This is a genomic window from Mesorhizobium sp. M5C.F.Ca.ET.164.01.1.1, assembly GCF_004792125.1.
GTDB lineage: Bacteria > Pseudomonadota > Alphaproteobacteria > Rhizobiales > Rhizobiaceae > Mesorhizobium > Mesorhizobium wenxiniae.
Genome location: NZ_SRTG01000004.1, coordinates 1 through 114387, shown reverse-complemented (window position 1 = coordinate 114387; position 114387 = coordinate 1). Strand labels below are relative to the sequence as shown.

Annotated in this window: 106 protein-coding genes, 2 tRNA genes and 2 riboswitches; of the genes, 49 read left to right on the top strand and 59 right to left on the bottom strand. The window is 63.1% G+C overall.

Going from position 1 to position 114387, the window contains the following annotated elements:
• Nucleotides 1-209 precede the first annotated feature (209 nt).
• The 7 genes from EN807_RS23225 to EN807_RS23195 all read left to right on the top strand — a co-directional run bounded on the left by EN807_RS23225 (nt 210) and on the right by EN807_RS23195 (nt 6947).
• The gene (locus tag EN807_RS23225; RefSeq protein WP_127320059.1) at nt 210-512 is read left to right on the top strand and encodes a virulence factor; all 303 of its coding nucleotides are present in this window, start codon (nt 210-212) and stop codon (nt 510-512) included.
• Nucleotides 505-1104 (top strand): methylenetetrahydrofolate reductase C-terminal domain-containing protein, encoded by a 600-nt coding sequence (locus EN807_RS23220; RefSeq protein ID WP_135936833.1) that lies wholly within the window; start codon nt 505-507, stop codon nt 1102-1104. Before EN807_RS23225 ends, EN807_RS23220 begins: the two co-directional genes overlap by 8 nt.
• The gene (locus EN807_RS23215) at nt 1101-2192 is read left to right on the top strand and encodes a methylenetetrahydrofolate reductase (protein ID WP_135936832.1); all 1092 of its coding nucleotides are present in this window, start codon (nt 1101-1103) and stop codon (nt 2190-2192) included. The genes EN807_RS23220 and EN807_RS23215 overlap by 4 nt, the downstream gene beginning before the upstream one ends.
• 79 nt (nt 2193-2271) lie before the next feature.
• Entirely contained in the window at nt 2272-3246 is a 975-nt protein-coding gene (locus tag EN807_RS23210) for a methyltetrahydrofolate cobalamin methyltransferase (RefSeq protein WP_135936831.1), read from the top strand.
• Nucleotides 3197-5326, top strand: coding sequence for an ASKHA domain-containing protein (locus EN807_RS23205; RefSeq protein WP_135936830.1), 2130 nt, complete (start codon nt 3197-3199; stop codon nt 5324-5326). The genes EN807_RS23210 and EN807_RS23205 overlap by 50 nt, the downstream gene beginning before the upstream one ends.
• 190 nt (nt 5327-5516) lie before the next feature.
• A complete protein-coding gene (locus EN807_RS23200; RefSeq protein WP_135936829.1) occupies nt 5517-5702 on the top strand; it encodes a hypothetical protein in 186 nt (61 codons plus the stop codon).
• 261 nt (nt 5703-5963) lie between these two features.
• Nucleotides 5964-6947 (top strand): alpha/beta hydrolase, encoded by a 984-nt coding sequence (locus EN807_RS23195; protein WP_135936828.1) that lies wholly within the window; start codon nt 5964-5966, stop codon nt 6945-6947.
• A gap of 1 nt (nt 6948) precedes the next feature.
• Here the strand turns inward: EN807_RS23195 and EN807_RS23190 are convergent, their stop codons facing one another.
• The gene (locus EN807_RS23190; protein ID WP_029351948.1) at nt 6949-7848 is read right to left on the bottom strand and encodes a LysR substrate-binding domain-containing protein; all 900 of its coding nucleotides are present in this window, start codon (nt 7846-7848) and stop codon (nt 6949-6951) included.
• Nucleotides 7849-8078: 230 nt separating this feature from the next.
• Here EN807_RS23190 and EN807_RS23185 point away from each other — a divergent pair, with 230 nt between their 5' ends.
• From EN807_RS23185 to EN807_RS23175, 3 genes are all read left to right on the top strand, one after another.
• Nucleotides 8079-8267, top strand: a complete 189-nt coding sequence (locus EN807_RS23185) for a hypothetical protein (RefSeq protein WP_029351950.1) — start codon at nt 8079-8081, stop codon at nt 8265-8267.
• A gap of 322 nt (nt 8268-8589) precedes the next feature.
• Nucleotides 8590-8736, top strand: coding sequence for a hypothetical protein (locus tag EN807_RS23180; RefSeq protein ID WP_189522566.1), 147 nt, complete (start codon nt 8590-8592; stop codon nt 8734-8736).
• A 353-nt stretch (nt 8737-9089) separates the two neighbouring features.
• The gene (locus EN807_RS23175; RefSeq protein WP_348640261.1) at nt 9090-10028 is read left to right on the top strand and encodes a GlxA family transcriptional regulator; all 939 of its coding nucleotides are present in this window, start codon (nt 9090-9092) and stop codon (nt 10026-10028) included.
• Between the two features lie 78 nt (nt 10029-10106).
• Here EN807_RS23175 and EN807_RS23170 read toward each other — a convergent pair whose 3' ends face one another.
• The 10 genes from EN807_RS23170 to EN807_RS23125 all read right to left on the bottom strand — a co-directional run bounded on the left by EN807_RS23170 (nt 10107) and on the right by EN807_RS23125 (nt 24215).
• Complete coding sequence (locus EN807_RS23170) at nt 10107-10955, bottom strand: DUF1194 domain-containing protein (RefSeq protein ID WP_135936826.1); 849 nt, start codon at nt 10953-10955, stop codon at nt 10107-10109.
• A gap of 123 nt (nt 10956-11078) precedes the next feature.
• A complete protein-coding gene (locus EN807_RS23165; RefSeq protein WP_135936825.1) occupies nt 11079-13640 on the bottom strand; it encodes an FAD-dependent oxidoreductase in 2562 nt (853 codons plus the stop codon).
• A gap of 279 nt (nt 13641-13919) precedes the next feature.
• Entirely contained in the window at nt 13920-15149 is a 1230-nt protein-coding gene (locus EN807_RS23160) for a DUF2029 domain-containing protein (RefSeq protein WP_135936824.1), read from the bottom strand.
• Nucleotides 15150-15170: 21 nt separating this feature from the next.
• Entirely contained in the window at nt 15171-16643 is a 1473-nt protein-coding gene (locus EN807_RS23155) for an aspartate aminotransferase family protein (RefSeq protein ID WP_135936823.1), read from the bottom strand.
• 23 nt (nt 16644-16666) lie between these two features.
• Entirely contained in the window at nt 16667-17674 is a 1008-nt protein-coding gene (locus EN807_RS23150) for an NAD(P)-dependent oxidoreductase (RefSeq protein ID WP_135936822.1), read from the bottom strand.
• Nucleotides 17671-18120: an EamA family transporter gene (locus EN807_RS23145; RefSeq protein WP_135936821.1), complete on the bottom strand. Its 450-nt coding sequence runs from the start codon at nt 18118-18120 to the stop codon at nt 17671-17673. The genes EN807_RS23150 and EN807_RS23145 overlap by 4 nt, the downstream gene beginning before the upstream one ends.
• A 122-nt stretch (nt 18121-18242) precedes the next feature.
• Complete coding sequence (locus EN807_RS23140) at nt 18243-19595, bottom strand: FAD-binding oxidoreductase (protein WP_135936820.1); 1353 nt, start codon at nt 19593-19595, stop codon at nt 18243-18245.
• Between the two features lie 2 nt (nt 19596-19597).
• A complete protein-coding gene (locus EN807_RS23135; RefSeq protein WP_135936819.1) occupies nt 19598-21031 on the bottom strand; it encodes a UbiA family prenyltransferase in 1434 nt (477 codons plus the stop codon).
• 262 nt (nt 21032-21293) lie between these two features.
• Nucleotides 21294-21557: a hypothetical protein gene (locus EN807_RS23130; RefSeq protein WP_029351968.1), complete on the bottom strand. Its 264-nt coding sequence runs from the start codon at nt 21555-21557 to the stop codon at nt 21294-21296.
• A 168-nt stretch (nt 21558-21725) separates the two neighbouring features.
• Complete coding sequence (locus EN807_RS23125; protein WP_135936818.1) at nt 21726-24215, bottom strand: mechanosensitive ion channel family protein; 2490 nt, start codon at nt 24213-24215, stop codon at nt 21726-21728.
• A gap of 216 nt (nt 24216-24431) precedes the next feature.
• Here EN807_RS23125 and EN807_RS23120 point away from each other — a divergent pair, with 216 nt between their 5' ends.
• The 4 genes from EN807_RS23120 (at nt 24432) to EN807_RS23105 (ending at nt 29656) form a co-directional block, all read left to right on the top strand.
• Entirely contained in the window at nt 24432-25691 is a 1260-nt protein-coding gene (locus EN807_RS23120) for a sarcosine oxidase subunit beta (protein ID WP_127319473.1), read from the top strand.
• A gap of 83 nt (nt 25692-25774) precedes the next feature.
• A complete protein-coding gene (locus EN807_RS23115; protein WP_135936817.1) occupies nt 25775-26071 on the top strand; it encodes a sarcosine oxidase subunit delta in 297 nt (98 codons plus the stop codon).
• Nucleotides 26068-29061 (top strand): sarcosine oxidase subunit alpha, encoded by a 2994-nt coding sequence (locus EN807_RS23110; protein WP_135936816.1) that lies wholly within the window; start codon nt 26068-26070, stop codon nt 29059-29061. Before EN807_RS23115 ends, EN807_RS23110 begins: the two co-directional genes overlap by 4 nt.
• Nucleotides 29054-29656 (top strand): sarcosine oxidase subunit gamma, encoded by a 603-nt coding sequence (locus EN807_RS23105; RefSeq protein WP_135936815.1) that lies wholly within the window; start codon nt 29054-29056, stop codon nt 29654-29656. Before EN807_RS23110 ends, EN807_RS23105 begins: the two co-directional genes overlap by 8 nt.
• 37 nt (nt 29657-29693) lie before the next feature.
• On the opposite strand, the gene EN807_RS23100 is transcribed toward EN807_RS23105, so the two are convergent.
• Nucleotides 29694-30398 (bottom strand): nitroreductase, encoded by a 705-nt coding sequence (locus tag EN807_RS23100; protein ID WP_135936970.1) that lies wholly within the window; start codon nt 30396-30398, stop codon nt 29694-29696.
• A gap of 314 nt (nt 30399-30712) precedes the next feature.
• On the opposite strand from EN807_RS23100, the gene EN807_RS23095 reads away from it, so the two are divergent.
• The 5 genes from EN807_RS23095 to EN807_RS23075 all read left to right on the top strand — a co-directional run bounded on the left by EN807_RS23095 (nt 30713) and on the right by EN807_RS23075 (nt 38369).
• Nucleotides 30713-31300, top strand: coding sequence for an XRE family transcriptional regulator (locus EN807_RS23095; protein ID WP_135936814.1), 588 nt, complete (start codon nt 30713-30715; stop codon nt 31298-31300).
• Nucleotides 31301-31394: 94 nt separating this feature from the next.
• On the top strand, nt 31395-33848 hold the full coding sequence (locus EN807_RS23090; RefSeq protein ID WP_135936813.1) for an FAD-dependent oxidoreductase: 2454 nt from the start codon (nt 31395-31397) through the stop codon (nt 33846-33848).
• Nucleotides 33845-34744, top strand: a complete 900-nt coding sequence (locus tag EN807_RS23085; protein ID WP_135936812.1) for a homocysteine S-methyltransferase family protein — start codon at nt 33845-33847, stop codon at nt 34742-34744. Before EN807_RS23090 ends, EN807_RS23085 begins: the two co-directional genes overlap by 4 nt.
• Entirely contained in the window at nt 34744-35925 is a 1182-nt protein-coding gene (locus EN807_RS23080) for a pyridoxal phosphate-dependent aminotransferase (RefSeq protein ID WP_135936811.1), read from the top strand. The genes EN807_RS23085 and EN807_RS23080 overlap by 1 nt, the downstream gene beginning before the upstream one ends.
• Nucleotides 35922-38369, top strand: coding sequence for an FAD-dependent oxidoreductase (locus EN807_RS23075; RefSeq protein WP_135936810.1), 2448 nt, complete (start codon nt 35922-35924; stop codon nt 38367-38369). Before EN807_RS23080 ends, EN807_RS23075 begins: the two co-directional genes overlap by 4 nt.
• Before the next feature lies 1 nt (nt 38370).
• On the opposite strand, the gene EN807_RS23070 is transcribed toward EN807_RS23075, so the two are convergent.
• From EN807_RS23070 to EN807_RS23040, 7 genes are read right to left on the bottom strand one after another with little or no spacing between them, the layout of a single operon-like run.
• Nucleotides 38371-38958, bottom strand: a complete 588-nt coding sequence (locus tag EN807_RS23070) for an NAD(P)H-dependent oxidoreductase (RefSeq protein ID WP_135936809.1) — start codon at nt 38956-38958, stop codon at nt 38371-38373.
• Nucleotides 38958-39539 carry an NAD(P)H-dependent oxidoreductase gene (locus EN807_RS23065; protein ID WP_164784026.1) on the bottom strand — a complete coding sequence of 194 codons (582 nt, stop codon included), beginning with the start codon at nt 39537-39539 and terminating at the stop codon, nt 38958-38960. Before EN807_RS23065 ends, EN807_RS23070 begins: the two co-directional genes overlap by 1 nt.
• The gene (locus tag EN807_RS23060) at nt 39539-40936 is read right to left on the bottom strand and encodes an FAD-binding oxidoreductase (protein WP_135936969.1); all 1398 of its coding nucleotides are present in this window, start codon (nt 40934-40936) and stop codon (nt 39539-39541) included. The genes EN807_RS23065 and EN807_RS23060 overlap by 1 nt, the downstream gene beginning before the upstream one ends.
• The gene (locus tag EN807_RS23055; RefSeq protein ID WP_135936968.1) at nt 40936-42234 is read right to left on the bottom strand and encodes a cytosine deaminase; all 1299 of its coding nucleotides are present in this window, start codon (nt 42232-42234) and stop codon (nt 40936-40938) included. The genes EN807_RS23060 and EN807_RS23055 overlap by 1 nt, the downstream gene beginning before the upstream one ends.
• A 19-nt stretch (nt 42235-42253) precedes the next feature.
• The gene (locus tag EN807_RS23050) at nt 42254-43105 is read right to left on the bottom strand and encodes an ABC transporter permease (protein ID WP_135936808.1); all 852 of its coding nucleotides are present in this window, start codon (nt 43103-43105) and stop codon (nt 42254-42256) included.
• Entirely contained in the window at nt 43092-43922 is an 831-nt protein-coding gene (locus EN807_RS23045; protein WP_135936807.1) for an ABC transporter ATP-binding protein, read from the bottom strand. The genes EN807_RS23050 and EN807_RS23045 overlap by 14 nt, the downstream gene beginning before the upstream one ends.
• A gap of 9 nt (nt 43923-43931) precedes the next feature.
• Nucleotides 43932-44936, bottom strand: coding sequence for an ABC transporter substrate-binding protein (locus tag EN807_RS23040; RefSeq protein WP_135936806.1), 1005 nt, complete (start codon nt 44934-44936; stop codon nt 43932-43934).
• A gap of 253 nt (nt 44937-45189) precedes the next feature.
• On the opposite strand from EN807_RS23040, the gene EN807_RS23035 reads away from it, so the two are divergent.
• Nucleotides 45190-45573 (top strand): RidA family protein, encoded by a 384-nt coding sequence (locus EN807_RS23035; protein ID WP_135936805.1) that lies wholly within the window; start codon nt 45190-45192, stop codon nt 45571-45573.
• A gap of 226 nt (nt 45574-45799) precedes the next feature.
• Nucleotides 45800-46603 carry a creatininase family protein gene (locus tag EN807_RS23030; RefSeq protein ID WP_135936804.1) on the top strand — a complete coding sequence of 268 codons (804 nt, stop codon included), beginning with the start codon at nt 45800-45802 and terminating at the stop codon, nt 46601-46603.
• Between the two features lie 58 nt (nt 46604-46661).
• Here the strand turns inward: EN807_RS23030 and EN807_RS23025 are convergent, their stop codons facing one another.
• Both EN807_RS23025 and cobD read right to left on the bottom strand, forming a co-directional pair.
• Nucleotides 46662-47171 (bottom strand): tyrosine phosphatase family protein, encoded by a 510-nt coding sequence (locus EN807_RS23025; protein ID WP_135936803.1) that lies wholly within the window; start codon nt 47169-47171, stop codon nt 46662-46664.
• Nucleotides 47172-47201: 30 nt separating this feature from the next.
• Nucleotides 47202-48224 (bottom strand): threonine-phosphate decarboxylase CobD, encoded by a 1023-nt coding sequence (gene cobD / locus EN807_RS23020; protein ID WP_135936802.1) that lies wholly within the window; start codon nt 48222-48224, stop codon nt 47202-47204.
• Between cobD and cbiB the strand changes: the two genes are divergently transcribed.
• A complete protein-coding gene (gene cbiB / locus EN807_RS23015) occupies nt 48223-49191 on the top strand; it encodes an adenosylcobinamide-phosphate synthase CbiB (protein WP_135936801.1) in 969 nt (322 codons plus the stop codon). The genes cobD and cbiB overlap by 2 nt on opposite strands.
• Nucleotides 49192-49341: 150 nt before the next feature.
• On the opposite strand, the gene cobO is transcribed toward cbiB, so the two are convergent.
• From cobO to EN807_RS22990, 5 genes are all read right to left on the bottom strand, one after another.
• A complete protein-coding gene (gene cobO, locus EN807_RS23010) occupies nt 49342-49959 on the bottom strand; it encodes a cob(I)yrinic acid a,c-diamide adenosyltransferase (protein WP_135936800.1) in 618 nt (205 codons plus the stop codon).
• A gap of 1 nt (nt 49960) precedes the next feature.
• A complete protein-coding gene (gene cobU, locus EN807_RS23005) occupies nt 49961-50482 on the bottom strand; it encodes a bifunctional adenosylcobinamide kinase/adenosylcobinamide-phosphate guanylyltransferase (protein WP_135936799.1) in 522 nt (173 codons plus the stop codon).
• Complete coding sequence (locus tag EN807_RS23000; RefSeq protein WP_135936798.1) at nt 50475-51251, bottom strand: CbtA family protein; 777 nt, start codon at nt 51249-51251, stop codon at nt 50475-50477. Before EN807_RS23000 ends, cobU begins: the two co-directional genes overlap by 8 nt.
• Nucleotides 51252-51266: 15 nt before the next feature.
• A complete protein-coding gene (locus EN807_RS22995) occupies nt 51267-51446 on the bottom strand; it encodes a CbtB domain-containing protein (protein ID WP_135936797.1) in 180 nt (59 codons plus the stop codon).
• 36 nt (nt 51447-51482) lie between these two features.
• Nucleotides 51483-51678: riboswitch (cobalamin riboswitch) on the bottom strand.
• Nucleotides 51679-51744: 66 nt separating this feature from the next.
• On the bottom strand, nt 51745-52437 hold the full coding sequence (locus EN807_RS22990; RefSeq protein WP_135936796.1) for a gamma-glutamylcyclotransferase: 693 nt from the start codon (nt 52435-52437) through the stop codon (nt 51745-51747).
• Nucleotides 52438-52489: 52 nt separating this feature from the next.
• Between EN807_RS22990 and EN807_RS22985 the strand changes: the two genes are divergently transcribed.
• From EN807_RS22985 to EN807_RS22975, 3 genes are all read left to right on the top strand, one after another.
• Nucleotides 52490-52855 carry an SRPBCC family protein gene (locus EN807_RS22985; protein WP_246684294.1) on the top strand — a complete coding sequence of 122 codons (366 nt, stop codon included), beginning with the start codon at nt 52490-52492 and terminating at the stop codon, nt 52853-52855.
• Between the two features lie 90 nt (nt 52856-52945).
• Nucleotides 52946-53938 (top strand): DUF1624 domain-containing protein, encoded by a 993-nt coding sequence (locus tag EN807_RS22980; RefSeq protein ID WP_135936795.1) that lies wholly within the window; start codon nt 52946-52948, stop codon nt 53936-53938.
• Nucleotides 53935-54426: an isoprenylcysteine carboxylmethyltransferase family protein gene (locus tag EN807_RS22975; protein WP_135936794.1), complete on the top strand. Its 492-nt coding sequence runs from the start codon at nt 53935-53937 to the stop codon at nt 54424-54426. Before EN807_RS22980 ends, EN807_RS22975 begins: the two co-directional genes overlap by 4 nt.
• A 46-nt stretch (nt 54427-54472) precedes the next feature.
• Here EN807_RS22975 and EN807_RS22970 read toward each other — a convergent pair whose 3' ends face one another.
• Nucleotides 54473-54859: a MerR family DNA-binding transcriptional regulator gene (locus tag EN807_RS22970; RefSeq protein WP_023685221.1), complete on the bottom strand. Its 387-nt coding sequence runs from the start codon at nt 54857-54859 to the stop codon at nt 54473-54475.
• Nucleotides 54860-55008: 149 nt separating this feature from the next.
• Entirely contained in the window at nt 55009-56427 is a 1419-nt protein-coding gene (gene mgtE / locus EN807_RS22965) for a magnesium transporter (protein ID WP_135936793.1), read from the bottom strand.
• Between the two features lie 551 nt (nt 56428-56978).
• Here mgtE and EN807_RS22960 point away from each other — a divergent pair.
• On the top strand, nt 56979-58316 hold the full coding sequence (locus EN807_RS22960) for a glycosyltransferase (protein WP_135936792.1): 1338 nt from the start codon (nt 56979-56981) through the stop codon (nt 58314-58316).
• The gene (locus tag EN807_RS22955; RefSeq protein ID WP_135936791.1) at nt 58313-59086 is read left to right on the top strand and encodes an HAD-IIB family hydrolase; all 774 of its coding nucleotides are present in this window, start codon (nt 58313-58315) and stop codon (nt 59084-59086) included. Before EN807_RS22960 ends, EN807_RS22955 begins: the two co-directional genes overlap by 4 nt.
• Before the next feature lie 22 nt (nt 59087-59108).
• On the opposite strand, the gene EN807_RS22950 is transcribed toward EN807_RS22955, so the two are convergent.
• Both EN807_RS22950 and EN807_RS22945 read right to left on the bottom strand, forming a co-directional pair.
• Nucleotides 59109-60830 carry a GH32 C-terminal domain-containing protein gene (locus EN807_RS22950; RefSeq protein WP_135936790.1) on the bottom strand — a complete coding sequence of 574 codons (1722 nt, stop codon included), beginning with the start codon at nt 60828-60830 and terminating at the stop codon, nt 59109-59111.
• Between the two features lie 236 nt (nt 60831-61066).
• A complete protein-coding gene (locus EN807_RS22945; RefSeq protein WP_246684314.1) occupies nt 61067-61828 on the bottom strand; it encodes a phosphatase PAP2 family protein in 762 nt (253 codons plus the stop codon).
• A 434-nt stretch (nt 61829-62262) separates the two neighbouring features.
• Between EN807_RS22945 and EN807_RS22940 the strand changes: the two genes are divergently transcribed.
• A complete protein-coding gene (locus tag EN807_RS22940; RefSeq protein WP_135936788.1) occupies nt 62263-63192 on the top strand; it encodes a dihydrodipicolinate synthase family protein in 930 nt (309 codons plus the stop codon).
• A gap of 290 nt (nt 63193-63482) precedes the next feature.
• Here the strand turns inward: EN807_RS22940 and EN807_RS22935 are convergent.
• Nucleotides 63483-63567, bottom strand: a tRNA-Leu gene (locus EN807_RS22935).
• A 180-nt stretch (nt 63568-63747) separates the two neighbouring features.
• On the opposite strand from EN807_RS22935, the gene lipB reads away from it, so the two are divergent.
• Nucleotides 63748-64491, top strand: a complete 744-nt coding sequence (gene lipB, locus EN807_RS22930) for a lipoyl(octanoyl) transferase LipB (RefSeq protein ID WP_135936787.1) — start codon at nt 63748-63750, stop codon at nt 64489-64491.
• A 534-nt stretch (nt 64492-65025) separates the two neighbouring features.
• Here the strand turns inward: lipB and EN807_RS22925 are convergent.
• The 23 genes from EN807_RS22925 to EN807_RS22820 all read right to left on the bottom strand — a co-directional run bounded on the left by EN807_RS22925 (nt 65026) and on the right by EN807_RS22820 (nt 88617).
• Nucleotides 65026-65709 carry an ABC transporter ATP-binding protein gene (locus EN807_RS22925; protein ID WP_174654574.1) on the bottom strand — a complete coding sequence of 228 codons (684 nt, stop codon included), beginning with the start codon at nt 65707-65709 and terminating at the stop codon, nt 65026-65028.
• The gene (locus EN807_RS22920) at nt 65706-66992 is read right to left on the bottom strand and encodes a lipoprotein-releasing ABC transporter permease subunit (protein WP_135936786.1); all 1287 of its coding nucleotides are present in this window, start codon (nt 66990-66992) and stop codon (nt 65706-65708) included. The genes EN807_RS22925 and EN807_RS22920 overlap by 4 nt, the downstream gene beginning before the upstream one ends.
• The gene (proS, locus tag EN807_RS22915; protein WP_135936785.1) at nt 66989-68317 is read right to left on the bottom strand and encodes a proline--tRNA ligase; all 1329 of its coding nucleotides are present in this window, start codon (nt 68315-68317) and stop codon (nt 66989-66991) included. Before proS ends, EN807_RS22920 begins: the two co-directional genes overlap by 4 nt.
• 543 nt (nt 68318-68860) lie before the next feature.
• Complete coding sequence (locus EN807_RS22910) at nt 68861-69145, bottom strand: DUF1467 family protein (protein ID WP_135936784.1); 285 nt, start codon at nt 69143-69145, stop codon at nt 68861-68863.
• Nucleotides 69142-69546, bottom strand: coding sequence for a methylmalonyl-CoA epimerase (gene mce, locus EN807_RS22905; RefSeq protein ID WP_095483449.1), 405 nt, complete (start codon nt 69544-69546; stop codon nt 69142-69144). The genes EN807_RS22910 and mce overlap by 4 nt, the downstream gene beginning before the upstream one ends.
• 126 nt (nt 69547-69672) lie before the next feature.
• The gene (locus tag EN807_RS22900; RefSeq protein WP_135936783.1) at nt 69673-71343 is read right to left on the bottom strand and encodes a ribonuclease J; all 1671 of its coding nucleotides are present in this window, start codon (nt 71341-71343) and stop codon (nt 69673-69675) included.
• Nucleotides 71344-71423: 80 nt separating this feature from the next.
• Nucleotides 71424-72245: a biotin--[acetyl-CoA-carboxylase] ligase gene (locus EN807_RS22895; protein WP_135936782.1), complete on the bottom strand. Its 822-nt coding sequence runs from the start codon at nt 72243-72245 to the stop codon at nt 71424-71426.
• 4 nt (nt 72246-72249) lie between these two features.
• Nucleotides 72250-73686, bottom strand: a complete 1437-nt coding sequence (gene nuoN / locus EN807_RS22890) for an NADH-quinone oxidoreductase subunit NuoN (RefSeq protein ID WP_135936781.1) — start codon at nt 73684-73686, stop codon at nt 72250-72252.
• An 18-nt stretch (nt 73687-73704) separates the two neighbouring features.
• Nucleotides 73705-75210 (bottom strand): NADH-quinone oxidoreductase subunit M, encoded by a 1506-nt coding sequence (locus EN807_RS22885; RefSeq protein ID WP_135936780.1) that lies wholly within the window; start codon nt 75208-75210, stop codon nt 73705-73707.
• Entirely contained in the window at nt 75210-77183 is a 1974-nt protein-coding gene (nuoL, locus tag EN807_RS22880) for an NADH-quinone oxidoreductase subunit L (RefSeq protein WP_127316913.1), read from the bottom strand. Before nuoL ends, EN807_RS22885 begins: the two co-directional genes overlap by 1 nt.
• Nucleotides 77184-77194: 11 nt before the next feature.
• On the bottom strand, nt 77195-77503 hold the full coding sequence (gene nuoK, locus EN807_RS22875; protein ID WP_023798863.1) for an NADH-quinone oxidoreductase subunit NuoK: 309 nt from the start codon (nt 77501-77503) through the stop codon (nt 77195-77197).
• A gap of 1 nt (nt 77504) precedes the next feature.
• Nucleotides 77505-78125, bottom strand: coding sequence for an NADH-quinone oxidoreductase subunit J (locus tag EN807_RS22870; RefSeq protein WP_029352049.1), 621 nt, complete (start codon nt 78123-78125; stop codon nt 77505-77507).
• Nucleotides 78126-78360: 235 nt separating this feature from the next.
• Entirely contained in the window at nt 78361-78852 is a 492-nt protein-coding gene (gene nuoI / locus EN807_RS22865; RefSeq protein WP_023798861.1) for an NADH-quinone oxidoreductase subunit NuoI, read from the bottom strand.
• Complete coding sequence (nuoH, locus tag EN807_RS22860) at nt 78852-79895, bottom strand: NADH-quinone oxidoreductase subunit NuoH (RefSeq protein ID WP_023798860.1); 1044 nt, start codon at nt 79893-79895, stop codon at nt 78852-78854. Before nuoH ends, nuoI begins: the two co-directional genes overlap by 1 nt.
• A gap of 1 nt (nt 79896) precedes the next feature.
• Entirely contained in the window at nt 79897-81978 is a 2082-nt protein-coding gene (gene nuoG, locus EN807_RS22855) for an NADH-quinone oxidoreductase subunit NuoG (RefSeq protein ID WP_135936779.1), read from the bottom strand.
• Between the two features lie 74 nt (nt 81979-82052).
• Nucleotides 82053-82742: an NADH-ubiquinone dehydrogenase gene (locus EN807_RS22850; RefSeq protein WP_135936778.1), complete on the bottom strand. Its 690-nt coding sequence runs from the start codon at nt 82740-82742 to the stop codon at nt 82053-82055.
• A 103-nt stretch (nt 82743-82845) separates the two neighbouring features.
• Nucleotides 82846-84150 carry an NADH-quinone oxidoreductase subunit NuoF gene (gene nuoF, locus EN807_RS22845; RefSeq protein WP_123151869.1) on the bottom strand — a complete coding sequence of 435 codons (1305 nt, stop codon included), beginning with the start codon at nt 84148-84150 and terminating at the stop codon, nt 82846-82848.
• A 10-nt stretch (nt 84151-84160) separates the two neighbouring features.
• Entirely contained in the window at nt 84161-85477 is a 1317-nt protein-coding gene (locus EN807_RS22840) for an NADH-quinone oxidoreductase subunit E (protein ID WP_135936777.1), read from the bottom strand.
• 20 nt (nt 85478-85497) lie between these two features.
• Nucleotides 85498-85869 carry a hypothetical protein gene (locus tag EN807_RS36095; protein WP_095494649.1) on the bottom strand — a complete coding sequence of 124 codons (372 nt, stop codon included), beginning with the start codon at nt 85867-85869 and terminating at the stop codon, nt 85498-85500.
• Nucleotides 85870-85871: 2 nt separating this feature from the next.
• Entirely contained in the window at nt 85872-87062 is a 1191-nt protein-coding gene (locus EN807_RS22835) for an NADH-quinone oxidoreductase subunit D (protein WP_135936776.1), read from the bottom strand.
• Nucleotides 87063-87071: 9 nt separating this feature from the next.
• Nucleotides 87072-87671, bottom strand: coding sequence for an NADH-quinone oxidoreductase subunit C (locus EN807_RS22830; RefSeq protein ID WP_189522553.1), 600 nt, complete (start codon nt 87669-87671; stop codon nt 87072-87074).
• Nucleotides 87672-87679: 8 nt separating this feature from the next.
• A complete protein-coding gene (locus EN807_RS22825) occupies nt 87680-88261 on the bottom strand; it encodes an NADH-quinone oxidoreductase subunit B (protein ID WP_023798851.1) in 582 nt (193 codons plus the stop codon).
• Nucleotides 88252-88617 (bottom strand): NADH-quinone oxidoreductase subunit A, encoded by a 366-nt coding sequence (locus EN807_RS22820; protein ID WP_023798850.1) that lies wholly within the window; start codon nt 88615-88617, stop codon nt 88252-88254. The genes EN807_RS22825 and EN807_RS22820 overlap by 10 nt, the downstream gene beginning before the upstream one ends.
• 335 nt (nt 88618-88952) lie before the next feature.
• On the opposite strand from EN807_RS22820, the gene EN807_RS22815 reads away from it, so the two are divergent.
• From EN807_RS22815 to EN807_RS22780, 8 genes are all read left to right on the top strand, one after another.
• Entirely contained in the window at nt 88953-90152 is a 1200-nt protein-coding gene (locus EN807_RS22815) for a winged helix-turn-helix domain-containing protein (protein WP_135936774.1), read from the top strand.
• A gap of 29 nt (nt 90153-90181) precedes the next feature.
• A riboswitch (cobalamin riboswitch) is annotated at nt 90182-90384 on the top strand.
• Nucleotides 90385-90425: 41 nt separating this feature from the next.
• Complete coding sequence (locus EN807_RS22810; RefSeq protein WP_135936773.1) at nt 90426-90860, top strand: DUF1636 family protein; 435 nt, start codon at nt 90426-90428, stop codon at nt 90858-90860.
• On the top strand, nt 90857-91894 hold the full coding sequence (gene cobW, locus EN807_RS22805) for a cobalamin biosynthesis protein CobW (protein WP_135936772.1): 1038 nt from the start codon (nt 90857-90859) through the stop codon (nt 91892-91894). The genes EN807_RS22810 and cobW overlap by 4 nt, the downstream gene beginning before the upstream one ends.
• An 18-nt stretch (nt 91895-91912) precedes the next feature.
• Entirely contained in the window at nt 91913-95467 is a 3555-nt protein-coding gene (gene cobN / locus EN807_RS22800; protein WP_135936771.1) for a cobaltochelatase subunit CobN, read from the top strand.
• Nucleotides 95464-96819, top strand: a complete 1356-nt coding sequence (gene cobG, locus EN807_RS22795; RefSeq protein WP_135936770.1) for a precorrin-3B synthase — start codon at nt 95464-95466, stop codon at nt 96817-96819. Before cobN ends, cobG begins: the two co-directional genes overlap by 4 nt.
• A 2-nt stretch (nt 96820-96821) precedes the next feature.
• Nucleotides 96822-97454: a precorrin-8X methylmutase gene (locus EN807_RS22790; RefSeq protein ID WP_135936769.1), complete on the top strand. Its 633-nt coding sequence runs from the start codon at nt 96822-96824 to the stop codon at nt 97452-97454.
• Entirely contained in the window at nt 97451-98209 is a 759-nt protein-coding gene (locus EN807_RS22785; protein ID WP_135936768.1) for a precorrin-2 C(20)-methyltransferase, read from the top strand. The genes EN807_RS22790 and EN807_RS22785 overlap by 4 nt, the downstream gene beginning before the upstream one ends.
• Nucleotides 98206-98970 carry a precorrin-3B C(17)-methyltransferase gene (locus EN807_RS22780; protein ID WP_135936767.1) on the top strand — a complete coding sequence of 255 codons (765 nt, stop codon included), beginning with the start codon at nt 98206-98208 and terminating at the stop codon, nt 98968-98970. The genes EN807_RS22785 and EN807_RS22780 overlap by 4 nt, the downstream gene beginning before the upstream one ends.
• Here EN807_RS22780 and EN807_RS22775 read toward each other — a convergent pair.
• Complete coding sequence (locus EN807_RS22775; RefSeq protein ID WP_135936766.1) at nt 98934-99716, bottom strand: cobalt-precorrin-6A reductase; 783 nt, start codon at nt 99714-99716, stop codon at nt 98934-98936. The two genes, EN807_RS22780 and EN807_RS22775, sit on opposite strands and share 37 nt — an antisense overlap.
• 1 nt (nt 99717) lies before the next feature.
• Between EN807_RS22775 and cbiE the strand changes: the two genes are divergently transcribed.
• From cbiE to cobT, 7 genes are read left to right on the top strand one after another with little or no spacing between them, the layout of a single operon-like run.
• The gene (cbiE, locus tag EN807_RS22770; protein WP_135936967.1) at nt 99718-100959 is read left to right on the top strand and encodes a precorrin-6y C5,15-methyltransferase (decarboxylating) subunit CbiE; all 1242 of its coding nucleotides are present in this window, start codon (nt 99718-99720) and stop codon (nt 100957-100959) included.
• Nucleotides 100956-101342, top strand: a complete 387-nt coding sequence (locus EN807_RS22765; RefSeq protein WP_127317876.1) for a cobalamin biosynthesis protein — start codon at nt 100956-100958, stop codon at nt 101340-101342. The genes cbiE and EN807_RS22765 overlap by 4 nt, the downstream gene beginning before the upstream one ends.
• Nucleotides 101339-102103 carry a precorrin-4 C(11)-methyltransferase gene (gene cobM, locus EN807_RS22760; protein WP_135936765.1) on the top strand — a complete coding sequence of 255 codons (765 nt, stop codon included), beginning with the start codon at nt 101339-101341 and terminating at the stop codon, nt 102101-102103. Before EN807_RS22765 ends, cobM begins: the two co-directional genes overlap by 4 nt.
• On the top strand, nt 102100-102918 hold the full coding sequence (gene cobA, locus EN807_RS22755; protein WP_135936764.1) for a uroporphyrinogen-III C-methyltransferase: 819 nt from the start codon (nt 102100-102102) through the stop codon (nt 102916-102918). The genes cobM and cobA overlap by 4 nt, the downstream gene beginning before the upstream one ends.
• Nucleotides 102915-104228, top strand: a complete 1314-nt coding sequence (locus EN807_RS22750; protein WP_135936763.1) for a cobyrinate a,c-diamide synthase — start codon at nt 102915-102917, stop codon at nt 104226-104228. Before cobA ends, EN807_RS22750 begins: the two co-directional genes overlap by 4 nt.
• Nucleotides 104225-104986, top strand: coding sequence for an adenosylcobinamide-GDP ribazoletransferase (locus tag EN807_RS22745; RefSeq protein ID WP_135936762.1), 762 nt, complete (start codon nt 104225-104227; stop codon nt 104984-104986). Before EN807_RS22750 ends, EN807_RS22745 begins: the two co-directional genes overlap by 4 nt.
• Before the next feature lie 24 nt (nt 104987-105010).
• A complete protein-coding gene (cobT, locus tag EN807_RS22740; protein WP_135936761.1) occupies nt 105011-106021 on the top strand; it encodes a nicotinate-nucleotide--dimethylbenzimidazole phosphoribosyltransferase in 1011 nt (336 codons plus the stop codon).
• A 117-nt stretch (nt 106022-106138) separates the two neighbouring features.
• Here cobT and EN807_RS22735 read toward each other — a convergent pair.
• Together EN807_RS22735 and EN807_RS22730 are read right to left on the bottom strand one after the other, a co-directional pair.
• A tRNA-Lys gene (locus tag EN807_RS22735) sits at nt 106139-106214 on the bottom strand.
• A 369-nt stretch (nt 106215-106583) separates the two neighbouring features.
• Nucleotides 106584-107495, bottom strand: coding sequence for a PhzF family phenazine biosynthesis protein (locus EN807_RS22730; protein WP_135936760.1), 912 nt, complete (start codon nt 107493-107495; stop codon nt 106584-106586).
• A 378-nt stretch (nt 107496-107873) separates the two neighbouring features.
• Between EN807_RS22730 and EN807_RS22725 the strand changes: the two genes are divergently transcribed.
• The 4 genes from EN807_RS22725 to EN807_RS22710 all read left to right on the top strand — a co-directional run bounded on the left by EN807_RS22725 (nt 107874) and on the right by EN807_RS22710 (nt 111459).
• Nucleotides 107874-109166, top strand: a complete 1293-nt coding sequence (locus EN807_RS22725; protein WP_135936759.1) for an efflux RND transporter periplasmic adaptor subunit — start codon at nt 107874-107876, stop codon at nt 109164-109166.
• Between the two features lie 4 nt (nt 109167-109170).
• Nucleotides 109171-109878 carry an ABC transporter ATP-binding protein gene (locus EN807_RS22720; RefSeq protein ID WP_135936758.1) on the top strand — a complete coding sequence of 236 codons (708 nt, stop codon included), beginning with the start codon at nt 109171-109173 and terminating at the stop codon, nt 109876-109878.
• Nucleotides 109879-109880: 2 nt separating this feature from the next.
• A complete protein-coding gene (locus EN807_RS22715) occupies nt 109881-111098 on the top strand; it encodes an ABC transporter permease (RefSeq protein WP_135936757.1) in 1218 nt (405 codons plus the stop codon).
• A 118-nt stretch (nt 111099-111216) separates the two neighbouring features.
• Nucleotides 111217-111459, top strand: coding sequence for a hypothetical protein (locus EN807_RS22710; protein WP_135936756.1), 243 nt, complete (start codon nt 111217-111219; stop codon nt 111457-111459).
• Nucleotides 111460-111544: 85 nt separating this feature from the next.
• Here EN807_RS22710 and EN807_RS22705 read toward each other — a convergent pair whose 3' ends face one another.
• Both EN807_RS22705 and EN807_RS22700 read right to left on the bottom strand, forming a co-directional pair.
• The gene (locus EN807_RS22705; protein ID WP_135936755.1) at nt 111545-112261 is read right to left on the bottom strand and encodes a hypothetical protein; all 717 of its coding nucleotides are present in this window, start codon (nt 112259-112261) and stop codon (nt 111545-111547) included.
• An 11-nt stretch (nt 112262-112272) separates the two neighbouring features.
• Complete coding sequence (locus tag EN807_RS22700) at nt 112273-113385, bottom strand: endonuclease/exonuclease/phosphatase family protein (protein WP_135936754.1); 1113 nt, start codon at nt 113383-113385, stop codon at nt 112273-112275.
• Nucleotides 113386-113551: 166 nt separating this feature from the next.
• Between EN807_RS22700 and EN807_RS22695 the strand changes: the two genes are divergently transcribed.
• Complete coding sequence (locus tag EN807_RS22695; RefSeq protein ID WP_135936753.1) at nt 113552-114130, top strand: BA14K family protein; 579 nt, start codon at nt 113552-113554, stop codon at nt 114128-114130.
• The last annotated feature ends 257 nt before the right edge of the window (nt 114131-114387 follow it).

The window sequence follows — 114387 nt, the reverse complement described above, 5'->3', positions numbered from 1 at the left end:
TTCCTTTTGCGGCCTCCAATTGCGTCGCTTTTGAATGCGCGCGCGTCGTCCCATAACAAGCAGCCCAACAGCGCTTCCGGCAATGCTCCGAACCACTGCATCGGCCCGAAGATCGGAATCGATCTCCGGAAAAGTACGATGCAGCTGAGCCAAAGTAGTAGAGCGTCCTTTCCGATTGGACGCACGGCGCTCTACGGGAGTAGGAATTCATGGCCGATCTGATCGTCGTCTACTGGCGCGACATCCCCGCCCAGGTCATCGTCAAGAAAGGCCGGCAGAACGCCAAGCGCGAATTGCCGCTGCGTTTCACCGAGGCGATCGACATGTGCGCCATGCGCACCGGCGCCGGCGGTACCGACGACTATCTGGCCGAATGGCGCAAGGGCGACCCCGTGCCGGTCAGCGACGATCTTGAAGGCGAGGCGGAAAAAGCCTTTCAGGAGATCGACGCGAAATACGACCGCGAGCGGCTGATCGCTCTGGTCAAGGCGGGCGGAAAAGAAGATGTCTGAAACGACCCCGGCGATTACCCAGGCCACTCTGGTCAAGAAGGCAGCGCCGAAATCCGACTACAAGCCGGCCGACGTGTCGCCGCAGCGGCGCGTGCAGCGCTCCTTCGCGGTCAGGCTGTGGTCCGTCCGCCACTCGCGACTGCTCGAATGGTTTTACGCCAGGTTCTCCGACATGTTTTTGCTCCTCCATCCGCTGTGGAAGGGCATCGGTTACGGCCGCGTCGAAGGTCCGATCAAATTCGTCGAAAAACGCGTCAAGGGTTTTATGTTCGACTGCCGCATGTGCGGCCAGTGCATCCTTTCTTCTACCGGCATGTCGTGCCCGATGAACTGCCCCAAGCAATTACGCAATGGCCCTTGCGGCGGTGTGCGCGCCAACGGCAATTGCGAGGTCGAGCCTGATATGCCGTGCGTTTGGGTCAAGGCCTGGGAAGGTTCACGCAACATGGTGCATGGGGACAAGATTCTCGACGTGCAGAAGCCGGTCGATCAATCGCTGCGCGAAACCTCGGCATGGCTGCGCGTGACGGCACAGGCTGCCGCCGCCCGCGAAGCCTCGCGCAATACCTCTAACCCTGGGGCACCGGCATGATCGGCCGCCAGCCCGACGAGAACCCGGCCGGCATCCATCTGCCGCTCGACCCCCTGCCCGGCCACACCTCACGCGGCCGGCTGGAGCGCGTCCTGAGGCGCGGCGAGTTCGCGGTGACGACCGAGCTCAACCCGCCCGACAGCGCCGATCCCGAAGATGTCTACAACCGCGCCAAAATCTTCGACGGCTGGGTCGACGCCATCAACGCCGTCGACGCGTCGGGCGCCAACTGCCACATGTCGTCGGTCGGCATCTGCGCGCTGCTGACCCGCATGGGTTATGCCCCGATCATGCAGATCGCCTGCCGCGACAGGAACCGCATCGCCATCCAGGGCGACGTGCTGGGCGGGGCGGCGATGGGCGTCGCCAACATGCTGTGCCTGACCGGCGACGGCGTGCAGGCCGGCGACCAGCCCGGCGCCAAGCCGGTATTCGATCTCGACTGCATGTCGCTTCTGGAAACCTGCCGCATCATGCGTGACAACGGCAAGTTCCTGTCGGGCCGCAAGCTGACGACGCCGCCGCAGCTTTTCCTCGGTGCGGCAATCAATCCTTTCGCGCCGCCGATCGATTTCCGCCCCTACCGGCTGGGCAAGAAGATCACCGCCGGCGCGCAGTTCGTGCAGAGCCAGTACTGTTTCGACGTGCCGATGTTCCGCACCTACATGCAGCAAGTCCGGGATCTCGGTTTCACGGAAAAATGCTTCATCCTGTGTGGCGTCGGACCGCTGGCCTCTGCCAAGACCGCCAAATGGATCCGCTCCAACGTGCCGGGCATTCACATCCCCGATTCGATTGTCAAGCGGCTGGAGGGCGCCCAGGACCAGAAGAAGGAAGGCAAGCAGCTCTGCATCGATATCATCAATGAGGTGAAAGAGATTCCTGGCGTCTCCGGCGTCCATGTGATGGCCTATCGCCAGGAGGAATACGTCGCCGAGATCGTCGATGAATCGGGCGTGCTGAAGGGCCGCCAGCCCTGGAAACGTGAAATCCGCCGCGACGATCAACTCGTCGCCGACCGGCTCGACCACATATTGCACGACGAGATCACCGAAACCCAAGTGGATATGGTCAAGACCGCGCATTGACGACGCGGGCGGTCACCATTCGCTTGATCGAAATCAGAAACGATATAAAGAAGTCTTTATATCACGACGGAGAGACTTCATGACCCGAACGATCGTTGCCTCGGCGACACGAGAAATCATTATCGGCTTCGACCAGCCCTTCTGCGTGATCGGTGAGCGCATCAATCCAACCGGGCGCAAGAAGCTCGCGGCCGAGATGATCGCGGGCAATTTCGAGACCGTCATCAAGGACGCGCTGGAGCAGGCCGCCTGCGGCGCCACCATGCTCGACGTCAACGCCGGCGTCACCGCCGTCGACCCAAACGCGACCGAGCCCGCGCTGCTCGTGCAGACGCTGGAGATCGTGCAGGGCCTGGTCGACCTGCCGCTGTCGATCGACAGCTCGGTAACCGCCGCGATCGAGGCGGCGCTGAAAGTCGCCAAGGGCCGGCCGCTGGTCAACTCCGTCACCGGCGAGGAAGAAAAGCTCGAGGCCATCCTGCCGCTGGTCAAGAAATATAACGTTCCCGTCGTAGCCATTTCCAACGACGAGACCGGTATTTCGATGGACCCGGACGTGCGCTTCGCCGTCGCCAAGAAGATCGTCGAGCGCTGCGCCGATTTCGGCATTCCGGCGCATGACGTGGTCGTCGACCCGCTGGTCATGCCGATCGGCGCGCTGGGCGACGCCGGCCGCCAGGTGTTCGCATTGCTGCGCCGCCTGCGCGAAGAGCTCAAGGTCAACACCACTTGCGGCCTCTCCAACATCTCGTTCGGCCTGCCGCACCGCCACGGCATCAACGCTGCCTTCATTCCGATGGTGATCGGCGCCGGCATGACAAGCGCCATCATGAATCCGGTGCGGCCGCAGGAGATGGAAGCGGTGCGCGGCGCCAATGTGCTGAACGGCACCGACGAGAACTGCACCAACTGGATCAGGACCTACAAGGACTACAAGCCGGCCGAAGGCGGCCAGGCGATCGCGGCGCCCACGCAAGTCAATTCGCCGGGCGAAGGCAATGCCAATGGCGGCCGCCGGCGCGGCGGCCGTGAAGCCCGTATGGCCCGAGGATAAGCGCGCAATCGTGAACTCTCCTGCCAACATCGCCGACCCGCTCGTGCTGTTCATGCCGTCCGGCAAGCGCGGGCGGTTTCCGGTCGGCACGCCGGTGCTCGATGCCGCACGCCAGCTCGGCGTCTATGTCGAGAGCGTGTGCGGCGGACGCGCCACTTGCGGGCGCTGCCAGGTCGAGGTGCAGGAAGGCAATTTCGCCAAGCATAAGATCGTCTCTTCCTACGACCACATCTCGCCCAAGGGTGCCAAGGAGGAGCGCTACGAACGCGTGCGCGGCCTTCCCGAACGCCGCCGCCTTTCCTGCTCGGCGCAGATCCTCGGCGATCTCGTCGTCGACGTGCCGCAGGACACGGTCATCAACGCGCAGACCATCCGCAAGGACGCCGACACCAGGGTCATCGCCCGCGATTCGGCAATCCACATGTGCTATGTCGAGATCGAAGAGCCCGACATGCACAAGCCGCTAGGCGATCTCGATCGCCTGAAGATCGCGCTGATGGAGGACTGGGGACTCAAGAGCCTCGATTTCGACGTCCATCTGCTGCCGCAGGTGCAAGGCATCTTGCGCAAAGGCAACTGGACCGCGACCGCCGCCATCCACAAGGACGCCGAAAGTGAGACCGCGCGGGTCATCTCTTTGTGGCCCGGCCTCAAGAACGAGGCCTACGGGCTTGCCTGCGATATCGGCTCGACCACCATCGCCATGCATCTGGTGTCGCTGCTGTCGGGCCGCGTCGCCGCCTCGTCGGGCACGTCGAACCCGCAGATCCGCTTCGGCGAGGATCTGATGAGCCGCGTTTCCTATGTGATGATGAACCCGGACGGTCGCGAAGGCATGACGGTCGCGGTGCGCGAGGCGATCTCTGGTCTCGTCGATAAGGTTTGCATGGAAGGCAACGTCCAGCGCAACGACATCCTGGATTCCGTCTTCGTCGGCAATCCGATCATGCACCATCTGTTCCTCGGCATCGACCCGACCGAGCTCGGCGGCGCGCCCTTCGCGCTGGCCGTCTCGGGTGCCGTGCACATCAAGGCGTCGGATATCGGCCTGAAGCTCAACCAGGGCGCGCGGCTCTATATGCTGCCTTGCATCGCCGGCCATGTCGGCGCCGACGCGGCTGCGGTGACGCTGTCGGAAGGCCCGCACCGCCAGGACGAGATGATGCTGATCGTCGACGTCGGCACCAATGCCGAGATCGTGCTCGGCAATCGCCAGCGGGTTGTGGCGGCCTCCTCGCCCACCGGTCCGGCCTTTGAGGGCGCGGAGATCTCCGGCGGCCAGCGCGCCGCGCCCGGCGCCATCGAGCGCGTGCGCATCGATTCCGACACACTGGAGCCGAAATACCGCGTCATCGGCTCGGAACTGTGGTCCGACGAGCCCGGCTTCCTCGACAGCGTCCAGGCAACCGGCGTCACTGGTATCTGCGGCTCCGGCATCATCGAGGTGGTCGCCGAAATGTATCTGGCCGGCATCATCTCCGAGGATGGCGTCATCGACGGGTCGCTCGGCGCCCGGTCGCCGCGCGTTGTCACCAATGGCCGTACCTTCTCCTATGTGCTGAAGGAAGGTGAGCCGAAGATCACCATCACCCAGACCGACATACGCGCCATTCAGCTTGCCAAGGCGGCACTCTATGCCGGCACCAAGCTGCTGATGGAAAAGCAGAATACCGAGCATGTCGACCGCATCCACTTCGCCGGCGCCTTCGGCTCCTTCATCGACCCGAAATACGCCATGGTCCTGGGCCTGATCCCCGACTGCGATCTCGACAAGGTCTCGGCCGTCGGCAATGCCGCCGGTGCCGGCGCGCGCATGGCGCTCTTGAACCGCGGCTATCGCCGCGAGATCGAGGAAACGGTGAGCCGGATCGAGAAGATCGAGACCGCGCTGGAGCCTAAGTTCCAGGAGCACTTCGTCTACGCCATGGCGCTGCCGAACAAGGTCGACCCGTTCCCGAAACTTTCGGCGGCGGTGAAACTGCCACCGCGCAAGACGGTCAGCGAAGACGGCATTGCCGGCGATGCCGCCCCACGGCGGCGTTCGCGCGAAGGCCACGCGGCCCGGCGCGGTCGGGGGTAGGATCCCGCTGGCGCAAGCTGCCCTTCGCCCTCATTCTCGTTTGCATGCAAATGTTTCCGGATCAGCCCAAACTGAAACAAACTGCCGTTCCCGTGAAATCCACCAGATACATGTGCGGCGCATTTAACCGGCATCGAACGGCAGGCAGGAAGTAACTTTCAGCCGCCGGAGCACTCCAGGGGAGATGAAGATGTCGATGTTCGAAAACCTCGGCCGCTTTGGTGCGGCCATCAAGCACGCGCACAACAGGAACAAATCCGTCCGGGCCTTGAACAGCCTGCCGCCCGAAATTCAGAGGGACATCGGCTGGCCCGTGTCGCCGCGCGAAGACCCGCAGGTTACCTTCTCGGCCCTGCTTCTGGGTTCGGCGCGCTGATGACCTTCGCCGACAAATGCAAGCTGCTGGCCAAGCGCCGGAGCCGTCATGCGGCTCCGGCAGCAAGCGACCGTCGGCTGCGCGCCGCACTGCTGCCCCGGCGCGAGCGTTACGGCGAGCGCCGCCCAGATGCTGGCCTTGATAGCCAGCCACATCAAACCGCCGTGTTGAGACCGCGCAAATCTTGACATTCTGGGCGAAGGCACGATCTTCGATAGCGAGGGGTTCTCTTAGTCGGCTCAGCCGAAATCCGTGTGTCCGATGCCAAGTATCAAAAGCCACGTCGTTTCCTTCGTGCTCAGGTATAGCCGCAAGAAAGCCTTCTCCAGCCCGGAAAACCTGCAGCGCTGGATCGCCTATGCGCGCAAGACGGAGAACCATCAGCCGCCCGCATCGCTGCGGTCGCGTTTCGAGATCGCGACGCGCAGCGTGGACGGCTTTCCCGTCTACGAGATCGCTCCCAAGGCCGGTGAGCGAAAGCGGATCCTCTACCTGCATGGCGGCGCCTATGTCTTTCAAATCACGTCCTATCACTGGGGATTGATCGCCGACATGGCCGACCGGCTGGGTTTCGGCATCACGGTGCCGATCTATCCCATTGCTCCCGAACACGATTTCCACGCCATGTTCGGCATGGTCGGCAAGGTCTACCGTCAGATGCTCGACGAAACGGAAGCGCAGGACATCGTCTTCATGGGCGATTCCGCCGGCGGCAACATGGCCGTGGTGCTGACTATGATGGCCGCGGAAGCCTCCCTGCCCTTGCCGTCGCGGCATGTGCTGATTTCGCCCGGTCTCGACGTGTCGCTCGCCAACCCCGAAGTGTTCGAGGCAGAACGCTACGACCCCTGGTTGGGAATTCTTGGCGGGCTGGAGGCGGTCCGGCTCTACAGTGCCGGCATAGATCCCAGCGACTGGCGCATCAGTCCGCTTTACGGTGACCTCTCTGTGTTGCCGAAAACGCTGCTTCTGACCGGTTCGCGCGACATGCTGACCCCCGACAATCTGATCTTCGCGCAAAAGGCGCGTGCCGCCGGTGTGGAGATAGAGGTCGTGCACGAGCCAGGCATGTTCCACGTCTGGCCGCTGATCGACATGCCAGAAGCTCGGCGCGCGCGGGACAGCATCGAGGCGTTTTTAACCAGCGACACCGAAATCTATCACGCCAAAGCCGGCGAATTGGCGCTGCAAAGGACAGATCGCGGCGTCACCGCTCACAGCCTGGCTACGCCGTTGCGATCCTAAATCAAAATTTTCCGGTTTCCCTGAACACTTCGAAAGTTGCGCGGATATGGTCGGCGACCGCCTTCACCGGCGCGCTGGCGTCCGGCGCCACGACCATGGCCAGATTGTAGGTGCCGATATCGGGCATGCCGTCCTTCGGGCAAAGCTCGACCATGTCGCTGCCGAGGAACGATTTCGGCAGCGGCGCCACCGCGAGGTCGGACATGATTGCCGCGCGCTGGCCGGCCGTATGCGCGCTCATATAGGCCACGCGATAGTTGCGGCCTTCGCGGCCGAGCGCTTCGAGCGCCCCGGCCCGCCAGGCACAGCCCTCTTCCCACAATGACACCGGCAGCGGTTCGCGCAGATGCGCGCAGCCGCCCTTGGCGCCGGCCCAGACGATCGGTTCGGTGAGCAGCACTTCGGCGCCCAGCGCGCTGGTCTTATACGAATTGGTGAGCAGCGTGATGTCGAGCGCCCGGTCGTCCATGCGCCGGCGCAGATTGCTGCTCTGGTCGATGGTGACATCGACTGCGATAGAGGGATGCGACTGCGCAAAACGCTTCAAGACATGTGGCAGCACGCGCTCGCCATAATCATCCGGCGAGCCGAGCCGCACCACCCCGACAATGTCGGGGATGATGAATTTCGACACCACCTCGCGGTTGATCGACAACAGCCGGCGGGCGTAGCCGAGCAGCATCTCGCCATCCGTGGTCAGCGTCACCGAGCGCGCGTCGCGCGCAAACACGGAGCGGCCGAGAATGTCCTCAAGTTTCTTGATCTGCATGGAGACGGCCGACGGCGTGCGGAAGACGGCATTGGCCGCGGTTGTGAAACTGCCGGTCTCGGCGATTGCCACGAAGGTGCGCAAGACGTCGAGATCAAGCAGCGGCAACGGATGATTGAGTGGGGCGTTCATGGGAAGCAGCCTTCAATTTTTCTGATGCAAACTATCATTCCATTTCGTTTGATTGAACATCACTTTGGTGGGATAGTCAACTCCATCGAAGGCAGATGTATCGAAAGCGGCCTTGAACGCCCACGACATCGATCTGCAATCGACACGAAATGAAGCTGAAATAAACCGGGTGTAGCGCTTCGTATGCCGAGCAATCGGCAAGCTCCGACCCAATGCAAAGGAGAATGAAAATGTCCATCCTGTCATCCATCGGCCGCATCGCGACCGAATTCAGCGCGGCTCGCGCCCGCTACCAGACTGAACGCGCCATCCGCTCTCTGCCGATCGAACTGCAGAAGGATATCGGCTGGCCTGAAGCCGCCGACACCAAGACCGGCACTCGCTATGGCGTTGGATCCTGGGCTGGCGGAGCAAAATAGATCGTGTGTATTCAAAGCTGACGGCCTGTCGCGCAGATCATGCCCGGCAGGCCTTTTTGTTGCAGTCAAATGTTTTTTGAAGCCATGTCGCCGCTGCATAGCGCATATGAACGGGCTGCATAGCAGTTCACATTTCGAACTAACGCCTTGTAAGTGATCATAAATATTGGGCGGAATGCCCAAAGTTGTCGCATTCCGTGTCGCTTTTCATATCAAGTGCTTCGCTTTTGCGATTTAGTTTCCCCTCACGTAAGCCTATATCAGCGCCAGCCAACGAGCTGCCCCACTCCATCAAGCGAAGGCGACCCGTCTGAGCAACCGAATGGAGATGATGATGAAGCTTTTTGCCCGCCTTTTTCCTCGCCGTGAAATGAACCTGACGACCGCGCTCGAGCGCCAGCGCCTTGCCAACACCATGCCCGGCCAGACCGGCGCCGTGGCCGCCGCGCGCCTCGGCTTCGTCGCCTGATCTGACAAGCTCGCAAGCGGCGCTACCTGCTGCTGCTTCGAAGTTGATCACAGCGCCGCTTCGGTTCTGCCGAGGCGGCGTGTTTTGTAAGTGCCGACCACATGCCGCATATTTGCTCAAACCGGCGGCATGTTGGGACCGTCAACGCATAGCGATTGCCCATTTGCGACCCATGTCGCAAATAAAGTCTGTCTGTCGCCGCATAGCCAATTGACAGGAAAGGTTTTTCCTGATGTCGCTATGCTGATCGCGACATCCTGTTCGCGCCATTGCAGCGTGAGGGTTACCCAGTGAACGTCGTAAATCATCCGATCAGGCGGTCGTTTGTATTCTTCCTGGTCCCCGATTTCACCATGATCGCCTTTGCAACGGCACTCGATCCGTTGCGCTCGGCCAACCGGATGCTCGGCTACGAGGCCTATCGTTGGCGGCTCGCCAGCATCGACGGCAAGCCGGTGCGCGCCTCGAACGGCGTCGAATGCGCCGTCGACACCTCGCTGGAGGACGAACGCAAGAAGATGTCCGGCCCCGAACGGCCGAACATGGCGGTCGTTTGCAGCGGCATGAATGTCGAGCGCTACCAGAACAGATCGGCCTTCGCCTGGCTGCGCGAGGAATACAACCGCGGCGTCGCCATCGGTGGCTTGTGCACTGGCGCACATATACTGGCCGCCGCCGGCCTGTTGTCCAACAAGCGCTGCGCCATTCATTGGGAGAACCTGCCGGGTTTTTCCGAGGCGTTCCCGAAGGCCAATGTCTTTGCCGACCTCTTCGAGATTGACCAGAACATCTACACCTGCGCCGGCGGCACCGCGGCGCTCGACATGATGCTGAAGCTGATCGGCGACGATTTCGACGACAACCTCGTCAACCGGGTCTGCGAGCAGGTTTTGACCGACCGCGTACGCAGCCCGACCGATCGCCAGCGCCTGCCGCTACGTGCGCGCCTTGGCGTGCAGAATTCCAAAGTGCTGACCATCATCGAACTGATGGAAGCAAACCTGTCCGAGCCGCTGTCGCTGATCGAGATCGCCGATCATGTCGACTTGTCGCGCCGCCAGATCGAGCGCCTGTTCCGCACCGAAATGGGACGATCCCCTGCCCGCTACTATCTGGAAATCCGCCTCGACCGGGCCCGGCACTTGCTGATCCAATCATCGATGCCGGTGGTCGAAGTGGCGGTTGCTTGCGGGTTCGTCTCCGCCTCGCATTTCTCCAAATGCTACCGCGAGCTCTATGCGCGCTCGCCGCAGCAGGAGCGCGTCGATCGCAAGCAGTTGCTGGCCGCGTAAAAAAGGCAACACCTGGATGGTGTAGACGCCATTGCCTCCCGGAGAGGAGTGCTCGCCAAGTCTAGAACGTCCGATGCTCTAGCGGCTGTCGAACATCCAGCTTCGGTCGCGCCACATTTTCTCGCCGACCTGACAGTCGGTGGCCGGCTTGTCTTGCGCCAGCACCACCGGCGGATGCGCCGCTTGGTCCGCCGCCCATTGCGGTGAGGCAGGCCCGGCAAGCTCGAGCACCAGCTTGCGGCGGATCGCTTCGGGAAACTGCGTCCACTCATTGACCGGGATCATGAACGCTCCGGGCCCACCGATGACGCAGTCGGTGTAATAGCGGTCGAGATAGTTGACGTCGTAGACGCTGGTGAAGCCGCTCCGGGTCATCAGCGGCAGGCCGTTGATGGTGATGCCTTGCTTGACCAGCTCGTCGCGGATGATGTCGACGGGAGCACCTTGATTGTTGGGACCATCGCCTGAAATGTCGATGACGCGCTTGACGCCCTGAAAGCCGCTTTCGGCGAAGAGATCGCTGCCGAATTGCAAGGCACCGGAAATCGAGGTGCGCCGTGCGCTGTTGGGCGCATGGGCGGCGAGTTGTTCGACCACCCGCTCGGCGTCGGCACGATTGGCGATCACCGTCCAAGGCACGATGACGTGCTGCCAGGTCGTGCCGGCCCATTCGACATAGGTGACGGCAATCTTGCCATAGGCGCCATCGGCTATCGCCTGCAGTACCGTGTCGTGCGTCAGCGCCGCGACATAGCCTTTGCGCTGGATCTCGAGTTCGGCCGGCGACATCGACAGCGAAACGTCGACCGCCAGCACCAGTTCGATATCGATGGGCTCGGCGGCGCGGGATTCCGGCGCCAGCCCCAGCATCAGCGCCAGTGCAGCGGCGCCTGAAAGAAGATGTCTTGCGTGGGGAAAAGCAGACATGCCGCAAGGTAAGCGAGAATCGTCGTGTCACAAAGCGAAAAGCCCGGCGCTGGGCTAAGTCTTTGCGTTCACATTTTTGCGAGTCCCGCCCTCACCTTCCATAGCGGGAGGATCAACCAACGCTCAGCTGCGTGGATTGAGGTTCTCCGGATCGTAGAGCGGTCTGTAACCGACGGCGGCCACTTCGACCGGGTATGTCTCGCCGAAATATTCGACGTTCAGCTTGCGGCCCTCCTGGCAATATCCCCAAGGCAGGTAGGCGAGCGCGATGTTCTTGCCGACGGTCGGGCCATAGGCGATCGAGGTCGTGAAGGATCGGCGGCCGAGTTCGTCGACCAGCGTCTCACCCGTTTCCGGGTCCATCACCGGCATCGTGCCGACGGGATAACGGGCAACGCCCCTGGAATCGACATTGTCCGTCATGACGAGCGTGCAAAGCATCGCCGGCTGGTGTGCGCGGGCGCGATACTCCAGATGCTTTGCCTTGCCGCTGAAATCAGCCTCCTTGACCTTCGGACGGGCAAGATCGGCCTCCAGCAGATTGTACTCGGTCAAAAGATCCGCGTTCTGCAGGCGCAGGCTCTTCTCCATGCGGCGGCTGTTGGCATAGGTCTCGACGCCAAAAGCCATCACGCCGGTCGAACGCAACGCGTCCCATACGGCCAGCCCGTCTTCATATCGCATGTGCAGTTCCCAGCCCTGCTCGCCGACATAGGAGATGCGGAAAGCGGTCACGTCCTTGCCGGCGATCCTGACAGGCTTGATCGCCGCAAAGGCAAAGTTCTCCGGCGTCAGCCCGTCCGGGTCCTCGACGACCTTCTGCAAGGTCGAGCGCGCATTCGGACCCCAGATGCCGACGGTCACGTAGTTCTCGGTCACATCGGTGATGGTGACGTCAAAACCTTTGTCCTGCGCGGTGCGCCGCATGTACTGGAAGTCGCGGGGGCCGGCATCCGCACCGTCGATCACCCGGCAGCGGTCGGCCATGCGGATGACCGTAAAGTCGGCGCGCACCATGCCTTCCTCGTCGAGGAAGTGGGTGTAGATGCCTTTGCCAATGTTGTTGTCGCCGCCGATCTTGGCCGCGCACAGCCATTCCAGCAGCGCGACATGGTCCGGACCTTCGACGTCGTACATCGAGAAATGCGATAGGTTGACGATGCCGCAATCCTCGCTCATCGCGAGATGCTCGGCATTGGAGACGCGCCAAAAATGGCGGTTGTCCCACTCGTTTTCGCGCACCGGCACACGGTTGCCGTATTTCTCCAGGAGATGCTCATTGGCGGCATAGCCATGCGCACGCTCCCAGCCGCCCAGCTCCATGAAGTAGCCGCCGAGTTCCTTTTCGCGCTCCCAAAATGGCGAGCGCCTGATGTTGCGGCCCTTGGAGAAGGGTTCGCGCGGGTGCACCGCCGGATTATAGACCTTCATCGCCGTTTCGGTGCAGCGGTCCCAGATGAACTGCTCTTGCGTCTGGTGCGGATAGAAGCGCGAATAGTCGATGGCGTGGTGGTCGATCGACGTCCGGCCGTCCGTCATCCAGTCGGCGATAAGCTTGCCCATGCCGGGGCCGTCCTTGACCCAGATGGCGACTGCATACCACAGGCCCCGCACCTTCTGGCTTTCGCCCATGGATGGGCCACCATCCGCCGTCACCTGCAGCAGGCCGTTGAAGGAATGGCTTTCATTGTAGCCGAGTTCGCCGAGGATCGGCGTCAGTTCCATGGCGCGCTCGAGCGGCGCCAGGATCTGCTCCATGTCGAGGTCGCGCTGCGAGGGCGAAAGCCGCGCCTGATCCTTCTCCAGGAGGTCGCGCGGGTGGCAAAGGCGCGGATTGGTCTCTTCGTAATAGCCCCATTCGATCTGCCCGCCCTCGGCGGTCTTGGGATCGCCGGTGTCGCGCATGTAAGCCGAGTTGCCCTGGTCGCGCAGCAGCGGCCAGCCGATCTCCTTGCCGGTGCCGGCGAACTCGGTATAGGGCCCGAAGAAGGTGAGCGGATGGTCGATCGGCATCACCGGCAGGTCCTCGCCCACCATTTCCGCGATCAACCGGCCCCAGATACCCGCGCAAACAATCACATAGTCGGCTTCGATGGTGCCGCGACCGGTCACCACGCCCTTGATGCGACCGTTCTCGACGATAAGCGACCTGGCCGGCGTGTTGGCGAAGGATTTGAGCTTGCTGGAGCTTTCCGCCTGGTCGACCAGCTTGCCGGCGACCGTTTGCGAGCGCGGGATGACGAGACCGGCATCGGGATCCCAGAGGCCGCCCTGCACCATCTCTTCTTCTATCAGCGGGAACTTCTGCTTGATCTCGGCAGGATCGATCAGGCGGGCACGCGTGCCGAAAGCCTTTGCCGAGGCGATCTTGCGCTTGATCTCCTCCATGCGGGCGTCGTCACCGACGCGGGCGATTTCGAGACCGCCGATGCGGGCGTAATGGCCCATCTTCTCGTAGAAATCGATGGAGTAGAGCGTCGTCCAGCAGGACAGGAAGTCATGACTGGTCGTATAGCAGAAATCGGAGGCGTGCGCTGTCGAACCGATGTCGGTCGGGATGCCTGATTTGTCGATGCCGACGATGTCGTCCCAGCCGCGCTCGATCAGGTGATGGGCGACCGATGCGCCGACAATACCGCCCAGCCCGACGATGACGACCTTCGCCTTTTCCGGAAACCCTGCCATTGCCCGCGACTCCAAAAGTGCTGCTGCGGGCGCCAGGCGCCCGCTTGATCGGCGCACAATATGCAGGCGACGGCCATCGTGCTACCGCCTGTTTGCGACACGCCGCAGGTGCGGCGCGACCCCGGCGCACAACGCCGAAAAATCGGAATCGATTTTCATCGGGATCATGCGCAGAAAGAAGGTCTATGGCGTCCTTTGCGCATCCAAAAGGACGCGTGGCACCGCAGTTCAGACCAGCTGCCTCAAGGAAAACGATGCGCGCCAGGCTGGAGACGCAACTCATGATTTATCGACGGGAACGACGTGCAACACTGCGGCGCGATGTCCTGTGATGCTCGCCCAAAGCGCCATGAAGGGGCCGGCGAGCAGCAGGAACGGCGGGATCAGATTGGGAAAGTAGATGCGGGTGTCGTGGATCGGGAAGACGATGAACTTCGCCAGCACCCCGAGCACCAGCGCCGCAAACAGGATGCCGGCGCGACGGTCGAGCTTGAATCCGGCGCGGCTCGCCACATACCACCCCGCCAGCGCCAGAACCGAGACGCCGACCCAGCTGTTCAGGCTGACGGCGCGGACCAGCGAGGCGGCAAAAGCCCGGAGATAGGCGACAGCCGAGAACGGCGGATCGAAACCATCCATATTGTAGTGCTGCTCGATGCTGGAGAACCACAGATGCGGCCACCAGCCGGGATGCTGCGCCCAATGCGAGATGGCGAAATAGGCGACCAGCGAGGCGGCAAAGCCGGCCAGCGCGCCCCATGCTTTCTGCCGGAAGCCGACCAGCAACACAGCGAAGATGGCAAGAAAGACGATGTTGTCGGGCCGCGCCATAAAGGCGAGAAAGAGCAGGATCGCCGCCGCCACTTCGCGACCGCGCACATACGCAAAAAGCCCGCCGAGGAACAGGGCCGAGCACAGCAGATCCGGCGTCGCAGCCCGCGCCGCGTCGCCGAATTCGGCTATCATCAACACCGCGCCGACGACCGGCGCCGGCGCCAGTGCGCCTTCGGACCGCAGCCAGAGCAGCGCGATCGCACCGAACAGCAGCACCGACAATACCTGTAACAGCCGCATCGCCTCGACTGGCGACACCACAGAGCTCATCGTCGAAAGGATCTCGGCGTAGAGGAACTTGACCCGGTACATGCCGAGCAGCGAATGGAAATCGGCGGCATTCCCGGCCATATGACTGCGAAAGCCGCCGCCATCATCGGTCAGTGCCTTGTAGTCGCCCGCCGAGACGCCGTCCCTAACCGTGCCATAGGCATAGTCGTGCAGCGCCTGCACATCGCGATAGGTGCCCTCCTCGGCGATCGCGAGGTAGGGCAGCATGTCCCAATTGGCGTCGGGGATGGACCATGTCGTCACGGCGATCAACACGATGTAAAGCGCGAAGGCCGCCGCTCCGACGGGTGCGGCAAGGCGCGCATAAGTGCCCTCGCCCCATGCCAGGCCGGCCTCGGTGAGCCGGTCGAGCAGGTTTGTCGAAACGGGAGATTTGGTCAGCATGGTTTCGCTCAGCGGACCTCGCTAGCGGACCTGGCTTTTGACGAAATCCTTCACGATCGATACGATGCCGCGCGACAACAGGCTGTCGAGCGCCTCGACAAAGCGGTCGACATGTTCGCGCTGGCAGATCAGCGGCGGTTCGAGACGGATGACGTTGCGGTTGTATTCGGTGAAGGCGACGAGCACGTCGTAGTCGCGCAGCAGCAGCCCTCCGATGAAGCCGGACAAGGATCCCTTTAGCTTCTCGTCAAGCACGCTGACCACGGGCCGCAGCACCATCGGCAGGGTCTGCGAAAAATCGTGGAATTCCAGCCCGACCATCAGGCCCTTGCCGCGGACCTCCTTGATGATCTTCGGGTATTTTTCCCTCAACGCCTGCAGGCGTTGCAGCAGGTAGTCGCCGGTCACAGCGGCGTTGTCGATGAGCCCCTCGTCGTAAAGCACGTCGAGCGCCTCGATCGAGGTGACGCAGGCCTCGCCCATGCCGCCGAAGGTGGCCATGGCGTGGATCATCGCCGTCTTCGGTGTGCCATAGGCCTTCATGTAGATCTCGCGCCTTGCGATCATCGCGCCGACCGCGGCCTTGCCGCCGCCGAGCGATTTTGCCAGCGCCGTCACATCAGGAACGACGCCGTAATGCTCGAAGGCATAGAATCGGCCGGAGCGGCCATAGCCGCACTGCACTTCATCGGCGACCCACAGCACACCGTACTGGTCGCATAGCGCACGCAGCTTCTGCCAGTATTCGGCAGGCGCCTGGATGATGCCGCCACCACCCTGGATGGTTTCCAGCACGATCACGCCGATCTCCGGGTCCGAGCGGAAGGTGCGCTCGACCGCTTCGATGTCGGCGAACGGGATGCGTACGACATTGTCGGCCACCTTGAAGTCGGCGCGGTAAAGCGAGCCGTCGGTGATCGCCAGCACGCCTTTGGTCTTGCCGTGGAAGGAATTCTCGGCATAGACGACTTTCGGCCGCTTCGTGCCCGCGGCGCGTTCGGCGAGCTTCACTGCCGCCTCCATGGCTTCCGAGCCGGACGAGCCCAAAAACACCATGTCGAGATCGCCGGGCGAGCATTTGGCGAGATTGTGGGCCAGGGCGGCCGCATATTGCGACATGAAGGCGATGGCGATCTCCTGCCGCTTCTCCTCCTGGAATTTCTTGCGCGCTTCGAGAAGGCGCGGATGGTTGTGGCCGAAGGCCAGCGAACCGAAGCCGCCGAAGAAATCGAGGATCCTGCGGCCGTTCTGATCGATGTAGAACATGCCTTCGGCGCGCTCGATCTTGATCTTGTGGAAGCCGAGCAGCTTCATGAAATGCAGCTGGCCGGGGTTGAGATGCGCCTTGAACAGGTCGGTCATGCGCGCTACGTCCATCGCCTTGGCCTGCTCGACGCTGATCAAATCGGGCTTGGCGGTGGTGGCGGGCGAAAGCGCCGGCGCGCTGACCGTGGCGCGCGCAGTCGTGTGGTCTGGCTTGATCATGACGGTCATCTCAAGATTCTCCTGCTGGCCCATCACTCGGCGGGCACACTTTTGACGGCGACGGCATGGCCGTCTTTCTTGGCGCGATATTCGCTATAGGCGGCGATCAGCATGTCCTCGTCACGATATTGCGGCACCCAGCCGAGCTGGCGTTCGGCCTTGGACACGTCGAGCACGCAGTCCTCGTCGGCGATCAGATACTGCTCCGGATCCATGATCGGCATGTTCAAGAGATCGAGCAGGTCGAGCGTGCGCTTGACTGCCCAGCCCGGTGTCGGGATCAGGATCGACTTCGACCCGGCATGCCGGATCAGATCGCCGAGCAGTTTCCTGACCGGCGGCGGGTTGAGCGAACCGAGATTATAGGCTTCATCAGGCACGCCGGCTCTCCAGGCGGCGCGCGCTGCCTCGGCGCAGTCGAACACCGAGATGAACTGATACGGGTTCTTGCCCGAGCCGATCATCGGCACCGGAAGGTTCCAGTCGATCAGCTTGAACAGTTTCTCGAGGATGCCGAGGCGGCCGGGACCGATGATCAGGCGCGGCCGAAACAGCGAGATCGACATGCCGCGCTTGCGCCATTCGGCGGCCAGCTCCTCGGTCTTCTGCTTCGACCAGCCATATTCGCCGAGCGGCGCGACCGGATGTTCCTCGGTCATCGGTTGCGTGACCGTATGGCCATAGATCATGTCGGTCGTGTAATGGACGAGCTTGGGCGCGCCGGCTCTGTCCATCGCCTTTATGATGTGCTCGGTGCCGTGGAAATTCACCGGGAAGAAGAACTGGTGGCGCTTGGCGCGCACCTGGATCGGCGACAGCATTTTCGCCGACAGATTATAGACCATGTCGTCGGCCTTCAGCCCGACCGAAGCGACCGAGGCCGGATCGGTGACGTCGCACCTGACATATCGGACCGAACGATAATGCGGCAGGTCGCTCTTGGCGATGTCGGCGACGACCACCTCCTCGCCGTCGGCCAGAAGTTTCGGGGCAAGGTGGCGGCCGACGAAACCGTCGCCGCCAAAGATCACATGTCTCATCGAACAATCCCGCTGGTGTGAATCCTGTCGGGGGAAAGGCCAGCCGTCTCGTCCTCGTGCTCTCGACCGCCCAAGTCCCGGCCACTTTGGGCGATCAGCACCGTGCCGACGCAGATGAAGGCGATGCCGGCGATGCGCCAGCCATTGAGGTCTTCGCGGAAGATGAAATAGGCGAAGATCGCAACGGCGACATAGGCGAGGCTGAGGAACGGATAGGCGAAGCTGAGCTCGACCTTGGACAGCACATAGAGGTGCGAAGCCATCGAGATAACGAAGGTGCACAGTCCGAAGAAAACCCACGGGCTGAAGACAATCTGCAACAGCTTCAGCAACGGATTGGTGCCCTCGAAGGAGATCGTACCGAGTGACATCATGCCCTGCTTCAGCATGAGCTGCGCAGCGGCGTTGGTCGTGACCGTGAACAGAATGAAGACGATGTATTTCATGTTTCTTCCGCCAGCCCTTCAGCCGTTCTATTACAAACCTGCAAACGTTTCGTGAAGCACAAAACGTTTTAAGCAAATCTTGGCCTTATCGACCCGTTAATCACGAACTATTCTAATTTTATCTATTCTGCGGCTTCAGCGGCTTCGCGCCGAGCCTCGAGTTTTTTCGCCGTTCGCGCCCAGAAACTCGACATGAAGGCGGGATCGCGGATCGCTTCGAGGCGTTGCCATTCCGGAAAAGATGCGGCGAAAATGTCGGCGCCCATGCGGGCGTCCTTGTAGGGATTGACCGCGCCACCGGCCTCGACCGTGATGTGGTCGAGTTCCTTCAGCAGCGCCAGCGTCCCCCGGCCACGGTTGGAAAAATCCAGCGTCAGCGTGAAACCCGGTCGCGGGAACGACAGCAGTGCCGGCGAGCCGATCGAGCCGAAGCGCTTCAGGACGGTCAGGAACGAGCCCTGCCCCGCCCGTTTTGCCGCCGCAAGCAGCGCCGGCACCGCTCGGCGCGCGACGTCTTCCGACACCACGCTCTGGTGCTGGAAAAGCCCGTTCGGTCCGTAGAGCCGGTTCCAGTTGCCAACGCCGTCGAGCGGAAAGAAAAAACCCTGGTAGCCGACCTGCCGCGGCGCGGTAGACCTGCCTTTCTTCCACCGGTAGGCGGCATTGAAGGCAGTCAGGAACGGCCGGTTGAGCACGTTGAACGACGGCTGGAACGGCACCGAAAGGTTGCCGCCGGCACGAAAGGCCACATGGGAGCCATGCTCGGCGTGATTGCCGGTAAACAGCAGCCCGCGCCCACGGCTGTGGCCGCCGGCAAGCTGGTCGATCCATGCGACGACGTATTCGTTGGCCTGGTCGGCCGCTTCGGCGAGCTCGAAGAATTCGCCGAGGTCGCGGAACGGCGTCGCCGTCTCGACGATGTCGAGGGATGGCACCCGCATCAGCCGGATCGATGCGGACAGGATCAGTCCGGTCAGCCCCATGCCGCCGATCGTCGCCGCAAACAGGCGTGCATTGTCGGTGGCCGAGCAGTAATGGGGCCGTCCATCCGATTTGAGCAGCGTGAACGATTCGACATGGCAGCCGAAGGTGCCGCGCCGGTGATGGTTCTTGCCGTGAACGTCATTGGCGATGGCGCCGCCGAGCGTGACGACCTGCGTGCCTGGAACGACGGCCGGAAAGAAGCCGTATGGCGCTGCATGGGCGATGATGTCGGACAGAAGCACGCCGGCCTCGGCCTCGATCACGCCGGTCTCGGCATTGAAGGCGCGGATCCTGTTCAGCGGCCGCATGTCAACGACCATGCCGGCCTGGTTCTGGCAGGAATCGCCGTAGGAGCGGCCGTTGCCGTAGGCGAGCAAGGCATTTCTTGCCGCCTTGCCACTCTTCAGCAGCGCAACAGCGTCGTCCGCCGGGATCACACCGAGTGCCGGCGGCGTGGCAAGACCGAAGCTCTGGAACCGCTGCTTCGCCACGCCTACCAGCCTCCGGCGACCAGAAACACAGCGCCGATGAGCACGACGATCTGGCTGCGCCAGTCGCGGATGATGAAGACGACCGGATCGTCATGCATCTCGTCGCGGCGGGCGAGAATCCAGACGCGGATGGTCAGGTACAGGACGATCGGCGCCAAGGGCCAGACCAGCCACGGGTGGGGATAGAGTTCGCGCACCGCAACGCTGTCCATATAGAGCGCCAGCACCAGCGCCGAGGAAAAGGCCGAGGCCATGCCCGCCTGGGCGACGATCTCCTGGTCTTCGGTGCGGTAGCCGCGGCCGGCAATGCGTTCGCCGGCCGGAATGGCGGTCATGCGCAGCTCGACAAAGCGCTTTACCAGCGCCAGCGACAGGAAAAAGAAGATCGAGAAGGCCAGCAGCCAGAACGAGACGTCGACGCCGGTCGCCGCGGCGCCCGCCAGAACGCGGATCGTGTAGAGTCCGGCCAACGTCAGCACGTCGATCAGGAGCATGCGCTTGAACGACAGCGAATAGGCGGTGGTGATGACTATGTAGCCGCCGAGCACGCCGAGGAATTCGATCGGCAGCAGAAGCCCTGCACCAACGCCCATTGCAAGCAGCACCATCATCGAACCGAGGCCGAACGGGATCGACAGCGCGCCGCTGGCGAATGGCCGGTTGCGCTTGGTCAGGTGTTTGCGATCGAGCGCGAGATCAAAGAAATCGTTGAGGATGTAGATGGCGGAAGCGACTGCGCTGAACGATACGAATGCCAGCAGGCATTCCCAGACCATGTCGGCGTTGAAGTATTCGTGCGACAGTACCATCGGCACCGCGATCAGCGAGTTCTTCAGCCACTGATGAACGCGCAGCATTTTGACGATGGTTCTGAACGTCGTCTTCGGCGCTGGCATCATTTCGGCACCGTGGGCGGCCTGCCAGCGCGCAGCATCGCGGTCGGGCGCGACGACGATTGCCGCGCGCGCGGCGTCGAATACCCTAAGGTCATGCCGGCTATTGCCGGCATAGTCGAAGCCGCCATCGCCATAGGCGGCGACAAGCGAGGCGCGCTTTCTGCCTGAGGTCATGTTGTGGGGGCCGTCGGTCGCCAGGACGCGATCGAATATCCCGAGATGTGCGGCGATCGCCTCGGCGAATTTGCGCGGCGTGCCGGTCGCCAGCACGATCTGGCGGCCCTCGCCATGTTCAACGCGAAGGCGCTGAAGCAGCGCCTCGCGGTAAGGCAGCGATGCAGGGTCGATGTCGACGCGTTGAGCGATGGCCTGCTTCAACCGCGCCGGTCCGCAGGCAAGCCAGAACGGTACGAGGAAAATATAGAGCGGATTCTTCTTGAGAAGGATGAACAGCCCTTCCCACAACAGGTCCGTCGCGATCAGCGTGCCGTCGAGATCGACCGCAAGCGGAATTGCGTTCCTGTCCGACCGCGCGTCCATTTTCCGTTGCCGTGCCTGAAAGCGCATGATCCCGAAAACCGATCTCTCGGAAGGGATCATGCACCGGTCCAAAATCCGCGCCGTGCTTGGGCGTCTTCGGCCCGATATAACGGGGAACAGCGCAGCGAACGTTAAAACGCCCAGCCTGGCCTGGTTTGCGTGACGGTATTTCCCCCTTCATCGTTAAGTTTCGCTGACCCGAAACAATAAAAGGCCGGGCATTGCCCGGCCCTCGAAAAATCGTCAACGTTTTTTGACGCGGCTACTTGATACGGGCGACGCCGCCCGAGATTTCGATTGTTTCCGAACCGGTCAGCGCCTCGAGATCGCCATTCGGCATGGTAACGAAACAGCCGGTCGGGCAGAATTCCGCAGTTTCGCCGGCGGCCAGCGCCAGCTCCGTCTTGCCACCGCCTTCGGTCACGACGAGTGTGCGGGTCTCGGCGTCCTTGTTGGTCGCGCTGGCGCCGAAGGCTGAACCGCCCACGGCAAGAAAAGCGATGGCGGCGACGAGAGACTTCCACATTTGCAATATCGGTGTTTCCACCGCCTCTGTTTGCATTTCGCAAGGCATTCTCGCCCTTTGCATGTGAGCTTATATGAGATGCAAGCTGAACGGCAACTGAATGCCGCATTCATGCCGCAATTGCTTTCGCTGTGTCGAAAGCCGGTGTTACCTGAATATCAAGATAACCTAGTCGGGATCCGGCTTGCGGATCCTGCGCCCCGATTTGGCCAAGCGTTTCGCCTCGGCCGCGGCTTCGGCCGCCGCGCGCTCCTTCTCGGCGAATTCAGCCTCGATCTGGTCATCGTCGATCGGCCATGCGTCATGCTTCTTGGTCTCGACGACGGCGCGCGGCGCCGATGGAATTTCGATATGCTGGTCGGCGAAAACATCGAGGACGGCAAACCGGATGTCGTTCTGCACGATGTTGCCATTCATGACGTCGGCCAGGAACACACGAATTTCGAATTCGAGAGCGGCCGGCCCGAAATTGGTGAACAGCACGAAGGGTTCGGGATTCTTCAGCACCAGTGGATGGCCGCGCGCAATCTCCAACAGCGTAGCATGGGCCTGCTTGACGTCGCTCCCGTAGGCGACGCCGACCTTGATGTCGATTCGACCAAGCTTGTTGCGGTGCGTCCAGTTGCCGACGGCATTGTTGATCAGGTTTGAATTGGGCAGGATCACCGACTGCCGCTGGAACGTCTCGATCTCGGTAGCGCGCACACTGATCTTCTTGACTGTGCCGCTGATGTCACCGGCGACGATCCAGTCGCCGACCTTGAACGGCCGCTCGGCCAAAAGAATCAGACCGGAGACGAAGTTGGAGACGACATTCTGCAGGCCAAAGCCGATACCGAGGGACAGGGCGCCGGCGACAAGCGCCAGATTGGAGAGATCGATGCCCGCCGCCGAGACGCCGACGAGTGCTGCGAGCGCCACGCCGGCGTAGCCGACCGCCAGCCGGATTGAGTTTCGCACGCCGGTGTCGACTTTACCGCGCGCCATCACCGAGCCGTCGAGCCAGCCCTGGAACCAGCGCGTCAGGAAATAGCCGATGATGAAGACAATGATGCCCGTCAGGATGCCGGTCACCGAGATCGTCACCGAGCCGATGGTGAGGCCCGTCGCCAGCTTGTAGCCCCAGGCCTGGATGTCGCCGGGCTGGAAGCCCCACATCAACAGGATCAGCGGCAGGAACACCAGCACGATCATCAGGTTGATGGCGACGCTGACGACCAGGCCGAGCTGGTCGAGCGCGGACTCCTCATAACTGGAATTGGTCGATAGCCAGCGCCCGATCGATGTGTTGGCAAAGCCGCCTTCCTCGCTGATCGCCCGCGCCGACAGGAAGCCGATATAGGCGGTGACCAGAATGGTGCCGGTGACCACGACTTGCAGCGAGACGAAGATGGCAAGGCCGATATAGCCGAGCAGCGCAGTGGCAATAGTGAAAAGGCCGATAGCGACCGCCGTGTAGCGCAGCCACGCCGGCCAGGGACGCCAGCTTCCGTCGGCAGCCTTGAACGGTTTCAGCAGCCCCATCAGGATCAGGATGACGCCGACGATGATGGTGGCGACAAAACTTCTGGCGATGGTCAGCGACAGCGGCGAGCCCATTTTGTCGTTGACGACCGACAGGAAATTGTTGACGCCGATCACCACCGCCATGGCGGTCGTCAGCCGCACCAGCCAACGTGCCGGGCCGGTTTCAACGGGGATGAGCCGCCAGTTCGGCAGCCGCGGCTCCAGCGCCGCATTGGCCAGCCGGTTAACGCAGAACACCACCGCGATGACCCCGACCAGCGCATTCAGGAAAACGCCAATGTCGCCGCGCAACACGTTATAGTAGTTGAAAAAGAATACGGTCGAGACGAGGAAGACGCCGACCGCCAGCGTCGGCAGCAATGTCGACCAGAACGCCACCGACAGCCGGCTGAGATAGGACGGATCCTCGACGGAAGGGTCTGCTTCGAAGACACGCCCGAACAGACGCCGTCCACCGACAAAAAGCACCGCCGCCAGGGAAAGCGCCGTTAAGGTCGCGGCCAGCATGGCCTGGAACTTGAACTTGAAGGCGAAGGTCAGCCAAGACGACACCGCTTTGTAGAAGCCGCTAAATTCACCGTTAGCATCGGAAATGACCTCAGGGCTCAGAGCGTCGGACAGCACATAGCGCTTGGTGAGCAGATTGCGAAACAGCTCGCTGCGCATATTGGCGATCTTGGCGATGAGGCCGCTGATGCGGATCGAGAGGTTTTGCGCCGCGGCGATGACAGCATTGATCTCGGCCTTTTCGGACGCCAGCGCCTGGCGTTCGCTGGTCACGATATCGGGTTCGGGTGGCTGGCCCGCGGCCGGCGCCGCCCCGAGCTGATCGAGCCTTGCGTTGATCTCCGAAAGGCGCGGGCGGAAGGCAAGCGCGCTGTTCAGCGCACCTCGCGACATTTCCTCGAGCTGCAGGCGGATATCGACAAGGCTGGCGTCGTCGTCACCGTCCTCCTGGATTTCCCTTTCGAGTTTGTCGGTCCTCGTCGTCAGGTCCTGCAGGATTTTCTGCTGGTCGGCGACCACCCCGGACGCAGCCTGGTCAAGCCCCTGCGCCGCCGCATCAAGCGAAAGCGGCGCCGAGGCAACGATCGCCAGGACCAGAACGAAGCGGAGCAGTCGGAAAAGCATGATCGTTTGGCGACTCACAGGCGGTAAGGCATTCTAAAGCTCGTCCTTGATAAAGACGCTCATACCGGGGAGCAAGCCGTCCGCTCTGTCCGGCGGTCTCGGCGTCGGCCAGTCGAAAAGCGATGGCGCAATATTGGCTTTGCGGCAGCGGCCTGCTCTATAGTGTGCCGCATCGCCCAAAACGGATGACAAAAAGCCAGAACGGATAACAAAAGAATGGCGGAATATTCGGCCTTCTCGCTTCTCAAAAACGCGCTGACCGGCAACAAGGACTGGAAACCGGCCTGGCGCAAGCCGGACCCGAAGGCGTCCTATGACGTGATTGTCATCGGCGGCGGCGGCCACGGCCTGTCGACCGCCTATTATCTCGCCAAGGAGCACGGCATCACCAATGTCGCGGTGCTGGAAAAAGGCTGGCTCGGATCCGGCAATGTCGGCCGCAACACGACGGCTGTCCGCTCCAATTACCTGCTGCCTGCCAACACCCGCTTCTACGAACATTCGATGAAGCTGTGGGAGAACCTCTCGCACGACCTCAACTACAACGTCATGTTCTCGCAGCGCGGCTGCCTGAACCTGGCGCATACGCCTGCCCAGCTCGACGATCTTGCCCGGCGTGGCAACGCCATGCGCCATCTCGGCGTCGACGCCGAACTGATGACCACGGCGGAAATCGCCCGCCTGATACCTGCGCTGGACGTCTCGGGGGCGGCTCGCTTCCCAGTCGTCGGCGGGCTGATGCAGCCGCGTGCCGGCACCGCCCGCCACGATGCTGTCGCCTGGGGCTATGCGCGCGGCGCCGACCGTCGCGGCGTCGACATCATCGAGAATTGCGAGGTCACCGGCTTCCTGCGTGAAGGCGACCGCATCACCGGCGTGTCGACGTCGCGTGGTGAGATCCGTGCCAAGAAGGTGGCGGTCGCGGTGGCCGGCAGCACCGGACGGGTCATGCAGCTTGCCGGCATCGAGACGATGCCCATCGAGAGCCATGTGCTGCAGGCCTTCGTGACGGAATCGCTGAAGCCGTTCGTCGACACCGTCCTTACCTTCGGCATGGGCCATTTCTACATGTCGCAGTCAGACAAGGGCGGCCTCGTCTATGGCGGCGATCTCGACGGCTATAACAGCTACGCCCAGCGCGGCAGTTTGCCCATCGTCGACGAAGTGATGAGCGAGATGCTGGCACTGTTTCCGGGTCTCGCCCGCGTCCGCATGCTGCGCTCGTGGGGCGGCGTCTGCGACATGTCGATGGACGGTTCGCCCATCATCACCACCGGTCCGCTGCCTGGCATGTATCTCAACTGCGGCTGGTGCTACGGCGGCTTCAAGGCGACGCCGGCCTCCGGCTGGTGCTTTGCCTGGACCATCGCCAAGGATGAACCGCACGACTTCAACGCGCCCTTCACGCTCGATCGCTTCCATCGCGGCCTGGTGATCGACGACAAGGGCCAGGGCGCGACGCCGCGGCTGCATTAGACCATGCCCCCGAACCGTAGGTCAGCAAAAAGTGGAAATCGGTTTTCGGACAAAATCATGGTCAAACAAGAAGATACAGTTCCATGCTGATTACCTGCCCCTATTGCGGCCCGCGCGACGTCATCGAGTTCACCTATCAGGGCGATGGCAACCGCGAGCGCCCTCAGCCTGCCTCGCAGAACCTCGATGCCTGGAACGCCTATGTCTATGACCGGTTGAACCCGGCGGGCGACCACAACGAGATCTGGCAGCATTCCGGCGGCTGCCGCGCCCATCTCAGGGTCGTGCGCAACACGCTGACACACGAGATCTCCAGCGTCGCCTTCGCCCGCGGCGACCACAAATCCGCCGCGCGGCACAAGGCGGAGGGCAAGCCATGAGCCCGCGCCGCGCCGATGCCGGCGGCCGGATCGACCGGCTGCGAACCATCCGGTTCACCTTCGACGGTACGCCCTACACCGCCCATGCCGGCGACACGCTTGCCTCAGCGCTGCTGGCCAACGGCGTTACCCTGTTCGGGCGCTCGTTCAAATATCACCGCCCGCGCGGCGTACTCACCGCTGGCGTCGAGGAGCCGAATGCCCTGGTGACGGTACTGCAGGGCGAGGTTCGCGAGCCCAACATTGCCGCCACCATGATCGAGATCTATGACGGGCTGACGGCCGTCAGCCAGAACCGCTTTCCATCGCTGTCCTGGGATGTCAGCGCCGCCAACCAGCTCGGCGGCAAGCTTCTGTCCGCCGGCTTCTATTACAAGACCTTCATGGGACCCGCGATCGGCCCGCTGAAGAGCACGCGTTTCTGGATGTTCTGCGAGCATTTCATCCGCCGCGCCGCCGGTCTTGGCCGCGCCGGAACTGCTCCCGACACGGCGCGCTACGAGCGCATGAACGCTTTCTGCGATGTGCTGGTGGTCGGCTCCGGTCCGGCCGGGCTGATGGCCGCCAGGGCCGCCGCCGATCAGGGCGCGCGTGTCATCCTCAGCGAGCTCGAACCGCATTTCGGCGGCTCGGCCAACTGGTCGGGCGAGACGATCGACGGAATGCCGGCCGCCGACTGGGCAGCGCGAGCCGCCGGCCAGCTCGAAGGCTATGACAATGTCCGCCTGCTGCCGCGCACCACGGTCTGGGGCTATTACGACGGCAACACGCTCGCCGCGCTCGAACGGGTCACCGATCACAAGGAGAGGCCCGGCAAGGGCGAACCGCGCCATCGCTACTGGACCATCCGCGCCAAATCGGTGGTGCTGGCCACCGGCTCCTTCGAGCGGCCGCTGGTGTTTCCGGGCAACGACCGGCCGGGTGTGATGCTGGCGCATGCCGCCGAGCGCTACGCCAACGAGTACGGCGTGCTGCCGGGCAACAGGATCGCGCTCTTCACCAACAATGACAGCGCCTATCGCTCCGCCCTTGCGCTGAAGAAGGCCGGTGCGGCGATCGTCGCCATCGTCGACGTGCGGCCGGAGCTTTCGAGCGAGATGCGCGAGCTCGCCGACGAAGTGGAGGCCAAGAACCTTTCCGCTCACGCCGTGGTCGCCACCGAAGGCGGCAAGGCGTTGTCCGGCATCAAGGTGCAGCGCTTCGACATGGTCAACGGCGCGCTTGCCGGCGATCCGCGCAGCATTCAAGCCGACTGCCTGCTGATGTCGGGAGGCTGGTCGCCGACCATCCATCTGGCCAGCCAGGCCGGCGCCAAGGCGGAATGGAATGCCGCCAGACAAGCCTTCCTACCACCGAACGCGACGCAGCGATGGATTGGCGCCGGCGCCTTCACCGGCAGTTTTTCCACCGCCGAGGCAATCGCCGAAGGCCGCGCCGCCGGCCTTTCCGCGGCGGGTGGAACGGGCACGCCAATGGCCTTGCCGGTCGTCGAAGCCGCACCCGGCGGCCCCGATCCGGCGCCGGTGTTCGAGATTAGGGCCGACGGAAAAAGCTTCGTCGATTTCCAGCACGATGTGACCGCCGAGGATGTGCGGCTTGCGCATCGCGAAGGCTTCATCTCGGTCGAGCATCTGAAGCGTTACACCACGCTCGGCATGGCGACCGACCAGGGCAAGAGCTCCAACGTACCCGGTCTCGCCATCATGGCCGAAGCGTTGGGCAAGCCGATTCCTGAGGTCGGTACGACCCGTTTTCGTCCGCCCTTTTCGGCCGTGTCGATCGGCTCGCTGGCCGCCGAACGGTTCGGCGACCTGAGGCCCGAACGGCTGACGCCGATGCATGACTGGCACGTCGCCAACGGCGCGACCATGTATTCAGCCGGCCTCTGGTATCGCCCGATGATCTATGGCCATCCCGGCGAGACGATCGAGCAGGCCTATGTGCGCGAAGCCAGGGCGACGCGCGAGAGCGCCGGCATCGTCGACGTCTCGACGCTGGGCAAGATCGCCGTGCAGGGTCCGGACGCGGCGGAATTCCTCGACCGGGTCTACACCAACATGTTCTCGACGCTGGCCGTCGGCAAGGCCCGCTACGGGCTGATGCTGCGCGAGGACGGCCTCGCCTTCGACGACGGCACGACATGGCGGCTCGGCGAACAGGACTTCTTGATGACCACCACCACGGCCAATGCCGGCAAGGTGATGCAGCACCTGGAATATTTCCTCGACGTCATCTGGCCGGAGCTGAAGGTCCACGTCACCTCGGTGACCGACCAATGGGCGGGTGCGGCGATCGGCGGGCCAAAGGCGCGAGCCATTCTTGCCGCTTGCGTCACCGGCACTGCCGTCGACAACGCCGCACTGCCCTTCATGGGCATCGTGCATGGCAAGATATCAGGCGTGCCGGTGATGATCTGCCGGCTTTCCTTCTCCGGCGAAATGGCCTTCGAAGTTTACTCCGGCGCAGGCTACGGCACCCATGTCTGGGAAGCGTTGATCGAAGCCGGCAAGCCGTTCGGACTGGTGACTTACGGGCTTGAGGCGCTGGGCACGATGCGCATCGAGAAAGGCCACGTCACCGGCGCCGAGATCGACGGCCGCACCACGGCGCGCGACCTGCATCTCGACTGGATGCTGTCCAAGAAGAAGCCCTTCATCGGCTCGGCTATGATGGATCGCGAGGGCCTGATCGCACCCGGCCGTCTGGAACTCGTCGGGCTGATTTCGCTGGACAACCAGCCGCTCAACGGCGGCGCGCACATCGTCGAGGCGCTTGACGAAGCCAATCCGCACGATTCCATCGGCCACATCACTGCTTGCTGCTATTCGCCGGCGCTCGGCAAGTACATCGCGCTCGCTTTGGTCAAGGACGGCAAGGCACGGCGCGGCACGCGCGCCAATATCTCCGATCCCCTGCGCAACCGGTTCGGCCCGGTCGAGATCGTCTCCAACCACTTCTTTGATCCGGACGGGAGCCGCATGCATGGTTGAGCGCCAATCACCGCTTGAGCCGGCACCGCTTGAGCCGGAACTGCGCACCGGCTCGCACGGCGATTTCGAACACGGCATCGATGTCATCCTCTCCGAAACCAGGCCAGGGTCGATCCTGCAGCTCGCTGCTTGGCCGGGCCAGGAGAAGGAGTTGATCGCCGGTATTCGCACCGTGACCGGCCTTGCTCTGCCCGATGGCGCCGGCGCCGGCAGCACCGACGGCGTGAGATCGGTGTTCGGCTTTGCGCCGGGGAAATTCACTGTGGTCGATGAGGCCGAAGGCCTGTCATCGGCCTTTGCCAATGTCGTCACCCCGGCGATCGGCACGGTGACCGACCTGTCGCATGGCCGCACCGCGATCCGCATCGCCGGACCGAAGGCCGAATGGGTGCTGGCAAAATTCTTCGCCATCGACTTCGCGCTGCCGGCCTTCCCGGTCGGTGCCGGCCGCTCGACCATGCATCATGACGTCTTCGCCCAGATCCAGCGCACCGGCGCCGACCAATTCGACGTCTATGTATTCCGCTCGTTTGCGCGCTCGTTCTGGAAGGCGCTCTGTCACGCCAGCGAGGAAGTGGGTTACGAGGTACAGTAGGCCGATACGGCGTATCGTCACCTCACTTGGCGCCACCTCATGGGGCGAACGTCACCCATTCTTCCAGCGGCGCGCGGTCGGTGCGGAACTCGTTTTCGGGCTTGGATGTATCCTCGTGGCCGAGCGCCATGCCGCAGACGACGATCTCCTCGTCTGGAATGTTGAGCACCGGCCTGATCTGCTTGTGATAGGGTGCAAAGGCCGCCTGCGGGCAGGTGTGCAGGCCCCTGCCCCGTGCCGCCACCATGATGTTCTGCAGGAACATGCCGTAATCGATCCACGACCCCTTGTTCAGCCGCCGATCGACGGTGAAGATCATGCCGACCGGCGCGTCGAAGAAGACGAAATTGCGGTCGTGCTGCGCGCGCATCCTGTCCACCTCGCGACGGCCGATGCCGAGCACGCTGTAAAGGCCGAAGCCGTTCGCCCGTCGCCGGGTGAGATAGGGTTCGAAGAACTGGTCGGGATAGTAGCGATACTCGTCCCACTCGGCCTTTTCGGCCCGGATGCCGGAATTGAGAATGGCGTCGGTGATCCGCTGCTTGACCTCGCCCTTGGTCACGTAGACCCGCCAGGGCTGCATGTTGGTGCCCGAAGGGGCGCGAGCGGCAACGGCGAGAATGGCGCGGATCGTGTCGTCGTCGACCATGTCGGGCAGAAAGGCCCGCACCGAGCGGCGCGACGTGATCGCCTCGTCGACGATCGCGGCATCATCTGTAATCTTAGTCCTGTTTTCCAGCATGGGCGTCCCTTTGCGCGTGACCCGGAAACCGGAATCGATTCCGGAACGGATCATGCGCCGTCCAGAAAATGAAAGAGCACCATTGCGGGTCCAATTTGACGCGTGGCGCTCTATCGTAAGCCTCGATCGGGCGCCCTCACTCGCCGTTCGTGGCCGAGCCTTTGCCTGAACCGCCAAAATGGCGCAAGCAAATCTTGTGGCCTCATGAAAATTCTCTTGATTTTTTCACGAAATTGACCTCTCATGAAATTTGCCCCGATTTTTTCACCGAAGGGATTTTTTCAGCAAGATAAATTTCATCAAGAGAAACGGCTTTGCCCTCAACCGCTGTCAGATCGGAGCAGGAAAACGGCGAACGGCTGCTGGCCGGCGATATCAGGGCGCTGCGCAGGGCGCGCGGACTGACGCTTGCCGAGATCGGCCTGAAGCTCGGCCGCTCGGTCGGCTGGGTCAGTCAGGTCGAGCGCGGCCTGTCGATACCATCGCTTAGCGATCTCAGGGCCTTCGCGGAATTGTTCGGCGTGCCGGTCAGCCTGTTCTTCAGCCACGATGTTCCCGTCGAGAACGAGCGCGGCGTGGTCGTGCGCGCCGGCAGCCGCCGCACGCTTGGTACAAGCGATTCCGGCCTGGTGGAGGAGCTTCTGTCGCCCGATCTCGGCGGTAGCTTCGAGATGCTGCGTTCGGTCTTCGCGCCGGGTGCTGAACTGAAGACCGAAGCGCGCCGGCCGACGGAGGAAGCCGGGTATGTTGCTTCCGGCAGCTTCGACATCGAGATATCAGGCGTCTGGCACCGGCTTGGTGAGGGTGACTCCTTTCGCTTCGACGGCAAGCCGTTCCGCTGGCGCAACCCTGGGGCGGAGCCAGCGGTAGTCATCTGGGTGGTTTCGCCACCTGTTTATTGAATGCATGTCGCCCAAAAGTGTGCAGCGGTTTTGGGATGACGACATGCTTCGAACAAAAAACTAAGCGCAACGCGCTTTAGGTTTGGAGAAAAACATGGCCGGTTTGCCGACCACGGCACGTGTGGTGATCATCGGAGGCGGTGTCGTCGGCGCCTCCTCGCTCTACCATCTCGCCAAGGCGGGCTGGGCCGACTGCGTGCTCCTGGAAAAGAATGAGCTCACCTCCGGCTCGACCTGGCATGCGGCCGGCAACGTGCCGACCTTCTCCTCGTCATGGTCGCTGATGAACATGCAGCGCTATTCGACGGAGCTCTATCGCGGGCTGGCCGACGCGGTCGGCTATCCCATGAACTACCACGTCACCGGCTCGCTCAGGCTGGCCCATACAGCCGAGCGCATGCAGGAGTTCCAGCGCGCCAAGGGCATGGGCCGCTATCAGGGCATGGACATAGACGTGGTCGGGCTCGACGAGATCAAGCGCCGCTATCCGTTCATCGAAACGCATGAGCTGAAGGGCGCGCTCTACGATCCGAGCGACGGCGACATCGACCCGGCGCAGCTGACCCAGGCGCTGGCCAAGGGCGCCCGCGACATGGGTGCGAAGATCATTCGCTTCTGCCCGGTCACCGGCGTGCGCCGCGAGAAGGATGAGTGGGTGGTCGAGACGGCGCAGGGCGAGATCCGCTGCGAGATCGTCGTCAATGCCGCCGGCTACCGCGCGGCTGAAGTCGGCAGGATGTTCGGGCGCGACGTGCCGATGATGGTGATGAGCCATCAATATATCCTGTTCGAGGAAATCCCCGAACTTGCCGCGTGGTCGAAGGAGCAAGGCAAGAAACTGCCGCTGCTGCGCGACGTCGACACCTCCTACTATCTGCGCCAGGAAAAGAACGGCATGAATCTTGGCCCCTATGAGCGCAATTGCCGTGCGCATTGGGTCGGCCACAACGACCCGATACCCGACGATTTTTCCTTCCAGCTGTTCCCCGACGATCTCGACCGGCTGGAGGACTATCTGGCCGATGCCGTTGCCCGCGTGCCGATTCTCGGCACCGCCGGACTGTCCAAGGTCATCAACGGCCCGATCCCCTACGCGCCGGACGGCAACCCGCTGATCGGCCCGATGCCCGGCGTGCCCAACGCCTTCGAGGCCTGCGTCTTCACATTCGGCATCGCCCAAGGTGGTGGCGCCGGCAAGGTGCTGGCCGAATGGGTGACTGAGGGCCAGACCGAGTGGGACAAGTGGTCCTGCGATCCGCGCCGCTTCACCAGCTTTGCCTCGGCCCCGGATTACTGCGTCGCCAAGGGCATGGAAATCTACGGCAACGAATACGCCATTCAGTTTCCGCGCCATGCCTGGCCGGCTGGGCGCGACCGCAAACTGTCGCCGATCCATGATCGCATTAAGGCGCTCGGCGCCTGCTTCGACGCCTATAATGGCTGGGAGCGCGCCACCTGGTACGCGCAAGCCGGCGACGAGGTTTCGGAAGCCGCAACGCTGACCTTCCGCCGTGACGGGCCGTGGCAGCATCGCGTCCGCGAAGAATGCCTCGCCGTGCGCGACGCCGCCGGCATTTTGGACCTGCCCGGCTTTTCCCGCTTCAACCTCGACGGCCCTGGCGCTGCGGAATGGCTGAGCCAGCAGGTTACGGGGCTGGTGCCGAAACCCGGCCGCATCGGCCTCGTCTATTTTGCCGACGACAAGGGCCGCATCGTCACCGAAATGTCGGTGGTGCGCCACGACGAGAATTTGATGACGCTGATCACCGCCGCCGTGGCGCAGTGGCACGATTTCGAGTGGCTGAAATGGCGCATGCCGAAGGACGCTTCACTCAGGCTGGTCGATCGGACCGAGGAATACTCCACGCAGATCCTCGCCGGGCCCAATTCGCGAAATATCCTCGCCGATGTCTGCGCCGCCGACCTTGCTCTGCCCTGGCTGACGCACCAGGAGACGACGGTCGCCGGCCGTTGGGCAAGGCTGGTGCGCGTTTCCTTCGCCGGCGAACTCGGCTGGGAGATCCACACCAAGGTCGACGACACCGCCGCCGTCTTCGACGCTGTCTGGGCGGCCGGCCGGAAGCACGGCCTGAAGCCGTTCGGCATGTACGCGCTGGATTCGCTGCGGCTCGAAAAAGGCTATCGCGCCTGGAAAGGCGACCTGTCGACCGACTATTCGATCCTGCAGGGTGGGTTGGAGCGTTTCGTCAGATGGGACAAGCCCGACTTCCGCGGCAAGGCAGCGCTTCAGAACGAGAAGCAGCAGGGCGTCAAGAAACGCTTTGTCACGCTGATCATCGAAAACCCCGGCGACTGCGATGCGCCCACCATGTCGACGCTGTGGCATGACGGCAGGATAGTCGGCGAGACGACGTCCGGCGGCTGGGGTCATCGCATCGACAAATCGATCGCGCTCGGCATGCTGCGCGCTGATCTCACTGAGCCGGGAACCACGGTCGAGGTCGAGATCTTCGGCGAGCGCTTCAAAGCGATCGTGCAGAAGGACGAACCGCTGTGGGATCCAAAGAACGAGAGGTTGCGCGCGTGAAGACAGTTATCCTCACTGACGGCGGCATGGGTCAGGAACTGGTACGCCGCAGCAAGTCCGATCCCACCCCGCTATGGTCGGCCAGGGTGCTGATCGACGAACCGGACCTGGTGCGCGACCTGCATGCGGAGTTCATCCGGGCCGGCGCCCGTGTCATCACCATCAACACCTATTCGGCAACGCCCGAACGGCTGGCGCGGGAGGGCGCGGAAGAGCTGTTCAAGCCGCTGCAGAAGCGCGGCATGGAACTGGCAAGGCAAGCTCGCGACCAGGCCGGCGACGCGGCAATCGCCGGCTGCCTGTCGCCCCTGTTCGGCAGCTACGCGCCGGCACTGACGATATCCTTCCAGGATACGCTCGACATCTACCGCCGGGTCGTTGCCGAGCAGGCTGACGGCGTCGATCTGTTCCTGTGCGAGACCATGGCGTCGGCCGAGGAGGCGCGCGCGGCTGTCACCGCGGCGTCGGAGAGCGGCAAACCGGTGTGGGTGTCTTGGACACTTGCCGATCACGGCGCACCACGACTGCGCAGCGGCGAAGCCATTGCGGCTGCGTCGAGCGCTCTCGACGGGCTGCCGGTCGCAGCTAGACTGGTCAATTGCTGCAGGCCCGAAGCGATTGCTGCAGCGTTGCCCGAACTGATCTGCCTCGGCGGCCCGGTCGGCGCCTATGCCAACGGCTTCACCTCGATTGAGGCGCTCAAGCATGGCGGCACCGTGGAAGTGCTGCACGCCCGCCACGACCTTGATCCGGACGCCTATGCAGGCCAGGCGGTCGGCTGGGTCGAGGCCGGCGCCGGCATCGTCGGCGGCTGCTGTGAAGTCGGACCGCCCCACATCGCCGTCCTGCGCGACCGGCTCGAACAGGCCGGCTACGAACTTTCGGGAGTAGCATAATGCCCAGACCATCATTGCGCATTTCCGGCATCGTGCCTTCCGGAAAGGATGGCTGGGAGGTTCATTTCGCTGCCTGGACACGCAAGGAGGCCGGCGAGGACATCATCATGCTGTCGGTTGGCGACCACGATTTCGATACGCCGGCGCAGACGATCGAAGCCTGCGTGACCGCGGTTCGCGCCAGCAACCACCACTACACCCCGCTTCCCGGCATTCCGCGCCTGCGCAAGGCAATGGCGGCGGCATCGACCGCGTGCACCGGCGTTGCGACCAACCCCGGCCAGGTCATCGCCACGCCAGGCGGACAGGCAGCGCTTTACGCGGCGGTACAAGCCGTTCTCGACCAGGGCGACCATGCCATCGTGGTGGCGCCCTATTACGCAACCTACCCCAACACGTTCAGTGCAGCGGGCGCCGATTTCACCGTGGTCGAGACACCCGCCGAGGATGGTTTCCAGCCGCGAGCCGCCGACATTCGTGCCGCGCTCCGGCCGAACACGCGCGCCATCCTCATCAATACGCCCAACAACCCGACGGGTGCTGTCTACTCGCGCCAGCGGCTGGAAGACCTGGCGCAGATCTGCCGGGAACATGACCTCTGGCTGCTGTCGGATGAGGTCTATTGGACGCTGGGCGGCGGCGAGCACATCTCGCCGCGCTCGCTGCCCGGCATGGCGGAACGCACGCTGGTCATCAATTCCATGTCGAAGAGCCACGGCATGACCGGCTGGCGCATGGGCTGGCTGACCGGGCCCGAAGAGATGATCTCGCTACTGACCAACCTCAATCTGGTGACGACCTACGGCCTGCCGGCCTTCATCAGCCTCGCTTGCGCCGAGGCGCTGGAAAGCGGCTACGGCGTCAAGGAGATCGCCGAACGCTATGCCGCAAGGCGCAGCGTCGTCCTCGACGCCATGCACGGCATGAACAACATCACCGTGCGCGGCTCCGAAGGCGGCATGTATGTCATGCTCGACATCTCGGCCATCGAGCCGGACGACGAGAAATTCGCCTGGGCTTTCCTCGACAAGGAAAAAGTCGGCGTCATGCCGGGCTCGAGTTTCGGCGAGGCCGCCGCCGGCCACATCCGCGTCAGCCTCTGCCAGCCCGAGGCGATACTTTTGGAAGCAGCCCTTCGCCTGCGCCGCTTCGCTTCCAACTATCGCCGCGAGGCCGCATGACAAAGAGTGTTCCCACCAAAGCCCGTGCCGTCATCATCGGCGGCGGTGTTTCCGGCTGCTCGGTCGCCTATCATCTGGCCAAGCTTGGCTGGACCGACATCGTTCTCCTCGAACGTAAGCAGCTGACTTCTGGAACGACATGGCACGCCGCTGGCCTGATCGGTCAGTTGCGCGGCTCGCAGAACATGACGCGACTGGCGAAATATTCGGCCGACCTCTACGTCAAGCTCGAAGCTGAGACCGACGTCGGCACCGGCATGCGGCAGGTCGGTTCGATCACCGTGGCGCTGACCGAGGAGCGCAAGCACGAGATTTATAGGCAGGCGTCTCTCGCCCGCGCGTTCGATATCGACGTGCGCGAGATTTCGCCTGATGAAGTCAAGGAGATGTACCCGCATCTCAACATTTCCGATGTGGTCGGCGCCGTGCATCTGCCGCTCGACGGCCAGTGCGACCCGGCCAATATCGCTATGGCGCTGGCCAAGGGTGCGCGCCAGCGCGGTGCGACGATCGTCGAGAACGTGAAGGTAACCAAGGTCCATACCAGGGATAGCCGCGTTACCGGCGTCTCCTGGGCGCAAGGCGACGAGCAAGGCATGATCGAAGCCGATGTCGTCGTCAATTGCGCGGGCATGTGGGCGCGCGAGCTCGGGCGCCAGAACGGCGTCACCATCCCGCTGCATGCCTGCGAGCACTTTTACCTCGTCACCGAACCGATCCCCGGCCTGACCCGCCTGCCGGTGCTGCGCGTGCCGGACGAATGCGCCTACTACAAGGAAGACGCCGGCAAGATGATGCTCGGCGCCTTCGAGCCGGTGGCCAAGCCATGGGGCATGGACGGCATCCGCGAAGATTTCTGCTTCGACCAGTTGCCGGAGGATTTCGAGCATTTCGAGCCAATCCTTGAAATGGGCGTCAACCGGATGCCGATGCTGGCCAGCGCCGGCATCCACACTTTCTTCAACGGTCCCGAGAGTTTTACGCCTGATGATCGCTACTATCTCGGCGAGGCGCCGGAGCTTTCCGGCTATTGGATGGCGACCGGCTACAATTCGATAGGCATCGTTTCCTCCGGCGGCGCCGGTATGGCCCTGGCGCAATGGATCAATGACGGCGAGGCACCCTTCGATCTGTGGGAGGTCGACATCCGCCGCGCCCAGCCGTTCCAGAAGAACCGCCGGTACCTGAAGGAGCGCGTCTCCGAGACGCTCGGCCTGCTCTATGCCGACCATTTTCCGTACCGCCAGATGGCGACCTCGCGGAACCTGAGACGCTCGCCGCTGCACGAACATCTGAAGGCGCGCGGTGCGGTGTTCGGCGAGGTTGCCGGCTGGGAGCGCGCCAACTGGTTTGCCAGGCCCGGCCAGGAGCGCGAATACCGCTATTCATGGAAGCGGCAGAACTGGTTCGACAACCAGCGCGAGGAACATCTGGCCGTCCGAAACGGCGTCGGCCTGTTCGACATGACCTCGTTCGGCAAGATCCGTGTCGAGGGCCGCGATGCCTGCGCCCTCCTACAGAAACTCTGCGCCAACGACATGGACGTGGCGCCGGGCAAGATCGTCTATACCCAGATGCTCAACCAGCGCGGCGGTATCGAGAGCGATCTCACCGTCTCACGGCTATCTGAAACGGCCTACTTCCTTGTCGTGCCTGGCGCGACGCTGCAGCGCGATCTCGCGTGGCTAAAAAAACACCTGTCCCATGAATTCGTCGTCATCACCGATGTCACCGCTGCCGAAGCCGTGCTCTGCCTGATGGGCCCGGATTCGAGGAAGCTGATTCAAAAGCTGAGCCCGAACGATTTCTCCAACGAAAGCAATCCGTTCGGAACGTTTCAGGAGATTGAAATCGGCATGGGGCTGGCCCGCGCCCACCGTGTAACCTATGTCGGCGAACTGGGCTGGGAGCTTTATGTCTCGACCGACCAGGCCGCCCACGTGTTCGAGGCGATCGAGGAGGCCGGCGCCGATGTCAGCCTAAAACTCTGCGGCCTGCACACGCTGGATTCCTGCCGCATCGAAAAGGCCTTCCGGCACTTCGGCCACGACATCACTGAGGAGGACAATGTTCTGGAGGCAGGCCTTGGCTTCGCAGTGAAGACTGCCAAGGGCGATTTCCTTGGCCGCGATGCCGTGCTGAGAAAAAAAGAAACCGGATTGGACCGGCGGCTGCTGCAGTTCCGCCTGAAAGAAACGCAACCCTTGCTCTTTCACAATGAGGCGATCCTGCGCGACGGCAAGATCGTCGGCCCGATCACCTCGGGCAATTACGGCCATCATCTCGGCGGCGCCATCGGCCTCGGCTACGTGCCTTGCAAGGGCGAGAGCGAGGCGGACGTGCTGTCGTCGTCCTACGCGATCGAAATCGCCGGCGAACGCTTTGCCGCCGAGGCATCGCTGAAGCCGATGTATGATCCGAAATCGGAACGGGTGCGGATGTAGCTCAGAAGCGCTCCAGCTTCGTTCGCACTTTCTCCAGGAACGCCGCCCTCGTCTTCGGTGTCGATGCGTCCATCAGGTAGTGCGCCAGAAAGAATGTCCTGCAGCGGGTGGCGCAGAGTGCCCGCATGCCGCGCAGGATTGTCTTGCGTCCCGGCTGGCCGACGACGACGCTCCACCAGGTCGGTGCGCCGCAGGTCGTGATCACCCCGATCTTCGTCACATGCCTCATCAGCGACTGGATCCGTCCTTTGCCCGCCGGCATCCGGAACGCGACGTCGGTCGCCCAGACCCTGTCGAGCCAGCCCTTCAGCATTGCCGGCAGCCCATACCACCATGTCGGATAGATAAAGAGGATTGCCTGGGCCCAGTTGAGATTTTCGATGTGCGGCTTGAGCGCCGGATCCTGTGGGGCGTGTTCATTGTAGGAGCGTCGCTCGCCGCAGCCCATGACCGGATCGAAATTCTCCGCATAGAGGTCGAGCAGCCGCACCTCCCAGCCCCTCGCCTTCAGCACCTCGATGGCACTATCCCGGATCGAGGCGCAAAAGCTTTCCGGGACCGGATGGCAGTAAACCACCAGAACCCGCATCAGAATGCATCCATGCTGGCGGCGACTTTCGCCATGAATCTCTTCCGCGTTTCATCGGTCGACAGGTTCATCGAATAAAGCGCGAGATAGGATACGGAGGCACCGGGTTTGATGGTGACGCGCAACGCACGCTTGACCAGCCTGCGCGGCGGATCGCCCATCAGCATGGCACGAAACCGGCTGCCGCCATAGGTGGCGACCGCCGCCACCTTTCGAATGTTGTGCAGCGACGGCTGCACCTTGCCATTGACCAGCCTGAACGAGACGCCGGGCAGGAAGACGCGGTCGAAAAAGCCTTTCAGGATAGCCGGATAGCCGAAGTTCCACACCGGAAACGACAGCACCAGCGCCTCGGCCCGCAGCAGGCGCTCGACATAGGGCGCTGCCGGATCACCGGCGCCGCGATCGTCGTGATAACCGAGCCGCTCGGCCCGCGTCAGCCGGGGATCGAAATTCTCGGCATAGAGATCGCAGTCGTCGACGGCGTGGCCCGCTGCCGTCAGCCGCTCGACGATCACCTTGTGCAAACCGGCATTGAAGCTGGTCTCGACCGGATGGGCGTAGAGAACGAGGATGTTCATCACCCCGCCTTCTGCAACCCCTTGAACAGGAACGACTTGCCCGAGCGATAATCGTAGTCCGGGTTTTCCCAGGCGATCATCTTGCCGGGATTGAGCAGCCCTTGCGGATCGGTCTCGCGCTTGAAGGCGAGTTGCACCTCGTCCGTCTGCTTCATGCCGCCCTCTTCCAGCGTGTAGCGGTGCGGGTTGAAGACCCAGCAGCCATTGTCTTCGTGGATGCGGATAATCTCGTCGAGCCGCTCGGCCGTCGTGAAGCGGACCAGCGGCAGTCCGGCCACGCCGATCGCGCCGTCGAAGCGGATGAATTCGAGATGTGTCGGCACTTCGTCGCCGAAGCGGTCGATCATCGCCTTGACGTAAGCGAGGTGATCCGGCGAGGGATAGCGGGTCTGCAGATAGGTAATCGTCGGGTCGACCCTGATGGCGCGCAGCGTCGTGTGGTTCCAGGTCAGCTCATAGGCCGGCGGCAAGCCCTTGAGATCGGCCTCCTTGTCGGCGCGGAAGACAATCTCGCCCTTGCTGCGCGCAGTAAGAGCGACAAAGGCGTCCATGGCATGCGGCGCGATCATGCAGACGACGATGCTTTGCTCCCGCCTGAAAAACCGCTGGTGCCGCTTGAAATAATCGTAAGGGATGGGCGCGGCGATCGGCGTGATCAGCTTCGCTAGAATGCCGTCCTGAATGGCGAGATCGTTGCCGAAGCCGGCCGCATCCATGAAATCGTCGAAGCCGACGATGACGTCGATCCAGTCGTAAGATGCGGTCAGCGGCATCTCGACCTCGGTGATGATGCCGTTGGTGCCGTAGGCATGCATCACCTTCAGTACCTCCTCGCCGGTAAGATCCATGATGCGAGGCTCCGCCTCCATCGTAACGGTCCTGAGCCAGATGACATTGCCGAGATCGCGCAGCCCACCCCAGCGGATCGAGCCGACGCCGCCCGATCCGCCGGCGACGAAACCACCGATCGACGCGGTGTTATAGGTCGATGGCGACATTCGCAGCTCCTGGCCGGAATGCGCGCGCGTCGCCCTGTCGATGTCGGCGAGGACGGCACCGGGTCCGGTCACGACGCGGCCGAGCGCGATCGTCTTGACTGCATTCATTTCGGCGAGATTGAGCACGACGCCGCCGGACAAAGGCATCGCCTGCCCGTAATTGCCGGTGCCGCTGCCGCGCGGCGTCACCGGCACGCCATTCCGGTGACAGGCGGCAAGCACTCGGATCACCTCGTCTTCCGTCTTCGGCGTCACGATCAGATCGCCGGTCACATGGTCGAGTTGTTGCTTCAGCACCGGGCTGTACCAGTAGAAGTCACGGCTCTTTTGCTGGACGATCGCCGGATGGTCGTCGATCTTCAGACCGTCGAGATCGCGTTTGAGCGCAGCCAGGTCCATCATCCCACCATCAGATCATCGAGTTCGGCATAATCGGGCAATTGACGCTCGATGGCGCGGCCGTCGCGCACCACGATGCGATCCGATTCGGGCCGCGACAGCAATTCCGTCCAGCTCCGCCCCTTGAAGACGACGAAGTCGGCGGCGCCGCCGGCGGCAAGGGTGCCGAAACCGTCGAGCCGCATCACCTTGGCCGGCGTCGACGTCACCGCTTGCGGCCAGTCGCCGACCGGGTGATCGAAATGCAGGATCCTCGTCGCCATGCGGTAGACCTCCAGCATGTCGAGATCGCCATAGGCGTAAAACGGATCTCGGGTATTGTCGGAGGCGACGGCGACAGGAATGCCGCGCGCTTTCATCTCGTGCAGCAGCGTCACGCCGCGCCAGCGCGGCGTGGTCTTGTCGCCGCGCCGGTCCTGCAGATAAAGATTGCACATCGGCAGCGACACCACGGCAAGCCTCGCCTTCGCCACCTTATCCAGCGTGTCGAGCACATCGAGATCGGGCTGGCGTGCCAGCGAGCAGCAGTGGCCGACGAGGATGTTTCCCTCAAAACCGTTCCATAAGGCCGCCTCGGCGATCTTCTTCAGCGAGATCGCCGAAATATCGTCAGTCTCGTCGGCGTGGAAATCGAGGTCGAGGCCCTGCTTGATCGCCTGCGCGAACACCTGGTCGAGAAGCTCTTCCAGGTCCGGCAGCATATAGGTGACGACGCCGAGCACGCCGTTGGCCGCGGCGACGCGTTTGGCCAGTCTCTCGAACCACTTCCTGTCGCGCACGCCTTCGATGCCAAGAAGGCAGGCCGCCTGCAGCTCGATGCGGCCACGCCATTTCTCCCGTATCGTCTCGAACACCGGCCAGGAGATCTCTTCCTGCGGCGCGACGCTGTCGAGATGGGTGCGCATAGCCCTGGTGCCGTGCGCATAGGCTGAGCGCAGCGAAAAATCCATGCGGCGGGCGACGTCCTCGGCGCTCCAGCGGGCAGCGCGATCGGCGCCGGTGGCGTTCAACGCGCCCATGAACGTGCCGTCCGGATTGGGTTTTCGAGGCCAGATGTGGCCTTTGTCGATATGCGTGTGGCAATCGACGAAGCACGGCACGACGATGCGTCCGCCGACGTCGACGGCGCCTGCCGGCGAATTGGGTTGGCGATGTGCTGCAATGCTGGAAATCACGCCGTTTGCGACGGCGATATCGGCGAGCGCAAACCCATCGGCGTCAAAGGCAGCGACCAAGCCCGGCGTCAGAGATGCGTGGAGCCGCGCGTTTGAGAGGACATAAGAACCGTCCGGGAAAATGTTGCTGGCTTCCGGCACCCTATCGCTCCTGCTTCAGCGCGCTTTCGTGCCAGCGGCGCAGGATCAAATGCGAGATCAGCGACAGCACCAGGAAGATCAGAATGCCGGTAAACGAGATCAGGATCAGCGCCGCGAACAGCCGCGGTGCGTTGAGCCGGTAACCGGCCTCGATGATTCGCGAGGCAAGCCCCGACGACTGCCCCTGGGCCCCGGCAACGAACTCGGCCACCACCGCGCCGATCAGCGACAGGCCGCCGGCGATCTTCAGCCCGCCGAGAAAATACGGCATCGCTGCCGGCAGCCTGAGATAGCGCAATTGCTGCCAGCGGGTCGCGCCGTTAAGCCTGAACATGTCGCGCAGATTGCGGTCGACGGAATTGAGGCCAAGCGTCGTGTTGGACAGGATCGGAAAGAAGGCGACGATCCAGGCACAAAGCAGAAGCTTCGTCGTCTGGTCGTCGACGTAGATATTGATCAATGGAAAGATCGCGACGATCGGCGTCACCTGCAGGACGATGGCAAACGGGAAGAACGACATCTCCACCCACTTCGATTGCGCGAACAGCACCGCCAGCCCGACACCGCCGACGACGGCCAGAAGCAGGCTGAGGAAGGTGATCCTGAGCGTCACCAGCAGCGAGGAGAACAGCAGCCCGGCATCGTCGAATAACGTTTGCAGCACCACACCGGGGCGGGGCAGGATATATTTCGGGATGGCGTTCCAGACGCAGATGCGGTCCCACAGCCAGATGGCCAGGATCATGATCGCCAGCGGCAGCACCCATCGGCCGATGCGCTCGAGCCGCTCCTGGCGCACGCGACGCGCCTCCTCGGGATCGAGCCTCAGCACGTGTTCTTCAATGGCCGTCATGGTGCGGTCCGGCAGTTGAGTTGATGGCGCCGATCAGCACATCGGACGCCTGACGGCAAAGCGCGGCATAGTCGGGCGAAGTACGGAAGGCTTCATTGCGCGGATAGGGCGCATCGATGACGAGTTCTTTGAACACCCGGCCCGGCCGCGCCGCCATGACCACGACGCGGTTGGAGAGGAAAACGCTTTCGAAGACGCTGTGGGTCACGAAGACAACGGTAAAACGCTCATCCTGCCATAGCTCCAGAAGATCGTTGTTGAGCTTGAAGCGGGTGATCTCGTCGAGCGCTGCGAACGGCTCGTCCATCAAAAGCACGCGCGGCTTGGTCACCATGGCGCGGGCGATCGAAACGCGCATCTTCATGCCGCCGGACAGCTCGCGCGGGACGGCATTCTCGAAGCCGGTCAGGTGGACCCGCGCCAGCATCTCCATCACGACAGGCGCAGCCTTGGCCCGCGAAACGCCCTTCAGCCGCAGCGGCAGCCAGACATTGTCGAAGACATCGGCCCAGGGCAGCAGCGTCGGCTCCTGGAAGACGAAGCCGATATTCGAGCGGTCGACAGAGCTGCTGCCGCGCCAGTCGAGCACGCCGGAGGTCGGCGCCGCAAGACCCGCAATGAGGCGCAAGGCCGTCGACTTGCCGCAGCCGGACGGGCCGAGAAGGCTGAGAAAGTCGCCATCCCGGATCGTCAGGTCGACATCGCTGAGCGCTGTCACGCCATTGGAAAAGACCTTGCCGACGCCACGCAGCGCCAGCAGCATCGGACCTTTGCCCGATGCGCTTGCCGGCGCTTGCGCCACTTTCTCCTGCATCATGCCTGGGTGCTATTTCTTCAGGTCGATCCCGACGCCCTTGTTAACGAAGGCCAGCGTGTAGGACTTCTTGATGTCGACGCTGGCCGGCACGACCTTGGCCTTGACCATCTTGTCGTAGAAGCTTTCGATGCGCGCGTCGGTCATCGCGCCGATGCCGAGTTTTTCCGTGTCGCCGGAATCGACGATGCCGAATTTCTTCATCTGCTCGATCGAAAACGCGATCTGCTCGTCGCTGATGTCGGGGTTATCCTTCTTGATCGCCGCGTTGGCGGCAGCGTTGTCGCCGTAGAGATAATTGTACCAACCCTTGGCCGAGCCATCGACGAAGCACTGAACCACCTCCGGCCGCTTGTCGATCGTGGCCTGCATGGTCTCGATCGTCGTCGCATAGGTGTCGAAGCCGTAGTCGGCGAGCAGGAACAGATTGGGCTGGAAGCCGCCTTCCTTGGCGACGGCGAAGGGCTCCGAGGTCACGTAACCCTGCTGGATCGACTTCGGATTGGCGATGAAAGGTGCGGGGTTGAACGTATAGGGCACGCGCTTGGCCGGATCGAACCCGAACTCCGTGATCATCCATTGGAAGTAGCTCTGTGCACCTTCGTCGCCAATAATGTACTGGTCCGCGTTCTTCAAATCCTCCCATTTGTCGAGGCCCTGACCCGGATGGCTCATGATCACCTGCGGCTCTTTCTGGAATGAGGCGGCGACCACGCGCAGCGGAATGTCCTGCTGAACGGCGTCGAAGGCCTGCAGCATGTTGCCGCCCATGTAGAAGTCGATCTTGCCGGCGAGCAAAAGCGGCCGACCGCTGACCTGCGGGCCACCTTGCATGATCGTCACGTCGAGCCCGCAAGCCGCATAGGTGCCATCAGCGGCCGCCTGATAATAGCCACCGTGCTCGGCCTGGGCGAGCCAGTTGGTGCCGAAGGTGACCTTCTCGTTCGCTGCCGCGCTTAGCGTGCTTGCGGCAAGCAGCATGATCGCGCCCACCGAAATCTTAAGTTTTCCGTCCATCCACACCACCCTCTGTTGGCTCCGGCGCGCCACGCACCGGGCTCGACACCATCAACTCACGAAGCAAGACACATGCCATTACCGAGGCCGCCCGCCTGCGCAACGGTGGTGCACGAAGGCCGGACGGTCATGCTGTTCGGGAGGCATCGTGCCTATTTTTTGAACGCCTGTCCACAATCGCCCTGATAGTATGCACTGCATCTTGAACGGGCCGCCAATCCGGCTTTAGGCTGACATCAGATTGGAGATTTTCATGTTCAAATTCCTGGCGCCGAAGTCGATCAAGCCGCCCTTCGCCCGCTACAGTCATGGCATCGAGGTGCCTCCCGGCAAGAGGCTGGTGCTGTGTTCGGGCCAGGTCGCCATCACTCCGGACGATCAGATCCCGGAGGATGCCGGCGCACAGGCCGAACTCTGTTTTCAGAACATCGCGGCGATTCTTGGCGAGGCCGGGCTTGGGCTTTCCGACATCGTCCGCATCAACACCTATGTCACCGACCGCGCCTTCCTGCGGCCCTATATGGACGTTCGCGACCGGCTGTTCACTAGCCCGGCGCCGGCTTCGACGCTGATGATCGTGTCCGGTTTCGCGCGACCGGAATTCAAGCTCGAGATCGAGGTCATCGCGGCAGGGTAAGGAGCGCTGGCCGAAGGCTGAGAATCGACAGGCCAGTGATCTCAAGTTACACAACAAAGGCTGGTGCTGCCCCTCATCCACCTGTCGGCACTTTCTCCCTCGTATACTGACGGGGAGAAGGTGCTGGCCGCAACGCTGGCGATCCCCCTCTCCCCGCCCTTCACGGGGAGAGGGTAAGGGTGAGGGGCAGGCGCAGACGCGCATTCAGTCTCTTCGAGGTTCAAAAATGGCCGGAACAAAAAGACGCGTGTGGTGGGGCGACTACCGGACCACCGAATATGCCACCATCGATCCGGAGGCGACGATCGCGGTTCTGCCGGTGGCGGCGATCGAACAGCACGGGCCGCATCTGCCGGTTTCGACCGACACCTCGATCATGACCGGCATGCTCGAAACGGTGATCGCCCGCCTGCCCGGCGATCTCGACATCCGCATCCTGCCCGTCCAGGCAGTGGGCAAGTCGAATGAACACCTGCATGCGCCGGGAACCCTCACTTTGCCGGCGGCTACCTTGATCGAAACCTGGACCGAGCTTGGCCTGTCGATCGCGCGGGCCGGATTAAGGAAACTGATCGTCGTCAACTCGCATGGCGGCAACGAGGAGATCATGGGCATCATCACCCGCGAATTGCGCGTGCGTGCAAAGATGCTGGCGGTGAAGACGAGCTGGCAGCGCTTTGGCCGACCGGCCGGCATGTATACCGAGATTGAGGATCGCCAAGGAATCCATGGCGGCGATGTCGAGACCTCGCTGATGCTGCATTTCCGGCCGGATCTTGTCGACATGGCAAAGGCCGACAATTTCGTGTCCAACGTCGCCCGCGCCGAAAAGGAATTCTCGCTGCTGCGCCACACCGGAACGCACGCCTTCGCCTGGATCGCCACCGATCTCAACCCGAACGGCGTGGTCGGCGACGCCAGCATTGCAACGGCCGAAAAGGGCAGGCTGACCGCCAACCATCAGGCCGACGGTTTCATCAGCCTGGTGAAGGACGTGCGCAAGGCGAAGCTGGTCGACTGGTTGGCATAATCAGACCATGATCCCGAACAGTGGAATCCGGTGTTCGGAAATGATTAAGGTCAATTCTCTAGCCGTCGATCTTCAACTCAAAAGGCGTGCCTTCAAAGGCGTCCGCGCCGCGCCCGATCGCCTGGATCGCGCCGGTCATGCGGCCGTTGCGATCGAGCAGCGCATCGGCGACCGCGATCAGCCGCGGGTTAGGTGTCGCCGTCGGCGAAAGCGCACGCAGCATCTCAGCCAATTCGACCTCGCAGCGCTTCGGCGCCAGTGCTGCCGCTATGATGTAGGCCGAGGCGGTCGAACGGCTGATGCCGGCATAGCAATGCACGACCAGCGGCCGTGCCCGATCCCATTGGCGCGCGAAATCGAGCAGGGTGCGGACGTGCGCCTCGCCCGGCATGGTCATGCCTTCTTGCGCCACCGCAATGTCGTGCATGACCAGATGCAGATGGTTTTCCCTGGCGATCGACGCCGGCCGCGTCATCTCGGTACCGGCAGCCAGCAGGGAAAGCAGCCGCTCGGCGCCGGTTCTCGCGACCGTTTCCTCGACCTTTGACAGCGAACAGACATGGATCATTGCTTGGTACTCCTTGCCGTAATCGTCGCGCTATTGCGCCCAGTCGGCAAGAGCCGATTCGAGCCGCTGCCATTCCTCGCCGCCACCCGGCAGCCCGGCGCGCAGCACATGCGGCTGGCCGAAAAAATGCCGAAGCAGGATGCCGCGCTCGCCAAGCGCCGAAAACAGTCCGGCGGCGTCCCTCAGCCTGATATAGCGAAACAGCGTGGTACCGCTGGCGACTGGGACACCGAAGCAGCCGAACAGCGCATCGAGCCGCGCGGCATCCTCGGCCAGACGGCTCCGCATCTCGGCCTGCCAGCCGCTGTCGGCAAGCGCGCGGATCCCATATTCGAGCGCCGGACCGGCAACCGCCCACGGCCCGAATTGCGCCTCAAGCCTTTCGACGGTCAGCGCGTCGGCTAATGCAAAGCCGAGTCGCAGGCCGGCAAGGCCAAAGAACTTGCCGAAGGAACGCAGCACGACAATGCCGCCTTGCTCGACATCGCCGGCCAGGCTTTCCGCGCGCGGGCCGACATCCATGAACGCCTCATCGACGACCAGCAACCCGCCTTTGGCGCGCAATTTTCCGGCAAGATCGAGCAGCTTCTTGCGTTCGATGATGCGCCCGTCCGGATTGTTGGGGTTGACGATGATGGCGAGATCGGCTCCTGCCAGGACCTCGAAATCATCGACCTCCGTCACAGCATGGCCGGCGATTGCCGCTGCCCGCTGATGTTCAGCATAGGTCGGCCCGAGCACCAGCGCCTTGCCGGGGCTCGCCAGCGAGGCGACGCGCGGCAACAGGATCTGCGTGCCCGGCGTCGCTACCACATTCGCTGCCGATGGCGCGTCATAAACGCTTGCCGCGACTTCTGCCAACTCGCGGACCCGCGCTGCTTCCGGCAATCTGGACAGGGCGGTGGCGGGCAGATTGAAAAACGGATAGGAGTGCGGATTGATACCGGTCGAGAGGTCGACGAAGGGCTGCGGCGCATGCGGAAAAAGCGCCCTCGCCCGGCCAAGGCTTCCGCCGTGATCCACCACTGTCGCCGCTCTATCAAGAGACTTCATGTCGATCCTGACCGCTTTCCTGTCACTGGTTGTTGAACTAGCCGTGGGTTACCCGGCCTGGCTGTTCGGCGCCATCGGCCATCCCGTCACCTGGTTCGGCAGGCTGATATCCTTTCTCGACCGCAGGCTCAACCGCGATACTGATTCCGACGCCCTGCGTCGGCGGCGCGGTGTTCATGCGCTGCTGATCATCGTGCTGGTGCCGGCCGCCATCGCCTTCGCGGTGGAAACCATGCTTTCGGGCATTCCCGCCGGACTGGTCCTCACGGCAATCCTGGCGACGTCGCTGCTGTCGCAGAAGAGCCTGGCCGAGCATGTCGAGGCGGTGGCCGACGGACTGGACAATGGTGGACTCGACATCGGCCGTGCTGCCGTCTCAAGGATCGTCGGCCGCGATCCGGAAAAGCTCGACCGAGCCGGCGTCTGCCGCGCGGCGATCGAAAGCCTGGCCGAGAATTTTTCCGACGGCGTCGTCGCGCCCGTCTTCTGGATCGGCGTCGGCGGGCTGGCCGGCGGCTTCGCCTACAAGGCCGCCAACACGGCCGATTCGATGATCGGCCACCGCACTCCGCGCCACGAGGCCTTCGGCAGGGCGGCAGCGCGCTTCGACGATCTGATCAACCTGCCGGCGTCGCGGCTGACCGCGCTGCTCATCGTGGGTGCCTCTTTCTTCGTCAAAGGCGCCGATGCCGGCAACGCCTGGCGCACCGTGCGGCGCGACGCGACAAAGCACCGCTCGCCCAATGCCGGCTGGCCGGAGGCGGCGATGGCCGGCGCTCTCGGCCTGGCGCTCGCCGGCCCGCGTTCCTATGACGGCGTCATGGTCGATGATGCGTTCATGGGCGAAGGCGGCCACCGCGATGCCGAGAGCGCCGACATCAGGCGGGCGCTGAAACTCTATCGGGTCGCCGACTTTTTGCTGATCGCGCTGTTCGGCTTGCTGTCGGTCATCGTCATCGCCGCCTGACGACGTTCAATGCAGATCCGCAACGCGGCCGGCCAAGATCGGCTAAAATAAAAAACCGCCTCGGCGGCGGGTCGCGGGCGCAAATCAGCACCATGCATAAATCCATAGCATAATTGCCGTCACAAAGCAACTTGAAGCCTCAAGCGCGGGTCAGAATTCTATGCCTTGCTGTGCCTTCACGCCGGCGGAAAAGTGGTGCTTGGTCACGCCCATCTCGGTGACGAGATCGGCCGCCTCGACCAGCGCCGGCTTGGCGTTGCGGCCGGTGACGACGACATGCAGGTTTTCGCGGCGCCCTTTCAGCGCCGCCACCACCTTGTCGAGATCGAGATAATCGTAGCGCAGCGCGATGTTCAGCTCGTCGAGCACCAGAAGGCTGATCGATGGATCGGCCATCAGCTCGAGCGCCTTGGCCCAGGCCGCCTCGGCGGCGGCGATATCGCGCTTCAGATCCTGTGTCTCCCAGGTGAAACCCTCGCCCATCGTGTGCCAGACGACCCGGTCGCCGAAGGCGGCAAAGGCGTCCTTCTCGCCGGTGTGCCATTTGCCCTTGATGAACTGGACGACGCCGACGCGCCTGCCGTAGCCGAGCATCCTCAGCGCCAGCCCAAAGGCGGCAGTGGTCTTGCCCTTGCCGGGCCCGGTGTTGACGATCAGCAGCCCCTTCTCGACCGTCTTTGCCGCGACCTCGGCGTCCTGCACCGCTTTGCGCTTGCCCATCTTGGCGCGATGGCGCTCCTCGTCATTGGGATCGATAGTATCAGCCATGTCACTTCACCTTGAGCGGCAGCCCCGCCACCATCAGCAGCACCGTATCGGACACTGCTGCGACTTGCTGGTTGAGCCGGCCGGCGGCATCGCGAAACCGGCGAGCCAACGCATTGTCCGGCACGATGCCCTGGCCAACCTCGTTGGAAACCACGAACCACGGCCCGCGCGGTCGTGACAGCACATCCGCCAGCCCTCGGCATTCGGCCTCAACGTCATGTTCGGCCAGCATATGGTTGGTCAGCCACAAAGTCAGGCAGTCGATCAGGACGGGCCGGCCGTCAGGCAGCGCCTCGATCGCGCCGATGAGATCGAGCGGCGCGTCGATGGTCGTCCAGCCCTCGCCGCGCCGCGACCGATGCAGCGCAATACGCTCGCGCATCTCGTCGTCATAGGCTTGCGCCGTGGCGATATAGGCCCACGGCGGCGGGCAGGCCGTCGCCAATTTTTCGGCATGCGCGCTCTTGCCGGAGCGTGCACCGCCGGTGACCAGGGTCAGCGTCCCGACAACGCGATCAGGCAAAGCTGTCGCGCAGGCCGGTCGCGGTGCCGGTCAAGCGGCCACGCACCACGCCGACGATGGCGCCGAGCACCAGCCAGAACACCAGATTGGTCAGCGTCACCGCCACCACGAACTGGTGATGCAGGCCTTCCGGGATCGGCGATTCGAAACTGTTGGGCTGCGGCGCGCCGACGATATGCGGCGCCACTATCAACGCTACGGCAATCAGCGCAAGTGGCAACGACTTGCGGAAGGCAAACAGGCCGAGACCGGCCGCGGTCGCCATCACGGTCGCCGTCCACCAGATCTGGCGCTGGGTGAGATCGGCCGCCGGTATCGCCGGCAATTCGGGCGGCAGGCCAAGGTTCGGAGCCAGCGTGAATACGGCAAAGCCGGCAAGGCCCCAGAACAGGCCCTGACGCCAATTGCCGATGCCGCCGGCGAACTCCGAAGCGGCGACCAGGATCAGCGCAAAGCCGATGCCGGTGACCACATTGGCAACGACATTGAAGGCGAAGCGCTCGAAGCCGTCGGCCGGCGTCCAGCCCTCCTCTTCCGGGGCGGCAGCTTCGGCCGGCGCTGGCGCCGCGCTGGTCATGGCATTGCTATCCCCGGCGTTCGCAGCCGGCGCCGCGGCATGGTCATGCGTGTGACCACCGCCGGCCTGTTCGTAGACTTCCGCTTTCAGAATGAGCGGCACGGTGGCATAGGCCTGCATGCAGGCGAGAACGACGCCAGCCACAAGCCCTGCGATCGCCGCGATGAACACGACGTTGCGAAACAGTGTCATGATGTCAGCCCCTCGTCAGTGGCAGGGAAACGCCATCGAATGGCGATAGTCGTGGGCGGCATTGTGGACCGCATCGATTTGCGAGAAGCCGACAAAGCCCATGACGAAAATGCCGAGAAATGCAGCAAGCGCCAGCTGCACGAAGCGCGACTGCGAGGAGACGGAAGCGCCGAGCGAGATGGAAGCGGTGTTCATGTCTTGTCCTTTCGCCCTCCACCCGAGGGCATAGAAGTCAGTTTTCCTGTCGCCGGCAGGTCTCCTGGCTCGCGGATCAACGCCCTTCCCCACCTTCCCGAAGAAACTCTTCAGTGGCATATGGAGCGGACTACCGCACACAGTTGCGGGGGCAGCCACGGCATTGGGCAGAAATTCACCCTCACCGCATTCCCTCTTGGTCCCTAACGGAACCGACGACGGCTGCGACTATAGGCAGAATCGTCGCGCCCGGCAAACCAAATTCCGCCAGCTACCAGCGCGAATGCGCCACGCGGTCTCAAGGCTTCGAGGCAGTGATCCGCTCGGCAACCAGCTGTTGCAGCCGCCACAGATGGCGGTCGTGAATGCCGCGCTCTTCCAGGTTTTTCACCGTGTTGTATAGGTAGTCGGCGCCTGATCCCCAGTGCCCGCAGGATGTGGAGAGCTTTTCGGCCACCTCGTCTTCCCCGAGCGGTCCGGCATAGGTCGTCCCCTTGCGGTTGATGACGAAGGCCAGCGCCTTGAACGGCCCGCTGTCGCTTGCCAGCGAGAGCAGGCGCGGACGATAGCTCGTCGGCTTCAGCGTCACCTCACGCCGAAAAAGCTTGTCGAGCTGCGCGCGGCGATCGCCATCGCTCAGCCGAAAGGCGACACCCTTGCACTGTCCGCCACGGTCCAGCGCCATCATCAGCCCCGGGCTCTGCTTGGTGCCGCGCCAGCGCGTCATGTTCATGCAAAAAGACCTGTGCCAGCCGCGCGCTACGGCGACACGTTCCTCGACGTGGTCGATTTCCGGCTTCCAAATCAGTGAGCCATAGCCGAACAACCACAGCGGTTCGGAGGCTGGGAGTTCAGCCTGGAATTCGTCGAGCATTGCGTCATAGTCGCGGTCATCCAGATGCGCCGCGTCCGGATTGGGACCGGCATCCTCGATCTCGCGCCAACAGCGCGCCACCAGTTCGGCTGTTAGCGACATCTGTCGTGCGGTCATGTCACAATCCCTTCGCTTCCGGCATGATTAGGCATCACGACCGAATCCGGCAATGCTGTCGCCCCAATTGACAACGAATAGCCGGGATGTCGGCTGGAGCATCTCAGGAGCCAGCCTTCATCGTCGGCCATGTCGACTATGTCAGGACCGTGCGGCTGGTGCCGCTCGCTCGGAGCAAACCGAACTGACCGCCGAATGGCTTTTTTCGCCCGAAGCGCTCGCCGATCCAACGGCTGATATCGACAACATCGTCGCCTTCGGCAGGCAGGTGCTGGAGGAAGACGCTGATATCTGCGAGATCAACCAGAAAGGCCTGCGCTCGATGCGCCACAAGGCCGGCGTGCTGATGCCCGAGGAATATGAAATTGCATCGCTTCCACAACTGGGTGCGCGAACGGCACGAAACGCCTCAGCCTAAGCCCTGAACATCGAAGTGGGTTGGCCCGCCTTCTTTTGTCGGGGGCAACCATGATAGTCGTCTTGCAGTGCTGAATCAGATTGCGAGACCATGAGCATCCCTACGCCGACCGTTCAGGACCGATCCAAGCGCATCATCGCCATCGACGTTGCCCGCGGGGTCGCTTTGCTTGCCATGGCGAGTTACCATTTCACCTGGGATCTCGAATTCTTCGGCTACACCGATCCCGGCCTGACCGCCTTCGGCTGGTGGAAATTCTACGCGCGCTGCATCGCTTCGACCTTCCTGTTCCTGGTCGGCGTCAGTCTGTTCCTCGCCCATGGCAAACAGATCCGCTGGAACGGTTTCTGGAAACGCTTCGCCATGGTCGCTGGTGCGGCGCTCGCCATATCGGCTGCCACGAGGCTTGCCACGCCGGACAGTTTCATCTTCTTCGGTATCCTGCACGAGATCGCGCTCGCCAGCCTGCTCGGCCTGGCGTTTCTGCGGCTGCCGGCGCTGCTGACGCTTGTTGTCGCGGCTTTCGTCATCACCGCGCCGTTCTACCTCAGGTCCGAGATCTTCGACCATCCGGCCCTTTGGTGGGTCGGCCTGTCGGCAACCAATCCTCGCTCCAACGATTATGTCCCGCTGTTTCCATGGTTCGGCGCCGTGCTTGTGGGCATCGCGGCGGCAAAACTCGCCTTCGCTTCCGGCATGCTGAGCCGGCTGGCGGGCCTGACGCCCGGCCGCTGGACAAATCCGCTGGTCTTTATCGGCCGGCACAGCCTCGCCTTCTATCTGATCCACCAGCCGGTGCTGATCGGCTCGGTCTGGCTGCTTTCGCAAGTGGTGCCGGCACCGGCCGAGACCAGGCAGGTCACCTTCCTGAAAGAATGTCAGACATCGTGCGAGCAATCGCGCGACACGGAGTTCTGCTCCAGCTATTGTGTGTGCATGCTCGATACACTCGAGGGCGAGGCCACGCTTGATCGGCTCTACCGCAACGACCGGGCTGCGGATTGGAAGGCACATCTCGATGAGCTCGCCGGCGCCTGCACTGCCAAAGCCGACAGCACTTTGATGGAGGGAGGAACACAATGACCGACCATCAACAGAAACCGGGGCAACCAAAACCGGGGTTTATACCGTGGCCGCCGCTGATCTATGTCGCGGCCATCGCCGTCAGCATCGCGCTTGGCTTGCTCTACCCGCTGCCATGGATCGGCGGCCTGCTCGGCGACATCCTGTTCGCGGCCGGCTGGGTGGCATTGTTCGGCGTCGTCGCACTCTGGTTCACGGCGATCCGCACCATGATCCGGGCAAAGACTACGCTCCACCCAAACGCCGTGCCGGACCATCTGGTGACATCAGGTCCCTTTGCTGTCAGCCGCAACCCGATATATCTGGCCAACACGCTGCTGCTGATCGGCGTGGCCCTTGTCTCGGGGATCGTATGGTTCCTGCCGCTGGCGATCATCGCCGCCTTCGCAACGCAGAAAATGGCGATTGAGGGCGAGGAAAAAGTTCTGACGACGAAATTCGGCAAGAAATACCGGGATTACGCGAAAAAGGTGCGGCGCTGGATTTGAGGCGTGCCGCAAGGTCTTTTCAGAGTAGAATTATCGAAAAGGCCGGTCAGGTGTTGACGCCGAGCTCCACCAATCGCTCGACGCAGGATTCCTCGGCCTGGTCGAGTTCGGCCAAGGTCTCTTCGAGGTCCCGGCGCTTCTGGCGCAGATCCTCGCGCTTTTCCTCAATGCGTTTGATCATCAGGTTGAGCTGACCGACCTCCCCGGGCGGCTCCTTATACATCTGGATGATTTCGCGGATTTCATTGATCGAAAAGCCGAGCCTCTTGCCGCGCATGATCTGGCGGATGAGATGCCGGTCCGACGGGCGAAACAGCCGCGTGCGGCCGCGCCGAACCGGCTGCACCAGCCCTTCGTCCTCGTAGAAGCGCAGCGTCCGCGTCGAAACATCGAATTCGCGGGTCAGTTCGGTGATCGAATAATATTCCCGCATCGTCACTCCAAATGCGCAGCCGCGCTGCGAGTTCCAACCATGCGGCCTCGCTATCGTCCAGACGCGCGTCAGAATCGGCCGACAGGCAGTTCCAAAATCTCGCATGGCATTTACGTAAAAGTCAATTGAAGGCATAACCGCACGTTCGCTCAGCGCACGCCGAACCACCATGTGGCGAGCCCGAGAAAGGCAAAGAAGCCGACGACGTCGGTGACCGTCGTGACGAAAACCGCCGAAGCCACGGCCGGGTCGATCTTGAACCGGTCGAGCAGCAGCGGGATCAGGATGCCGGCAAGTGCGGCGACGAACATGTTGATGATCATTGCCGCTGCGATGATGCCGCCCAAATTGGGATCCCGGAACCAGGCGGCCGCGACGATGCCGATCAGGATGGCGAAGATGATGCCGTTGATGAAGCCCACCCCCATCTCGCGGCGGATGATGCGGCCGGCATTGTAGATGTCGAGGTCCCTGGTTGCCAGCGCCCGCACCGTGACCGTCATGGTCTGCGAGCCGGCATTGCCGCCCATGCCCGCGACGATCGGCATCAGGACGGCCAGCGCCACGATGTGCTCGATCGTGCGGTCGAACAGACCGATCACCGAGGCCGCCAGGAAAGCCGTCAAAAGGTTGACGAGCAGCCACGGAACCCGCGAGCGCGAGGTCGAGAAAATACTGTCCGACAGTTCTTCGTCGCCGACACCGCCCATGCGCAGCAGATCCTCCTCGGCCTCCTGCTGGATGACGTCGACCACGTCGTCGATGGTCAGCACGCCGACCAGCCGCTCGTTCTCGTCGACGACGGCGGCCGACAAAAGGTCATACTGCTCGAATTCCCGCGCGGCCTCTTCCTGGTCCATCGTCGCCGGAATGGCGTGCCTTGTCTCATGCATGACCTCTTCGACCTTGACCGAACGCTTGGTGCGCAGGATCTGGTCGAGATCGATGGCGCCGAGCAGCTTGAAGCTCGGATCGATGACGAAGATCTGACTGAAGCGGTCGGGAAGGTTGTTGTCCTCGCGCATGTAGTCGATGGTCTGGCCGATCGTCCAGAACGGCGGCACCGCGACGAACTCCGTCTGCATGCGGCGGCCGGCGGTCTCTTCGGGATAGTCGAGCGAGCGGCGCAGCCTGATCCGCTCGGTGAAGGGCAGTTGCGACAGGATCTCGTCCTGGTCTTCCTTTTCGAGATCCTCGAGAATGTAGACCGCGTCGTCGGAATCGAGATCCTGCACCCCCTGGGCAATCTGCGCGTTGGGCAGGCTGTCGACGATGTCACGGCGGATCGCCTCGTCGACCTCGGTCAGCGCGGAAAAGTCGAAATCGGCGCCCAACAAGTCGACCAGCGCGCGGCGCTGTTCGGGATGAAGCGCCTCGAGCAGATCGCCAAGTTCCGATTGGTGCAGGTCGTCGACTTCACGCTTCAGCGTCAGCGTGTCGCGATCGGCAATCGCTGCACCGATCGCGGCAAGGAACGAAGACAGAATGGCGCCGTCCTCGCCATAAATGTCGGCGTGGCTGTCCTCAGCGGCCCTGGCGCCGGTCGTCTGTTCGTCCTGGCCTTCCACCAGCGCCTCCCGCCATCAGAATTCCGGAAAAGGTGCCTGTCAGGTCTAGAGCATTGGATCCAGAAGTGGAAACCGGTTTTGGGAAAATCCGATGCTCAAACACAAAGATAGAGCGGTGGCACGATTCGACCTGAGGCTCCGCAGCTCTATTGCGCAATGCGCGGGAATATCAAACGAAATCCACCCTTTCTCACCGGGGAGCGAAGCCAGGTGCAACCGGATTGAGGGACAGACGTTGATGCCGCACTCGGCGATCTCCAAGAAGGCGTAGGCTCAGCTCCTGAGGCCAGCGACCCACGGGTGCAAAGGAGGACAGACCGATGGAAATAGCCTTCGGACACCATGAATCCTCGAACGACCGTCTAACCCTGTTCGAGGCCATTCGGTGACCGAAACATGCAACATAGCCGGATTGCCTTACCATCACGTCAATTGCGTTGACCTGAGCGCGTGCTCAATATTTGCGGATGGGGGCTGGAATCCTTATATAACTGGACTGGCCCATGCTCCGACTGCGGGCGTGCAGAGATCAATCGTAGAGAAGGATACAGATGCCGGACGTCAACTCGGATGCGGCGATACCTAGAATTGCACTCATTTCCACCCACGGCTACGTTGCAGCAAACCCGCCATTGGGTGCGGCCGACACCGGCGGACAGGTGGTCTATGTCCTGGAACTGGCCAAAAAGCTGGCCCAATTGGGTTATGCTGTCGATATCTGGACGCGGCGATTTGAAGACCAGCCTCCTGTCGATGAAGTGGCAGACGGGGTTCGTGTCCTGCGTGTCGGCTGTGGCGGACCCAATTTTATTCCGAAGGAATATCTCCACCGCCACCTTCTCGAGTGGTGTGAAAACGCGCTGCGCCTGATTCGCAGGGAAAACCTCTCCTACGACTTCATCAACAGCCACTACTGGGATGCGGGCGTGGCGGGGCAACGAGTATCGGAAGCTCTCAATATCCCGCACATCCATACGCCGCATTCCCTCGGCATATGGAAGCAGCGCCAGATGAAGACGGACTACCCGGACAAGGCCGATACATTCGAGGCCGAGTTCAATTTCACCGAGCGCATAAAGCACGAGACCATCATCTATCGAAGCTGTGCCATGGTGATTGCAACAACGCCGCCGCAGGTGGATATGCTGGTCGAGGACTACAGTCTCGAGCGCGACCGCGTGCACATGATCCCGCCCGGTTACGACGATAACCGGTTCTTCCCCGTCAGCGAGGCGTCTCGCCGGCTCATCCGCCATCGGCTCGGCTTCGAGGGGCGAACAATCCTGGCGCTAGGCCGGCTCGCCACCAACAAGGGCTACGACCTGCTGATCGATGCGTTTTCCGTGGTGGCGCCGCGTGTGCCGGATGCGGTCCTGAGACTTGCTGTCGGCGGCGAGAACATGGACGAGCAGGAACAGAAGATCCTGAACCAGCTCAAGGAACAGGTTGAACAGCTAGGCTTGCAGGATCGTGTCGTCTTCTCCGGATATGTTGCCGACGAGGATCTGGCCGACACTTATCGGGCGGCGGACATGTTCGTCCTGTCGAGCCGCTACGAGCCGTTCGGCATGACCGCGATCGAGGCAATGGCCTGCGGAACACCCACCGTGGTTACGATCCACGGCGGCCTCTATCGCGGGATCAGCTATGGCCGGCACGCGCTGTTCGGCGATCCGTTCGACAAGGAAGATCTCGGCATCACGATCGTCAAGCCTATGAAGCACCAGCGCCTCTACGGGCGACTGGGCCGCATGGGTGCGCACAAGGCGCGCAGCCTGTTCACCTGGACAGGTATCGCGCAGCAGCTTGTCAGCCTTGTCGAAGGACGTCCGGTGCTGAAGGCGGTCGACGACCATGATTGGGATGAGCCGTGGAACGACGGCGATTGAAACCGATCGCGCTTCTATCGAGTGACCTCGACGGGACTCTGGCAGGCGATGCGCCGGCGACATCACGCTTCCGTTCCAAATGGGAAGCGCTCGACCCCGAGCACCGGCCGGTTCTCGTCTACAACAGCGGTCGTCTGGCCGACGATATTTTGAACTTCGTCGACGAAGTCGGCCTGCCAGCGCCGGACTACGTGATCGGCGGTGTCGGCACAATGCTCGCCGGTCCGCGGCACACCTCGCGTCTCGCACACATTGCTGATCTGGGGCACTTTACCCAGAGGTTTTCGGAAGGCTGGTCTCTTGAAAAGGTCGATGCGGTGCTCGGATCCCTCGAAGACACCGTTCGCCAACCCGACGGCTATCAACACGCCTTTAAATCGAGTTGGTACCTGCACGAAGCAAGTCCGGAAGCCCTTGCCAGCATCGAGCGCGCTCTGGCCGAGGCCGGCCTGTCAGTGACGATGATCTATTCCAGCGGACGCGATCTCGATATCCTGCCGCGTTCGGCAGACAAGGGCCAGGCGCTGGCCTGGCTCTGCAATGAACTCAGCATCGGCCTGGATGAGGTGGTGGTCGCCGGCGATACCAACAACGATCGCAGTATGTTCGACCTGCCGGGTGCTCGCGGGATTGTCGTCGCCAATGCCCTACCCGAACTGCTTGACATGGCTCGGGAAAACCCGCTGATTTACAGCGCGAAGGAACAGTTTGCCTTTGGCGTCGTCGAAGGCCTCGTTCATTGGTCGGTGTTTGACGGCGCCCGATCCTAAACTGGAAATATCGATCTCCTTGTCACGGTTTGAGCGCCCATACCGTCGCGTGTAGAACGGCGCCCGTTTCGGCGATGAGACGTGCCGATTGCACCGGCTCAAAACCGCTGATCCGCTTCGTGCCAGCCCAACGACCGCGATCCGCGAAGACCTCGATCGATCCGTAGTCAAGGAATATCCGCAGCCGTTTTGGGCGGGCTCCCTTGGCGATATAGCGAGGAGACTGAGCTGCCCCCACGTCTTCATGACAAATGGCAAGTCCCTCGTCGTCGACGACAACCTCGAGGCGAACAGTTGGATGATGGAGCTTCAGGCGGAAATGGGCACCCGGCTTTTCCAACTCGAACAGGATTTCGACCGCGCCGTTGATGAAGCTTACCTGCTCTCCGGCTGCGAGGCGTGTCCGGTCCAGAATATGGCTCCGCAGGCTCTCGGCTGCTCCAATGGGCGGGGTATGCAACTCGCCTGCAGACAGATGGATGTTGCGAGGCAACGTCATGGCTGTGGGGAAATCGATCGCCGGTCCGGTATCGGCCCAGTTGGCAAGCCATCCAATACCGACAATGGCATCACCGTCGACGAAGGCCTGGAAGGCGTAGTTATCCGTCCCGAAGTCGAGTTCCTGTTCGAATTCCTTGGAAAAGGTCTGACCATCGAACCAGCCGACAATGGCCATTGTCAGATTCTTGCGCCGGGTGGACTGGTCCTCACTATTCATCAGGCCGAGAATTAGAACCCAGCGCGTCGCGGGATCGGTCGCAGGCCCGTCGAGCGGCAGCATACAGGGACATTCGATCGCCGTCGTCCGATAGTGTTTCTCGACCAGAAGCTTGCCGATATATGTCCAGCCGGTGGCGGCCGTATGGTCGTGGGTTTCGTAGAGCAGGACAACGCCGCCCTGATCGCTCTGGCTGCCCAGCAGCATTTTCCAACGGCCATCCGGTCCCTTGAAGACGTATGGGTCGCGAAAATCGGTGGTCAATCCCTCGTCAAGCGGGCGGTAGGGCAGGATGACGTCGGCATTTCCCGCCGTGATGAGGTCGCTGGAAGTGGCAGTGAGTTGGATCTGCTGTTCCGGGATACGGTCCTGTACCTGCTCGGTGAAAAAGACGCGAATACCCGGGCCATCGGCAAGCGGGATGGCTGAGCCGGAATACGCACCGCCCCGTTTGTCGGGCCTTGCGGTAAGATCTTCCGACGGGAACAGGAAGATGGGCATGTGACGCCATCGCAAATAGTCGGAAGATACGGCGTGCCCCCAGTGCATCGTGTTCCACCGAAGCCCATGGGAATAATGCTGGTAGAAGAGATGTGGGCGACCTCCAAACCGGCCGAATCCGTTTGGATCGTTCATCCAGCCGAACGGCGGGCGAAAATGATAGCTGTCAGGAATTTTCGGCGGGGCATTTCCCGGATTGGTGTGGATAACTGTAATGCCTGTCTCCAGCACGTCGGCCAATGCGAACCAGTAGGCGACCGATACCGAGGTCTGATCCGTGTCGTAGTCGAGTTCGACACTGCCACCGCCGAAGACGTGAAAAATTCTGAATTCATACTCTTCGGCGTTCGTAACGCTCACCTCGCCGAACTTGCCACGGACATTGGAAAAAGACAGCGAGCCCGGAACGTCCGGCTTGGCCGCCTTAAGCCAGATATGGAACGTGGCGTTGACTGGCAGGTCGGCATGCAGGCTTCGAATGGTGTTCCCTCCCGCAATCCTTACCTTGACCTGGCTGTCACTCATGAAGCTGGCTCCGTTCCGTGCGGCGTTCCCGGACAGATAGAGTATCAAACCCGGTTTTCGACCTGGAAATGCGTTGCAGAAGGTTAAAGCTGGATGTTCACTTTAGCAAAGCCATTCCCGGGATCGGCCAAGACCTTCTCTTTTCCAGGGGTTTTGACCTCGCCGTCGCTGTGGGGTGTCTGCAATTGCTGGCGCGGCCAATAAATTAACCAGCGCTGTTGCCCTGACTGACATTGTCAGCCATCGCACACATAACCTTCTATGGGTTGGCGTATCGCAAACTTTGTCTCAATTTGCGCTGGCTGGCGTCCGGTTACCCACCAGATCACCGACACCACAATGATGGAAACGTAGCCGTCAACAGCATAGTGCCATCCGGTATACACCGAACCGTACATTATCAAGGCTGCGAAGGTCCAACCGAGAACACCGAGCCAGCGATTTAGCGAAGAAAGCAGATAGGCATTCAGTGTGGCAAAGGCGACGTGCATGCTTGGCATAGCCGAAATGCCACCGCCAAGGTCTGGCCGGCCGCTCTGGTAAGCCGTCAGAAGATATGCAGCGGGCTCCCGCACCATGTGGCTATAGTCGAGACCGTCCATGGCGGCGTTGAGTCCGCTGAAGCGGTCCTCGCCAACAAACTGGTGGTAGTAGATCGGCCCGACCGACGCCAGCGCCGAGGCCAAGATGGTGCCGAGGACGCATAACGTCAGCGCTGCTGCCCAGAGGTAGCGGATGCGGCCAATCTTGTCCGACCAGAGAGACACGAAAAGCATGGTGCCGAACCATTGGAAAAACCAAATCACCTCATAGCTGTTGAAGACGACGATCGACCACGTATTGCTGTCGAGCCTGTGCGTGAGTTCCCACGGCGCAGTCCCGTGCAGCCATTCATCCAGATCGGCTAACCAGTTGTCCGCATAGAATGGAACGACGGACGGGATGGCCATCTTGTAGGTAGAGTACGCGGTCAAGCTGGCGAAGAAGAACAGCAGCACCAGCAAACAGCCACGCCAGCGCGCTCGAACCATATCTACGGCGTAGCGAGTTGGCTCCCCTCGGCCGTAAATAAGCGCGGCGGAACAGACACCACTGATAAACAAGATAGGGATACCGACGGTAAATTTCTGAGCATAAACCAGGACCAGATTGAAGAAAGACTGTGGGCTTAGTGCGGACGCGCATACCACGTAAATTGCTATAAAGAAGGCAAGGCGAAACGACCACTTTGTCGATGGACTGTAATCCCCTATCCCTATAGTTAATGACATACTAATTTACCAAGAATCAAATGCGCCATCGGTGGCATTATCAATGTGATAGCGAAGCAAGCTTACCATGCGGTTACTTCGCGCCCGCCCGGACCAACTGCCGGGTTGGAGCGGACCCTCGGTCCTGCGCTATGACTGAAAGCTGAATTTAGGACGATCTCATGGCTATCGCTCCTGACACCAAAGGTGTCTACACCATTGCCCCGACGCCGTTCGAGGCGGATGGCAAGATCGACTGGGAATCACTCGATTCGATGGTCGATTTCTACGAGCGCTGCGGCGTCGATGGGATGACAATCCTCGGCATCATGGGCGAGGCCCCGAAGCTCGACGCCGGCGAATCGCTCGAGATCGTCAAGCGTATCGTGGCGCGCACCAGGCTGCCGGTCATCGTCGGCGTCTCTGCCCCTGGCTTCGCCGCCATGCGCAGCCTTGCGCGCGCCTCGATCGAGGTTGGCGCGCAGAGCGTGATGATTGCGCCGCCGCCGGCGCTGCGCACCGACGACCAGATCGTCACCTATTTCCGCAACGCATCCGAAGCGATCGGCGAAGATGTTCCTTTCGTCCTGCAGGACTATCCGCTGACCCTCTCGGTCGTCATGACGCCGGCCGTCATCCGCCGCATCGTCACCGACAACCCGGCCTGCTTCATGCTCAAGCACGAGGACTGGCCGGGCCTGGAGAAGATCAGCGCGCTGCGCGGCTTTCAGAAGGACGGCTCGCTGCGGCCACTGTCCATTCTCACCGGTAATGGCGGCCTCTTCCTCGACTTCGAGATGGAGCGCGGCGCCGACGGCGCGATGACCGGCTATGCCTTCCCCGACATGCTGGTCGACGTGGTGAAACTGTCTGCCGCCGGCGAGCGCGACAAGGCGCACGACCTTTTCGACGCCCATCTGCCCTACCTGCGCTATGAGCAGCAACCCGGTGTGGGACTTGCGGTACGCAAATATGTGATGATGAAGCGCGGTGCCATCGCGTCCGACGCCCAGCGCAAGCCGGGCAGTGCGTTGTCGGCGGCGGCCAGACAAGAAGTCGACTATTTGCTTATGCGGCTGGAAAGTCGCGTCCGCAAACAAGCCTCAGGATAACGCTACCAGCGGGCTATTTGCCGCGTAATCACGTCAATAGACAGCCGCGTGAGTGTTTGCGTGAAAAACGCATTTTTTGCCAAAGTTCCCAATGGTCCGCTTCGCGGCACGGTTCGGGTCTTTGAAGCAGCTGGCATTTGATGACGGGGCAACTATGCGGTTAGCGCGCGGCATTCCGCGCCCAACCAGCCGCAGGTTCGCACAGTGTTTCAGCTTGCACAAACAGTCCTGGGAAGAGCTGTAGTGAAACAGAAAATTGCGTAGTAAAATAACAGCTTATTGGATAAAGCTGGTGCGGTCGAGAAGACTCGAACTTCCACGGGTTGCCCCACAGCGACCTCAACGCTGCGCGTCTACCAATTCCGCCACGACCGCACGTGGTAGGAGCCGAAACGAACCGGCTCGCGGCGTGTAGCAAATCGTTTCCGGCGAAACAAGGGCGCGTCGCGCAATAATTGCCCGGGATTCGGCATAACCCTCCAAAGGGTTGGAACGCGCTCGGAACTGGACGTTTCAGCCGATTGCCGCCATATGAAGGGCGACACGAGACACGCCATGACAGAACGCAGCCAGATCGCCACGTCGTTCCTGCCCCTGCCCGGTTCAGCACCGGTCGAATGGCGGATCGAACCCGGCCTCACCGCCTATCCGGATGCGCTTGCCGTGATGGAGGCGCGTGCCGAAGCGATCCGAAGCGGCGCCGCCGGCGAGATGGTCTGGCTGGTCGAACACCCGCCGCTCTACACCGCTGGCACCAGCGCCCGCATCGATGACCTGATCGAGCCGGACCGTTTTCCGGTATTCGCGGCCGGGCGCGGCGGCGAATACACCTATCATGGGCCAGGCCAGCGCGTCGCTTATGTGATGCTCGACCTGAAGCGGCGGCGCGAGGATGTCCGCGCCTTCGTCGCGGCGCTCGAACAATGGATCATCGGCACGCTCGCCACCTTCAACGTGCGCGGCGAACGGCGCGAGGACCGCGTCGGCGTCTGGGTGGTGCGGCCGGATCGCCCGGTCCGACCCGACGGCTCGCCGGCCGAGGACAAGATCGCCGCCATCGGCATCAGGCTGAGGCGCTGGGTGAGCTTTCACGGCATCGCCATCAATGTCGAGCCGGATCTCAGCCATTTTAGCGGCATCGTGCCGTGCGGTGTGCAGGATCACGGCGTCACCAGCCTCGTCGACCTCGGCCTTCCTTTGGGGATGGCCGACCTCGATTTCGCGCTGAAATCCGCCTTCGAGGACATCTTCGGACCAGCGGCACCTTTGCTTGTCGAAGCGGCCCGCAAGGCTGGCTGACCAAGCAGCACCGAACCACCGAGCTCCGACGCCGCCCCCACCCCGTGAAGAACGTCAGCGTCTGAGCCATGTCTTTCAGCGCTGCCTCACATCGCTCCGATCCAGATCGCCATGGAAATGAGAAACGTGCTCATGCACACCAGTGACACGACATCCTGAACAAGACCGGTCATAACGCTCTCCTGTTTTCAGTATGTTCGTATTTTGTTCTAATTTTGTTCGAATGTCAACAACCACAATCCGGGCGAGCCGCGAATTGCCGGTGATCAGTTCGGCAGGGTTAAGGAAAGCTTGAGAGCGGATTTCCGCCGCTTCCCGCACTGGCTGCGTGTGGGGAGGTGCAGCCAGATAGCACGCCGGTGATCAGCCCGTAGATGTGTCGAGATTCAGGTCAGGCCTAGCCGGAGTCGAAGACGGGCGCGAAGCGACCAGACTGGGTGGGTTCCAAGAACCGGAACGGAGCGTACTGTTGGGTACGTGAGTACCGGAAGCGCAGGAAACCGCCGTTCGCAGGCCGGCTGAATATCGATACACCTAAAGCGGAACAACCTTGCCGTCGGCCAGCGTGACGCGACGGTCCATGCGCGATGCAAGCTCGTGATTGTGGGTGGCGATCAGCGCCGCCAGCCCCGATTGCCGGACCAGCGCTCCCAGTGCCTCGAACACATAGGAGGCGGTGACCGGATCGAGATTGCCGGTCGGCTCGTCGGCAAGCAGCACCAGCGGCGCATTGGCGACGGCGCGCGCAATGGCGACGCGCTGCTGCTCGCCGCCGGACAATTCGGATGGCCGGTGCTGCGCGCGCTTGCCGATCTGCATATAGTCGAGCAGTTGCGCCGACCGCTCGGCAGCCTCCTTGCGCGTCAGCCCTTTTATCAGCTGCGGCATCATGATGTTTTCCAGCGCCGTGAACTCCGGCAGCAGGTGATGGAACTGATAGACGAAGCCGACATCGTTACGGCGGATCGCCGTGCGCTCGTCGTCGGAAAGCCGCCCGCAGGCGCGGCCTGCCAGAATCACGTCGCCGGCGTCCGGCCGCTCCAGCAGTCCGGCGGTGTGCAACAGCGTCGATTTGCCGGTTCCCGACGGTGCCACCAGCGCCACGATCTCGCCGCGCTTCAGCGAAAAATCGGCGCCGTTGAGGATGGTGAGCTTGCGCGGCCCCTGGACATAGTGCCGCTCGACGCTCTTCAGCTCGATAATGGCCTCGGCCATCATTCGTACCTCAGCGCTTCGACCGGATCGAGCCTGGCCGCGCGCCATGCCGGAAACAGCGTCGCCAGGAACGACAGCACCAGCGCCATCAGGATCACCGAGATCGTCTCGCTGGCGTCCATGCGGGCAGGCAGCTGGCTCAGGAAATAGAGCTCGGGATTGAACAGCCTCTCGCCGGCCAGCCAGGAGAAGAACTGGCGGATTCGCTCGACGTTCAGGCAGATTACGACGCCCAGCAGCACGCCGGCGATGGTGCCCACCACGCCGATCGCCGCGCCGGTCATCAGGAAGATGCGCAGGATCGCGCCGCGCGTGGCGCCCATGGTGCGCAGGATGGCGATGTCGTGGCCCTTGTCCTTCACCAGCATGATCAGGCCCGAAATGATGTTGAGCGCCGCCACCAGCACGATCAGCGTCAGGATCATGAACATGACGTTGCGCTCCACTTGCAGGGCATCGAAGAATGTCCGGTTGCGTTCTCGCCAGTCGACCATGGTGATCGGCCGCTGCGACGCCTCCTCGACCTTCGGCTTCAGCGCGTCGACATTGTCGGGATTGTCGACATAGATCTCGATCGCCTGAGCTCGGCCATCCATGTTGAAATAGAGCTGTGCTTCCGAAAACGGCATATAGACGATGGAGCTGTCATATTCCGACATGCCGACTTCGAAGATCGCCGTGATCGGGTAGCCCTTCATGCGCGGTGTCGTGCCGAGCGGCGTGACATCGCCGTCGGGCGCAATCAGCGTGATCGTGTCGCCGAGCACAAGACCGAGATTGTCGGCCATGCGGCTGCCGATGGCGACGCCCTCGCTTGTGTCGAAGCCGGCGATCGAGCCCTGCTTGATATTGTTGGCGACGATCGAAATTTTAACCAGATCCTCGCCACGTATGCCGCGAACCAGCGCCCCTGACCCGCCGCCGATATTGCCTTGCGCCAGCACCTGCCCGTCGATCAGCGGAATGGCGAGCTGGACGCCGGGCACGCCGTTGATGCGGCTGGCGACCTGCGCATAGTCCTCCAGCGGCATGTCGAGCGGCTGCACGATCAGATGGCCATTGACGCCGAGGATGCGCGTCAGGAGCTCGGCGCGAAACCCGTTCATGACAGCCATCACGACGATCAGCGTGGCGACACCCAGCATGATGCCGAGGAAGGAGATCGAGGCGATGACGGAGATCACCGTCTCCTTGCGGCGCGAGCGCAGATAGCGCCATGCGACCATGCGTTCGAAAACGGAAAAAGGTCCGGCGGCCGGGGGTTTCGCTGCTGCCGCTTCGCTCATGCGGCAAAACCGAAGCGTTTCTTCACGTCCGCGATCGGCAGCGTCTCACGCCCGCCGGTCCTGCGATTCTTGATCTCGACCTCGCCGGCCGCCACGCCGCGCGGCCCGACGATCACCTGCCACGGCAGGCCGATCAGGTCGGCGGTGGCGAACTTGCCGCCTGGCCGCTGGTCGGTGTCGTCGTAGAGCACGTCCTTGCCGACGGCGACAAACGCCGCATGGAGTTCGTCGCAGACGCGGTCGCACTCGGCGTCGCCGGCCTTCATGTTGATCAGGCCGATGTCGAACGGCGCCACCGCCTCCGGCCAGATGATGCCGTTGTCGTCATGGCTGGCCTCGATGATCGCCGCGACCAGCCGCGTCGGGCCAATGCCGTAGGACCCCCCGGAGACAAAATGATCCTTGCCGTCGGGTCCGGTCACCTTGGCACCCATCGGCTTCGAATATTTGTCGCCGAAATGGAAGATGTGGCCGACCTCTATGCCGCGCGCCGAGACCCGGTCGCTCGTCGCAACCTTCTCCCAGGCCGCCTCGTCGTGCATCTCATCGGTCGCGGCATAGGGTGTCGTCCATGTCTTGACGATGTCGCCGATCGCGGCATCGTTGGCGAAGTCGGTGTCCGCCCCCGGCACATCAAGCGCAAGATAGTCACGATGGCAATAGACCTGGCTCTCGCCGGTGTCGGCCAGGATGATGAATTCGTGGCTGAGGTCGCCGCCGATCGGCCCGGTGTCGGCACGCATCGGGATTGCCTGCAGCCCCATGCGCGTGAACGTCCTGAGATAGGACACGAACATGCGGTTGTAAGCCGCCTTGGCGCCTTCGAAGTCGAGATCGAAGGAATAGGCGTCCTTCATCAGAAACTCGCGCGAGCGCATGACGCCGAAGCGCGGCCGCACCTCGTCGCGGAATTTCCACTGGATATGATAGAGGTTGAGCGGCAGATCCTTATAGGACTTCACATAGGCGCGGAAAATCTCGGTGACCACCTCCTCGTTGGTCGGCCCGTAGAGCATGTCCCGGTCTTGCCTATCCTTGATGCGCAGCATCTCCTTGCCATAGTCGTCATAGCGGCCGCTTTCGCGCCACAGCTCGGCGGACTGGATGGTCGGCATCAGGATCTCGAGCGCGCCGGCCCGGTCCTGCTCCTCGCGAATAATCCGGCAGACCTTGTCCAGCACCCTTTTGCCGAGCGGCAGCCAGGAAAAACTGCCTTGCCCCTGCTGGCGGATCATGCCGGCGCGTAGCATCAGCCGGTGCGAGACGATTTCGGCCTCGCGCGGATTTTCTTTAAGGATAGGCAGGAAATAGCGCGACAAACGCATGGACTGGTCCGTGAGAGAGAGGATTGCCGCACCGGAATCGGCGCAGCGCAGGCTTGCTTGCCCCGGCTTCATAGCCATTTCATGACGGAATGGAAACCCGCCCATCGGGTGTCGCAAAGGCGCCGCAGTGCCGCATCCGCCTTGCTGGTCGTTTGGCAAGCAACGCCTGCCATACTATTGTGCACTGCAGCACGAGATTGCTTATTTCCAGGCAAAATTCTGCGTGACATTTTCACCCGCCTTGGTCTAATGTGCCCCGATAACCGAGAGGGCGGAAAGAAATCTGCTCTCCTACGCGGTCAAAGTCTTGGGAGGATGCGATCTAGGCGCGGTTACTCGCTGCCGCCGGACACCGGAAACAGATCGGACGCGTTTAAATTGCAAGGCCTCGGCCTTGCATTTTTTTTGTGCAATCATTTGGTTAGCACGACAAATTGCCAAGTCACTTCACGCGGCGTCAGCACAGCAGGTTTCGAAGGACCTGCATAGGCTTCCGGCCCGGATTGGTGCTCACGTGCAGGATGCGGACAGCCGTGCTGGAGTCTAATTTTCGGGGCTCTGGCTGAAATCCGGCACGATGTGCGGGATGTCGTCGATGCCGAGGCCGAGCCCCCTCGTAAGGCCATAGAAGATACCAAGAAGAACCATCGTGACGATCGTCGTCCGCAGCACGGCGCGCAGCATATGCGGTCCGCGCGGCGCGCTGGGCACCGTGCCCAGGGTCACGTCCTCATCCTCGTCCTGCGTCCTCACGCTGAACGGCAGGATGGCGAACAGCACCACCCACCATGTGATGAAGAACAGGGCGAGAAACGAAACCCAGCTCATGCTTGCTCCAGTTCGACCAGCGTGCCGAAGAAATCCTTGGGATGCAGGAACAGCACCGGCTTGCCATGCGCGCCGGTCTTCGGGTTGCCGTCGCCCAGGACGCGGGCGCCGCTGGCCTTGAGGTGATCACGCGCGGCAAGAATGTCGTCGACCTCATAGCAGACATGATGCATCCCGCCCGAGGGGTTCTTCTCGAGGAATGCTGCGATTGGCGAACCCTCGCCGAGCGGCTCCAGCAATTCGATCTTGGTGTTGCCGACATCGACGAACACTACCGTCACGCCATGCTCCGGCAGCGCCTGCGGTGCGGTCACCCGAGCGCCGAGCGTGTCGCGATAGGCCGCCGTCGCCGCGGCCAGATCCGGCACGGCAAGCGCGACATGGTTCAGGCGTCCGAGCATAGGGTGCTCCGAAAGTTAGGGGAGTAAGGGAATAGGGAGTACGGGAGGAGGGAAAACAAGTCCGCAGGGTCGACCGTAAAGCTATTCGCTCTTCCCTACTCCCCTACTCCCTTATTCCCATACTCTTCACCGCGTGACGAACACCGTAACCAGCGGCTTCTTGCCCCACGCTTCATTGGCGGCGCCGCGGACGGCGCGGCGCACCGCCTCCTGCACGAGGTCGAGGTCTTTTCGGCGCTGACGGGGGATAGAGTCCACGGCGCCGATTGCCGCATCGATCATCAGGTCTTCGAGGCTCTCGCCGCGGGCATCGGCCTCAGCAACGCCGATTGCGACCAGATCGGGATCGCCGGCGAGCTCATATTTGTCGTCGAGCACGACATTGACCGCGACATGGCCGGCAAAGGACAGCTTGCGCCGGTCGCGAATGCCCATCGCCTGGTCGGTGCCGATCAGCCTGCCGTCCTTGTAGATGCGGCCGAACGGCACCTGGTCGATGATCGTCGCCGCACCGGGATAGAGCCGGAGCATGTCTCCGTCGCGCACCTGCGCCACCTGGCCGATGCCGGACACCGACATCAGCGACCCTTGCGCTACAAGATGCGCCGCCTCGCCATGCACCGGCACGCCGATCTGTGGGCGCACCCATTCATACATCTTGCGCAACTCGCTGCGGCGGGGATGGCCGGAGACATGCACCAGCGCATCGCCGTCCTCGATGATCTTGATGCCGAGATCGATCAGGCGGTTCTTGATCTCGAGGATACCCTTCTCGTTGCCGGGAATGGTGCGCGAGGAAAACACCACCGTGTCGCCTGCCGTAAAGGACACCGATTTCATCTCTTCGCGCGACAGTTTTGCCAATGCGGCAAGCGGCTCGCCCTGGCTGCCGGTGCAGATGATGACGAGGTTTTCGCGCGGGATGAAGCCAAAATCCTCCTCGGCGATGAATTCGGGCAGTCCATCCAGATAGCCGAGCTCGCCGGCAACATCGATGACGCGCTTCAGCGAGCGGCCGAGCACAAGGCACTGGCGGCCCGCGTCCCGTGCCGCCTTGGCAATGGAGACGATGCGCCCGACATTGGAGGAAAAAGTGGTGACCGCGACCCGGCCCTTGGCGCTCTGGATGACGCCTTTGAGGCCCTCGCCAACCGCTACTTCCGACGGCGACTCCCCTTCCCGCAGCGCATTGGTGGAATCGCAGATCAGCGCCAGCACGCCCTTGTCGCCATAGGCGCGGAAGCGGGCCTCGTCGGTCATCGGCCCGATCGTCGGCGCAGGATCGATCTTCCAGTCGCCCGTGTGGATGACGGTGCCGGCCGGCGATGTGATCGCCAGCGACATCGGCTCGGGAATCGAATGCGCAACCGGGATGGCCTCGATCGCGAACGGGCCGACACTGAATTTTTGACCGGCGCGGTAGATCGTCACCGGGATCTTCGGTGCGCCCTGCTCGCCCTGCCGCTTGGCTTCCAGCAATCCGGCCCCGAACGGCGTCATCCAGACCGGCGCCTTGAGCTTCGGCCATGTATCGAGCAGCGCGCCGTAATGGTCCTCATGCGCGTGCGTGATGATGATGCCGCGCAGATTGGCGACGTTCTCCTCGATGAAGCGCGTGTCGGGCAGCACCAGGTCGACGCCAGGCAGGCTGGCATCGGGGAAGGTGACCCCGACATCGACGACGATCCATTCGCGCGCATTGGCCGGGCCGTAGCCATAGAGAGCGAAGTTCATGCCGATCTCGCCGACGCCGCCGAGCGGCACGAAGACGAGTTCGGCATTTTCCGCTGTCGCCATGATCTTTCCTTTCCTGGCCGGTCAAACCAGGCCCTTCAAAACTGGGGCCCTTCAAAACTGGGCCCGTCAAACCTGACCCGTCAAACCTGGGCCGACGCGACCGCACCGAAATGCACGTCGCCGGCGGCGATCGTTAGAACCGAACCCTTATCGTCGCGGATCACGAAACGGCAGTCCTCGTCAATGGTCTCGAACGTGCCGCGCACCACATTACCGTCAATTCTGACAGCAACCTGCCCGCCAAGCCCTGCCGCGCGCGCCAGCCAGCGGCGCCTGACGGCGGAAAGCCCTCGCCCATCATTCCACAGCCGCGCATTCTCGCTCCAGGCATCCGACAGCGCCAGAAACAGCGTCTCGGCATCGCAAGCAGCGCCCAGCGCGCTAAGCGATGTCGCCGGATAAGGCAAATCTTCGGGATAGGCCACAACATTGACGCCGATGCCCACCGCCACCGCGAAGCGATCGCCTTCGAGTATCGCCGATTCCAGCAGGATGCCGGCAAGCTTGGCGCCGGAGGCAAGTACATCGTTCGGCCATTTCAGCTCGAAACGGTTCTTGCCATCGCTGCCGCCGTCGAGGCCGATTGCGATCCCGCCCTTCGGCACGACGGCGTCGAGCGCATCGGCCAGCGCCAGGCCGGCGACGAAGCCGAGCGTTGCAGCCAAGCGAAGCTCGGCATTGGTGGCCACCAGCAGCGTTGCCGCCAGATTGCCCTCGGGCGTCGCCCAGACGCGGCCGCGCCGGCCACGTCCGCTTTCCTGTTTTTTTGAAACGACCCAGAGCTTGCCTGGATCTCCCGCCCGCGCATGGTCCAGCGCCAGCGCATTAGTGGAACCGACGGTGTCATGTGCCTCGAGCCGGAACCCTTCCGAGGCCGCTGTTGGAGCCAGCCGAAATGCCATCCCGTCAGAAAAACGTTTTGGCGGCGGCTTCGGCATAGGTGCCGATCGGCCCGCCGATCAGCACATAGAACAGCACGAAGGCGCCGCAGACGCCGAGCACGATGCGAAGTTCGGTCGCCATCGGCACGAAGCCGCCGACCGGTTCGTCGAACCACATGATCTTGATGATGCGCAGATAATAATAGGCGCCCACCACCGAGGCCAGCACGCCGATGATCGCCAGCGCGTAGAGGTTGGCGTTGATGGCGGCGAGGAACACGTACCATTTCCCCCAGAAGCCGGCGAGCGGCGGGATGCCGGCCAGCGAGAACATCAGGATGGTGAGGATCGTCGCCATGATCGGATTGGTCGACGACAGGCCGGCGAGATCGCTGATCTGTTCGACATTGCCTTCCTTGCGCCGCATGGCGAGGATGAAGGCGAAGGTGCCGAGTGTCATCACCAGATAGATCAGCATGTAGATGGCAACGCCGCGCACGCCGGCCTGGCTGTTGGCGGCGAGACCTACCAGCGCGTAGCCCATATGGCCGATCGAGGAATAGGCCATCAGCCGCTTGATGTTGGTCTGGCCGATGGCCGCGAAGGCGCCGAGCGCCATCGAGGCGATCGAGATGAAGACGATGATCTGCTGCCAGTCGGCGGCGATCGGCTCGAACGCGCCCATTGTGACGCGCACGATCAGCGCCATCGCCGCCATCTTCGGCGCCGCCGCGAGGAAGGCCGTCACCGGCGTCGGCGCGCCCTCATAGACGTCGGGCGTCCACATGTGAAACGGCACCGCCGATATCTTGAAGGCGAGGCCGGCCAGCACGAAGACCAGGCCGAAGACGAGGCCAAGCTGCCGCTCGCCGCCGCCCAGCGCCGTGGCGATCTCCTGGAAGCCGGTGTTGCCGGTGTAGCCGTAGACGAGGCTGATGCCGTAAAGCAGCATGCCCGACGACAGCGCGCCGAGGACGAAATATTTCAGCCCCGCCTCGGTCGAGCGCAGATTGTCCCGGTTGATCGCCGCCAGAACATAGATCGCCAGCGATTGCAATTCGAGGCCGAGATAAAGCCCGATCATGCCGTTGGCCGAGATCATCAGCATCATGCCGAGCGTGCACAGCAGGATCAGCACCGGATATTCGAACTTGTCGAAATGCTCCGCCTTGGCGAAGCGCATAGACATGACCAGCGTCACCGCCGACCCGATCAGCGCCAGCACCTTCATGAAGCGGGCGAAGGGATCCAGGACGAAGGCTTCGCCGTAGGCATTGCCCTGCCCGGTGGAAAAGATCGTCCAGACGCCGGCAACCACTAGGACGGCGACGGCAAGGCCGCTCACCGTGGTGGTGGTGTTCGCGCGCGAATAGGCGCCGAGCATCAGCAGCGCCAGGGCGCCGACGGCGAGGATCAGCTCTGGCGTCGAGAGCGACAGGCTGGAGAGAAGGTCCGGCGTCATGGTTCGCAAACCTCTTAGTCAGTTCGCCGCCGCGGTTTGCGCGGTGTCGATGGATGCGGTGACATTGGTGACGAGCGCCTTGACCGATTCGGCCGTCGCATCGAAGACCGGCGCCGGGTAGACGCCGAAGAAGATGACCAGCGCGGCCAGCGGATAGATGATCACCTTCTCGCGCGCCGACAGGTCGAGCAGGCCTTTCAGGCTGTCCTTGGTCAGCGCGCCGAAGATCACCCGGCGATAGAGCCAGAGCGCATAGGCCGCCGACAGGATGACACCGGTGGCGGCGAAGAACGCCACCCAGGTGTTGACCCGGAACACGCCGAGCATGGTCAGGAACTCGCCGACGAAGCCGCTGGTGCCTGGCAGGCCGACATTGGCCATGGTGAAGATCATGAACGCGGTGGCGTATTTCGGCATGTTGTTGACCAGCCCGCCATAGGCGTCGATGTCGCGCGTGTGCATGCGGTCATAGATGACGCCGACACAGAGGAACAGCGCGCCGGAGACAAGGCCGTGCGACAGCATCTGGAAAATTGCCCCCTGAACGCCTTCCTGGTTCATCGCGAAGATGCCCATGGTGACGAAGCCCATATGGGCGACCGACGAATAGGCGATCAGCTTCTTCATGTCCTCCTGCATCAGCGCCACCAGCGAGGTGTAGATGATGGCGACGACGGACAGCGCGAAGACCAGCGGCGCGAACATCTCAGAGGCGATCGGAAACATCGGCAGCGAAAAGCGCAGGAAGCCGTATCCGCCCATCTTCAGCAGGATGGCGGCCAGGATCACCGAGCCGGCCGTCGGCGCCTCGACATGGGCGTCCGGCAGCCAGGTGTGCACCGGCCACATCGGCATCTTCACGGCGAAGGAGGCGAAGAAGGCGAGCCATAGCCAGGTCTGCATGCTGGCCGGGAAGTTGTGCGTCAGAAGCGTCGGGATGTCGGTGGTGCCGGACTGGAAGAACATCGCCATGATGGCGAGCAGCATCAGCACCGAGCCCGCCAGCGTATAGAGGAAGAACTTGAACGAGGCGTAGACGCGCCGCTTGCCGCCCCACACGCCGATGATGATGAACATCGGGATCAGGCCGGCTTCGAAGAAGACATAGAACAAAACGATGTCGAGCGCGCAGAACACGCCGATCATCAGCGTCTCCAGCAGCAGGAAGGCGATCATGTAGGCCTTGACGCGTTTCTCGATCGATTCCCACGAAGCCAGGATGCAAAGCGGCATCAGGAAGGTGGTCAGGATGACGAACAGCATGGAGATGCCGTCGACGCCCATATGGTAGGAGATGCCGGAATCTAGCCAGGCAAACTTCTCGACGAACTGGAAGCCAGGCTCCGAATTGTCGAACCCGGTCCAGATGAACAGCGAGATGATGAAGGTGATGCTCGTCGTCCACAACGCGATGGCGCGGATGTTGCGGCGGGCATTCTGGCTGTCGTCATTGATCAGCAGAATGAACAGCACACCAACCAGCGGCAGGAAGGTGACCAGCGAGAGGATCGGCCAGGCGGTCATCAGAGCATCATCCAGGTGACGAATGCGGCAACGCCGATCAGCATGGCGAAGGCATAGTGATAGAGGTAGCCGGTCTGCAGCTTGACGACCCGGTTGGTGACGTCGACGACGCGCGCCGAAACGCCGTCCGGACCAAGCCCGTCGATGACGGTGCCGTCACCGGTCTTCCACAGAAAATGGCCCAGGCGTTTTGCCGGCCGCACGAACAGGAGGTCGTAGAGCTCGTCGAAATACCACTTGTTGAGCAGGAAGGCGTAGAGCCCGCGATGCTGCGCCGCCAAATTCTTCGGCATCTCCGGCGCGCGGATGTAGAATTGCCAGGCAATCGCAAAGCCGATCAGCATGGCGACAAACGGCGCCAGCTTCACCCATAACGGCACTTCGTGCATGTCGTGCAGGATGTGGTTTTCCGGGAGCGTAAACAGCGACGCCTTCCAAAACTCGGCATAGCCCTCGCCGATGAACGCGCCATGGAAGATCACGCCGGCGAACAGCGCGCCCGCCGCCAGGATGTACAGCGGCACCAGCATGACCGGCGGCGATTCATGGACATGGTGCATGACCTCGTGGCTCGCCCGCGGCTGGCCGTGGAAGGTCATGAAGATCAGCCGCCAGGAATAGAAGCTGGTGAAGCAGGCGGCGACGACCAGCAGCACGAAGGCAAGGCCGGCCATCGGATTGTGCGCGGCAAAGGCGCTTTCGATGATCGCGTCCTTGGAGAAGAAGCCGGCGGTGCCGATGACCGTCACCGGAATGCCTACGCCGGTCAGCGCCAGCGTGCCGATCACCATCATCCAGTAGGTCTTCGGAATGAGCGTCCTGAGGCCGCCCATGTTGCGCATGTCCTGTTCGTCGGAGACGGCGTGGATCACCGAGCCAGAGCCGAGGAACAACAGCGCCTTGAAGAAGGCATGCGTGAACAGATGGAAGATAGCCGCGCCATAGGCGCCGACGCCGAGCGCTACGAACATATAGCCGAGCTGCGAGCAGGTCGAATAGGCGATGACGCGTTTGATGTCGTTCTGGACGAGGCCGACGGTCGCCGCGAAGAACGCGGTGAAGGCGCCGATGAAGGTGACCACGATCAGCGCCGAATGCGACAGTTCGAACAGCGGCGACAGCCGCGCCAGCATGAACACGCCGGCGGTCACCATGGTGGCGGCATGGATAAGCGCAGAGACCGGCGTCGGGCCTTCCATGGCGTCGGGCAGCCAGGTGTGCAGCGGCACCTGGGCCGACTTGCCCATGGCGCCCATGAACAAAAGTAGGCAGACGACGGTCATCGCGGCCTGCTTGTCGAGCGCATAGCCGAGGAAGGTCAATACTGCAGCGCCCTCGGGGGCGCCTTCGGCCGGAATGAATGTCGCTGCATTGGCGAATATGGTGCCGAGATTGACCGAGCCGAACAGCACAAACACACCGAAGATGCCGAGCGCAAAGCCGAAATCGCCGACGCGGTTGACGACGAAGGCCTTGATCGCGGCGGCATTGGCCGACGGCTTTTTGTACCAGAAGCCGATCAGCAGGTAGGAGGCGAGACCGACGCCTTCCCAGCCGAAGAACATCTGCACGAGGTTGTCGGCGGTCACCAGCATCAGCATGGCGAAGGTGAACAGCGACAGATAGGCGAAGAAGCGCGGCCGGTTCGGGTCGTGATGCATGTAGCCGATCGAGTAGATGTGGACCAGCGCCGACACAGTGTTGACCACAACCAGCATCACCACCGTCAGCGTGTCGATGCGCAGCGCCCATGCGGCCTCTAACCCGCCCGACTGAATCCAGCGCAGCACCGGCACGGTGAACACCTCGCCCTCGCCGAAACCGACGGCGAAGAAGGCGACCCACGACAGCACGGCTGATATCACCAGGAAGCCGGAGGTGATGTATTCGGACGCCTTGGCGCCGAGCGACGTGCCGAACAGGCCGACGATCAGGAAGCCGAGCAGCGGAAGGAAGACGATGGCCTGATACATGGTGGTTTCCGTCAACCCTTCATCATGTTCACGTCTTCGACCGCGATCGAACCGCGGTTGCGGAAGAAGACGACGAGAATGGCGAGGCCGATCGCCGCTTCAGCCGCTGCGACCGTCAGCACGAACAGCGCAAACACCTGTCCGACGAGATCGCCGAGTGCTGCCGAGAAGGCGACGAAATTGATGTTGACCGCGAGCAGGATCAGCTCGATCGACATCAGGATGACGATGATGTTCCTGCGGTTGAGAAAAATGCCGAACACGCCGAGCGTGAACAGGATCGCCGATACGGTCAGATAGTGTGCGATGCCGACGACCATCTCAGATTCCTTCGCCTGTCTTGACCTTGCGGATTTCCATTCCCGTTGCCGGCGTGCGGCCGACTTGGGCTGATATCGACTGACGCTTGATGCCCGGCTTGTGGCGCAGCGTCAGCACGATGGCGCCGATCATGGCGACCAGCAGCACAAGGCCTGCAATCTGGAAATAGTAGAGGTAGTCCGTGTAGAGGATGTCGCCGAGCGCTGCCGTGTTCGAGCGCGCGGCAAGGTCCGGAATGGGCTTCGAAACCGTCGCGGCCAGTTGCGGCGCGAACGTATAGCCGCCGAGCACCACGATCAGCTCAGCCGCCAGGATCAGCCCGACCAGCGCGCCGATCGGCGCATATTGCAGGGCGCCTTCCTTCATTTCGGCGAAATCGACGTCGAGCATCATGACGACGAACAGGAACAGCACCATGACCGCGCCGACATAGACGACGAGCAGGATCATCGCCAGGAACTCGGCGCCGGTCAGCATAAACAGGCCCGCAGCGTTGAAGAAGGTCAGGATCAGGAACAGCACCGAATGCACGGGATTGCGCGCCGAAATGACCATGAACGCCGAGGCCACCGCGACAAAGGCGAAGAGGTAGAAAAAGGCCGCCTCTAGTCCATTTAGCATGGGTTCCCCCGGGGTTCCTGTCGGACCGGCTTTCGCCCTGTCCGTTGTGTGCTTCGTTCCGCCTCCGGTGCCGAAGCCGCGTGTTCCTAGCGCATGTTCCGATCGGGTTGAAAGACCCGATCGAAAGAAACATGCGCCCTTCTCCTACTTCGGAGGATGATCTTGTCCGAAAAGTCTGCAACTTTTCGGGATCATCCTCTGAACGAGGCCTCTCGCCCCGTCCATGCGTCAAATGTCAGCGATACGGCGCATCCAGCGAGATGTTGCGCGCCAGTTCGCGCTCCCAGCGGTCGCCATTGGCCAGCAGCTTGTCCTTGTCGTAATAAAGTTCTTCGCGCGTCTCGGTGGCGAATTCGAAATTCGGCCCCTCGACGATGGCGTCGACCGGGCATGCCTCCTGGCAGAAGCCGCAATAGATGCACTTCACCATGTCGATGTCGTAGCGCACGGTGCGGCGCGTGCCGTCATTGCGGCGCGGGCCGGCCTCGATGGTGATGGCTTGCGCCGGGCAGATCGCCTCGCACAATTTGCAGGCGATGCAGCGTTCCTCGCCGTTCGGATAGCGGCGCAGCGCATGCTCGCCGCGGAAGCGCGGACTGGTCGGCCCCTTCTCGTGCGGATAGTTGATCGTCTCCTTCGGCGCGAAGAACTGGCGCATCGACAGGAAGAAAGCGCTGACGAAGTCCTGCAGGAGCAGCGATTTTGCGGCTTGGGCTAGAGCAGACATCACGCAAACCCCGTGATCTTGAGGAACGCGGCGACAATCACCACCATCGCCAGCGAGATCGGCAGGAAGACCTTCCAGCCGAGCCGCATCAGCTGGTCGTAGCGGTAGCGCGGCACGAAGGCCTTCACCATGGAGATCATGAAGAACACCAGGCAGACCTTGAGCACGAACCAGATCAGACCCGGCACCCAGGTGAAGGGAGCGAAGTCGAAGGGTGGCAGCCAGCCGCCGAGGAACAGGATGGTGGCCAGCGCGCACATCAGCACGATGGCGACATATTCGCCGAGAAAGAACAGCAGGAACGGCGTCGACGAATATTCGACCATATGGCCGGCGACGAGTTCCGATTCGGCTTCGACAAGGTCAAAAGGCGGGCGGTTCGTTTCGGCCAGCGCCGAGATAAAGAAGATGACGAACATCGGGAACAGCGACAGCCAATGCCAGTCGAGGAAGGTGTTAGGCAGGCCAACTCGCGTGCCCAGCCCGTCCTGCTGCGACAGCACGATGTCGGACAGGTTGAGCGAGCCGACGCAAAGCAGCACGGTGACAATGACGAAGCCGATCGAGACCTCGTAGGACACCATCTGCGCCGCCGAGCGCAGCGCGCCGAGGAACGGATATTTCGAGTTGGACGCCCAGCCGCCCATGATCACGCCATAGACCTCGAGCGAGGAGATGGCGAAGACATAGAGGATGCCGACATTGACGTTGGCAATCGCCCAGCCCTCGTTGACCGGGATCACCGCCCAGGCCGAGATCGCCAGCACCGCCGAAACCAAAGGCGCTAGGAGAAAAACGCCCTTGTTGGCGCCGGACGGAATCACCGGCTCCTTGAACACGAACTTCAGAAGGTCGGCGAAAGCCTGCAGCGTGCCCCATGGGCCGACGACGTTCGGGCCGCGGCGCAGCTGCACCGCCGCCCAGATCTTGCGGTCCGCGTACAGGATGTAGGCGACGAAGATCAACAGCACGACGATCAGCACGACCGACTTCAACAGGATGAGCAGCGCCGGCAGCACGTAGAAGGAGAAGAAGGTGTCCATGCTATTCCGCCGCCTGCCTGAAGCCGTTTTTCGCCAGCGCCGAGCATTCCGCCATCACGGCGGAAGCCCGGGCGATCGGGTTGGTCAGGTAGAAGTCCTTGACCGGCGAGGTGAAGGCGCCCTTGTTCAGCCGCCCGCCGAGCTTCGCCACCTTGGCGATATCGTCAGCATTGCCGGCCGCCACCTGGTCGATGCGGGCAAGATGCGGGTATTCCGAATAGAGTTTCGCGCGAAGCTGCGGCAGCGAATCGAACGGCAGCTTCTTACCCAGCACATCCGACAGCGCCCGCAGGATCGCCCAGTCCTCGCGCGCATCGCCCGGCGCGAAGCCGGCTCGGTTGGTCTGCTGCACGCGGCCCTCGGTGTTGACGTAGGTGCCCGATTTTTCGGTATAGGCGGCGCCCGGGAGGATAACGTTGGCGCGGTGCGCGCCCTGATCGCCATGCGTGCCGATATAAACGACGAAGGCGCCGCCGGTCTTGGCCATGTCGATCTCGTCGGCGCCGAGCAGGAACAGCACGTCCATATCGCCCAGCATGCCGGCGACGTTTTTGCCGCCCTCACCCGGCACGAAGCCGACATCGAGCCCGCCGACACGCGCCGCCGCAGTGTGCAGCACGGCAAACCCGTTCCAGTCGGCTCTCGCCGCATTGACGGCGGTGGCGAGCTTGGCCGCCTGGCCGAGCACGGCCGCGCCATCCGAGCGTGCCAGCGCACCCTGGCCGACGATAACAAGCGGATGCGTCGCTTTCTTCAGCACCTGGAAGAACTTGCCGTTGCCGTCGGCCAGATCCTTCAGCGATTCCGTTCCGGCGCCGAGCTGCTCATAGTCGTAGCGCGTGTCGCCGACATCGCCGATAACGCCGACCGGCAGGTTGCCGACCCGCCAGCGCTTGCGGATGCGGGCGTTGAGCAAGGACGCCTCGAAGCGCGGATTGGCGCCGATGATCAGCACCGCGTCGGCCTGCTCGATGCCCTCGATGGTCGGGTTGAAGATATAGCTTGCCCGGCCGAGCGACGGATCGAGCGCGGCACCGTCCTGGCGGCAGTCGGTGTTCTTCGAGCCGAGCGAGGCCATCAGCAGCTTCAGCGCATAGATCTCCTCGACGGCGGCGAGATCACCTGCAATGGCGCCGATCTTGTCGGGTGCAGTGCTCGACACCGCTTCTTTGATCGCGGAGAAAGCCTCGGCCCAGCTTGCTGGGGCCAGCTTGCCGTACTTGCGGACGTATGGCCGGTCGAGGCGCTGGGTGCGCAAGCCGTCCCAGATGAAGCGGGTCTTGTCGGAAATCCACTCCTCGTTCACCGCCTCGTTGGTGCGCGGCAGGATGCGCATCACTTCGCGGCCTCTGGAATCGACGCGGATCGCCGAGCCGACAGCATCCATCACGTCGATGGATTCGGTCTTGGTCAGCTCCCACGGCCGTGCCTGGAAGGCGTAGGGTTTGGAGGTCAGCGCGCCGACCGGGCAAAGGTCGATGACGTTGCCCTGCAGTTCCGAGGTCATTGCGTTTTCGAGATAGGTGGTGATCTCGGCGTCCTCGCCGCGGCCGATCAGGCCGAGCTCGGAAATACCGGCAATTTCGGTGGTGAAGCGGACGCAGCGCGTGCAATGGATGCAGCGGTTCATGATCGTCTTGACCAGCGGCCCGATATACTTGTCTTCGACCGCCCGCTTGTTCTCGTGATAGCGCGAGGAATCGACGCCGAACGCCATCGCCTGGTCCTGCAGGTCGCACTCGCCGCCCTGGTCGCAGATCGGGCAATCCAGCGGATGGTTGATCAGCAGGAATTCCATCACGCCTTCCCTGGCCTTCTTGACCATCGGCGTGTTGGTGAAAATTTCCGGCGTTTCGCCATTCGGTCCGGGACGCAGGTCGCGCACGCCCATGGCGCAGGACGCTTGCGGCTTGGGCGGCCCGCCCTTCACCTCGATCAGGCACATGCGGCAGTTGCCGGCGATCGACAGCCGCTCATGGAAGCAGAAGCGCGGCACTTCCGCGCCGGCGTCCTCGGACGCCTGCAGCAGCGTGTAGTGGTCGGGTACAGTAATCTCTTTCCCGTCGACCTTGAGCTTTGCCATGTCGTCTCAAACCCCTGCGGACATTCCGCAATCTTTCTTTCCGGGCGCAACCGAAACCGCGCCCGGCATTGAATTCAATGTTTGGCCGCGGCCAGCACCGCCGCCTGGCCAAGCCAGTCGTCGCGCTCGATGCGGCCCTTGAACGACAGATAATCGTCGACCCAGGCGATCTCTTCCGGCGTCCATGCCGCAATCTGGCCGTAGGTCCAGATGCCCAAGCCGTTCAGCACCTCTTCCAGCTTCGGCCCGATGCCCGATATCGCCTTGAGGTCGGCTGGATTTGCCGGACGATCCATGGCCTTGGGCTGCTTGAAGTCCTCGGGCATCAACCCGGTCGGCGCGGCAGCCGCATCCACCACGCTCCGTGTATCATCCATGCCGCTCGCCGCTATGTCATTCACGTTCCTGGCGAAGGACTGCGCATCGGCGATCAGGGTTTTCGTCGCCGCGCGCGCCTTGGTCGAGGAGCTTGTCCCTGTCCCGGAAAAGCGTTCGGCCCTGGCATCGAAATCGTCGACGATCGGCTGGAAGAGCCGCTGCGAGGCCTCGGCCGCACCCGAGAGCATACCGATCCACACCCCAAAGGCATGATTGGCAAGCCCGAAGCCGAGCGCCGACAGCGCTGCCGCACCCGCGACAGGGTGCGCCAGGAGATTGACGGCGCTCGCCATCTCCTTCGGCATCATCCTGGTCAGGTCCTGGTTCATCTTCTCGAACGGATCCAAATCTGGCATCAAATGATCGGGTCTCGAATTCAGCGACATGGGCGGTCTCCTGGTCGTTTCTTCCGTATGCCCCGGCCTGTTTCCTCAAATCGGGCACTTGCCCGTATTTCAAATCGGGCACGCGCCCGCCTCAAATTCTTGTCTATTCTGCCGCCACCATCACCGGCTCTGCGCGGTGCGCGTTGCGCGAAAACTCGTCGATCCGCCGCTCCACCTCGCCGCGGAAATGCCGCATCAGGCCCTGGATCGGCCACGCAGCCGCATCGCCCAGGGCACAGATCGTGTGGCCTTCGACCTGTTTGGTGACGTCGAGCAGCATGTCGATCTCACGCTTCTGCGCCTCACCGCGCACCAACCGCTCCATCACCCGCCACATCCAGCCAGTGCCTTCGCGGCACGGCGTGCATTGGCCGCAGCTCTCGTGCTTGTAGAAGTAGGAAAGCCGGGCAATCGCCTTTACGACGTCGGTCGATTTGTCCATGACGATGACAGCCGCCGTGCCGAGACCCGATTTCAGGTCGCGCAACGCATCGAAATCCATCGGCGCGTCGATGATCTGTTCCGCCGGCACCAATGGCACCGAAGCGCCGCCCGGAATGACCGCCAGCAGATTGTCCCAGCCGCCGCGAATGCCGCCGCAATGCGTCTCGATCAATTCGCGGAACGGGATCGACATCGCCTCTTCGACGGTGCAGGGATTATTGACGTGGCCGGAGATGCAGAACAGCTTGGTGCCGACATTGTTGGGCCGGCCGAAGGACGAGAACCAGGCAGCGCCGCGGCGCAAAATGGTCGGCGCCACAGCGATGGACTCGACATTGTTGACCGTCGTCGGGCAGCCATAGAGGCCGACATTGGCCGGAAATGGCGGCTTCAGCCGCGGCTGGCCCTTCTTGCCTTCGAGGCTTTCGAGCAGCGCCGTTTCCTCGCCGCAGATATAGGCGCCGGCGCCATGGTGCATGTAGATGTCGAAGTCGTAGCCAGACGTGTTGTTCTTGCCGATCAGCTTAGCCTCGTAGGCCTCGTCGATGGCGCGCTGCAGCGCCTCGCGCTCGCGGATGAACTCGCCGCGCACATAGATGTAGGCGGCGACCGCGCCCATGGCGAAGCCGGCGATCAGGCAGCCCTCGACCAGCGTGTGCGGGTCGTGGCGCAATATGTCACGGTCCTTGCACGTGCCGGGTTCGGATTCGTCGGCATTGACGACGAGATAGCTCGGCCTCCCGTCGCTCTGCTTGGGCATGAACGACCATTTCAGCCCGGTCGGGAAGCCGGCGCCGCCGCGGCCGCGCAAGCCGGATGCCTTCATCTCGTTGACGATCCAGTCGCGCCCCTTGGCGATGATGCCAGGCGTGTTGTCCCAGGCGCCGCGCGCCATCGCGCCGGCCAGCGACTTGTCGAAGCGGCCGTAGATGTTGTTGAAGATGCGGTCTCTGTCCTGAAGCATTGTTCGTTCCTCAGACCGGTTTCTTGCCGAAGACGCGGATATATTCGGCGACCCCGCCCTTGGCGAGCGCCTTGGCCTGCTTGACCCAGTCTTCGCGCTCGATGCGGCCACGGAGACTGAGATAACCGTCGACCCACTCGCGCTCGGCCTTAGTCCATGACGCCACTTGCGCGTAGGTGAAGATATCAAGCGAATGCAGTATGCCTTCGGTTCTCGGGCCGACCCCCGAGATCAGCTTGAGATCGTCGACCAATGCCGGCTTTGCTATGCCGGCCGGACGGTTCTTGTCCTCGAGCGAAGGCTTGGCAGGCTTGGCAGTTGTTTTTCCGGCAGCGCCGAACGGCGCTTCCTTCAACTCCGGGGCCTTGAAAGCAGCCGCTGGCTCAGCCTTGGTCCTGGGACCGCTGCGCTGTTTCGAAACTTTTTCGACCTCCGGCGCTGCCTTGTTGGCGTTGGCCGCCGAATGCCGCGGTGCGGCGACGCTCGCCGCCTTTTCGGTCGCCGGTGCGACCTTCGTCGGGGAAGGCGATCTCAGCGCCGGGCTGGTTTCGAGCGCATCGGTCTTCGGCTTGCTGGCTTTCGATGGCGCGACAGGGGCAGCCGGTGCCTGTGCGGCCGGAGCCGCCGGCGACGCGACAATTGCTGCTGGTGCTGCCTCCCTGGCGGCCTTGGCGGCTGCCTTGGCTTCCCTGTCGCGGGTCGTTTTCAGGATCGCCTTTTCGCTCTTCAGCGTCGTCAGGCCGGTGATCGGCTCGGAGGTGATGCGGCCGTTCTGCGGCCCCGGCGTCACCGAGGCGCCCTTGCCGGCGTCGTAGAGATCGATGATCTCGGCAAGCCGCTCCGGCGTCAGGTCCTCGAACGTGTCCTTGAAAATCATCACCATCGGCGCGTTGACGCAGGCGCCAAGGCATTCGACCTCCTCCCACGACAGCGTACCCTTGTCGTTGGTGTGGAACTGGTCGTGATGGATTTTCGACCGGCACACGTCCATCAGCGCTTCCGAGCCGCGCAGCATGCAGGGCGTGGTGCCGCAGACCTGGATGTGCGCGCGAGTGCCGACCGGATTGAGCTGGTACTGCGTGTAGAAGGTCGCGACTTCCAGCCCACGGATGTAAGGCATGCCGAGCATGTCGGAGATCGTCTCGATCGCCGCCTTGGTCACCCAGCCTTCCTGCTCCTGCGCCAGCATCAGCAACGGGATGATCGCCGACTGCTCGCGGCCCTTCGGATACTTCTTGATCCATTGCTTCGCCGCTGCCGCATTCGCCCGGTTGAAGGCGAAGGCGGCTGGCTGGAGGCTGGCTTCTGCGAGACGGCGGACTGACATGATTTTCGCTTTGTTGTTTCTTATTGAACCGAGCTAGAGACGCGATAGCAGTTCTCAGATTGCCCTAGCACGCACACAAACTCTTCTTTCCCGCGCTTCAGGCGGATGTATTCGTCATAACGGTCGCCAACCCAGGAAACACAATAGGGCCGTGGCCGGCTGGGCACCTCCGCAACGAACGAATCTAACTGGCACTGCGGAAAGGAATGAAGAAGTATCCCCTCATCCATCGGTGCATGTCTCTCGAACGTGCGCCCCATCAATAAGTCACCTTCCGCAACCAGCTCAAACCCAATCTTGAGAAGGTCTCGTGACAGCAGCCGACCATCGGGGCCCCAAGCAGGAACTTGGGCCGCCATTGTCAGGACCGCTGCAGTGACAAGCGCATTCATTGCTACCGGTCAACCTCCCCGAAGACGATATCGAGTGAACCCAACACAGCGGTGACGTCGGCGAGCATGTGGCCGCGGCACAGAAAGTCCATGGCCTGCAGATGCGCGAAGCCGGGCGCGCGCAGCTTGCAGCGATAGGGCTTGTTGGTGCCGTCCGAGACCAGATAGACTCCGAACTCGCCCTTCGGCGCTTCAACGGCCGCATAGACCTCGCCCGCCGGCACGCGGTAGCCCTCGGTGTAGAGCTTGAAGTGATGGATCAGCGCTTCCATCGAGCGCTTCATCGCCGCGCGCTTCGGCGGCACCACCTTGCCGTCGAGATTCGACACCGGCCCGCTGCCTTCCTTGCCAAGCAGCAGGTCGACGCACTGGCGCATAATCTTGGCCGACTGGCGCATCTCTTCCATGCGCACGAGGTAACGGTCGAAGCAGTCGCCATTCTTGCCGATTGGAATGTCGAAATCCATCTCGGCATAGCATTCATAGGGTTGCGACTTGCGCAGATCCCAGGCGACGCCGGATCCGCGCACCATGACGCCGGAAAAGCCCCACGCCCAGGCATCGGCCAGCGAGACCGTGCCGATGTCGACATTGCGCTGTTTGAAGATGCGGTTGCCGGTCAGCAGTGCGTCAAGATCGTCGAGCGATTTCAGGAACGGGTCGATCCAGTTGCCGATATCCTCGACCAGCTTCTGCGGCAGGTCCTGGTGGACGCCGCCGGGCCGGAAATAGGCGGCATGCATGCGCGAGCCCGAGGCCCGCTCGTAGAACACCATCAGCTTTTCGCGCTCGACGAAGCCCCAGAGCGGCGGCGTCAGCGCGCCGACATCCATCGCCTGTGTCGTCACATTGAGGATGTGCGACATGATGCGGCCGATCTCGCTGTAAAGTACGCGGATCAGCTGGCCGCGCTTCGGCACTTCGATGCCGAGCAGGCGCTCGGCGGCGAGCGCGAAGGCATGCTCCTGGTTCATCGGCGCGCAATAGTCGAGCCGGTCGAGATATGGCACCGCCTGCAGATAGGTTTTGGCTTCGATCAGCTTTTCAGTGCCGCGATGCAACAGCCCGATATGCGGATCGACGCGATCGACGACTTCGCCATCGAGCTCCAGCACGAGGCGCAAAACGCCATGGGCAGCAGGGTGCTGAGGCCCAAAGTTGATATTGAAGTTGCGGACGGAAGTTTCAGCCATTTTGGCGTCTCAATTCGTCTTGGCTTTTTCGTCGCCTGGAAGGACGTAATCCGTGCCCTCCCAAGGGCTGAGAAAATCGAAATTGCGGAATTCCTGTTTTAATTCCACCGGCTCGTAGATGACCCGTTTGGCCTCGTCGTCGTAGCGCACCTCGACGAAACCGGTCAGCGGGAAATCCTTGCGCAGCGGATGACCCTCGAAGCCGTAATCGGTCAGAATCCGCCGCAGGTCGGGATGGCCCGAAAACAGCACGCCATAGAGATCGTAGGTTTCGCGTTCGAACCAGTCGGCGCCCGGAAACACACCGGTGATCGATGGCACCACAGTCTCTTCGTCCGCCTGCACCTTGAGCCGGATGCGAACATTCTGCTTCGGCGACAGCAGATGATAGACGACGTCGAAGCGCTTGGCCCGCGACGGATAGTCGGCGCCGCACACGTCGATGATCGAGATGAACTGGCAGTTTGTATCGTCGCGGAGGAAGGTTATCACCTCGATCAGATCGTGCGGCTCGACCGAGATGGTAAGTTCGCCATAGGCAAACACCGCGTCGCCGATCCGGCCGCTCAGCTTCTCGCCGAGATACGTCGAGAGTTCATTCAGGCTCATCATCCCGCTCACCGCTCGATCGTGCCGGTGCGGCGGATCTTCTTTTGCAACAGAAGGATGCCGTAGAGCAGCGCTTCCGCACTCGGCGGACAGCCGGGCACATAGATGTCGACGGGCACGACGCGATCGCAGCCGCGCACCACCGAATAGGAATAGTGATAGTAGCCGCCGCCATTGGCGCAGGAGCCCATCGAGATGACGTAGCGCGGCTCGGGCATCTGGTCGTAGACCTTGCGCAGCGCCGGCGCCATCTTGTTGGTCAGCGTGCCGGCGACGATCATGATGTCGGACTGGCGCGGAGACGCGCGAGGAGCAACACCGAACCTCTCCGAGTCATAGCGCGGCATCGAGGTGTGGATCATTTCGACCGCGCAACAGGCGAGACCAAAGGTCATGAACATCAGCGAGCCGCTGCGGGCCCAGGTGATCAGCGCCTCGGTGGAGGTGACGAGAAAACCCTTGTCGGCCAGTTCGTCGTTGATCTCGAGGAAGAATGGATCATTCGCCCCCACCGGCTTTCCGGTGCTGGGGTCGAGAATGCCCTTCGGCTTCGGCGCGACGAGCGTGCCGGAATTGTCGCTCAATCCCATTCCAGCGCTCCTTTCTTCCATTCATAGGCAAAGCCGATGGTCAGCACCGCGAGAAACACCATCATCGACCAGAATCCGAGCATGCCGATCTGGCTGAAAGACACGGCCCACGGAAACAGGAAGGCCACTTCCAGATCGAAGATGATGAACAGGATCGACACCAGATAGAAGCGGATGTCGAACTTCATGCGGGCGTCGTCGAACGAGTTGAAGCCGCATTCATAGGCTGAAAGCTTTTCCGGATCTGGGTTGCGGTAGGCCACCAGGAAGGGCGCGGCAAGCAGCGCCAGGCCCACGACCAGCGCCACGCCGATGAACAGGACGATGGGCAGGTACGAACTCAACAATGCGTTCATGCTGCAGCTTTCCGTTGGCGGCCAATCCACTCTGATTACAGCACCGGACCCACTTGCGGAAGCGTGACAGTTTAACCACTGAACCGTTTTAGGAGGCTCTATGCTGCAATGCGGCGAGGGTTAGCGCAGCGCTTTCGGCGAAGCAAGTCAAACCTTGTTCAAAACACGGGTGCTGGACGGATATCCGGATAAACTGGTCCGATCCGCTCCTGTTTGATTTCCTTCACTTTTTACTCCACTTTTATCTCCTGACAGTGATGCCGCCAAAACCCTGCTAGCATGGCGCGGAATCATCGTCCCAACCTTTGGCCGAACGCCAACAGAGTGCCGTCTGCATGAAGGAAAAAATCTCGCTCGCCATGGCCCGGCGCATCGCGCTTGCCGCACAGGGGTTTGCCGATCCTCGCCCTAACAGCACGCCTGATCGCCGCCATCTGGCCCGTGTGCTTGGCCGTACCGGCCTGCTGCAGATCGATTCCGTCAGTGCGGTGGTGCGCGCCCATTATATGCCGCTCTATTCGCGGCTTGGCCCCTACCCGCTTGCGCTGCTCGACAACGCCGCCGTGACGCGCAAGCGCAAAGTCTTCGAATATTGGGCGCACGAGGCCTCCTTTCTGCCGGTCGAGACCTATCCACTGATGCGCTGGCGCATGGAGCGGGCCGCGCGCGGGGAGGAAATGTATAACGGGCTGGCCAAGTGGGGCCGCGAACGCGCCACCTACATCGAAGACATCTATCGCGAGGTCGTTCAACGCGGCCCGATCGCCGCTTCCGCCCTAGAAGGCCAGAAAGGCTCGGGCGGCTGGTGGGGCTGGAGCGATGCAAAGCACGCTTTCGAATGGCTGTTCTGGGCCGGCCGCATCACCACGGCGTCGCGTCGTGGCTTCGAGCGGCTCTACGATCTGCCGGAGCGCGTGCTGCCGCCTGCGATACTTGCCCTGCCAGTGCCCTCCCCTGAGGATGCGCACCGCGAATTGCTGCGCATTTCCGCCCGCGCCCACGGGGTCGCGACGGCGGGCGACCTGCGCGATTATTTCCGCCTCTCTCCAGCCGACATCAAGGGCCGGATTGAGGAACTGGTCGACGCCGGCGATCTTTTGCCCGTACGCGTCGAAGGCTGGGACAAGCCTGCCTATCTTTACAAGGACGCCCGTTTTCCGCGTAAGATCAAGGCGCGTACGCTGCTCGCTCCGTTCGATCCCGTCGTCTTCGAGCGGGCGCGCACGGAAAGACTGTTCGACTTCCGCTATCGCATCGAGATCTACACCCCTGCCGAAAAGCGCCAATATGGCTATTATGTGCTGCCGTTCCTGCTCGGCGAAAGGATCGTGGCGCGCATCGACCTCAAGGCCGACCGCCCCGCCGGCGTGCTGCGCGTCCATGCCGCCTATGCCGAGCCCGGCGCCCCGCCGCAAACCGCCGCCGAACTCTTCGAGGAGTTGAAGCTGACGCAGGGTTGGCTCGGGCTGGAATGCATCGAGGTGACGCCGGCCGGCGATCTGGGTTCGGCTCTCGCCAACATTGCCGCATCCTAGACGTGCGTTGACACGACTGCCTGCACAAGCCTAAATCCGCTTTAGACGGTCTCCTCTCGGCAAAGGGAGGAGCCAAGAGGGAATGCGGTGCGAAATTCGATTTCAAATCCGCGGCTGTCCCCGCAACTGTGAGCGACGAGCCAAGGCCGAAACCACTGGGATGTTCCCGGGAAGGCGGCACCAAGGCGATGACCCGCGAGCCAGGAGACCTGCCGTCTGGGACTGAAGAGATCCGATCGCCTGGCGGGTTTTCCGGGCAAGGAGCCTGATTTTTTGGACCACAACAGCAGTTTTTCGGCTGGCACAGCGGACAATTCGTACGGCGATAGCGATGGCTTGGCCGGCGTCACCGTGATCGTCTGCGCCTCCTGCCGCGATGAGACCGGCTCCGACGCCCATCCCCGCGCCGGCGAACTGCTGGCCGAAGACACGCGCCGCGCAGCTTCCGGCGAAAATATCCGTATCCGCAGCGTCGAATGCCTCGGCAACTGCAAGCGCCGGCTGAGCGCCGCGATCCTGCGCGACGGCTGCTGGAGCTATGTCTTCGGCGACCTGACCACGACAAGCGGCGCCGATCTCGTCGCTGGCGCAATGCTCTTCGCCACTTCGACGGACGGCCTCATTCCATGGCGCGGCCGCCCCGATTGCCTGAAGCGCGGCCTCGTCGCCCGCATTCCTCCCCTCGACCTTTTGAAGGATCAGATATGACCGCTTCCATCTCCCGCGTGCCCTGCACCGTCGTCACCGGCTTCCTCGGCGCCGGCAAGACGACGCTGATCCGCCATCTGCTCGAAAACGCCGGGGGCAAGCGGCTGGCCATCATCGTCAACGAGTTCGGCGACATCGGCATCGACGGCGAGATCCTCAAGGGATGCGGCATCGATACCTGCCCCGAGGAGAATATCGTCGAGCTGGCCAATGGCTGCATCTGCTGCACCGTCGCCGATGATTTTGTGCCGGCGCTCGACCAAATCCTGTCGCTGACGCCGAGGGTCGACCATATCCTGATCGAAACCTCTGGGCTGGCCCTGCCCAAGCCGCTGGTCCAGGCCTTTCAGTGGCCATCGGTGAAGAGCCGGGTGACAGTCGACGGCGTCATTGCCGTGGTCGACGGACCGGCGCTAGCTGATGGCCGCGTCGCCAACGACATGGACGCCCTGCAGGCGCAGCGCGCGCAGGACGAGACGCTCGACCACGACGACCCGGTCGAGGAGGTGTTCGAGGACCAGCTCGCTTGCGCCGACCTGATCATATTGTCGAAGAGCGACTTGATGGACGCCGCCGGTTCGGCCCGCGCCAATGCCATCATCGGCGAGCACGCCGCGCGCGCCGTCAAGATCGTGCCGACCTCGCAAGGTAAGGTCGATCCGTCTGTGCTGCTCGGCCTCGGCCTTGCCGTCGAGGATGATATCGAGAACCGCAAGACCCATCACGACGAAGAGCTCGACCACGAGCATGACGACTTCGATTCCTTCGTCATCGACATCGCGTCCGTGTCCAACCCCGATGAGCTGGCTTTGCGCGTCGCCACGGTGGCGGAGCAAGAAAACGTGCTGCGCGTCAAGGGTTTCGTCGAAGTCGGCGGCAAGCCGATGCGGCTCTTGCTGCAGGCTGTGGGGCCGCGCGTCAATCACTATTACGACCGCGCCTGGACCGCTGAAGACGACCGCCGCTCGCGCCTCGTCATCATCGGCCTGAAAGGGCTGAACCGCCCGGCAATCGAGCGTATCCTCGCCGGCTGACCTCAGGCACGAGCCGCGATGCACATCCTCACCACAACATCCGCCTCGCTCGACGATCTCGCCGAGCCTGTTGATCTCAGGCAGACGCCTGCGGATGTCGTGGCCTTGTCCTTCACCGACAGCGATCTGGCCGGGCTGGCGGCAGCGTGGAAGGCGGACGCGGATCGCTTGCCGTCGATGCGCCTTGCGGCTTTACGCGACCTGCGCCATCCCATGTCCGTCGACCTCTGGATCGACAGCGTCGCTCGGCACGCTAGGGTCGTTTTGGTCCGCATTCTGGGCGGTTATGACTGGTGGCGCTATGGCTGTGACCAGCTCGCCTCGACCGCCCGCGCACGCGGCATAAAGTTGGCGCTGCTGCCCGGCGAGAGCCACGACGAGGATCTGCGGCTGATCGAATGCTCGACGCTGCCCCGCGAAGAGCTCGACGGTCTGCTCGATTATTTTCGCGAGGGCGGCCCGGAGAATATGACGGCGCTGGTGCAGAGGCTGGCCCGGCTGGCGGGATCGGACTTGGCGGTCGTGGAGCCGGTCAGCGTGCCGAAGGCGGGCTACTATCAGCCGGGACGCGGTGTCGTCCCCCTCTCCCTTGAGGGGAGGGTCCGGCCGCAGGCCGGGGGTGGGGTCCTCTCTGAAGTGCGCCGACACCCTGAAGCGCTTCGACAGAAAGAAACGTCGCGCACTGCCGCAACGACCCCACCCGGCCCTGCGGGCCACACTCCCCTTGAGGGGGAGGGATACGCCGCGCCTGTCATCCCCATCCTGTTCTATCGCTCAATGCTGCTCGCCGCCGATGTCGCGCCCATCGACGCTCTTTTTGAGGCGCTGAGCGCGCGCGGAATGGCCCCCGTCCCCATCTTCGTCTCCAGCCTCAAGGACCCAGCATCGCTCGCCTTCGTCGAAACCGCGCTCGCGGCGCTGAACCCTGCCGCGATCATCACCGCGACGGCTTTCGCCTCCGGCGCCGAGCCCGGCGTCGAAACCCTGTTCGACCGCGCCGGGGTGCCGGTGTTCCAGGTCATCGTGGCGACGACACGCCGTGACATCTGGCAAAACAATCAGCGCGGCTTGGCGCCCGCCGACCTCTCCATGCATGTCGTCCTGCCCGAACTCGACGGCCGCATCCTCGCCGGCGCCATTTCCTTCAAGGGCGAAAGCGAAACCGACCCGGCATTGGCCTTCCGCGCCTTCGCCAACCGCCCAGAGCCAGACCGCGTCGCGCAGGTGGCGAACCGTGTCGAAGCCTTCATCCGCCTGCAGCAGACGCCGCGTGCGGAGCGCAAGCTCGCCATCCTGATCCCCGACTATCCGAGCGCACCCGGCCGCACCGGCTACGCCGTCGGCCTCGACGTGCCGTCCAGCGTGCTGGCGATGCTGCACGACCTGAGCGAACAGGGCTACGCCGTTGAAGCGATTCCGCAAACGCCGCGTGCGTTGCTGGATGAACTGGAGCGCAGCGAAGGTGGATTGGGACTAGGGCACTATCTCGACCTTTCGACGGAATTGCCGGCTGAGGCAATAGCTGCCGTGACGGCCGCATGGGGGAATGCGGCAGATGAGCCAGGTTCGCGGGAGTCGCCCCCCTCTGTCCTGCCGGACATGTCCGGCAGGACAGAGGGGGGTGTTCAAGCGCCCACCACCGCGAATTTCCCCTTCCGCGCCGCCAGCTTCGGCAACATCACCGTGGCGCTTGCGCCTGACCGTGGGCGCTCACTCGACCGCCGCGCCGACTACCACGACCCGACATTGCCGCCGCGTCATGCGCTGATCGCCTTCGGCCTCTGGCTGCGCAAGACAGTCGGCGTCCATGCCCTCGTCCATGTCGGCGCACACGGCACGCTGGAATGGCTGCCCGGCAAGACCGTTGCGCTTAGCGAAAGCTGTTTTCCCGAGATCGTGACTGGCCCCCTGCCCGTCATCTATCCCTTCATCGTCTCCAATCCGGGAGAGGCAGCGCAGGCCAAGCGGCGCATTGCCGCCGTCACCCTAGGCCATTTACCGCCGCCGCTGACCGGCGCCGGGCTCGATGAGAACCAGCACCAGCTTGAACGGCTGGTCGACGAATATGCCCAGGCCGACGGGCTCGACCGCCGCCGCCGCGATCGCCTGGCGAAGCTGATCGTCGAAACCGCACAAAAGACCGGCCTCGCCTCCGAAGCCGGCGTCGCCGGAACCGACGCGCCCGACGAGGCGCTGCGCCGCATCGACGCCTGGCTCTGCGACCTCAAGCATTTTGCCATCAAGGACGGCCTTCACATCTATGGCCGCTCAGCCGAGGGTGAGACCGATCCGCTGCGCGAGCAAAGTGCGGCGGCCGAGAAGGCGGCACTCATCGCAGTGCTCGACGGCCGCCATGTCGCTGCCGGTCCGGCCGGGGCACCGGCGCGTGGCCGGCGCGATGTGCTGCCGACCGGCCGCAACCTGTTCACATCAGATCCACGCGCCATGCCGACGCCGACATCCTTCGATCTCGGCAGGGCGGCATCCGACGAGGTCTTGCGCAGCTACATGCAATCGCATGGCGACTGGCCGCGCTCGCTGGTCATCGACCTCTGGGGCTCGGCCTCGCTGCGCACCGGCGGCGAGGAGATCGCGCAAGGCCTGGCGCTGATGGGCTGCCGGCCGCAATGGGATTCCGCCACCGGCCGCGTTACCGGCATCGAGGTGCTGCCGCCGGCAACGCTTGGCCGCCCGCGCGTCGATGTCACCTGGCGCATATCAGGCCTGTTTCGTGATATGTTCCCGACCCAGATCGCCCTGATCGATGCCGCCGCCAATGCCGTCGCCGCCCGCGACGAGGACGCGTCGGAAAACCCGCTCGCAGCAAGGACCCGCGCAGACGGGAAGATCAGCCCACGCATTTTCGGCACCTCGCCAGGCACCTACGGCGCCGGCGGCGAGGATTTGCTGTCGAGCGGCGACTGGGCCGCGCGCGAAGAGATCGGTCGCGCCTATCTCGACGCCACCTCGCATGCCTATGGCGGCGCCGACGGCGAAGGTATCTCGGCGCCCGGCGCGTTCGAGGATCGTGTCGCCGAGGCCGACCTTCTCGTCCATACGGGAGATGATCCCGGCCGCGATATCCTCGAAGGCTCGGCCGACGTCGCCTTCATCGGCGGTTTTTCGGCGGCGCTTGCGGCACTCGGCAAGAATGCCGACGTCATCGTCCTCGACACCACGGATCCGCAAAAGCCGAAGCCGCGTTCGGTTGGAGAAGCGGTATCTCGGGTAGTTCGCGCCCGTGCCGTCAATCCGCGCTTCATCGCCGGCCAGATGCGGCACGGGCCGCGCGGTGCTTCGGAATTCGCCGAGACGGTCGACCGGCTGGTCGGCTTCGCTGAGACCACCCATGCCATATCGGGCTCGCTGATCGAGGTCGTGCACGACGCCTATCTCGGCGATCCCGTGGTTCGCGCCTTCATCCTGCGCGAGAACCCTTCCGCCGCGAAGGTGATCGCCGAGCGGTTTCTGTCGGCGCGGCGGCGCGGTCTCTGGCATCCGCTGCGCAATTCCATCGATGACGATCTCGCCGCACTGATCGCCGAGGCCCAGGCGCTGGGGGTGGCTGCATGAACGCCTTCTCACGTCGCGGTGCCTGCCCCGCTTTGTCGGCGCCGATGCAGACCGGCGACGGGCGTCTGGTGCGGCTCAATCCGGTCGCCGGAGGACTCTCGCCGAAGTCCTTGATCGGACTCGGTGAATCTGCCTTGCGGCATGGCAACGGCATCATGGAGGTGACCGCACGTGGCAGCCTGCAGATACGCGGCCTGACACCCGGCAGCGCAAGGCTGCTTGCGGCGGAGGTCGACGCTCTCGGCATCGCCGTGCGCACCGGCGTCCCGGTCGAGACTGGCCCGCTGGCAGGGCTGGATCCGGAGGAAGTTGCTGACCCGCGCCCGCTGGCGGAGCAGATTCGGGCGGCAATCGATGATTCTGGGCTGGCACAGCGCCTTGGTCCGAAGGTTTCCGTAATCGTCGACGGTGGCGGGCGGCTGAAAATGGATGCGGTTACGGCCGACGTCAGGCTGGCTGCAATGCGGACCGATGCGGGAACGCAGTGGCAGGTGGCTGTCGCCGGCGACGGTCAGACTGCGACGCTACTCGTCATGGTCGATGAAGATGCGGCCCGTAATATCGCCGTCGCTATTCTACGGATGGTTGCTGAAAAAGGCCGCGAAGCCCACGCAAGGGATTTGACGGAGCGGCAATTAAGATCTCTCGCAAGCTGGCATCTTTTCGCGCCCCCCTCCGGCAGGACAGAGGGGGGCGCCGTGGAGCGCCTTCCTGTGCCGGCTAGCTTCCCCATTGGCGTTTTCGACCTAACAGATGGCATCGCCCTCGGCATCGGCCTGCCCTTCGGCAGCATACCCGCGCAAAAACTCATCGAGCTCACGCAAAGGGCCTTCACCCTCGGCGCAACCGAAATCCGCCTGGCGCCGGGCCGCGCGCTGGTTTTTATCGGCCTTTCGCCGACCGCCTGCCGCTCGCTCCAGCAAACCGCCGCCACCCTGGGCTTCGTCACCGACGCTGCTGATCCGCGCACCAGGATCGCCGCTTGCCCCGGTGCGCCGGCCTGCGCCTCCGGCTGGATCGCGACGCGCGACATCGCCGAGACCATCGCTGCGGAAAACCGCGACATCCTCGATTCCTCGCTCACGCTTCATATTTCAGGCTGCGCCAAGGGCTGCGCGCATCCCGGCCCGGCGGCGCTGACGCTGGTCGGCGGCGAAAACGGAGCCGGTCTTGTCGTGGACGGGACGGCAAAGGCCCTTCCTGCCGGATACAGGCCAGGCTATGACGCCGCGCGCGGCGTTGACCGCGTTGCCGCAGCGATCCGCCGCACACGATTTCGAGGCGAAACCGCCGCCGCCTGCCTGACAAGGCTTGGGGCGGCCGGTGTCGGCGAACTCTATCGACAGGAATGAACATGCCCGCCTATGACTACATCCATGACGGCACGGCGATCTATGAGCGCTCCTTCGCCATCATTCGCGCCGAGGCCGACCTGTCGCGCTTTTCCGCTGCCGAGGCCGATGTCGCCATCCGCATGATCCATGCCTGCGGCCAGGTCGAGGCTGCCAGGCATTTCGTTTTTTCGGAGGATTTTGTTGCCGCCGCGCGCACGGCTCTGGCGGCCGGCGCGCCGATCTTCTGCGACGCCGAGATGGTCTCGCACGGTGTCACCCGCGCCCGGTTGCCGGCCGGTAACGAGGTGATCTGCACGCTGCGCGACCCGCAAACGTCTGACGTCGCAGAAAAGATCGGCAACACCCGCTCCGCTGCAGCCATAGACCTGTGGGGCGAACGCATGGCCGGTTCGGTCGTCGCCATCGGCAATGCGCCGACAGCACTTTTCTACCTGCTGGAAAGGTTGCGCGACGGCGCGCCGAAACCGGCTGTTATTATCGGCATGCCGGTCGGTTTCGTCGGTGCTGCCGAATCGAAGGATGCGCTGGCCGAGAATTCCTACGGCGTGCCCTACGCGATCGTGCGCGGCAGGCTTGGCGGCAGCGCCATGACGGCCGCCGCACTCAACGCACTGGCGAGGCCAGGTCTGTGAACGCGATTGCAAAAGGCAGGCTTGTCGGCGTCGGCACCGGTCCCGGCGACCCCGAACTGCTGACGCTCAAGGCCGTGCGCGCGCTGGCCGAAGCCGACGTGGTCGCGCATTTCGCCAAGCGCGGCAACAACAGCAATGCGCGCGCCATCGTCGGCGCGCATTTTCGCCCCGATTTGATAGAGTTGCCGCTGCTCTATCCCGTGACCACCGAAATCGACAAGGAGCACAGCGACTATCGGTTGCAAATAACGGATTTCTACGAAGAGTCGGCCGAAAAAATCGCCGAGCACCTCAGCGCCGGCAGAATGGTCGCGGTGCTTTCGGAAGGCGACCCGCTGTTCTACGGCTCCTACATGCATCTGCATGTCAGGCTGGCACACCGCTTCCCGACCGAGGTCATTCCCGGCGTCACCGCCATGTCCGGCTGCTGGTCGGCGACCGGAACGCCGATCGTCCAGGGCGACGATGTATTGACCGTGCTGCCGGGCACGATGAGCGAATTCGAGCTGACCCGCCGCCTCGCCGACACCGATGCCGCCGTCATCATGAAGGTCGGCCGTAACCTGCCCAAGATCAGGCGTGCACTGGAAGCGACCGACAAGCTGGCGCGTGCCGTCTATGTCGAGCGCGGCACCATGCCGGGCGGCGTTTCGATGCGGCTGGCCGACAAGCAGGACGACAAGGCGCCCTACTTCGCCATCGTGCTGGTGGCCGGCTGGTCAGGCCGGCCCGCCGCATCGGGAGCCGAAACATGAGCGGCCGCCTGACCGTCATCGGCCTCGGACCAGGCAATGCCGACCAGGTGACGCCGGAGGCAAGCCGCGCCGTCGCCGAGGCAAAATTCTTCTACGGCTACAAGCCCTATCTCGACCGGCTCGATCTGCGCCCCGACCAGACCCGCGTCGCCTCGGACAATCGCGAGGAGCTGTCCCGCGCCAAGGACGCGCTGGTAAGGGCTGCGCAGGGCCACGCTGTCGCCGTCGTCTCGGGCGGCGACCCCGGCGTCTTTGCCATGGCAGCGGCCGTCTGCGAGGCGATCGAGGCCGGCCCAGCCGAATGGCGTGCCGTTGACGTCGCGATGCTGCCGGGCATCACCGCCATGCTCGCGGTCGCTGCCCGCATCGGCGCACCGCTCGGCCATGATTTCTGCGCCATCTCGTTGTCCGACAATCTAAAACCCTGGGACCTGATCGAGCTGCGGCTGTTGGCGGCGGCGGGCGCCGGCTTCGTCATTGCGCTCTACAATCCGATCAGCAAGGCGCGCGCCTGGCAGCTTGGCCGCGCCTTCGAATGCCTCACGGCGATCCTGCCCGGCACCACGCCGGTCGTCTTCGGCCGTGCCGCCGGCCGTCCCGACGAGCGCATCGAGGTGTTTTTGCTGGCGGAAGCCGATGCGGAAAAGGCCGACATGGCGACCTGCATCATCATCGGCTCGCCGGAAACCAGGATCATCAAGCGCGGCGAAAAACCGGCGCTGGTCTACACGCCGCGTTCGGCGGCGGGCCCAAGAAAATGACTGACCAGAAAATGATCGACCATTTCGGCAAGAGCTTCGATAGTCTCAGCCGACGTAACGTCTGGCAGTGCCGGCCTGCGGATCATGACTACCTCGATGCCAAGCTCCCGTGCTGCGGATATCTTGCCGTAGGTCGCCTCGCCGCCGCTGTTCTTGGAAACGACGACGTCGATGCGGTGTTCCAGAAGCAGTGCACGTTCGTCGGGTTCCCGGAACGGCCCGCGCGCCAAGAGATAGGTCGCATCGGGCACAGCGAGCCTTGGCTCGACCGGATCGACGCTGCGGATAAGATAGTGATGTTGGGGTGCGGCCTCAAAAGCGGCGACCTCCTGTCGCCCGAGCGCCAGGAAAACGTGGCGTGGAGCCGACCCCAGCGCCGTCACCGCGCTGGCAACACTGTCGACCAGCGTCCACCGGTCGCCTTCGGCAGGCTCCCAGCCCGGGCGCCTGAGCGCAATGATCGGCATGCCGGCCTCATGCGCCGCTTCCGCGGCATTGGCGGAGATTTGCGCCGCATAGGGATGCGTGGCGTCGATCAGCAGGTCGATGTGGGTCTCGCGCAGATATGCCGCCAGCCCGGCGGCACCACCGAAACCACCCGTACGGGTGGGCACGTCTTGCGCGCAGGGATTTTCGGTGCGGCCGGCCAGCGACAGCGTGAGCGTCACATCGGTGCGCGCGACCAGCTTTCCCGCCAGTTGCCGGGCTTCGGTGGTTCCGCCGAGGATCAGAATGCGGTGGGTCATCATGCCTGCTGAGGGTCCGCACGGCGCCAAGCCCAACTCAAGATGGCTAACAATCGTCGGCATCGGCGAGGACGGTGTAGCGGGTCTCGGCGACGAGGCCAAGCGGTTGATAGCCGAGGCTGAATTCGTCCTCGGCGGCACGCGTCACCTTGCCCTTGTCGCGTCACTCGCCAAGGGCGAAGCACGCGCCTGGCCAACCCCTTTCGATGCCAAGATGTGCGACGTGCTGGCACTTGCGGGCAAAAAGGTCTGCGTGCTGGCCTCCGGCGATCCGTTCTTCCATGGTGTCGGCGTCACCCTCACCCGCAAGGTGGCGGCGGAGGAGATGCGCGTCATCCCTGCTCCCTCGGCCATGTCGCTGGCCGCCGCCCGCCTCGGCTGGGCGCTGCAGGATATCGAGACCATTTCGCTGCACGGCCGCCCGCTCGACCTGATCCGGCCGCTCCTGCACCCCGGCAGCCGCATCCTCGCGCTGACCTCGGACGGCGACGCGCCGGCGGCGATTGCGGGGCTGCTGACCGAACTCGACTTCGGCGCCTCGCGTTTGACGGTTCTGGAGGCGCTGGGCGGCCCGAACGAAAGGCTGCGTTCGACGCGCGCGGACGCCTTCGACCTCGAAAAGATCAACCCGCTCAACGTGCTGGCAATCGAAGTTGGATCGACTTCAGAAGCACGCATCCTGCCGTTGACGTCAGGCCTTGGCGATCATTTGTTCGAGCATGACGGCCAGATCACCAAGCGCGAGGTGCGCGCCATCACCCTGTCCGCCCTCGCCCCCAGGCGCGGCGAATTGCTGTGGGACATCGGCGCCGGCTCGGGTTCGATCGGCATCGAATGGATGCTCACTGATCCCTCTACGCGCGCCATTGCTATCGAAGCCGATCCAACCCGCGCCGCCCGCATCCGCCGCAACGCTTCACACTGTGGCGTGCCCGGCCTTGTCGTGGTCGAAGGCTCGGCACCGAAGGCGCTTGCCAGGCTAGGCACGCCCGACGCGATCTTCATCGGCGGCGGCGGCAGCGATACCGGCGTGCTGGGCGCGGCCATCAAGGCCCTGCGTGTTGGCGGCCGGCTGGTCGCCAATGCGGTGACGCTGGAGATGGAGACGCTGCTTCTCGCCCGTCACGCTGCGCTCGGTGGCGATCTCACCCGCATCGCTATATCCCGTGCTTCGCCGGTCGGCTCGATGCAGGCCTGGCGGCCGGCCATGCCGGTCACCCAATGGAGCTGGGTCAAACCATGATGGTCGCGGGCATCGGCAGCCGCAAGGGCGTCAGCGCAATGGATGTGCTTGCGGCCATAGAAACCGCGCTGGAAGCGCATGGGCTGGCGATGACGGCGATTTCGGCGCTCGCCACCGCCTCTCTGAAGCAGGACGAGCAGGCAATCTTCTCCGCGGGGCGCGAACTCGCCCTACCGGTAATCGTTGTCGAGGACGATGCGCTCAAGGCTGCGTCGTCGCGCGTCATCAGCCACTCGAGCCTAACACAGGAGCGCGCCGGCACGCCGTCGGTTTCCGAAGCCTCCGCGCTTGCCGCTGCCGGGAAAGGCGCAAAACTGCTTGCGCCGCGCACCGTGCTCGGCCCGGTCACCTGCGCCATCGCCATCAGCGGAGACGCGGCATGACTGTCCACTTCATCGGCGCCGGGCCGGGCGCGGCCGACCTCATCACGTTGCGCGGCAGCCGGCTGCTGGCAAGCTGCCCGGTCTGCCTCTATGCCGGCTCGATCGTCGCGCCGGAACTGTTGCAGCACTGCGCGCCCGGCACGAAGCTGATCGACACCGCGCCGATGTCACTCGACGAGATCGAAGCTGAATATGTGGCGGCCCACCAGGCCGGCCACGACGTCGCCCGCCTGCATTCCGGCGATCTCTCGGTGTGGAGCGCCGTCGCCGAGCAGATCCGCCGGCTGGAAAAGCACGGCATCGCCTATACGCTGACGCCGGGCGTGCCCTCTTTCGCAGCCGCAGCGGCAGCGCTTCGCCGCGAGCTGACCATTCCCGAAATCGCACAAAGCCTGGTGCTGACCCGCATCTCCGGTCGTGCCTCGAAAATGCCGCCCGGCGAGACGCTGGCCGGCTTCGGCCGCACCGGCGCGACGCTGGCCATTCATCTTGCCATCCACGCCATCGACCGGATCGTCGCCGAGCTGACGCCATTCTATGGCGCCGACTGCCCGGTTGCGGTCGTCTTCCGTGCTTCCTGGCCGGACGAGCGCGTGCTGACCGGCACGCTGGCCACCATCGAGGCGCAATTGGCCGCCGATCCAATGGAACGAACGGCAATCATCTTCGTCGGCCGCTCACTGGCGGCTGAAGGCTTTGGCGAGAGTTCCCTTTACGACGCCCACTACCAGCGGCGTTTTCGCGGACGGGACGGACTGTGAACGACGGCACCGGAAACAGAGGTGGAAACACCACAATCGAACAGGCTTTGGCCCGGCTGAACTTCAAACCGCGCCAGCTGGAGCCGGGCCATGTCTGGCTGGCCGGCGCCGGCCCCGGCGATCCCGGCGGCCTGACGCTGGAAGTGTTGGCGGCACTTGGGCAGTGCGATGCCCTCGTCTACGACGCTCTGGTGTCTCCCGATGTCGTAGCGGTGGCGGCGAGTGTCGAGCTTTTCTACGTCGGCAAGCGCGGCGGTCAGCCGTCGATGAAACAGGATGACATCACCGCTTTGCTGGTCCGGCTGGCGCGAGAAGGCCGCCGCGTCGTCAGGCTGAAAGGCGGCGACCCCTATATTTTTGGTCGCGGCGGCGAAGAGGCGCTGGCGCTCGCGCGGGAAGGCATTCCCTTCCGCGTCCTGTCCGGCCTCACTTCAGGTCTCAGCGCGCTGGCCGGAGCCGGCATCCCGGCCACCATGCGCGGCATCAACAAGGCGGTGATCCTGGCCACCGGCCACGCCGCCGGCACCGATGACGATCTCGACTGGGCGGCAATCGCCCGCACCGGCCAGCCGGTTGTCGTCTACATGGGCATGGCCAACCTGCCGCTGATATCAGCCTCGCTGCTCGAGGGCGGGCTGGCGCCATCGACGCCGGCGGCGGTGATCGTTGCCGCGACGACGCCGCAGGAGCGCATCGTCGTCGCCACGCTCGCCACCATCGCCGAGGCGGCGGCTGCCGGCGGGTTGACCTCACCGGCGCTGATCGTCGTCGGCGGCATCGTCGCGATGCGAGCGGCATTGGCGGGCGAACCATGACCCGCGCGATCATCATCGGCGCCCCGCGCTCGGGTTCGGGCAAGACCAGCGTCACCATCGGCATCCTGCGCGCGCTCGCCAGGCGCGGCCTGAAAGTGCGTGGCGCCAAGTCCGGCCCCGACTATATCGACCCCGGTTTCCACACCGCCGCGACAGGCCTTTCTGGAGTCAATCTCGACAGTTGGGCAATGCCGCCCGCTCTGCTCAACGCGCTAGCCGGTGACGCAACTGAAGATGCCGATTTCATCTTCCTGGAAAGCGCGATGGGCTTGTTCGACGGGATTCCCGCTGCTCCAGGCCGCACCGGCTCGGCCGCAGATCTTGCCCGGCTTTACGACCTGCCGGTGCTGCTGGTGCTCGACGTTTCCGGGCAGTCGACCACGGCGGCGGCCGTCGCCAAGGGTTTTGCTACATATGATCCCGATGTGCGTATGGCCGGCGTCGTGCTCAACCGGTTGGGCAGCGAGCGGCACCGCCGGCTTTGCAGCGATGCCATCGAGGCGCTCGGCCTGCCTGTCGTCGGCGCGATCCTGCGTGATCCCTCGCTCAACCTGCCGGAGCGCCATCTCGGCCTCGTCCAGGCCGGCGAATATGAGAATTTGATGGCCCATCTCGATCGGCTGGCCGACATGGTCGAACGGTCGCTCGACCTCGACGCCATCATTGCACTGGCGGCGCCATTCGCGCCCGCTCCCGGCAATTTCGGCGATGCGTTGCCGCCGCCCGGCCAGCGCATCGCGCTGGCCGAGGATGCCGCCTTCACTTTCCTCTATCCGCATGTCGCGATGCGTTGGCGCAAGGCTGGGGCGGAAATCATCCCCTTCTCGCCACTCGCCGACGAGGCGCCCAGCGATAATTGCGATGTCTGCTGGCTGCCCGGCGGCTATCCCGAGCTTCACGCCGGCCGCCTCGCAGCGGCTGCAAATTTCAGGGCCGGCATGAAGGCCTTTTCGGCAACACGGCCGGTGCATGGCGAATGCGGCGGCTTCATGGTGCTCGGCGAAGCGCTGGAGGACGCATCGGGAGAGACGCACGGGATGCTCGGCCTGCTCGGTCACTCGACCAGCTTTGCCAAGCGAAAGATGAATCTCGGCTACCGCGAGGCGCGGCTGCGCGCCGATTGTCCACTGGGACCCCAGGGCACGCTGATCCGTGGCCACGAATTCCACTATGCGCAGATGATTGCCACCGGCAATGACGAACCGCTGGCCGACCTCGCCGACGGGCAAGGCAATCCGCTCGGCGGCTCAGGCTACCGGCGCGGCCATGTCAGCGGCACATTCTTCCATGCCATTGCGAGGGGCGCATGAACGCCACGCAACGGCAGATCCTCGGAGACGTCGCGCTTTGCCTCGTCTTCTTCACCCGGTTGCCGCTGCCGGCCTTCGACTTTCGTGGCCGCAGCCTTGCCGCTGCGATCTGGGCCGCCCCCGTCGCGGGCCTGGCGGTCGCTATTGTCGGTGCGCTGGTCTACGCCCTCGGCACAAGGCTCGGCCTTACCGGAGGTTCAGCCGCCGCGTTGACCCTTGCTACGACCTTGCTCGCCACTGGCTGCCTGCATGAAGACGCGCTTTCGGATGTCGCCGACGGCTTTGGCGGCGGCAAGACACGCGACAGGAAACTGGAGATCATGCGTGACAGCCGCATCGGCGCCTATGGCGCTTGCGCGCTCGGCCTCTCGCTGCTGATCCGCTGGAATGTGCTCACCGAGTTGGGCGATCCCGCGCGTGTCCTCTTCGCTCTGATTGCCGCACATGCCGCTTCGCGCGGCCCGCTCGGCGCGTTCATGCATCTGTTGCCGCCGGCTCGCAGCGACGGCCTCTCGGCCGATGCAGGCACCGTGTCGGCCGAAACGGCCATTGCCGGCGCCGGGCTTGGTGCATTCGCGCTACTGGCGCTTGGGTTCGGTAGCGCGGTCGCCGCGCTCATCCTGCTCGGCCTGTTATTTGCCGCCTTCCGTGCGCTGTGCCTCAACCAGATCGGCGGCCAGACCGGCGACACGGTCGGCGCCCTGCAGCAGCTTGGCGAGATCGCAATCCTGCTCGTCGCTTCCGTTTCCCTTTCCTGACTCTGTTTCGGAGACTTTGCCCCCATGCCTTTCAAATCGCTTGAAGAATTGCGCGCGGCCTGCCTCGATCTGCCTGCCGGCAGCGACGCCGCGGCAAATGCTGTCGCCCGCCGCCAGGACACGTTGACCAAGCCGCAAGGCAGTCTCGGCCGGCTGGAAACCATAGCGGCCTGGCTTGCGCGCTGGCAGGGCCGCGACATGCCCAAGCTCGGCCGCGTCAAAGTCTTCGTCTTTGCCGGCAATCACGGCGTCACCGCACAGGGCGTGTCCGCCTTCCCGTCGGAGGTCACCGTGCAGATGGTGGCGAATTTCGCCGGCGGCGGTGCCGCCATCAACCAGATCGCCCGCATCGCCGGTGCCGAACTCGACGTCATTCCGCTCGACCTGGATCGTCCGACCAGCGATTTCACGCAGGTGCCGGCGATGGACGACGAAGCCTTCCTCGCCGCCGTCTCGGCCGGTCACAGTGCGGTGACGAACGACCTCGACCTGGTCTGCTTCGGCGAAATGGGCATCGGCAACACTACGCCGGCCGCGGCCATCTCGGCCGCCCTGTTCGGCGGCGGCGCAGAAAAATGGACCGGGCGCGGCACCGGCGTCGACGATGCCGGCCTGGTGCGCAAGATCACAGCCATCGAGGCCGGCCTAAAGCGCCACGCCGAGGCCCTTGCCGACCCGCTGACGGTCGCGGCCGCCCTTGGCGGGCGCGAACTCGCCGCCATTTTCGGTGCGACCTTGGCCGCACGCCATTTAGGCCTACCTGTGCTGCTCGACGGCTTCGTCTGCACCGCCGCCGCAGCACCGCTGGCAAAATTGCATCCCGCCGGCCTCGCCCACACGCTTGCCGCCCATGTCTCTGCCGAATCCGGCCATCGCCGGCTGCTCGAGGCACTCGGCCTGCCGCCGCTGCTCGACCTCGGCATGCGGCTCGGCGAAGGCTCCGGCGCATGCCTCGCCGTCAACATCGTCCGTTCGGCGCTGGAATGCCATGCCCGCATGGCAAGCTTCGCCGAGGCTGGGGTGTCGGAGAAGTAAATGCTCGCAAACTCATGAGAGTCGACACGGCTCGATACAGGGGCGTGAGACTGAGATTTTCAGTCTCACATTCTCGCCCCGTTCTCAGGGTCTTGCCACCTAAGTCTTTGAAATCTTTGGTGGGTGCGACAGGGATCGAACCTGTGACCCGCTGATTAAGAGTCAGCTGCTCTACCAACTGAGCTACGCACCCACTCGCCGGTAAAACCAGCGTCGGCGGGCATATAGCCGCCGCCATCCGCCATGTCCAGCCCTGCCGGATTCATTTCCCGACAATTCGCGCCGGGTTTCGTCATCCTAGGGCGGAGCGAACGCGAAGCGGAGCAGAGATCCTAGGATCCATGCCGTAACAGTCGCCAAAAATGCGGCGGTGTACAAGGCTCTCATGCGCACAAGAGCTGCACGGTTTCGATGTGAGAGCCCACCGCTTCACAAGACGGACGGCTGCATGGAAACCTAGCTCGCACCGCCGGAGCACTGCCGCTCGGTTACGGCATGGATCCGAGGGTCGCCGCGACGTCGCTTCGCTCCTGCTACGCTCTAGGATACGGAGCATGGTATGTCAGACAAACAGCTTGCCTTCCGCCACTTTTACCGCATGGCCGCCGATGCGGGCGGCGGCGAGTTTGCCGCCTTCGACATTCAGTTCGAGGCGAATGCGCGAAGGCCGGCCCATCTCAAGCCCTTGCTCGATCCACAGTCGCGAGACCCCGTCTCGCGGGCCGTCGAAATGCATGATCGCGCCGGCGAAGGCGGCCGCCGCCGAACCGGTCGCCGGATCTTCATAGGAGGGACTGCCGGGCACCATCATGCGGACATGGAAGGCGCTGTCGTGGTTCACCGTCTCGCGGCAGTAGACATACGGGCTGGCGAGGGCCCACTCGCTCTTGCGGGGGGCCAATTCCGACCACGCCTGGTTATCCAGCCGTATCCGGGCGGCGGCCTCCAGATCGGCGACCGGAACGGTCACATAGGGCACACCGGCCGACCAGAACGAGACGCGGTGATTCTCGAAGCCGACTTCGTGTGGCCCCAGCCCAAGTGCTGCGCCGATCGCCTCCGGGTCGGCGGACAGTTCCAGTGGCTCCGGCAGTTTGGCCAAGTCGAACTCGGCAAAGGTGGCGCCCTCGTGCTTGCTGACGGCGCAGCGCACCGGGCCGATATTCTCCTCCAGGACGAAGATGCCGGCGGTGTCGCCATCGCCAGCTATTTCGGCAAGCGCGATCGCGGAACCGACAGTCGGATGGCCAGCGAACGGCATCTCATAATCGGGCGTGAAGATGCGGATGCGGGCGCGGTGCTTGGGATTGTCAGGCGGCAGCACGAAAACGGTTTCCGACAGGTTGAACTCGCGTGCGATGGCCTGCATCGCGGTCGTGTCCAGCCCCTTGCTGTCAAGCACGACGGCCAGCGGATTGCCGGCCAGCCGCTCGGTCGTGAACACGTCGTACAGTAAGTAGTTCCGGGTCAGCATTGTAGAAAGCCTTCTGCCTTCAATCTAGGTCGCGGACTCATGAATACGGTCGAAATGGTGTGAGGCCATCTGTTCGGATACGCGGAGCGAAGGCGAAGGAAGCCATTCGGCTTTCAAGCCCTTCGCAACAAAGTAGCCGGGCAGATGGACCACATCCTCCGGACGCCGAAACGGCTGCAAGCTGTGTCGTCGAACCGCTCGGCCGGGGGAAAGACCCAGACCTTCGCAATTCTCCTCGCATCTTCTTGCCCTTTCAGGCGCCATTTGGATCATATTCATGAGTCCACGACCTAACATGGGCGAAATTTAATTTGATATTTGAACCATTCGGCCTGATCTGTGCACTGATGGGATTACCATTGTTCATAGGGGTCCGGCGTGGACCAGATTGTCAATCTGCCAAAGACGGAATCCACTTCCGACATAGAGACGGCACTCGGGCTTGATCGCCTGGGTCTGAAGAAGAAACGGCGTCGCGGCTGGCTTTATGGCCTGCTTATGCTGGTCGTCATCGCCGCAAGCCTCGCCGGCTACCAATGGTACGCCGCGTCCCCCGCCAGGATCGACTATACCACGGCGCCGGCCGCTGTCGCCGATCTCACGGTCGAGGTATCGGCGACCGGCACGCTGCAGTCCCTCACCCAGGTCGACATTTCGAGCGAACTGTCCGGCGTCGTCCACTCGGTCGCGGTCAACGAGAACCAGCAGGTGAAGAAGGGCGATGTGCTGGCTGCGCTCGACACGGCCAAGCTGGAGGTGCAGATCGAGCGCGCCGAGGCTTCCGCCAAGGCGGCGGCCGCCAATGTCGAGACCGCCACCGTAACGCTCACCGAAAACGAAAGGGCGCTTGTGCGCGCGGCGGCACTCACCAAGCGCGGCATGGCGACGGACCAGTCGCTTGAAGCGGCGACCGCGACGCGCGACCGCTCCAAGGCAGCGCTCGACAGCGCCAAAGCCAGTCTTGCCATCGCCAATGCCGATCTCAAGGCGCAGCAGACGGACTTCGCCAAGAGCACCATCTATGCGCCCATCGACGGCATCGTTCTGACGCGCTCGGTCGATCCCGGCCAGACGGTTGCCTCCTCGCTGCAGGCGCCGGTGTTGTTCGTCATCGCCGCCGACCTCAGAAACATGGAGCTGAAGGCAGCGGTCGACGAGGCCGACATCGGCGCGGTCAAGCCCGGCCAGCATGCGCGCTTCACCGTCGACGCCTTTCCGGAACGGCCGTTCGATGCCGAAATCCGCGACATTTCCTATGCCTCGGTCACCACTGACGGCGTCGTCACCTACGACGCGCGGTTCGAGGTCGACAACAACGAGCTTCTGTTGCGGCCCGGCATGACTGCCACCGTTTCGGTCGTCACCAGGCAGGCCAAGGGCGTGCTCACGGTGCCGGCCATCGCCTTTCGCTATCGGCCGGCGCAAACAGCCGCCCGCGCGTGGAGCCTGAGCGACCTGTTCACGGGCCGCATGGGCCGTCCAGGCGGCAACCGCCAGCGCCAGGCGACGGCGCAGCCTACCGACGGCTCGCGCACGCTCTACGTGCTGGAGAACGGCCGGCCTCGGCCAGTCAACGTCAAGGTCGGCTCCACCGATGGCGAACTGACCGAGATCACCTCCGGTCTCGAAGAAGGTGCGCAAGTCATCACCGCCGCGCAGCAGCGGAGCTGAGACAGTGGCGGCGGGCGCGACCCTCATCACCTTCGACAAGGTCTGGAAAAGCTATGGCCAGGGCGAGGCCACGGTCCATGCGCTGGCTGGTGTCGACCTTGCTATCCGCAGCAGCGAATTCGTCGCCATCATGGGACCGTCCGGCTCCGGCAAGTCGACGGCGATGAACATCATCGGCTGCCTCGACACGCCGACGGCCGGAACCTACAGCTTCATGGGCATCGATGCTGGCCGTCTCGACCGCAACCGCCGCGCCATGCTGCGCAACCTCTATGTCGGCTTCGTCTTTCAGGGCTACAATCTCCTGCCGCGCACCACGGCGGTGGAGAATGTCGAATTGCCGCTGATCTATCGCGGCGTTGCCGCCCGCGAGCGTCATGACCTCGCAATGAAAGCGCTGGCCGAGGTCGGCCTTGTCGGCCGCGAGCACCACACGCCGGCCGAGCTTTCCGGCGGCCAGCAGCAGCGCGTGGCGATCGCGCGCGCCATTGTCACCAGGCCGACCCTGCTCGTCGCCGACGAACCGACCGGCAATCTCGACACCGCCCGCACCCACGAGATCATGGAACTCTTGACCAGGCTGAACACCGAGCTTGGCCTCACCATCGCCATGGTCACGCACGAGGCTGATGTCGCCGGTTATGCCGAGCGCACAATCCGCTTCCTCGACGGACATGTCGCATCCGACACCATGAACCTTGAGGTGGTGTGACCGTGATCTGGGAAACTGTCCGCCTCTCGCTGCTGTCGGTCCGCCGCAACGTGCTGCGCTCGTTCCTGACGCTGCTCGGCATCGTCATCGGCGTCGCCGCCGTCATCGCCATGCTCACGATCGGCTCGGGCACCACCGAAAAGGTAAAGGCCGATATCTCCAAGCTCGGCAGCAATCTGCTTGTCGTCCGTCCCGGCCGCCCGGCCGGGCCCGGTGGACCGGGAGGGCTCGACCAGGCCACACGTCCGCTCGGCAGCAAAGAACTTGCCGCGCTCGTCGCACACCTGAGCGGCGCCCGCGCCATCTCGCCCGCCTCGCAAAAGCAGGTCCGCGTCATCTTCGGCACCGAGAGCCTGACGTCGGGTGTCACCGGCACCGACAGCGCCTATCTCGACGCGCGCGACTGGAAGCTGGTTTCGGGCCGCCCGTTCAGCGATTCGGAAATCCGCTCGGGCACCGGCGTCTGCCTGATCGGCGAAACGGTGCGCCAGCAGTTTTTCGGCGCAGGCGACCCCGAAGGCGAGATCATTCGCGTCAATCGCACATCCTGCAAGATCATCGGCCTGCTCGAGCCGAAGGGCTATACCGGCTTCGGCCAGGACCAGGACAATGTCGTGTTGATGCCGCTCGCCGCCTATCAGCGCCGCATCGCCGGCAACCGCGACATCGACTCGATTTACGTCGCCGCCGACGACCGGATGCCGACGACCGAGCTGCTGCCGCGCGTCGAGGACATCTTGCGCGACACACGCCGCATCACGCCCGATCGCGAGGACGATTTCTCCATCCGCGACATGACCCAGATCGCCGACGCCATGGCGAGCGCCACCATGACGATGACTGGCATGCTGGGTGCGGTCGCCGGCGTCAGCCTGTTGGTCGGCGGCATCGGCATCATGAACATCATGCTGGTGTCGGTCACCGAGCGCACCCGCGAGATTGGCATCCGGCTGGCCATCGGCGCGCATGAAAAGCACATCCTCATCCAGTTCCTGGTCGAGGCGACCGTGCTGTCGCTGCTCGGCGGCATCATCGGCATCCTGATCGGCCTGGCGCTGGCCGGCGTCGCCTCGCTGACGCTGGCGATCCCGTTTGCGCCAAGCCCGGCGGTAATCCTGCTCGCCGTCGGTTTCTCGGCGCTGATCGGCATGGTGTTCGGTTTCTTCCCGGCGCTGCGTGGCGCGCGGCTCGATCCGATCGACGCGCTGAGGCATGAATAGCGCGGCGGAGCGCGCGCCGCGTTCAGATGTCCCCCAAAATTTTGACGCTGCCCTCCCCCTATCGCGAAATAATTCGCGGTGATAGCAATCGCCTTGGGGATATGGGGGGAATAGTGGGATGAGCAAGAAAGAGCGTGTGATTTTGGTGACGGTGATCATCGAGGCCGCATTGGCGGGCCTTTGGGGGTACTTGGCCAGCTATGGCATGGCCAACCCCGATCATGTCACCGCCGATTTCCAGCAGGTTGTCGGTCAGACGATGGGAACGGCGATGGGTGCGCTGCTGGGTATCGGCGTCATGCTGTTTTTCGTCGCCGCCCGCAACGACCGCAAAGCCATCGAAAACAAAATGCGCCGTTAGAGCGACGTGCGTCCACTTTGACGCACAAAGTACGCTCTAACACTCTGAATCTTTGCATCGTGCTTTCCGATTTCGGGCCGATGCGTCAGTCCTTGCCGGCAAAATGCCACTCGATCAGTGGCTTCATATGCGGCATCAGCCCGTCCGGCAGGTCATCGGCATTGCGGATGATAACAGGCCCGTCGATTTCCGGCTCTGCCTCGGCGGCGACAAAGGCACTGATGCGCTGCGCGACCTCGTCGGCGGATGCCGTCTCGCGATAGCGGCGAAAGATCACCGTACCGGTTGCCGTCGACAGGGCATAGTAGCGCCTGCCGCGTGTCGCGCCGGCAAGGTCGAGGCCGGTTTCCTCCCGCACCTCGCGGATCATGTTGAAGTCGACATCGACAAGGCCGTCGCGGAAATCGGTTGGCTCGAACGAGCCGGCGGCGAAGTAGACGCGGCCGGCGTTGACCGTGTGCGTCGCCATGCGGATCGCTACCAGCGCATTGTCGCCGGCGACCAGCATGGCATGGGCATAGGCGTGCTCGGCCCCAGCCACCTGCCGGTTGCCGCGCCAAAGCATGAAGGTCGAGTAGCGCACCGCATGGCAGCGGCCCACGAGGCTGTTATGGCGATAGCTGAGCGCCGAAAGCAGCACCACGGTGCCGTCGAACAACGCCGGATTGGCTGCGGTCTCGCGCCGCCAATTCTCGGTGATCGCTTGCGCATTATCGCGTTCGAACGGATGCGGGCCGGGGTCGAGCCTGACGTCGACGGCGTCGACCGGCAGGATGATGTTGCGCGGCAGGTCGAAGCTCAACGGAGCGATCCTCAGGCCATTTCAAGGGTGATCGCCACCGGACAATGATCCGACGCTTTCGGCCGATCCCAGCCGGCACGCGGAAAGCGGTCCACCTCCTGGCCCGCCGGAAAGATCGTGCGCCAGGGCTGGCCGTTGCGGATGATGTCGGGAACGGCCGTCGCGTTCTTGGCTGCCAGGGCCTTCGACAACAGGATGTAGTCGAGCTGGCACAGATGCCGCTCTTGCGGTCCGCGCGTATGGTATAAGGTCCAACGATCCATCTCCGGGCGCCGCTCGACCGCATTCTCGCAAAAGCCGCCGGCGGTGAGCACGTTGAGGCAGGACTGGCTCTCATCGATCACCTCGAAGCGGTAGCCGTCAAAGGCGTCGCCGGAGATCTTCACGCGCTGCCGATAATCGTTCATGTCGCCGCAGATCGCCCAGTACTTGTCGGCGGCGTGATCCCCACCGAAACGCTCCTCGATGATCCGGCGCACCGCTTGCGCCTCGGCGATGCGCAGCGGCATTGTCGCCTGGCGCCCGTCGAGACCGTTGCGGGGCGAGCCCATCGACTTGAAGTGCACCAGATAAAGCGTCAGCGGCACACCACCGACGGTCAGGTCGATCTCCAGGCAGTCGCGCCGGAAGATGCGCTGGTTGGCCTGATGCCCAAGCGCTGCCAGTTCCGGCGTGTGCAGGCCGAATTGTTCGAACGTGACATAGGCGTGGCTTGTCATGCGCACGAATTCGATCGGCTGGCCCTGCGCAGTCTCGTTGCGCATCATTACGGCGACGTCGATGCCGCGCGAATCGTTGCCGGCGGTGGTGTATTTCTGGCGGTAGCCATGCCCGACCATCTTGAACAGATAACCGTATTCGAAAGCCTTCAGCGCCTCGATATTGTCGACCTCCTGCATGCAGATGATGTCGGCACGGGTAGCCGCAATGGCCAGTGCCGTCAGCTGGCGCGTATCGTCGGATTGCGCAATCGCCCGCGCCTGCTCCAGCATCTTGTATTCGGCCTCGCTCTGGATGTCGAAGAGCGCCAGCGTGCGATCTTCGTTGAGCTGGTTGCGGTATCCGGAAAAATCGAACCTGTTCATCAGGTTTTCGACATTGAAGGTGGCGAGGCGCAGCGGCATGGCGGTGACCTTTGCCCACAAGCGCACCCGAAAACAAGGGCCTGCCCTGCCCGTCATGGTTGACGAAACCTTTCCGTTCATCCTCCGTTCAGGCGCGAAGTTCCATGAATGACATTCTTCCTCGGGGTATTCCGGGCGTGGGGCCTGAAATCTCTTGGAGAGTGCAATGAGACCGCTCTTTTCTCTTTCTGTCAGATCCGGGCTTCTGGCGCTGGGTCTTCTGGCCGGCCTGACGGCTCCCTCGGTTGCCGGCCCAATTGCCAAACCTGTCCTTCCGGTGCCGGCCAACGCCGTCGCCCCCGACATTGTGCCAGTCCGCGAGAGTTGGGCCGGCGGCAACGACAGGTGGATGCAGAGCGAATGGCGCTGGCGCAACCGGCACGGCACCCGGGAGTGGCGGGGCGGCGGCGATCATCGGAGATGGCACGGTCGCGACGAAACCTGGAGATGGCGTGATCGCGACGATGGCTGGCGCTGGCGCCACCGTCGTCATCATCGCCGTCATTTCAACGATTCCGCGATCTTTTTCGGCCTCGGCCTCGGGCTGCCCGCCTACAACTATTATAGCGGGCCGAGCTACTATGAGCCGGGCTATTACCCGCCTCGGCGTCAGTATCGCACACAAAGGCTTTCCAGCGCCCATGTCCGCTGGTGCTACGACCGCTATCGGTCGTATCGCGCCTGGGACAACACATTCCAGCCCTATGGCGGTCCGCGCCGGCAGTGCTGGTCGCCTTACAGCTGAGCGGAGCGACTGATGAACTCCAGACGGCGTCGCGCTCGCGGCGCTGTTTTTCATTTGGCCCACTTCGTCTGAAGTTCTGCCGCCCTTTTCTGAGCGATGATAACGCTATGTTTATCAGGCGGGCCTAATTATCTTGCCGATCGCACCACATGAAATGCGACGATCGCCGGGGATTGGCGCGCGATGGCTGAAGACGAAAACAGGGACAAACGCAGGCAGCGCGTCTTCAAGGGCGCGACGATCCTGACCGGCATCAC

Bases quoted from the DNA above. Each gene is read 5' to 3' on its own strand.
- EN807_RS23225 (WP_127320059.1), top strand. From the start codon at position 210: ATGGCCGATCTGATCGTCGTCTACTGGCGCGACATCCCCGCCCAGGTC.
- EN807_RS23220 (WP_135936833.1), top strand. From the start codon at position 505: ATGTCTGAAACGACCCCGGCGATTACCCAGGCCACTCTGGTCAAGAAG.
- EN807_RS23215 (WP_135936832.1), top strand. From the start codon at position 1,101: ATGATCGGCCGCCAGCCCGACGAGAACCCGGCCGGCATCCATCTGCCG.
- EN807_RS23210 (WP_135936831.1), top strand. From the start codon at position 2,272: ATGACCCGAACGATCGTTGCCTCGGCGACACGAGAAATCATTATCGGC.
- EN807_RS23205 (WP_135936830.1), top strand. From the start codon at position 3,197: ATGGCGGCCGCCGGCGCGGCGGCCGTGAAGCCCGTATGGCCCGAGGAT.
- EN807_RS23200 (WP_135936829.1), top strand. From the start codon at position 5,517: ATGTCGATGTTCGAAAACCTCGGCCGCTTTGGTGCGGCCATCAAGCAC.
- EN807_RS23195 (WP_135936828.1), top strand. From the start codon at position 5,964: ATGCCAAGTATCAAAAGCCACGTCGTTTCCTTCGTGCTCAGGTATAGC.
- EN807_RS23190 (WP_029351948.1), bottom strand. From the start codon at position 7,848: ATGAACGCCCCACTCAATCATCCGTTGCCGCTGCTTGATCTCGACGTC.
- EN807_RS23185 (WP_029351950.1), top strand. From the start codon at position 8,079: ATGTCCATCCTGTCATCCATCGGCCGCATCGCGACCGAATTCAGCGCG.
- EN807_RS23180 (WP_189522566.1), top strand. From the start codon at position 8,590: ATGGAGATGATGATGAAGCTTTTTGCCCGCCTTTTTCCTCGCCGTGAA.
- EN807_RS23175 (WP_348640261.1), top strand. From the start codon at position 9,090: ATGATCGCCTTTGCAACGGCACTCGATCCGTTGCGCTCGGCCAACCGG.
- EN807_RS23170 (WP_135936826.1), bottom strand. From the start codon at position 10,955: ATGTCTGCTTTTCCCCACGCAAGACATCTTCTTTCAGGCGCCGCTGCA.
- EN807_RS23165 (WP_135936825.1), bottom strand. From the start codon at position 13,640: ATGGCAGGGTTTCCGGAAAAGGCGAAGGTCGTCATCGTCGGGCTGGGC.
- EN807_RS23160 (WP_135936824.1), bottom strand. From the start codon at position 15,149: ATGCTGACCAAATCTCCCGTTTCGACAAACCTGCTCGACCGGCTCACC.
- EN807_RS23155 (WP_135936823.1), bottom strand. From the start codon at position 16,643: ATGACCGTCATGATCAAGCCAGACCACACGACTGCGCGCGCCACGGTC.
- EN807_RS23150 (WP_135936822.1), bottom strand. From the start codon at position 17,674: ATGAGACATGTGATCTTTGGCGGCGACGGTTTCGTCGGCCGCCACCTT.
- EN807_RS23145 (WP_135936821.1), bottom strand. From the start codon at position 18,120: ATGAAATACATCGTCTTCATTCTGTTCACGGTCACGACCAACGCCGCT.
- EN807_RS23135 (WP_135936819.1), bottom strand. From the start codon at position 21,031: ATGGACGCGCGGTCGGACAGGAACGCAATTCCGCTTGCGGTCGATCTC.
- EN807_RS23130 (WP_029351968.1), bottom strand. From the start codon at position 21,557: ATGTGGAAGTCTCTCGTCGCCGCCATCGCTTTTCTTGCCGTGGGCGGT.
- EN807_RS23125 (WP_135936818.1), bottom strand. From the start codon at position 24,215: ATGCTTTTCCGACTGCTCCGCTTCGTTCTGGTCCTGGCGATCGTTGCC.
- EN807_RS23120 (WP_127319473.1), top strand. From the start codon at position 24,432: ATGGCGGAATATTCGGCCTTCTCGCTTCTCAAAAACGCGCTGACCGGC.
- EN807_RS23115 (WP_135936817.1), top strand. From the start codon at position 25,775: ATGCTGATTACCTGCCCCTATTGCGGCCCGCGCGACGTCATCGAGTTC.
- EN807_RS23110 (WP_135936816.1), top strand. From the start codon at position 26,068: ATGAGCCCGCGCCGCGCCGATGCCGGCGGCCGGATCGACCGGCTGCGA.
- EN807_RS23105 (WP_135936815.1), top strand. From the start codon at position 29,054: ATGGTTGAGCGCCAATCACCGCTTGAGCCGGCACCGCTTGAGCCGGAA.
- EN807_RS23100 (WP_135936970.1), bottom strand. From the start codon at position 30,398: ATGCTGGAAAACAGGACTAAGATTACAGATGATGCCGCGATCGTCGAC.
- EN807_RS23090 (WP_135936813.1), top strand. From the start codon at position 31,395: ATGGCCGGTTTGCCGACCACGGCACGTGTGGTGATCATCGGAGGCGGT.
- EN807_RS23080 (WP_135936811.1), top strand. From the start codon at position 34,744: ATGCCCAGACCATCATTGCGCATTTCCGGCATCGTGCCTTCCGGAAAG.
- EN807_RS23075 (WP_135936810.1), top strand. From the start codon at position 35,922: ATGACAAAGAGTGTTCCCACCAAAGCCCGTGCCGTCATCATCGGCGGC.
- EN807_RS23070 (WP_135936809.1), bottom strand. From the start codon at position 38,958: ATGCGGGTTCTGGTGGTTTACTGCCATCCGGTCCCGGAAAGCTTTTGC.
- EN807_RS23065 (WP_164784026.1), bottom strand. From the start codon at position 39,539: ATGAACATCCTCGTTCTCTACGCCCATCCGGTCGAGACCAGCTTCAAT.
- EN807_RS23060 (WP_135936969.1), bottom strand. From the start codon at position 40,936: ATGGACCTGGCTGCGCTCAAACGCGATCTCGACGGTCTGAAGATCGAC.
- EN807_RS23050 (WP_135936808.1), bottom strand. From the start codon at position 43,105: ATGACGGCCATTGAAGAACACGTGCTGAGGCTCGATCCCGAGGAGGCG.
- EN807_RS23045 (WP_135936807.1), bottom strand. From the start codon at position 43,922: ATGATGCAGGAGAAAGTGGCGCAAGCGCCGGCAAGCGCATCGGGCAAA.
- EN807_RS23040 (WP_135936806.1), bottom strand. From the start codon at position 44,936: ATGGACGGAAAACTTAAGATTTCGGTGGGCGCGATCATGCTGCTTGCC.
- EN807_RS23035 (WP_135936805.1), top strand. From the start codon at position 45,190: ATGTTCAAATTCCTGGCGCCGAAGTCGATCAAGCCGCCCTTCGCCCGC.
- EN807_RS23030 (WP_135936804.1), top strand. From the start codon at position 45,800: ATGGCCGGAACAAAAAGACGCGTGTGGTGGGGCGACTACCGGACCACC.
- EN807_RS23025 (WP_135936803.1), bottom strand. From the start codon at position 47,171: ATGATCCATGTCTGTTCGCTGTCAAAGGTCGAGGAAACGGTCGCGAGA.
- cbiB (WP_135936801.1), top strand. From the start codon at position 48,223: ATGTCGATCCTGACCGCTTTCCTGTCACTGGTTGTTGAACTAGCCGTG.
- cobD (WP_135936802.1), bottom strand. From the start codon at position 48,224: ATGAAGTCTCTTGATAGAGCGGCGACAGTGGTGGATCACGGCGGAAGC.
- cobO (WP_135936800.1), bottom strand. From the start codon at position 49,959: ATGGCTGATACTATCGATCCCAATGACGAGGAGCGCCATCGCGCCAAG.
- EN807_RS23000 (WP_135936798.1), bottom strand. From the start codon at position 51,251: ATGACACTGTTTCGCAACGTCGTGTTCATCGCGGCGATCGCAGGGCTT.
- EN807_RS22995 (WP_135936797.1), bottom strand. From the start codon at position 51,446: ATGAACACCGCTTCCATCTCGCTCGGCGCTTCCGTCTCCTCGCAGTCG.
- EN807_RS22990 (WP_135936796.1), bottom strand. From the start codon at position 52,437: ATGACCGCACGACAGATGTCGCTAACAGCCGAACTGGTGGCGCGCTGT.
- EN807_RS22985 (WP_246684294.1), top strand. From the start codon at position 52,490: ATGCTGTCGCCCCAATTGACAACGAATAGCCGGGATGTCGGCTGGAGC.
- EN807_RS22980 (WP_135936795.1), top strand. From the start codon at position 52,946: ATGAGCATCCCTACGCCGACCGTTCAGGACCGATCCAAGCGCATCATC.
- EN807_RS22975 (WP_135936794.1), top strand. From the start codon at position 53,935: ATGACCGACCATCAACAGAAACCGGGGCAACCAAAACCGGGGTTTATA.
- EN807_RS22970 (WP_023685221.1), bottom strand. From the start codon at position 54,859: ATGCGGGAATATTATTCGATCACCGAACTGACCCGCGAATTCGATGTT.
- EN807_RS22960 (WP_135936792.1), top strand. From the start codon at position 56,979: ATGCCGGACGTCAACTCGGATGCGGCGATACCTAGAATTGCACTCATT.
- EN807_RS22950 (WP_135936790.1), bottom strand. From the start codon at position 60,830: ATGAGTGACAGCCAGGTCAAGGTAAGGATTGCGGGAGGGAACACCATT.
- EN807_RS22940 (WP_135936788.1), top strand. From the start codon at position 62,263: ATGGCTATCGCTCCTGACACCAAAGGTGTCTACACCATTGCCCCGACG.
- lipB (WP_135936787.1), top strand. From the start codon at position 63,748: ATGACAGAACGCAGCCAGATCGCCACGTCGTTCCTGCCCCTGCCCGGT.
- EN807_RS22925 (WP_174654574.1), bottom strand. From the start codon at position 65,709: ATGATGGCCGAGGCCATTATCGAGCTGAAGAGCGTCGAGCGGCACTAT.
- EN807_RS22920 (WP_135936786.1), bottom strand. From the start codon at position 66,992: ATGAGCGAAGCGGCAGCAGCGAAACCCCCGGCCGCCGGACCTTTTTCC.
- proS (WP_135936785.1), bottom strand. From the start codon at position 68,317: ATGCGTTTGTCGCGCTATTTCCTGCCTATCCTTAAAGAAAATCCGCGC.
- EN807_RS22910 (WP_135936784.1), bottom strand. From the start codon at position 69,145: ATGAGCTGGGTTTCGTTTCTCGCCCTGTTCTTCATCACATGGTGGGTG.
- mce (WP_095483449.1), bottom strand. From the start codon at position 69,546: ATGCTCGGACGCCTGAACCATGTCGCGCTTGCCGTGCCGGATCTGGCC.
- EN807_RS22900 (WP_135936783.1), bottom strand. From the start codon at position 71,343: ATGGCGACAGCGGAAAATGCCGAACTCGTCTTCGTGCCGCTCGGCGGC.
- EN807_RS22895 (WP_135936782.1), bottom strand. From the start codon at position 72,245: ATGGCATTTCGGCTGGCTCCAACAGCGGCCTCGGAAGGGTTCCGGCTC.
- nuoN (WP_135936781.1), bottom strand. From the start codon at position 73,686: ATGACGCCGGACCTTCTCTCCAGCCTGTCGCTCTCGACGCCAGAGCTG.
- EN807_RS22885 (WP_135936780.1), bottom strand. From the start codon at position 75,210: ATGACCGCCTGGCCGATCCTCTCGCTGGTCACCTTCCTGCCGCTGGTT.
- nuoL (WP_127316913.1), bottom strand. From the start codon at position 77,183: ATGTATCAGGCCATCGTCTTCCTTCCGCTGCTCGGCTTCCTGATCGTC.
- nuoK (WP_023798863.1), bottom strand. From the start codon at position 77,503: ATGGTCGTCGGCATCGCACACTATCTGACCGTATCGGCGATCCTGTTC.
- EN807_RS22870 (WP_029352049.1), bottom strand. From the start codon at position 78,125: ATGCTAAATGGACTAGAGGCGGCCTTTTTCTACCTCTTCGCCTTTGTC.
- nuoI (WP_023798861.1), bottom strand. From the start codon at position 78,852: ATGTCTGCTCTAGCCCAAGCCGCAAAATCGCTGCTCCTGCAGGACTTC.
- nuoH (WP_023798860.1), bottom strand. From the start codon at position 79,895: ATGGACACCTTCTTCTCCTTCTACGTGCTGCCGGCGCTGCTCATCCTG.
- nuoG (WP_135936779.1), bottom strand. From the start codon at position 81,978: ATGGCAAAGCTCAAGGTCGACGGGAAAGAGATTACTGTACCCGACCAC.
- EN807_RS22850 (WP_135936778.1), bottom strand. From the start codon at position 82,742: ATGTCGCTGAATTCGAGACCCGATCATTTGATGCCAGATTTGGATCCG.
- nuoF (WP_123151869.1), bottom strand. From the start codon at position 84,150: ATGCTTCAGGACAGAGACCGCATCTTCAACAACATCTACGGCCGCTTC.
- EN807_RS22840 (WP_135936777.1), bottom strand. From the start codon at position 85,477: ATGTCAGTCCGCCGTCTCGCAGAAGCCAGCCTCCAGCCAGCCGCCTTC.
- EN807_RS36095 (WP_095494649.1), bottom strand. From the start codon at position 85,869: ATGAATGCGCTTGTCACTGCAGCGGTCCTGACAATGGCGGCCCAAGTT.
- EN807_RS22835 (WP_135936776.1), bottom strand. From the start codon at position 87,062: ATGGCTGAAACTTCCGTCCGCAACTTCAATATCAACTTTGGGCCTCAG.
- EN807_RS22830 (WP_189522553.1), bottom strand. From the start codon at position 87,671: ATGAGCCTGAATGAACTCTCGACGTATCTCGGCGAGAAGCTGAGCGGC.
- EN807_RS22825 (WP_023798851.1), bottom strand. From the start codon at position 88,261: ATGGGATTGAGCGACAATTCCGGCACGCTCGTCGCGCCGAAGCCGAAG.
- EN807_RS22820 (WP_023798850.1), bottom strand. From the start codon at position 88,617: ATGAACGCATTGTTGAGTTCGTACCTGCCCATCGTCCTGTTCATCGGC.
- EN807_RS22815 (WP_135936774.1), top strand. From the start codon at position 88,953: ATGAAGGAAAAAATCTCGCTCGCCATGGCCCGGCGCATCGCGCTTGCC.
- cobW (WP_135936772.1), top strand. From the start codon at position 90,857: ATGACCGCTTCCATCTCCCGCGTGCCCTGCACCGTCGTCACCGGCTTC.
- cobN (WP_135936771.1), top strand. From the start codon at position 91,913: ATGCACATCCTCACCACAACATCCGCCTCGCTCGACGATCTCGCCGAG.
- cobG (WP_135936770.1), top strand. From the start codon at position 95,464: ATGAACGCCTTCTCACGTCGCGGTGCCTGCCCCGCTTTGTCGGCGCCG.
- EN807_RS22790 (WP_135936769.1), top strand. From the start codon at position 96,822: ATGCCCGCCTATGACTACATCCATGACGGCACGGCGATCTATGAGCGC.
- EN807_RS22780 (WP_135936767.1), top strand. From the start codon at position 98,206: ATGAGCGGCCGCCTGACCGTCATCGGCCTCGGACCAGGCAATGCCGAC.
- EN807_RS22775 (WP_135936766.1), bottom strand. From the start codon at position 99,716: ATGACCCACCGCATTCTGATCCTCGGCGGAACCACCGAAGCCCGGCAA.
- cbiE (WP_135936967.1), top strand. From the start codon at position 99,718: ATGCCTGCTGAGGGTCCGCACGGCGCCAAGCCCAACTCAAGATGGCTA.
- EN807_RS22765 (WP_127317876.1), top strand. From the start codon at position 100,956: ATGATGGTCGCGGGCATCGGCAGCCGCAAGGGCGTCAGCGCAATGGAT.
- cobM (WP_135936765.1), top strand. From the start codon at position 101,339: ATGACTGTCCACTTCATCGGCGCCGGGCCGGGCGCGGCCGACCTCATC.
- EN807_RS22750 (WP_135936763.1), top strand. From the start codon at position 102,915: ATGACCCGCGCGATCATCATCGGCGCCCCGCGCTCGGGTTCGGGCAAG.
- EN807_RS22745 (WP_135936762.1), top strand. From the start codon at position 104,225: ATGAACGCCACGCAACGGCAGATCCTCGGAGACGTCGCGCTTTGCCTC.
- cobT (WP_135936761.1), top strand. From the start codon at position 105,011: ATGCCTTTCAAATCGCTTGAAGAATTGCGCGCGGCCTGCCTCGATCTG.
- EN807_RS22730 (WP_135936760.1), bottom strand. From the start codon at position 107,495: ATGCTGACCCGGAACTACTTACTGTACGACGTGTTCACGACCGAGCGG.
- EN807_RS22710 (WP_135936756.1), top strand. From the start codon at position 111,217: ATGAGCAAGAAAGAGCGTGTGATTTTGGTGACGGTGATCATCGAGGCC.
- EN807_RS22700 (WP_135936754.1), bottom strand. From the start codon at position 113,385: ATGCCGCTGCGCCTCGCCACCTTCAATGTCGAAAACCTGATGAACAGG.
- EN807_RS22695 (WP_135936753.1), top strand. From the start codon at position 113,552: ATGAGACCGCTCTTTTCTCTTTCTGTCAGATCCGGGCTTCTGGCGCTG.